This window comes from Burkholderia sp. MSMB1072, from assembly GCF_001524725.1.
Taxonomy (GTDB): Bacteria; Pseudomonadota; Gammaproteobacteria; order Burkholderiales; family Burkholderiaceae; genus Burkholderia.
Genome location: NZ_LOYC01000009.1, coordinates 399,951 through 515,293 on the forward strand (window position 1 = coordinate 399,951; position 115,343 = coordinate 515,293).

Annotated in this window: 93 protein-coding genes and 2 pseudogenes (2 of these 95 cut by a window edge); 52 read left to right on the forward strand and 43 right to left on the reverse strand. The window is 68.4% G+C overall.

Going from position 1 to position 115,343, the window contains the following annotated elements:
- The 4 genes from WS89_RS03860 to WS89_RS03875 form a co-directional block, all read right to left on the reverse strand.
- Positions 1-1,272, reverse strand: partial view of a virulence factor family protein gene (locus WS89_RS03860; protein ID WP_059789549.1) — the 5' portion only. 9 nt of this gene lie to the left of the window's left edge; only the first 1,272 of its 1,281 coding nucleotides appear in the window; its start codon is at positions 1,270-1,272; its stop codon lies beyond the left edge, outside the window.
- A complete protein-coding gene (gene mprF, locus WS89_RS03865; RefSeq protein WP_059789550.1) occupies positions 1,269-3,863 on the reverse strand; it encodes a bifunctional lysylphosphatidylglycerol flippase/synthetase MprF in 2,595 nt (864 codons plus the stop codon). The genes WS89_RS03860 and mprF overlap by 4 nt, the downstream gene beginning before the upstream one ends.
- A gap of 438 nt (positions 3,864-4,301) precedes the next feature.
- The gene (locus WS89_RS03870; protein WP_059789551.1) at positions 4,302-4,736 is read right to left on the reverse strand and encodes a hypothetical protein; all 435 of its coding nucleotides are present in this window, start codon (positions 4,734-4,736) and stop codon (positions 4,302-4,304) included.
- A 79-nt stretch (positions 4,737-4,815) separates the two neighbouring features.
- Positions 4,816-5,730: a LysR family transcriptional regulator gene (locus tag WS89_RS03875; RefSeq protein WP_059505416.1), complete on the reverse strand. Its 915-nt coding sequence runs from the start codon at positions 5,728-5,730 to the stop codon at positions 4,816-4,818.
- A 107-nt stretch (positions 5,731-5,837) separates the two neighbouring features.
- Here WS89_RS03875 and WS89_RS03880 point away from each other — a divergent pair, with 107 nt between their 5' ends.
- Together WS89_RS03880 and WS89_RS03885 are read left to right on the forward strand one after the other, a co-directional pair.
- Positions 5,838-6,278 (forward strand): GlcG/HbpS family heme-binding protein, encoded by a 441-nt coding sequence (locus WS89_RS03880; protein WP_059789552.1) that lies wholly within the window; start codon positions 5,838-5,840, stop codon positions 6,276-6,278.
- A 4-nt stretch (positions 6,279-6,282) separates the two neighbouring features.
- A complete protein-coding gene (locus WS89_RS03885; protein ID WP_059789553.1) occupies positions 6,283-7,059 on the forward strand; it encodes an SDR family oxidoreductase in 777 nt (258 codons plus the stop codon).
- A gap of 167 nt (positions 7,060-7,226) precedes the next feature.
- Here WS89_RS03885 and WS89_RS03890 read toward each other — a convergent pair whose 3' ends face one another.
- From WS89_RS03890 to WS89_RS03905, 4 genes are read right to left on the reverse strand one after another with little or no spacing between them, the layout of a single operon-like run.
- Positions 7,227-11,414 (reverse strand): bifunctional nitrate reductase/sulfite reductase flavoprotein subunit alpha, encoded by a 4,188-nt coding sequence (locus WS89_RS03890; RefSeq protein WP_059789554.1) that lies wholly within the window; start codon positions 11,412-11,414, stop codon positions 7,227-7,229.
- A gap of 16 nt (positions 11,415-11,430) precedes the next feature.
- Complete coding sequence (nirD, locus tag WS89_RS03895) at positions 11,431-11,775, reverse strand: nitrite reductase small subunit NirD (RefSeq protein ID WP_059505423.1); 345 nt, start codon at positions 11,773-11,775, stop codon at positions 11,431-11,433.
- Between the two features lie 38 nt (positions 11,776-11,813).
- Positions 11,814-14,384 carry a nitrite reductase large subunit NirB gene (gene nirB / locus WS89_RS03900; RefSeq protein WP_059789555.1) on the reverse strand — a complete coding sequence of 857 codons (2,571 nt, stop codon included), beginning with the start codon at positions 14,382-14,384 and terminating at the stop codon, positions 11,814-11,816.
- Positions 14,385-14,405: 21 nt separating this feature from the next.
- Positions 14,406-15,731, reverse strand: a complete 1,326-nt coding sequence (locus WS89_RS03905) for an MFS transporter (protein WP_059789556.1) — start codon at positions 15,729-15,731, stop codon at positions 14,406-14,408.
- A 661-nt stretch (positions 15,732-16,392) separates the two neighbouring features.
- Between WS89_RS03905 and cobA the strand changes: the two genes are divergently transcribed.
- The 6 genes from cobA (at position 16,393) to WS89_RS03935 (ending at position 21,489) form a co-directional block, all read left to right on the forward strand.
- Positions 16,393-17,154, forward strand: a complete 762-nt coding sequence (cobA, locus tag WS89_RS03910; protein WP_059789557.1) for a uroporphyrinogen-III C-methyltransferase — start codon at positions 16,393-16,395, stop codon at positions 17,152-17,154.
- Positions 17,155-17,274: 120 nt separating this feature from the next.
- Positions 17,275-17,871: an ANTAR domain-containing response regulator gene (locus WS89_RS03915; protein WP_059789558.1), complete on the forward strand. Its 597-nt coding sequence runs from the start codon at positions 17,275-17,277 to the stop codon at positions 17,869-17,871.
- A 5-nt stretch (positions 17,872-17,876) separates the two neighbouring features.
- Entirely contained in the window at positions 17,877-18,929 is a 1,053-nt protein-coding gene (locus WS89_RS03920) for a CmpA/NrtA family ABC transporter substrate-binding protein (protein ID WP_059789559.1), read from the forward strand.
- A gap of 121 nt (positions 18,930-19,050) precedes the next feature.
- Complete coding sequence (locus WS89_RS03925) at positions 19,051-19,650, forward strand: uracil-DNA glycosylase family protein (RefSeq protein WP_059789560.1); 600 nt, start codon at positions 19,051-19,053, stop codon at positions 19,648-19,650.
- A gap of 80 nt (positions 19,651-19,730) precedes the next feature.
- Positions 19,731-20,672 (forward strand): helix-turn-helix transcriptional regulator, encoded by a 942-nt coding sequence (locus tag WS89_RS03930; protein WP_059789561.1) that lies wholly within the window; start codon positions 19,731-19,733, stop codon positions 20,670-20,672.
- A gap of 118 nt (positions 20,673-20,790) precedes the next feature.
- A complete protein-coding gene (locus WS89_RS03935) occupies positions 20,791-21,489 on the forward strand; it encodes a fumarylacetoacetate hydrolase family protein (RefSeq protein ID WP_034204722.1) in 699 nt (232 codons plus the stop codon).
- A gap of 54 nt (positions 21,490-21,543) precedes the next feature.
- Here WS89_RS03935 and WS89_RS03940 read toward each other — a convergent pair whose 3' ends face one another.
- From WS89_RS03940 to pdxR, 6 genes are all read right to left on the reverse strand, one after another.
- A complete protein-coding gene (locus WS89_RS03940) occupies positions 21,544-22,083 on the reverse strand; it encodes a DUF4303 domain-containing protein (RefSeq protein ID WP_059505523.1) in 540 nt (179 codons plus the stop codon).
- 126 nt (positions 22,084-22,209) lie between these two features.
- A complete protein-coding gene (locus tag WS89_RS03945) occupies positions 22,210-23,421 on the reverse strand; it encodes an MFS transporter (protein ID WP_059789562.1) in 1,212 nt (403 codons plus the stop codon).
- Positions 23,422-23,649: 228 nt separating this feature from the next.
- Positions 23,650-25,236, reverse strand: a complete 1,587-nt coding sequence (locus WS89_RS03950; RefSeq protein WP_179949843.1) for a trypsin-like peptidase domain-containing protein — start codon at positions 25,234-25,236, stop codon at positions 23,650-23,652.
- Between the two features lie 355 nt (positions 25,237-25,591).
- Positions 25,592-26,497, reverse strand: coding sequence for a hypothetical protein (locus WS89_RS03955; RefSeq protein WP_059789564.1), 906 nt, complete (start codon positions 26,495-26,497; stop codon positions 25,592-25,594).
- A 50-nt stretch (positions 26,498-26,547) separates the two neighbouring features.
- Positions 26,548-27,387, reverse strand: coding sequence for a CPBP family intramembrane glutamic endopeptidase (locus WS89_RS03960; protein WP_059789565.1), 840 nt, complete (start codon positions 27,385-27,387; stop codon positions 26,548-26,550).
- Between the two features lie 490 nt (positions 27,388-27,877).
- On the reverse strand, positions 27,878-29,356 hold the full coding sequence (pdxR, locus tag WS89_RS03965) for a MocR-like pyridoxine biosynthesis transcription factor PdxR (RefSeq protein ID WP_059789566.1): 1,479 nt from the start codon (positions 29,354-29,356) through the stop codon (positions 27,878-27,880).
- Between the two features lie 177 nt (positions 29,357-29,533).
- Here pdxR and WS89_RS03970 point away from each other — a divergent pair, with 177 nt between their 5' ends.
- Positions 29,534-30,736 (forward strand): GNAT family N-acetyltransferase, encoded by a 1,203-nt coding sequence (locus tag WS89_RS03970; protein ID WP_059789732.1) that lies wholly within the window; start codon positions 29,534-29,536, stop codon positions 30,734-30,736.
- Positions 30,737-30,757: 21 nt separating this feature from the next.
- On the opposite strand, the gene WS89_RS03975 is transcribed toward WS89_RS03970, so the two are convergent.
- Together WS89_RS03975 and WS89_RS03980 are read right to left on the reverse strand one after the other, a co-directional pair.
- A complete protein-coding gene (locus tag WS89_RS03975) occupies positions 30,758-31,246 on the reverse strand; it encodes a DUF3331 domain-containing protein (protein ID WP_059789567.1) in 489 nt (162 codons plus the stop codon).
- 44 nt (positions 31,247-31,290) lie between these two features.
- On the reverse strand, positions 31,291-32,502 hold the full coding sequence (locus WS89_RS03980) for an MFS transporter (RefSeq protein ID WP_059789733.1): 1,212 nt from the start codon (positions 32,500-32,502) through the stop codon (positions 31,291-31,293).
- 207 nt (positions 32,503-32,709) lie between these two features.
- Between WS89_RS03980 and WS89_RS03985 the strand changes: the two genes are divergently transcribed.
- From WS89_RS03985 to WS89_RS04000, 4 genes are all read left to right on the forward strand, one after another.
- Positions 32,710-33,450, forward strand: a complete 741-nt coding sequence (locus tag WS89_RS03985; protein ID WP_059789568.1) for a GNAT family N-acetyltransferase — start codon at positions 32,710-32,712, stop codon at positions 33,448-33,450.
- A 347-nt stretch (positions 33,451-33,797) separates the two neighbouring features.
- Positions 33,798-34,862 carry a 2,3-butanediol dehydrogenase gene (locus WS89_RS03990; protein ID WP_059789569.1) on the forward strand — a complete coding sequence of 355 codons (1,065 nt, stop codon included), beginning with the start codon at positions 33,798-33,800 and terminating at the stop codon, positions 34,860-34,862.
- Between the two features lie 287 nt (positions 34,863-35,149).
- Positions 35,150-35,806: a VC0807 family protein gene (locus WS89_RS03995; RefSeq protein ID WP_059505526.1), complete on the forward strand. Its 657-nt coding sequence runs from the start codon at positions 35,150-35,152 to the stop codon at positions 35,804-35,806.
- An 85-nt stretch (positions 35,807-35,891) separates the two neighbouring features.
- Positions 35,892-36,758 carry a CPBP family intramembrane glutamic endopeptidase gene (locus tag WS89_RS04000; RefSeq protein ID WP_059789570.1) on the forward strand — a complete coding sequence of 289 codons (867 nt, stop codon included), beginning with the start codon at positions 35,892-35,894 and terminating at the stop codon, positions 36,756-36,758.
- Between the two features lie 21 nt (positions 36,759-36,779).
- Here WS89_RS04000 and WS89_RS04005 read toward each other — a convergent pair whose 3' ends face one another.
- The 5 genes from WS89_RS04005 to WS89_RS04025 form a co-directional block, all read right to left on the reverse strand.
- Positions 36,780-37,760, reverse strand: coding sequence for an aldo/keto reductase (locus tag WS89_RS04005; RefSeq protein WP_059505455.1), 981 nt, complete (start codon positions 37,758-37,760; stop codon positions 36,780-36,782).
- A gap of 147 nt (positions 37,761-37,907) precedes the next feature.
- Entirely contained in the window at positions 37,908-38,579 is a 672-nt protein-coding gene (locus WS89_RS04010) for a MarC family protein (RefSeq protein ID WP_059505457.1), read from the reverse strand.
- Positions 38,580-38,717: 138 nt separating this feature from the next.
- Entirely contained in the window at positions 38,718-39,518 is an 801-nt protein-coding gene (locus WS89_RS04015) for an enoyl-CoA hydratase-related protein (protein ID WP_059505459.1), read from the reverse strand.
- 40 nt (positions 39,519-39,558) lie between these two features.
- Positions 39,559-40,881: a phenylacetate--CoA ligase PaaK gene (gene paaK, locus WS89_RS04020; protein WP_059505461.1), complete on the reverse strand. Its 1,323-nt coding sequence runs from the start codon at positions 40,879-40,881 to the stop codon at positions 39,559-39,561.
- 55 nt (positions 40,882-40,936) lie between these two features.
- Positions 40,937-42,493 (reverse strand): 3-hydroxyacyl-CoA dehydrogenase, encoded by a 1,557-nt coding sequence (locus WS89_RS04025; RefSeq protein WP_059789571.1) that lies wholly within the window; start codon positions 42,491-42,493, stop codon positions 40,937-40,939.
- 542 nt (positions 42,494-43,035) lie between these two features.
- Between WS89_RS04025 and WS89_RS04030 the strand changes: the two genes are divergently transcribed.
- Positions 43,036-44,124, forward strand: a complete 1,089-nt coding sequence (locus tag WS89_RS04030; RefSeq protein WP_034204707.1) for a calcium:proton antiporter — start codon at positions 43,036-43,038, stop codon at positions 44,122-44,124.
- 176 nt (positions 44,125-44,300) lie between these two features.
- On the opposite strand, the gene WS89_RS04035 is transcribed toward WS89_RS04030, so the two are convergent.
- Entirely contained in the window at positions 44,301-45,209 is a 909-nt protein-coding gene (locus tag WS89_RS04035) for a LysR substrate-binding domain-containing protein (RefSeq protein ID WP_059505465.1), read from the reverse strand.
- Between the two features lie 66 nt (positions 45,210-45,275).
- Between WS89_RS04035 and WS89_RS34525 the strand changes: the two are divergent.
- Positions 45,276-45,457: pseudogene (locus tag WS89_RS34525) on the forward strand (MFS transporter); the annotation flags it as partial.
- A 25-nt stretch (positions 45,458-45,482) separates the two neighbouring features.
- Here the strand turns inward: WS89_RS34525 and WS89_RS04040 are convergent.
- Complete coding sequence (locus tag WS89_RS04040; RefSeq protein ID WP_059505467.1) at positions 45,483-46,451, reverse strand: LysR family transcriptional regulator; 969 nt, start codon at positions 46,449-46,451, stop codon at positions 45,483-45,485.
- A gap of 360 nt (positions 46,452-46,811) precedes the next feature.
- On the opposite strand from WS89_RS04040, the gene WS89_RS04045 reads away from it, so the two are divergent.
- The 4 genes from WS89_RS04045 (at position 46,812) to WS89_RS04060 (ending at position 51,142) form a co-directional block, all read left to right on the forward strand.
- Positions 46,812-47,984, forward strand: coding sequence for an HPP family protein (locus WS89_RS04045; protein WP_059789572.1), 1,173 nt, complete (start codon positions 46,812-46,814; stop codon positions 47,982-47,984).
- A gap of 122 nt (positions 47,985-48,106) precedes the next feature.
- Positions 48,107-48,520, forward strand: coding sequence for a MarR family winged helix-turn-helix transcriptional regulator (locus WS89_RS04050; RefSeq protein ID WP_059505471.1), 414 nt, complete (start codon positions 48,107-48,109; stop codon positions 48,518-48,520).
- 20 nt (positions 48,521-48,540) lie between these two features.
- Entirely contained in the window at positions 48,541-50,328 is a 1,788-nt protein-coding gene (locus tag WS89_RS04055; RefSeq protein ID WP_059789573.1) for a chloride channel protein, read from the forward strand.
- A gap of 481 nt (positions 50,329-50,809) precedes the next feature.
- Positions 50,810-51,142 (forward strand): hypothetical protein, encoded by a 333-nt coding sequence (locus WS89_RS04060; protein ID WP_175888591.1) that lies wholly within the window; start codon positions 50,810-50,812, stop codon positions 51,140-51,142.
- Between the two features lie 98 nt (positions 51,143-51,240).
- Here WS89_RS04060 and ppnP read toward each other — a convergent pair whose 3' ends face one another.
- Positions 51,241-51,561: a pyrimidine/purine nucleoside phosphorylase gene (gene ppnP, locus WS89_RS04065; RefSeq protein ID WP_006478890.1), complete on the reverse strand. Its 321-nt coding sequence runs from the start codon at positions 51,559-51,561 to the stop codon at positions 51,241-51,243.
- 173 nt (positions 51,562-51,734) lie between these two features.
- Complete coding sequence (locus WS89_RS04070) at positions 51,735-52,637, reverse strand: LysR substrate-binding domain-containing protein (RefSeq protein ID WP_059505475.1); 903 nt, start codon at positions 52,635-52,637, stop codon at positions 51,735-51,737.
- A 182-nt stretch (positions 52,638-52,819) separates the two neighbouring features.
- On the opposite strand from WS89_RS04070, the gene WS89_RS04075 reads away from it, so the two are divergent.
- From WS89_RS04075 to WS89_RS04085, 3 genes are all read left to right on the forward strand, one after another.
- Positions 52,820-54,004: a M20 aminoacylase family protein gene (locus WS89_RS04075; protein ID WP_059789574.1), complete on the forward strand. Its 1,185-nt coding sequence runs from the start codon at positions 52,820-52,822 to the stop codon at positions 54,002-54,004.
- Positions 54,005-54,047: 43 nt separating this feature from the next.
- Positions 54,048-55,367, forward strand: coding sequence for an MFS transporter (locus WS89_RS04080; RefSeq protein ID WP_059500346.1), 1,320 nt, complete (start codon positions 54,048-54,050; stop codon positions 55,365-55,367).
- 239 nt (positions 55,368-55,606) lie between these two features.
- Positions 55,607-56,149: a cysteine hydrolase family protein gene (locus WS89_RS04085; RefSeq protein ID WP_059789575.1), complete on the forward strand. Its 543-nt coding sequence runs from the start codon at positions 55,607-55,609 to the stop codon at positions 56,147-56,149.
- Between the two features lie 267 nt (positions 56,150-56,416).
- Here WS89_RS04085 and WS89_RS04090 read toward each other — a convergent pair whose 3' ends face one another.
- From WS89_RS04090 to WS89_RS04110, 5 genes are all read right to left on the reverse strand, one after another.
- A complete protein-coding gene (locus WS89_RS04090) occupies positions 56,417-57,523 on the reverse strand; it encodes a porin (protein ID WP_059500344.1) in 1,107 nt (368 codons plus the stop codon).
- A 63-nt stretch (positions 57,524-57,586) separates the two neighbouring features.
- Positions 57,587-58,006: a DoxX family protein gene (locus WS89_RS04095; protein WP_059500375.1), complete on the reverse strand. Its 420-nt coding sequence runs from the start codon at positions 58,004-58,006 to the stop codon at positions 57,587-57,589.
- A 172-nt stretch (positions 58,007-58,178) separates the two neighbouring features.
- Positions 58,179-59,456: a cytochrome c gene (locus WS89_RS04100; protein ID WP_059789576.1), complete on the reverse strand. Its 1,278-nt coding sequence runs from the start codon at positions 59,454-59,456 to the stop codon at positions 58,179-58,181.
- A 2-nt stretch (positions 59,457-59,458) separates the two neighbouring features.
- Entirely contained in the window at positions 59,459-61,078 is a 1,620-nt protein-coding gene (locus WS89_RS04105; protein WP_059500342.1) for a GMC family oxidoreductase, read from the reverse strand.
- Positions 61,078-61,584: a sugar dehydrogenase complex small subunit gene (locus WS89_RS04110; protein ID WP_059789577.1), complete on the reverse strand. Its 507-nt coding sequence runs from the start codon at positions 61,582-61,584 to the stop codon at positions 61,078-61,080. Before WS89_RS04110 ends, WS89_RS04105 begins: the two co-directional genes overlap by 1 nt.
- Before the next feature lie 304 nt (positions 61,585-61,888).
- Here WS89_RS04110 and WS89_RS04115 point away from each other — a divergent pair, with 304 nt between their 5' ends.
- The 3 genes from WS89_RS04115 to WS89_RS04125 all read left to right on the forward strand — a co-directional run bounded on the left by WS89_RS04115 (position 61,889) and on the right by WS89_RS04125 (position 71,013).
- Positions 61,889-67,933, forward strand: coding sequence for an alpha-2-macroglobulin family protein (locus tag WS89_RS04115; protein WP_059789578.1), 6,045 nt, complete (start codon positions 61,889-61,891; stop codon positions 67,931-67,933).
- A 10-nt stretch (positions 67,934-67,943) separates the two neighbouring features.
- A complete protein-coding gene (gene pbpC / locus WS89_RS04120; protein WP_059789579.1) occupies positions 67,944-70,199 on the forward strand; it encodes a penicillin-binding protein 1C in 2,256 nt (751 codons plus the stop codon).
- A gap of 124 nt (positions 70,200-70,323) precedes the next feature.
- A complete protein-coding gene (locus WS89_RS04125) occupies positions 70,324-71,013 on the forward strand; it encodes a hypothetical protein (RefSeq protein WP_059789580.1) in 690 nt (229 codons plus the stop codon).
- A 29-nt stretch (positions 71,014-71,042) separates the two neighbouring features.
- On the opposite strand, the gene WS89_RS04130 is transcribed toward WS89_RS04125, so the two are convergent.
- The gene (locus WS89_RS04130) at positions 71,043-71,564 is read right to left on the reverse strand and encodes a GNAT family N-acetyltransferase (protein WP_059789581.1); all 522 of its coding nucleotides are present in this window, start codon (positions 71,562-71,564) and stop codon (positions 71,043-71,045) included.
- A 21-nt stretch (positions 71,565-71,585) separates the two neighbouring features.
- A complete protein-coding gene (locus WS89_RS04135; protein WP_059789582.1) occupies positions 71,586-72,833 on the reverse strand; it encodes a multidrug effflux MFS transporter in 1,248 nt (415 codons plus the stop codon).
- 295 nt (positions 72,834-73,128) lie between these two features.
- Here WS89_RS04135 and WS89_RS04140 point away from each other — a divergent pair, with 295 nt between their 5' ends.
- Positions 73,129-73,677 (forward strand): hypothetical protein, encoded by a 549-nt coding sequence (locus WS89_RS04140; protein ID WP_059789583.1) that lies wholly within the window; start codon positions 73,129-73,131, stop codon positions 73,675-73,677.
- A gap of 75 nt (positions 73,678-73,752) precedes the next feature.
- On the opposite strand, the gene WS89_RS04145 is transcribed toward WS89_RS04140, so the two are convergent.
- The gene (locus WS89_RS04145) at positions 73,753-74,649 is read right to left on the reverse strand and encodes a glutamate/aspartate ABC transporter substrate-binding protein (protein WP_059500335.1); all 897 of its coding nucleotides are present in this window, start codon (positions 74,647-74,649) and stop codon (positions 73,753-73,755) included.
- A gap of 422 nt (positions 74,650-75,071) precedes the next feature.
- Between WS89_RS04145 and WS89_RS04150 the strand changes: the two genes are divergently transcribed.
- The 3 genes from WS89_RS04150 (at position 75,072) to mgtA (ending at position 80,243) form a co-directional block, all read left to right on the forward strand.
- Positions 75,072-76,730, forward strand: coding sequence for a S8 family peptidase (locus WS89_RS04150; protein WP_059789584.1), 1,659 nt, complete (start codon positions 75,072-75,074; stop codon positions 76,728-76,730).
- Between the two features lie 532 nt (positions 76,731-77,262).
- On the forward strand, positions 77,263-77,430 hold the full coding sequence (locus WS89_RS34165; RefSeq protein ID WP_179949671.1) for a hypothetical protein: 168 nt from the start codon (positions 77,263-77,265) through the stop codon (positions 77,428-77,430).
- 47 nt (positions 77,431-77,477) lie between these two features.
- A complete protein-coding gene (gene mgtA, locus WS89_RS04155; RefSeq protein ID WP_082741778.1) occupies positions 77,478-80,243 on the forward strand; it encodes a magnesium-translocating P-type ATPase in 2,766 nt (921 codons plus the stop codon).
- 109 nt (positions 80,244-80,352) lie between these two features.
- On the opposite strand, the gene WS89_RS04160 is transcribed toward mgtA, so the two are convergent.
- Together WS89_RS04160 and WS89_RS04165 are read right to left on the reverse strand one after the other, a co-directional pair.
- Positions 80,353-80,637, reverse strand: coding sequence for a transcriptional regulator (locus WS89_RS04160; RefSeq protein ID WP_082741794.1), 285 nt, complete (start codon positions 80,635-80,637; stop codon positions 80,353-80,355).
- Between the two features lie 72 nt (positions 80,638-80,709).
- Positions 80,710-81,585 carry a LysR family transcriptional regulator gene (locus WS89_RS04165; RefSeq protein ID WP_059789586.1) on the reverse strand — a complete coding sequence of 292 codons (876 nt, stop codon included), beginning with the start codon at positions 81,583-81,585 and terminating at the stop codon, positions 80,710-80,712.
- A gap of 51 nt (positions 81,586-81,636) precedes the next feature.
- Between WS89_RS04165 and WS89_RS04170 the strand changes: the two genes are divergently transcribed.
- The 6 genes from WS89_RS04170 (at position 81,637) to WS89_RS04195 (ending at position 86,076) form a co-directional block, all read left to right on the forward strand.
- Positions 81,637-81,915 carry a hypothetical protein gene (locus WS89_RS04170; protein ID WP_059789587.1) on the forward strand — a complete coding sequence of 93 codons (279 nt, stop codon included), beginning with the start codon at positions 81,637-81,639 and terminating at the stop codon, positions 81,913-81,915.
- 197 nt (positions 81,916-82,112) lie between these two features.
- A complete protein-coding gene (locus WS89_RS04175; protein WP_059789588.1) occupies positions 82,113-83,186 on the forward strand; it encodes a serine hydrolase in 1,074 nt (357 codons plus the stop codon).
- A gap of 45 nt (positions 83,187-83,231) precedes the next feature.
- Positions 83,232-83,465 carry a DUF7661 family protein gene (locus WS89_RS04180; RefSeq protein WP_059500329.1) on the forward strand — a complete coding sequence of 78 codons (234 nt, stop codon included), beginning with the start codon at positions 83,232-83,234 and terminating at the stop codon, positions 83,463-83,465.
- A 71-nt stretch (positions 83,466-83,536) separates the two neighbouring features.
- Positions 83,537-83,992: a MarR family winged helix-turn-helix transcriptional regulator gene (locus WS89_RS04185; protein WP_059789589.1), complete on the forward strand. Its 456-nt coding sequence runs from the start codon at positions 83,537-83,539 to the stop codon at positions 83,990-83,992.
- A 66-nt stretch (positions 83,993-84,058) separates the two neighbouring features.
- Positions 84,059-84,622 (forward strand): isochorismatase family protein, encoded by a 564-nt coding sequence (locus tag WS89_RS04190; protein ID WP_059500327.1) that lies wholly within the window; start codon positions 84,059-84,061, stop codon positions 84,620-84,622.
- Positions 84,619-86,076 (forward strand): DHA2 family efflux MFS transporter permease subunit, encoded by a 1,458-nt coding sequence (locus WS89_RS04195; protein ID WP_059789590.1) that lies wholly within the window; start codon positions 84,619-84,621, stop codon positions 86,074-86,076. The genes WS89_RS04190 and WS89_RS04195 overlap by 4 nt, the downstream gene beginning before the upstream one ends.
- 31 nt (positions 86,077-86,107) lie before the next feature.
- Here WS89_RS04195 and WS89_RS04200 read toward each other — a convergent pair whose 3' ends face one another.
- Positions 86,108-86,707: a LysE family translocator gene (locus WS89_RS04200; RefSeq protein WP_082741779.1), complete on the reverse strand. Its 600-nt coding sequence runs from the start codon at positions 86,705-86,707 to the stop codon at positions 86,108-86,110.
- A gap of 96 nt (positions 86,708-86,803) precedes the next feature.
- Here WS89_RS04200 and WS89_RS04205 point away from each other — a divergent pair, with 96 nt between their 5' ends.
- Positions 86,804-87,679, forward strand: a complete 876-nt coding sequence (locus WS89_RS04205; RefSeq protein WP_059789591.1) for a LysR substrate-binding domain-containing protein — start codon at positions 86,804-86,806, stop codon at positions 87,677-87,679.
- A 12-nt stretch (positions 87,680-87,691) separates the two neighbouring features.
- On the opposite strand, the pseudogene WS89_RS04210 reads toward WS89_RS04205, so the two are convergent.
- Positions 87,692-88,207 (reverse strand): annotated as a pseudogene (locus tag WS89_RS04210) (STAS domain-containing protein); the annotation flags it as partial.
- Between the two features lie 114 nt (positions 88,208-88,321).
- Here WS89_RS04210 and WS89_RS04215 point away from each other — a divergent pair.
- Positions 88,322-89,563 carry a mechanosensitive ion channel family protein gene (locus WS89_RS04215; protein ID WP_059789593.1) on the forward strand — a complete coding sequence of 414 codons (1,242 nt, stop codon included), beginning with the start codon at positions 88,322-88,324 and terminating at the stop codon, positions 89,561-89,563.
- A 58-nt stretch (positions 89,564-89,621) separates the two neighbouring features.
- Here WS89_RS04215 and WS89_RS04220 read toward each other — a convergent pair whose 3' ends face one another.
- Entirely contained in the window at positions 89,622-91,043 is a 1,422-nt protein-coding gene (locus WS89_RS04220) for an aminotransferase-like domain-containing protein (RefSeq protein ID WP_059789594.1), read from the reverse strand.
- Between the two features lie 151 nt (positions 91,044-91,194).
- On the opposite strand from WS89_RS04220, the gene WS89_RS04225 reads away from it, so the two are divergent.
- A complete protein-coding gene (locus tag WS89_RS04225) occupies positions 91,195-93,519 on the forward strand; it encodes an FdhF/YdeP family oxidoreductase (protein ID WP_059789595.1) in 2,325 nt (774 codons plus the stop codon).
- A 12-nt stretch (positions 93,520-93,531) separates the two neighbouring features.
- Positions 93,532-94,452, forward strand: a complete 921-nt coding sequence (locus WS89_RS04230; RefSeq protein WP_059789596.1) for a bestrophin family protein — start codon at positions 93,532-93,534, stop codon at positions 94,450-94,452.
- Here the strand turns inward: WS89_RS04230 and WS89_RS04235 are convergent.
- Positions 94,445-96,496: an FUSC family protein gene (locus WS89_RS04235; protein WP_059789736.1), complete on the reverse strand. Its 2,052-nt coding sequence runs from the start codon at positions 96,494-96,496 to the stop codon at positions 94,445-94,447. The genes WS89_RS04230 and WS89_RS04235 overlap by 8 nt on opposite strands.
- A gap of 146 nt (positions 96,497-96,642) precedes the next feature.
- On the opposite strand from WS89_RS04235, the gene WS89_RS04240 reads away from it, so the two are divergent.
- The 5 genes from WS89_RS04240 (at position 96,643) to WS89_RS04260 (ending at position 103,211) form a co-directional block, all read left to right on the forward strand.
- A complete protein-coding gene (locus WS89_RS04240) occupies positions 96,643-97,545 on the forward strand; it encodes a LysR family transcriptional regulator (protein WP_059500319.1) in 903 nt (300 codons plus the stop codon).
- Between the two features lie 379 nt (positions 97,546-97,924).
- Positions 97,925-99,484: a DHA2 family efflux MFS transporter permease subunit gene (locus tag WS89_RS04245; protein ID WP_059789597.1), complete on the forward strand. Its 1,560-nt coding sequence runs from the start codon at positions 97,925-97,927 to the stop codon at positions 99,482-99,484.
- Between the two features lie 281 nt (positions 99,485-99,765).
- Positions 99,766-100,098: a hypothetical protein gene (locus tag WS89_RS04250; RefSeq protein WP_059789598.1), complete on the forward strand. Its 333-nt coding sequence runs from the start codon at positions 99,766-99,768 to the stop codon at positions 100,096-100,098.
- A 123-nt stretch (positions 100,099-100,221) separates the two neighbouring features.
- The gene (locus WS89_RS04255; protein WP_059500316.1) at positions 100,222-101,811 is read left to right on the forward strand and encodes an ABC transporter substrate-binding protein; all 1,590 of its coding nucleotides are present in this window, start codon (positions 100,222-100,224) and stop codon (positions 101,809-101,811) included.
- 146 nt (positions 101,812-101,957) lie between these two features.
- Positions 101,958-103,211, forward strand: coding sequence for a hypothetical protein (locus tag WS89_RS04260; RefSeq protein ID WP_059789599.1), 1,254 nt, complete (start codon positions 101,958-101,960; stop codon positions 103,209-103,211).
- An 18-nt stretch (positions 103,212-103,229) separates the two neighbouring features.
- Here WS89_RS04260 and WS89_RS04265 read toward each other — a convergent pair whose 3' ends face one another.
- From WS89_RS04265 to WS89_RS04280, 4 genes are all read right to left on the reverse strand, one after another.
- A complete protein-coding gene (locus tag WS89_RS04265; protein WP_059789600.1) occupies positions 103,230-104,537 on the reverse strand; it encodes an Nramp family divalent metal transporter in 1,308 nt (435 codons plus the stop codon).
- A 78-nt stretch (positions 104,538-104,615) separates the two neighbouring features.
- Positions 104,616-105,872, reverse strand: a complete 1,257-nt coding sequence (locus tag WS89_RS04270) for an oxalate decarboxylase family bicupin (protein WP_059789601.1) — start codon at positions 105,870-105,872, stop codon at positions 104,616-104,618.
- 415 nt (positions 105,873-106,287) lie between these two features.
- Positions 106,288-107,622: a type II toxin-antitoxin system HipA family toxin gene (locus WS89_RS04275; RefSeq protein WP_059789602.1), complete on the reverse strand. Its 1,335-nt coding sequence runs from the start codon at positions 107,620-107,622 to the stop codon at positions 106,288-106,290.
- Between the two features lie 3 nt (positions 107,623-107,625).
- On the reverse strand, positions 107,626-107,874 hold the full coding sequence (locus WS89_RS04280; protein ID WP_059500312.1) for a helix-turn-helix domain-containing protein: 249 nt from the start codon (positions 107,872-107,874) through the stop codon (positions 107,626-107,628).
- Positions 107,875-108,123: 249 nt separating this feature from the next.
- Between WS89_RS04280 and sapR the strand changes: the two genes are divergently transcribed.
- The 8 genes from sapR to WS89_RS04320 all read left to right on the forward strand — a co-directional run.
- Positions 108,124-109,008: a sap1 transcriptional regulator SapR gene (gene sapR / locus WS89_RS04285; RefSeq protein ID WP_059500311.1), complete on the forward strand. Its 885-nt coding sequence runs from the start codon at positions 108,124-108,126 to the stop codon at positions 109,006-109,008.
- 17 nt (positions 109,009-109,025) lie between these two features.
- Positions 109,026-109,589: a D-alanyl-D-alanine dipeptidase gene (gene ddpX, locus WS89_RS04290; protein WP_059500371.1), complete on the forward strand. Its 564-nt coding sequence runs from the start codon at positions 109,026-109,028 to the stop codon at positions 109,587-109,589.
- Between the two features lie 62 nt (positions 109,590-109,651).
- The gene (locus WS89_RS04295) at positions 109,652-111,253 is read left to right on the forward strand and encodes an ABC transporter substrate-binding protein (protein ID WP_059789603.1); all 1,602 of its coding nucleotides are present in this window, start codon (positions 109,652-109,654) and stop codon (positions 111,251-111,253) included.
- A 10-nt stretch (positions 111,254-111,263) separates the two neighbouring features.
- Positions 111,264-112,334 carry an ABC transporter permease gene (locus tag WS89_RS04300; RefSeq protein ID WP_034204661.1) on the forward strand — a complete coding sequence of 357 codons (1,071 nt, stop codon included), beginning with the start codon at positions 111,264-111,266 and terminating at the stop codon, positions 112,332-112,334.
- Positions 112,335-112,400: 66 nt separating this feature from the next.
- Positions 112,401-113,315, forward strand: coding sequence for a nickel transporter permease (gene nikC, locus WS89_RS04305; protein WP_059789604.1), 915 nt, complete (start codon positions 112,401-112,403; stop codon positions 113,313-113,315).
- A 1-nt stretch (position 113,316) separates the two neighbouring features.
- Positions 113,317-114,231: an ABC transporter ATP-binding protein gene (locus WS89_RS04310; protein ID WP_059789605.1), complete on the forward strand. Its 915-nt coding sequence runs from the start codon at positions 113,317-113,319 to the stop codon at positions 114,229-114,231.
- On the forward strand, positions 114,228-115,004 hold the full coding sequence (locus WS89_RS04315; RefSeq protein WP_059789606.1) for an ABC transporter ATP-binding protein: 777 nt from the start codon (positions 114,228-114,230) through the stop codon (positions 115,002-115,004). Before WS89_RS04310 ends, WS89_RS04315 begins: the two co-directional genes overlap by 4 nt.
- A 129-nt stretch (positions 115,005-115,133) precedes the next feature.
- On the forward strand, positions 115,134-115,343 hold the 5' portion of the coding sequence (locus WS89_RS04320) for a GlsB/YeaQ/YmgE family stress response membrane protein (RefSeq protein WP_059789607.1). 45 nt of this gene lie beyond the right edge of the window; the window shows 210 of its 255 coding nt (coding positions 1-210); its start codon is at positions 115,134-115,136; its stop codon lies beyond the right edge, outside the window.

Sequence of the window (115,343 nt, forward strand, 5' to 3'; positions counted from 1 at the left end):
CGCTGCCGGCTTGCCGAACGCGCCGAGGATCTTCTTCTCGAGCGCAATGTAATCGCGGCCGAAGTGGTGATCGCCCTGCGTCTTGATCACGTCGGCGCCCGTGTTCGCGAGCGCCGGACACATCGTATCCGTCTCTTCCGCGCCATAGAAGCACTGCACGAGTTGCGGCGGCACCTTCGCGATTTCCGGCGCGACCTTCAGCGCCTTGTCGCTCGCGGGCATGCCGAGCCAGCCCGTCACGCGGATCTGGAAATCGGCCGACGGCGCGAAGCCGAGCAGCGACATCACCGCGACCTTGTCGCGCAGGTCCGCCGGCAGCCGGTTGTACACGAACGGCATCACGTCGGCGCCGAACGAGTAGCCGACCAGCGCCACGCGGCTCGCATGCCAGCGCGCCATGTAGGTGCGCATCACGCGGGCAAGATCGCGACTCACCTGTGCAGGCGGCTTCTCGCTCCAGAAATAACGCAGGCTGTCGATGCCGACCACCGACACGCCGTCGCGCTGCAGCGCCTCGGCGATCGTCTTGTCGAGATCGCGCCAGCCGCCGTCGCCCGAGATCACGATCGCGAGCCGGTCGCTGCCGCCCTTGGCCGGCAGTTCGACGAGCGGCAGATCCGACACGTCGAGCTCGTCGCTGCTGCTGGTGTCGCGCAAGTGCGACGTGACGAGCGACACGAGCTTGGCCGAGTCCCCCGCGGTAGCCGTTTCGACGAAACCCGGCATCGCGCGGCGTACGATCGTCGGATCGGGCGGACACGGCTTGAAGCGCGGATCGAGCTTCGCGGCCGGCCCGACCGCGACGACGCCGGCGATCGTATTCTCCGGCGCCATCGACAGAATCTGCTTGGCGATCGCGCCGCCCTGGCCCACGCCCGCGACGATCGGCGTGAAATAGCGCGACGATTGCGCGAGACGTTCGAGCTGATGGCTGACCGCCTCGGCGTCGCCGTCGAGGTGATGGCAGGCCTCCTGCTTCGCGGCGAGATTCGCCGCGTAACGCCCCGAATCGACGCCGACCGTCATCGCACCGGCTTGCGCGAGCGCGTCGGCCGCCTGCTGATCGGCGGCCTGCCAGCCTGCCCCACGCGAGAACAGCACGACGAAGCCGCGCAGCGGCCCGCTCGGCCTGGTCACGGTCACGGGCCCGTAGCGGCCGCCGGACACGGTCTCGGCTTTCGCGGCGGCCGGCTGCGCGGCGCACGCGGCGCCGGCCAGCATCATTCCCGCGCAGGCGGCTGCCGCCCGCGCGATTACCTTCTTCAACATCATGAACGCCGACCTCCAGCCAGCAATGACAGATCCGCAAGCGTGACGAACACGCCGACCGAGCCCGAGGCCGCGAGATAACGCGGCTCCCAGTGCGGTTCGAACTTGCTCTTGAAAGCGCGCAAGCCGCGGAAGTTGTAGAAGCGGCCGCCGAAGCGCCAGACCATCAGGCCGAGCCGGTGGAACGGCGACGGCATCTTCGCCGCCCCCATCCCCGAGAACGGCGCGATGCCCAGGCTCAGCTTGCGGAACCCCGCTTCCTTCAGATGCAGCGCGAGCTGCGTAAACAGATACTCCATCGCGTACGGCGACGCGTCCGGCAGATGGCGCATCACGCCGACCGTCGCCTCGGTGTGGAGATCGGTCGTCATGAACGTGACGAACGCGATCGGCTTGTCGGCCTGCCGCACCAGCATCACCGACTGCGTCGCGAGATAGCCGTCGTGGAACGCCGCCACCGAGAAACTCTTCTCGCGCGCATCGCGACTGTCGAGCCAGCCGTCGGAGATATCGCGCAACGCCGGCAGCGCGGCCGGCACGTCGCCCGGCGCGATCACCTCGACCGTCAGCGCATCCTTGTCGCCACGGCGCAGCGCGTAGCGCAGGTGCGATCGGTTCGATCCTTTCAGATCGAACCGATCGAGCGCGATGTGCGCTTCCTCGCCCAGCTTCATCAGCGTGAGCCCCGCGTCGAGATACAGCGGCAACGCGTTGGCGCGCACCTGGTAGAACGCCGCGCGGCCGCTGTGCGCGTGCGCGAGCGCGATGAACTTGCTGATCAGCGCCGGCCATTCTTCACGCGGCCCGACCGGGTCGTGCAGCGCGGCCCACGTGCGGCCGTTCTTCGCGTACATCAGGAACGCGCGGCGCGACTCGGAGAACAGGAACGACTTGTCGCCCATCAGCGCGAGGCCCGCATCGCTGCACTCCTGCGCGCGGATGATCTGCTCCGCGTCGACCAGGTCCTGCTCCGCGGGCTTCACGAAACGTCCGGGCGCCGGGCGCAGCAATTGCCACAGCGCGAACAGCGCGACGAACACGCCGGATGCGAGCGTCGCGCGCAGCGCCCGCGGCGCGCGCGCATCGAACGAGAAATGCGACCACAACTCGCGCGTGTAAGGCACGTCGCGGAACGCGAAGAACAGCACCCACACGGCCAGCATCAGCACCATCGCCACCGACACGAACCAGCTGACGGTGAAACGCTCGGCGAGCAGCGAAGAATGACGGTTGAACCGGCGACGGCTGACGAGCAGCAGCACGAGCAGCGTGCCGAGCACGCCGGCCTCGACGAACGCGAGGCCCTTGGCCAGCGACAGCGCGAGGCTCGCGAGCGTCAATGCGAAGGTCATCCACCAGGCGCCGTCGAGCCGGCGCAGCAGCCCGCGCGCGACGAACAGCAGCGCGACGCCGAGCACGCTGCAGATTACCTGCGAGCCTTCGAGCACCCACAGCGGCACGATGTGGCGCAGGATCGCGATCCGATGCCAGAACGCGGGCGTCGCGCTCGAGATCACCAGCATTCCGCCGACCGCGAACGTCACGAGGCTCAGGAACACCGGCGCCAGTTGCGACACGCGCACGGCCTGCCGCGTCACGAGCCGGCGCCGCAGCGCGCGGCCCTCGAAACCGGCGAGCAGGCCGGCCGACAGCACGAGCGGCACGCCGAAATAGATCGCGCGATACGCGATCAGCGCGGCGACCATCGCGTGCGCGGGCACTTCGCGACCGAGCGTGAAGACCATCGCCGCTTCGAACACGCCGATCCCGCCCGGCGTATGGCCGATCATCCCGAGCAGCAACGCGGCCGCGTAAACGGTGATGAAGGTCGGGAAGCCGACTGGTGCAGCCGGCAGCAACACCCACAGCGTCAGGCCCGCGGCAACGACGTCGAGCACCGCATAGACGACCTGCGCGACGAGATCGCGTCGCGCCGGCACGTCGAACGACAGCCATTTGAAGCGCGTGACGACCGGGCGCGCGGTGTTGCCGCACAGCACGACCAGCGCGGCGAGCACGACGAGCAGTGCAACACCCGTCCACGTGAGCACGCCGGGCGCGACGTGCAGCATCGCGGCGAGCGCCTCCGGCGCGCAGACCATGCCGACCGCCGTCATCAGCACCATCGCGAGCGCCAGCGTGCCGCTCGTGAATACCGTCATCCGGCCGATCTGGGCAGGCGTGACGCCCGACACGCCGTACACGCGCGCGCGCACCGCGCCGCCCGTCAGCGCACCGAAGCCGGTCGCGTTGCCGAGCGCGGAACCGGCAATCGCGCCGATCCACAGCGCGACGCGCGGCACCCTGGCCGCGACATAGCGCAAGCCGACCGCATCGCGGGCGACGAGCGCGAGATAGCTGAGGGCCGTCGCGGCCAGCGACGCGCCCCACTCGCGGACGGACATGTGACGCAACTGGCGGATCACCGACCGGTAGTCGACGGATTCCGACAGATGCTGGAAAACCACGATCAGCAGCAGGCCGATGCCGAGCGCGAGCAGCGGCGACAGCACGCGCTCGTTGCGGATCAGCGCCCGGGCACGGGCGATCACCGCCGCGGCGCGACCGGGCGAACCAGAGTGGCGGGAAGACATAACGTGTTCAGTGGTGGTGCATAGCGTGTCGCGGCGCGGGTTGGCCGGGCGGCGACGTATCTGTTGTTCTGCGTGGGCGGCCGGCCGAATACGGCCTCGTGGCGCCTGGATCAGAACTTACGAGTATACGGAATTAATATTACAGAATCTTTCACGTCGACTTTGTGCGGATTTGTGGTTTCTCGCACATCGTTTCTCGCACATCGAGACGCACCGGGAAACAGGGCGTCCTGCGAACGCAAGGTGCGCATCATACCGGGAACCGGGGCGATTTTTTCATCGGATGAATGACTTGCGATGCATTTGGGAGGAATCTGCCGCGCCGAGCCCGGCGGATGAGGATGAAAACGCGACGGCACGGCGCGTTTCGGGATGGGAACGGGTGGATTCGGTGCGCCCATCCGGCGCACCCCCGGCGCGGAAACATGCCGCCGCGCGTCATTTCGCCCGCTCATGCTCCCCGAGCCCGATCGCCTTGTAGTCGTACGTCGGGTAGAACTCCGTGCGGTACGCGCCCCAGGCCGTATCCTCGAGTACACGATTGACCTCGCGCAGCCGCGACGCCGGCAGCCGCAGCACGACGATCTGCCCGATCCCCATCGTCACCGTCCAGCTCACCACCTCGACGCCCGGCGGCGGAAACGCCTTGTAGAACCCCTGCTTCGCGAGTTGCGCATTCAGTTCGGCGAGCGGGCGCGACTGGTCGTGCTTCAGGAACACGGTCAGCAGCACCGCGTTGTCGGGTGTCGCGGCGGCCGAACCTGCCGGCACCGTCGACGTCTGGCCGATGGCCGGTGCGCTGGAAACCGCGGCGGCCGCCAACGCGGCGGCAATCACGAACGTTCGAATCGGAAAATACGGGAAGACGGTCATCACGCGACTCCATGGCTTCGTGGGAGGAGCCGCCATCATGCGCCGCCGGATCCATTGCTGCAGCGAGCGGCCGAGGCGATTACGCCGCGCCCGCCCCTTCGCGCTCGCGGAGCACGTCGATGAACGCGCGCAGCTTGGCCGGCACGTGCTTGCGATTCACGTAATACAGCCACATCGGCGGCAGCGTGCGGCACGCGCCCGGCAGCACCTCGACGAGCGACCCGTCGCGCAGGTCCTGTTCGATCCGCTCGCGCACGAACGCGAACGCAATGCCGACACCGGCGCGCGCCGCGTCGATCACCGCATCGTCGTCGTTCGTCACGAACACGCCGTCCGGATCGAGATCGACGTCGCGTTGCCCGTCGCGCAGCAGCCATTTATGCAAACGGCCGCTTTCCGAGAAACGGAAACGAACGCACGCATGACGCTCGAGCTGCGCAATCGATGCAGGCGCACCGTACCGCGCCAGATAAGCGGGCGACGCGACCAGCGCACACGTCAACGCAGGCGCAATCCGCACGCCGATCATGCCCGGCTGCAGCCGGTCGGCAAGGCGAATCCCCGCATCGAAGCCGTCCTTTGCGATGTCGACGAGCTCGTTCTCGTAGCGAATTTCGAGCCGGACTTTCGGGTAGCGCTCGCGGAACGTGGCGAGCACAGGCGCGATCACGAGCAAGCGCGCGAGCGGCAGCGCGGTCACGCGCAACAGCCCGTTCGGCTCGCTGCGCGCATCCTTCAGTTCGTCGCGTGCCTGCACGACCTGACGGTACGCAGGCTCGGTCTGCCGCAGATAGCGCTGGCCGGCTTCGGTGAGGCTGACGCCGCGCGTGCTGCGGTTGAACAGCTTCACGTTCAGCTCGCCCTCGAGCTGCCCGATCGCGAGGCTGACGGCAGCCGGCGTCAGGCCCAGCGCGGCGGCGGCGCGCGTGAAGTTGCCGGCCGTCGCGACGGTCATGAACACGTGCAGCCCGGCCATTGGATCGCGTCGGCTCATCGTCTGTCCATCATTAGAAAAACTTGAAACTACTTCGAGCGGAATACGAATTCTCCCATATACCGTCGCTGCCTACACTGGCGCTGTCGTCCCCATCGGAGCCGCGCATGAACCCGCTCACCGCCGCACTGCCCCTCGCCGCCGCCCGCCGCACGATCGACGCGGCGCTTGCCCATGCCGCGTCGCTGCAGGTGGCCGGCGTCGCGATCGCCGTCGTCGACGCCGGCGCCAACCTGCTCGCATTCGCGCGCACCGACGACTGCTTTCTCGGCGCGATCGACCTCGCGCAGCGCAAGGCGCTCACGGCGATCCGTTTTCGCGCGTCGACCGCGTCGCTCGGCGCGCTGTCCGGCGCGGACGGGCCGTTGCGCGGCATCGAGCACAGTCACGGCGGGCTCGTCACGTTCGGCGGCGGCGAGCCGCTCATCGACGGCGACTGGCACTGCGTCGGCGCAGTCGGCGTGTCGGGCGGCAGCGTGGAACAAGACGAAGCGATCGCGCGAGCCTGCAGCGATCATTTCCTGGCAACACTCAACCGCAAGGAGTAAGCACATGGCACGGAAACGCATCCTCATCACCGGCGCGGGGTCGGGCTTCGGCCTCGAAGTCGCGCTACGGCTCGCCGAGCGCGGCCACGACATGACGGCCGGCGTCCGCGCCGCCGCCGAGATCGACGTCGTGACGAGCGCCGCAGCGCGCCGCGGCGCCGCGCTGCGTGTCGTCAAGCTCGACGTCACGTCCGCATACGACCGCGCCCGCGCGGCCGATCTCGACGTCGACGTGCTCGTCAACAACGCGGGCGTCGGCGAAGCCGGCGCGCTCGTCGATCTGCCGATCGAGATCGTGCGCGAACTGTTCGACGTGAACGTGTTCGGGCCGCTCGAACTCACGCAACAGATCGCGCGCGGGATGCTCGCGCGCCGGCACGGCAAGATCGTGTTCGTGTCGTCGATTGCCGGGTTGATCACCGGGCCGTTCACGGGTGCGTACTGTGCGTCGAAACATGCGGTCGAATCGATCGCCGAGGCGATGCATGCCGAACTGGCGCCGCACGGCATCCGCGTCGCGGTCGTGAACCCGGGCCCGTACCGCACGGGTTTCAACGACCGGATGATGGAAACGACGCGGCGCTGGCACGATCCGGCCGTGCATACCGTGACGCCGGAAAAGCTGACCTTCCCGCTCGAACAGCACGACCCGGAGGAAATGATCGCGAAGATGGTCGACGTGATCGATAGCGACGGCGGCGCGTTCCGCAACCTGCTGCCGCGGTCGGCGGAGGAATTCGTCCGCACCGAGCAAGCGCATGCGTGGAATCGCCAGCAGTAATGCAAACCGGCGGCGGCAGGCGGTTCACGCAGAGGCGCCACGCCAGCCACGCCACGCGCAGCGTTCGCCATCGACGGCCGTCTCGGCGGTCCGGACGCCGGCGACCGGCCAGTCGCCGCGCGGAGCCCGCGTGCAGGCGCGGCGGCATCAAGTCGCCGCGCCTTCGTTCAATACACGTCCCGCATATAGCGCCGCGCCTTCGAAAGCCGCGCGACGTAGTCGTTCGCGGCTTCGTCGGACATGCCGCCGTGCTCGGCGACGACCGCCTTGAGCGCCGTATCGACGTCCTTGGCCATCCGCGCGGCGTCGCCGCACACGTAGAAGTGCGCGCCTTCCTCCAGCCAGGCGAACAGCTCGGCGCCGTGCTCGCGCATCCGGTCCTGCACGTAGATCTTGTCGGCCTGGTCGCGCGAGAACGCGAGATCGAGCCGCGTGAGGAATCCGCTGTCGTGCATCGCGCCCAGCTCGTCGCCGTAGTAGAAGTCGGTCTGCGCGTGCTGCTCGCCGAAGAACAGCCAGTTGCGCCCGCGCGCGCCGCGCGCCCGCCGCTCGTGCAGGAAGCCGCGGAACGGCGCGACGCCGGTGCCCGGGCCGACCATCACGATCGGCACGTCGCCGTTCACCGGCGGCCGGAAATGCGCGGACTTCTGCACGAACACGGGCACGCGGCCGTCGTCCGCGCGATCGGCGAGGAACGTCGACGCGACGCCTTTGCGCGCGCGCCGGCCGTTGTGATAGCGCACGGCCGACACGGTCAGGTGAATCTCGCCCTCGTGCGCGCTCGGGCTCGACGCGATCGAATAGAGGCGCGGCTGCATGCGCTTGAGCATGCCGACCAGCTCCGCAGCCGACAGTTCGACCGGAAACTCGTGCAGTACGTCCGCAAGCTGTTGCCCCCACAACCACTGCTTGAGGTCGGCCTTGCGGTCTTCGCCGAGCAGCGACTTCAGCGCGCCGTTCGCGCTGCGCGACGCGATGAAGGCCAGCGTGTCCGGATGCGGGCGCGTGATGTCGAAGTGGCGCGCGAGCGCATCGCCGAGCCGGATATCGCCGATGCCCGCCACCGACACGGGCGCATCGGCCTTCAGCGCGGTGACGGACAGCAATTCGTCGACCAGTTCCGGACAGTTGGTGGGCCATACGCCCAGCGCGTCGCCGGTTTCGTATTCGAGGTTCGCGCCCTGGGTCGACAGCGACACGTAGCGCGTGTCTTTCGCGGCGCCCGGCCGGTTCAGCCGCAGGTTCGCGACGAGCTTCGACGGCGCCGGATGCGCCTTCGTCGGCAGCAGCCCCGACGGGCTCATCGCGCCGGACGGCACCGCGTGCAACGCGGCATCGGCCTCCTTGATCCGCGCGACGACGCGCTCGAGCCACCGGTCGGCATCGTGCTGGAATTCGACGTCGCAATCGACGCGCGCGCACAGGCGCACCGCGCCGAGCTCCGCGAGCCGCGCGTCGAGCCGGCGGCCGTGGCCGCAGAACTGGTCGTAGTTGCGGTCGCCGAACGCGAGCACCGCGAAATGCACGCCGTCGAGGCGCGCGGCGCTGCCGGCCTGCAGCGCGTCCCAGAACTCGCTGCCGTTGTCGGGCGCATCGCCGTCGCCGAACGTGCTGGTCATCAGCAGCACGTATTGCGCACCGGCCAGCGACGTGACCGGATAGTCGGACATGCACGCGGTGCGGATCTCGAAGCCCGCGTTCATCAGCTTCGTCGCGTAATCCTCGGTCAACGATTCGATGTTGCCGGTCTGCGATGCCCACAGCAGCACGACCTTCGGGCGCGGGCGCACGATGCGCACGCCGCCGGACGCGGCGGCGTCGGGCGGCAGCGCGGGCGCCGCGGCGCTCTGCGCGCCGGCAGGCAGCGAGCGGCTGAACAGGCCCGCTAGCATGCCGTCGAGCCAGAACCGCACGGGCGCCGTCAACGGCGCGCCGGCCGGCAGCACCGGCACGCCGCCTTCGCGACGGCCGGCACTCGCCTTCAGCCCGCTGACGAGGCCTGCCACGTACAGGCGCTCCGTATCGGTCAGCGGCGGCGGCGCGAGATCGGCGACGCCGAGCGCGGCCGCGAAAGTGTCGATGTCTGCCATGTCGGATTCCTGTGAGGCTGCGGCCTGCGCGATTGCCGGCGCGGGCCGCGCGTCGTCGGCGCATGTATCGGGTTGCGCGGTGTCGTCGGCGGCGGACGCGCACGCGTCGGCCTCGACGCGCCGCAGCGCGACCGCGCAGTATTTCAGTTCGGGTTGCTGCGATTCCGGGTCGATCGCGTCGTTCGTCACCGCGTTGATGCACAGGTCGTCGCCGTATACGTCGTTCCAGTGCATCGGCGCGAAGCAGTTGCCGCGCCGCACGCGCTCGGTCACGACGGCCGGCAGCACCGCGCGGCCGCGCGCCGAACGGATCTCGACGCTGTCCTTCGCGGCGATGCCGAGCGCGCCGGCATCGTCCGGGTGCAGTTCGACGAACGGGCGCGGGTTGAGCTTGTTCAGCATCGCGACCTTGCCCGTCTTCGTCATCGTGTGCCACTGATGCTGCAGCCGCCCGGTGTTCAGCACGATCGGGAACGTGTCGTCGGGCAGTTCGGCCGGATCGACGTGCGGCCGCGCGAAAAAGCGCGCCTTGCCCGACGGCGTCGGGAACGCGATGCGCGGGGCGTCGCTGCCGTCGGCCGCCGTGCGCAGCGGCTGGCTCACGCCGTCGTTCAGGTAGCGGATCGGATGCCGCTCGCGTGCGGCGCCCGGTGCGACGGGCCACTGCACGGGCCCCTCGCGCAGCGCCGCATGGCTCGCGCCGCGCAGGTCGTAGCCGGTCGCCGGATTCGAGAAACGGACGATCTCGTCGAACACGTCGGCCGCCGACGCATAGTCGAACGCGTCGCCGAAGCCCATCGCGCGTGCGACTTCCGCGACGATGCGCCAGTCGGGCAGCGCGTCGCCGGGCGGCGCGACCGCCGCGCGCATCAGCGTCATGTTGCGCTCGGAGTTGATCATCACGCCATCGCCTTCGGCCCACAGCGCGCCGGGCAGCAGGATGTCCGCGTAGCGGTTGGTCTCGGTGTCGAGGAACGCGTCCTGCGCGATCACGAGCTCCGCCGCCTGCAGCCCGGCAATCACGTTGCGCCGGTTCGGCACGGTCGCGACCGGGTTCGTGCAGACGATCCAGCATGCCTTGATGTCGCCGGCCGCCATGCGCGCGAACAGGTCGACCGTGCCCTTGCCCGTATCCTTGCGCAGCGTGCCGGCCGGCACGCGCCACAGGTTCTCGACGAAGCGGCGATCGTCGTCGGATGCCACCGAGCGCTGGCCGGGCAATCCCGGCCCCATGTAGCCCATCTCGCGCCCGCCCATCGCGTTCGGCTGGCCGGTCAGCGAGAACGGCCCGCTGCCCGGGCGGCAGATCTTGCCGGTCGCGAGATGCAGGTTGCAGATCGCGTTGGTGTTCCATACGCCGTGCGTGCTCTGGTTGAGCCCCATCGTCCAGCAGCTCGTCCATTCCTGCGCGTCGCCGATCCATTGCGCGGCCGTGCGAATGTCCGCTTCGGCCAGCCCCGTGATCTCGGCAACGCGCTCGGGCGTGTAGTCGGCAAGGAACGCGGGCATCGCGTCCCAGCCCTCGGTGTATGCAGCGATGAACGCGGCGTCGGTGCGGCCGTTCGCATGCAGCAGATGCAGGAGCCCGTTGGTGAGCGCGAGATCGGTGCCCGGCCGGATCTGCAGGAACAGGTCGGCCTTGTCGGCGGTCGCTGTGCGGCGCGGATCGACCACGATCAGCTTCGCGCCGGCCTTCACGCGATCCATCATCCGCAGGAACAGGATCGGGTGACAGTCGGCCATGTTCGCGCCGATCACGAAGAACAGGTTCGCGCGGTCGAAATCCTGGTACGACCCGGGCGGGCCGTCCGCGCCGAGCGACTGCTTGTAGCCGGTGCTCGCGCTCGCCATGCACAGGCGCGAGTTCGACTCGATGTTGTTGGTGCCGACGAAGCCCTTCGCGAGCTTGTTCACGAGGTATTGCGCCTCGATCGACATCTGCCCCGACACGTAGAACGACAGCGCGTCGGGCCCGTGCGTATCGAGCACCGCGCGCAGCCGCCGTGCAGTCTCGGCGAGCGCGTCGCGCACCGGCAGCGGCACGAGATCGTCCTCCCGCGCGCGCCGCACGAACGCGCGGTCGAGCCGCCCCGAGCGACGCAGCGCGACGTGCGCCGACGAACCCTTCGTGCACAGCCGCCCGAAGTTGGTGGGATGGTCGGCGTCGCCGGACACCTTGACGACTTCGCCCTCCTCGACGTGCAGCACCATCCCGCAGCCGACGCCGCAGTACGGGCACACGCTCTTGACGGGGGTGGCGGTCATGCGTGCTCCCGGGCGCTCAGGCCGCGATCCACACGAAGCCGTCCTCGACCCGCGACGGATACGCGTTCACCGACTGCTCGGGCGCTTCCAGGCATTCGCCGGTACGCAGGTCGAAGTGCTGCTTGTACAGCGGCGATGCGACCACGATGCGCTCGCCGAGGCTGCCGATCAGCCCGCGCGACATCACGGCGGCCTGCGACACCGGGTCGACGTTGTCGATCGCGAACACGCCGCCGTCGGGATGGGCGACGTGAAACACCGCGACCTGCTCGCCGTTGACGAGCGCGCACACGCCGGTGTTCGGCACGATGTCGTCGAGCGGGCACACGCGGGTCCAGGACAGCGGAAGACGATCGTTCATGATGGGCTCCTTGAAAATGACGCTGGTGTCGGCGAGGGTCAAACGGTTGCGGGTTCGGCGACGACGGGAATCGACACGGGCTTGCCGCCCGCGCGTTCGCCGGGCGTCGCGGGCCGGATCTGGCCGCGCGTCTCGACGAATTCGATGGTCGTGTCCGGCGCGTCGCTGTTCACGAAGTGGCGGAAGCGCTTGCGTGTTTCCGGATCGGTGACGGCTCTCTTCCACTCGCACTCGTAGGTGTCGATCACGTGCTGCATGTCGGCTTCGAGTTCGGCCGCGATCGCGAGCGTGTCGTTCACGACGACGTCGATCAGGTAGTCGAGGCCGCCTTCGAGGTTGTCGCGCCACACGCTGGTGCGTTGCAGGCGGTCGGCCGTGCGCACGTAGAACATCAGGAAGCGGTCGATGTAGCGGATCAGCGTGTCACGATCGAGATCGGACGCGAGCAGTTCCGCGTGGCGCGGCTTCATCCCGCCGTTGCCGCACACGTACAGGTTCCAGCCCTTCTCGGTCGCGATGACGCCGACGTCCTTGCCCTGCGCTTCCGCGCACTCGCGCGTGCAGCCGGACACGCCGAACTTGATCTTGTGCGGCGCGCGCAGCCCCTTGTAGCGATTCTCCAGATCGATCGCGAGGCCGACCGAATCGTCGACGCCGTAGCGGCACCACGTCGACCCGACGCACGATTTCACGGTGCGCAGCGCCTTGCCGTACGCGTGCCCCGACTCGAAGCCGGCCGCGATCAGCTCCTCCCAGATCGACGGCAACTGCTCGACGCGCGCGCCGAACAGGTCGACGCGCTGGCCGCCCGTGATCTTCGTGTACAGGCCGTATTTTTTCGCGACCTGGCCGACCGCGATCAGCCCTTCCGGCGTGACTTCGCCGCCCGGCATGCGCGGCACCACCGAATACGTGCCGTCGCGCTGGATGTTCGCGAGGTAGTAGTCGTTCGAATCCTGCAGCCCCGCGTGCTCCTTCTTCAGCACGAACTCGTTGAAACACGACGCGAGGATGCCTGCGACGGCCGGCTTGCAGACGTCGCAGCCGAGCCCGCGGCCGTGCTTGCGCAGCAGTTCGTCGAACGTCGTGATGCGCTCGACGCGGATCAGGTGGAACAGCTCCTGGCGCGAATGCGCGAAGTGCTCGCACAGATGATTGTTGACCGCGAGGCCCTGCTTCTTCATCTCGGCCTTCATGATCTGCGTGACGAGCGGCACGCAGCCGCCGCACGACGTGCCGGCGCCGGTGCACGTCTTCAGCGCGCCGAGGCTCGTCGCGCCGTCGGCCACGGCCGCGCAGATCTGCGACTTCGACACGTTGTTGCACGAGCAGATCTGCGCGGCCGCGGGCAGCGCGTCGACGCCGATCGCCGGCTTCGCCGCGCCGTCCGACGACGGCAGGATCAGGAATTCCGGCGACTCGGGCAGCTCGATGCGGTTCAGCATCATCTGCAGCAGCGTGCCGTACTCGGCTGCATCGCCAACCATCACCGCGCCGTGCAGGAACTTGCCGCAGTCGGACACCACGAGCTTCTTGTAGACCTGGCGGCGCTCGTCCGCATACTGGTAGGTGCGGCTGCCGGCCGTCGTGCCGTGCGCGTCGCCGATGCTCGCGACGTCGACGCCCATCAGTTTCAGCTTCGTGCTCATGTCGGCGCCTGCGAACGCAGCGGCGGCGGCGTCGGCCGCGCCGCCGAGCTGTTTCGCCACCACGCGAGCCATGTCGTAGCCGGGCGCGACGAGGCCGTACACCGTCCCGTTCCAGGCCGCGCATTCGCCGATCGCGTAGATATCGGCGTCGCTCGTGCGGCATGAGTCGTCGATCGCGACGCCGCCGCGCGGGCCGATCTCGAGCCCGCACGCGCGGGCCAGTTCGTCGCGCGCGCGGATACCGGCCGAGAACACGATCATGTCGGTGTCGAGATGCGTGCCGTCGGCGAACGCCATCCGGTGCGCGCCTTCGTCGCCGTCGACGATTTCGAGCGTGTTCTTGCCGGTATGCACGGTCACGCCGAGCGCCTCGATCTTCGCACGCAGCATCCGGCCGCCGCCGTCGTCGACCTGCACGGCCATCAGGCGCGGCGCGAATTCGACCACGTGCGTGTCGAGCCCCATGTCGCGCAGCGCCTTCGCGCATTCGAGGCCGAGCAGCCCGCCGCCGATCACGACGCCGCGCTTCGCGTGCGCGCCGCACGCCTGCATCGCTTCGAGATCCTCGATCGTCCGGTACACGAAGCAGCCCGCGCGATCGCGGCCCGGCACCGGCGGCACGAACGGACGCGAGCCCGTGGCGAGCACCAGCTTGTCGTACGCGAGCGTTTCGCCCGACACGAGCGTGACCGTATGCGCGGCGCGGTCGATCGACGCGACTTGCGCGTTCACGCGCAGGTCGAACTGCGGATGGCGCTCGAAGAAGCCGGGCTCGACGAGCGACAGGTCGTCCGCCGACTTGCCCGCGAAGAATTCCGACAGGTGCACGCGATCGTAGGCCGGGCGCGGTTCCTCGCCGAGCACGGTGACCTGCAGCGCGCCGGCCGTGCCGGCTTCCGCCGCGATGCATTCGAGGAGCTTGTGGCCGACCATGCCGTGGCCGATGACGATGAGTTTCATGATGACGGTTCCTTCGGTCGATCAGTTCGCGGCGCTCGCGGCGGCCAGCGCGCGATCGCGCAGCTCGGCTTCGCGCGCCTTGTGTTCTTCGCTGAAGCGCACGGCCATCGCGCACAATGCGGTCGCGGTGACCGCGAGGCCAAGCAGGCTCAGCGTGTGCTGCACGTCGCCGACGCCCTTCAGCAGGAAGGCCGCGGCGACCGCGCCGACGTTGCCGCCCGCGCCGACGATCCCCGCGACGCCGCCGAGCGCCTTGCGGTCGATGAACGGCACGAGCGCGTAGGTCGCACCGCACGCCATGTGCGTGAAGAGGCCGAAGGTCAGCATCGCGACGAGAGCGATGCCGATGCCTTGCGCATGCGAGAACCAGATCAGCCCGAGCCCTTCGCCGACGATCAACGCGCACAGCAGCATCGCGCGCACGTCGAGGCTGCGGCGGGCGGCGATCTTGTCGGACAGCCAGCCGCCGAGCGCGCGGGCGAACAGTGCGAGCAGGCCGAACAGGCCGACCGCGAAGCCGGCGTCCTTCAGCGACAGCTTGAAGTGATCGACGTAGTACAGCGCGGCGATGTTGTGGATGAACACCTCGACGCCGAAGCAGGCGCCATACGTGACGAACAGCATCCACACGCGGTAGTTGCCGCAGGCGGCGAAGAAGCTCGCCCAGCCGCCCTTCTTGCCGCTGTCGACCGTCACGCCCTGCTTGCGCAGCGCGACGAAATCGCCTTGCGGGCAGTCCTGCGTGAAGCGCCAGTACGCCCACGCCATCGCGAGCATCGCCACGCCCGGCACGATCAGCGCGATGCGCCACGACGAACCCTCGCCGAAGCCGAGCATCAGGCCGGCGGCGACGAGCAGCGGCATCAGCGCCTGCGTCGCGCCCGCGCCGGCATTGCCCCAGCCGGCCGTCGTCGCGTTCGCGGTGCCGACCACGTTCGGCGCGAACATCACCGACGTGTGGTACTGCGTGATCACGAAGCCCGCGCCGATCGCGCCGATGCCGAGCCGGCAGATCAGGAACCACAGGTAATCGTGCGTGAACGACACGGCGAACACGGGGATCGCGCCGAGCAGCAGGAGCCCGGCATACACGCGGCGCGGGCCGAAGCGATCGCACATCGGGCCGACCAGCAGCCGCACCGCGATCGTCGCGGCCACCGCGGCGATGTTGATGTTCGCGACTTGCGCCGCCGTGAGATGGAATTCGCGCGCGATCAGCGGCATCAGCGGCGCGCACGCGAACCACGCGAAGAAGCATACGAAGAACGCCATCCACGTCAGATGGAACGCGCGCATCGGCGCGGTGCGGAAGCTGAAGAGATCGATACGGGTAGCTTTGTCGGTCATGTCATCCGCCAAACGAAAAACGGCGTCCTGCGCACCCGGTCTCGTCGAGAGACCCGATGCGTAGGACGCCGTTGCCCATGAAGCCCGTTGCCGGGCGCTTCTGTTGATCGGTACTGCAGGCGAATCGCCGTTGATCCGCTCGCACCAGCTTATGCAAACGCCATGCCATATCGGCCCGAATCGCGCCGGCAGCCCCGCCGCGCAAGGCTCGCCGGCCAACATGCGCCGCGCTCCGGCACGCGGCGCGCGATGCGTCGCGATGCAGCGAGGCACAGATGTGGTGCGCTGCAGCACTGTCACCGTGCGACATTGCGGTGCGCGCCGACGGGGCGCGATGCACGCCGATGCGGCATCGCGACGGCCGGCGCGCGGCAAGGGCATGCATGCGCGCGGCCATCGCGCGGTGCGTCGCGGCACGCGATGCCCACGCATGGGGCCGGTTGGCCCGGATATTGCTGAACCCCGTGCATCACACCGGCAACGGCGCCGGTGGGCAGTCCCCGCAAAACCCTGCTCGTGCTTCACGCGAGCCTCCAGGACAACGGCGTCCCTCCGCGCTCGGCCACGGCCGGATGCCGGTGCGTTTCGACCGCCCGCCGCCGCCGCGCAACAACGCGTTATCAGACCGCCGCAGGGATGCGATGCGGCACAGGAACACGACATGACGACAGGCAAAGTCACGCTGCTGGGCGCCGGCCCCGGCGATCCCGATCTCCTCACGCTGAAGGCGGTGAAGGCGCTGGCCGCTGCCGACGTGCTGCTGCTCGACGATCTCGTCGCGCCCGGCATCGTCGAACTCGCGCCGCAGGCGCGCGTGATCCGCGTCGGCAAGCGCGGCGGCTGCCGCTCCACGCCGCAGGCGTTCATCGAGAAGCTGATGCGCCGCCACGCGTTGCGCGGCGCGCACGTGGTGCGCGTGAAAGGCGGCGACGCGCTGCTGTTCGGGCGCGCCGGCGAAGAACTCGCGACGCTGCGTGCGGCCGCGATTCCCGTGGAGATCGTCAACGGCATCTCGTCGGGATTCGCCGCCGCCGCGAGCCTCGGCATCTCGCTCACGCACCGCGAGCACTGCCAGGGCGTCACGTTCGTCACCGCGCACCGCCAGGACCACGGCGAACCCGACTGGGCACGGCTCGCGGCGACCGGCACCACGCTCGCGATCTACATGGGGATGAGTCGCGTCGACCGCATCGCGGCGGGCCTGCTCGCCGCGCTGCCGGCGTCGACGCCGGCGGCGGCGGTGCAATGGGCCGGCACGCCCGACGAGCGCCGCTGGACCGGCACGCTCGGCACGCTCGCGGGCGGCATCGAAGCCGCGCGGCTCGGCAGCCCGGCCGTGATCCTCGTCGGCGGCGCGATCGGCGTAGCGGCCGCCCAGAGCGCGGACGCGGCAACCGGCGCGGCGCTTGCGCGGGCCGCCTGACGTGCGCGGCATCGCGCGGCTTCGGCCGCTCCCCGTTTCCTTCGCCGCCGGCCGCGCGTGCGGCCCGACTACATCGTTCGCCCCTTGCACCGACGCGTCACTGCCCCTGTTGCCCGCCACATGAGTTCGCCTGCCCTGCCCGCCCGCCTGCGCGTGCTGCTCGTCACCGATACCGACAAGCCGATCGGCGAACTCGGCGACGCGCTTTCGCGCCTCGGCTACGAGATGCTGAACGACGTCGCGACGCCCGCGCGCCTGCCGGTGGCCGTCGAGGAGCAACGCCCCGACGTCGTGATCATCGATACCGATTCGCCGTCGCGCGACACGCTCGAGCAACTCGCGGTCATGCATGCGACCGCGCCGCGCCCCGTGCTGATGTTCAGTCACGACGCCGACCAGGAACTGATCCGCGCGGCGGTCGGCGCGGGCGTCAGTGCGTATCTCGTCGAAGGGTTGTCGGCCGAGCGCCTCGCGCCGATTCTCGAAGTCGCGCTCGCACGGTTCTCGCACGACGACGCGCTGCGCCGCCGGCTGGCCGACGTCGAGCGCGAACTCGCGGAGCGCAAGCTGATCGATCGCGCGAAACGCGTGCTGATGGACCAGCGCAAGCTGTCCGAACACGACGCGTATGCGGCGCTGCGCAAGCGCGCGATGGATCAGGGCCTGCGCATCGTCGACGTCGCGCGACAACTGCTCGACGCGTCACCCCAGTCATGAGTGCAATGAAGACATCTCCTCCCGCCGCGCCGGAACGCGCACATCTTCGCCTCGGGTTCGTCGCACTCAGCGATGCGGCCCCGCTGATCGTCGCGCAGCGCCTGAACCTCGGCGCGCGCCACGGCCTCACGCTCGAACCGAGCCGCCAGCCGTCGTGGGCGGCCGTGCGCGACAAGCTGCTCAGCGGCGAGCTCGACGCCGCACATGCGCTGTACGGGCTCGTCTGCGGGCTGCAGCTCGGCATCGGCGGCCCGCAGGCCGACATGGCCGCGCTGATGGTGCTGAACCGCAACGGCCAGGCGATCACGTTGTCGCGCGGCCTCGCCGACGTGTACCGCCAAACCGCGAGCGTGCGCACCGCCTTCGCGACGCTCGGCCGCAAGCCGCTGCTCGCGCAGACCTTCCCGACCGGCACGCACGCGATGTGGCTAAACGCGTGGCTCGCGTCGCACGACGTCGATCCGCTGCGCGACGTGCGCAGCGTCGTGATTCCGCCGCCCGAGATGGTCGCCGCGCTCGCGGGCGGCGAGCTCGACGGCTTCTGCGCAGGCGAACCGTGGCATGCGGTCGCCGAAGCATGCGGCGCGGGCCGGACCGTTGCCGTCACGAGCGAGATCTGGCCCGATCATCCGGAGAAGGTGCTGGCGACCCGGCGCGACTTCGTCGCGCTGTATCCGGCCACCGCACGCGCGCTGATCCGCACGCTCGTCGATGCATGCGCGTGGCTCGACAGCGCCGCGCACCGCCGCGAGGCGGCCGACTGGCTTGCGTCGCCCGACGCGCTCGGCGTGCCGGCCCGGCTGATCGCGCCGCGCCTGCTCGGCGACTACGGCGCGGGGCCGTTCGCCACGCCGCCGCTGCCGATCCGCTTCCACGACGGCGGCGCGGTGAACCGGCCCGATCCGCGCGAGGGCCAGTGGTTCCTGTCGCAATACCGGCGCTGGGGCATGCTCGACGGCGCGCACGACGACGCAGGCATCGCCGCGGCGATCGCGCAGACCGCGTTGTATGATGCTGCGGTCGCCGAAGGCGGCGCAGCGGGCCCTTCGCGGGCGTGACGCGCGCCGCGCGGTGCAGCCGACGTGTGCTGCCGGGCCGGGGTGCCCGGCCGGTGCCCGCTCGTGCCGCTCGTGCCGGTCGCGCGACACCGCCTCGCCACTCCGTCCCCGCTCCGAATCGATGCCGAAACGAACGCGCGCGCCGCTCGACGTGCTGCTCACCGAAATCCGCGCGTGCCGTGCGTGCGAAAACGACCTGCCGCTCGGCCCGCGCCCGGTCGTGCGCGCGCATCGCGACGCGCGCATCCTGATCGTCGGCCAGGCGCCGGGCGCACGCGTCCATGCGAGCGGCATCCCGTGGGACGACGCGAGCGGCAAGCGGCTGCGCGACTGGCTCGGCGTCGAGCCCGACACCTTCTACGACGAGACGCGCTTCGCGATCGTGCCGATGGGCTTCTGCTACCCGGGCCGCGGCGCGAGCGGCGACAACCCGCCGCGCCCCGAATGCGCGCAACTGTGGATCGACCGGCTGGTGGCCGAACTGCCGTCGATCCGGCTCACGCTGCTGATCGGCCAGTACGCGCAGCGGCATTTCCTGCACGGCACGCGCAAGGCGACGCTGACCGACACCGTCCACGCGTGGCGCGACTACGGGCCCGCGATCCTGCCGCTGCCGCATCCGTCGCCGCGCAACCAGGCATGGTTCAAGCACCATCCGTGGTTCGACGCCGAGGTCGTGCCCGAGCTGCGGCGCCGGGTCGCGCCGCTCGTGGCGGGCTGACCGCGCAAGCGCCCGTCCCCGTTGCGCCCGGTTCGCTGTACCATCGCGGCTCAACCGCGTCACGAACAGCAGAATCCTTCATGCCCTCCACCGCCCCGCCGCGCCTGTACGGGATGCCCGAACGCAGCGACCGGCTCGATTTCTACATCCGCGACCAGGCGTCGCGCCAGGCGATCACCGAGCCGCACCGGCACGCGTATTTCCAGATCCAGTTCAACCTCGGCGGCGACACCGAGCAGCGCATCGGCGGCGTCACGCGGCCGTTTCCGCGCGGCGCGCTCGCGTTCGTGCTGCCGCACCGCGAGCACCTGATACCGCATCCGGAAGGCGCGCACTTCATCGTGATCAACTTCAGCCAGGCGTTCCTGCGCGCCGATCTCGACGTCGATCCGCTCGATCTCGAGGACGTGCCTGCGCACCGCTTCCCCGAACTGACGCCGTTCCGCTTCCAGGAGCACCTCGATTTCATCCTGACCGGCGACACGTACGACGAAGCGCGCCGCCTCGCGCTGTGCATGCTCGACGCCGACCGCGTGCGCACCTTCGGCTCGACCACGTTGCTGCGCGGCTACCTGCTGCAACTGATCGGGCTCGTCTGCACGCAGTACGCGGGCGCGCTCGACAAGCTCGCGCAGCGCGGCGCCCAGCGCGCCGGCCGGCGCGACGCGCTGGCCCGCGTGCTGCGCCACGTGCGTGCGAACCTGACCCGCGAGGACCTGACGCTCGCCGCGACCGCCGAAGCCGCGTTCCTCTCCCCGAACTACCTCGCGCACCTGGTCCGCAAGGAAACCGGCAGCACCTTCACCGATCTCGTGACCGAGCGCCGGATCGCGCTGGCGCAGTCGCTGCTGGCCCATACCAGCCGGCGCATCGCGGACATCGCACGCTCGGTCGGATTCCGCGACGAAGGGTATTTCGCGCGGCGCTTCCGCGCGCGGGTCGGCGTATCGCCGAAGGCCTATCGCGACGCGAACGCCGCGTTGCCCGACGGCGACGATGCGCCGGGCGCCGCCGACGCGTAGTTTTGTCCCGGTAAAACGTAGTTGCGTCGCATCCGGGCGCACGCGCGTCGGGTATCGTTGCACGCATGCCGGCGCGGTGCGCCGGCCATCCGTCTTCCTGCCGAACGAGGGCCATCCGATGTCCGCCTATGTCATCGACGCCGCCGAGCGTCCTTCCGTCGAAGTCGACCAGTCGTCCGCGCGCTTTCCGGTGCGCCGCGTATTCTGCGTCGGCCGCAACTACGCCGATCACGCCCGCGAAATGGGCGCCGACCCCGACCGCGAGCCGCCGTTCTTCTTCACGAAACCGGCCGACGCGATCGTCCCGGCCAGCGGCACGGTCGCCTATCCGCCGCTGACGAACGATCTCCATCACGAAATCGAGCTGGTCGTCGCGATCGGCAAGGACGGCCGCTCGATCGATCCGGCCGACGCGCTGTCGCACGTGTGGGGCTACGGCGTCGGCGTCGATCTCACGCGCCGCGACCTGCAGGCCGAAGCGAAGAAACTGAGCCGCCCGTGGGACTGGGCGAAGGGTTTCGACGCATCGGGCCCCGTGACCGCGCTGCGCGCGGCGACGGCCACCGGCCATCCGGCCGCCGGCCGCATCTGGCTTGCGGTCAACGGCGACACGCGCCAGCAAGGCGACCTCGCCGACATGATCTGGGCCGTGCCCGACGTCATCGCGTACGTGTCGCGCTCGGTCGAACTGAAGGCCGGCGACCTGATCTTCACCGGCACGCCGGCAGGCGTGGGCGCGCTGCAGCCGGGCGACCGCGTGACGGGCGGCGTCGACGGCATCGCGACGTTCGAATTCGTGGTCGGCGCGAAGCCGTAACGGCGCTTGCGGGGCGGCCGCCTGCCCGGGCCGCCCACGATACCCCGATGCCGGTCAAGCGTACCGGCGCAGGAAGGCGTCGGCGACGGCCGGCGGATTCAGCGCTTTCGCCGATGCGTTTTCCAGCGCCTCGGCTGCGTCGTCGTCGCCGATCGACACGAACAGCGTGATGGCCGCCCGGTCGTCGCCCGTGCCGAATACGCCGTCGCGATCGAGCAGGCGCAATGCCTCGATCATGTCGGCGTGCAGTTGCCGCGAAAATTCGGCGAATCGCGACCGGACGAACTGCGGGCTCAGCACTTCGTCGGCCAGCCTGCCGCAGATCGCGTTGAACGGCGACGCCTCGGCCGCCGCGTACGCCCATTCGGAAACACCCCACACGAACCGCGGATCGTCGTCCGCCACCGCCTGCTGCGCACAGATCCGGCGCAGCCCTTCGACCGAATTGGCTGCCGGCGCCACCGTCATCGCGCCGCTGTCGGTGTACAACGCAAACGCGTAGAAATGCTCGTCCGGGTGCAACGCCCGCAGCGCCCTGAAGGTCGCCCTCGCGGCATCGGCAATGTCCCGCTGGAAATCAGAAAAGTCGCTCATCGCATCCTCGCCCAGTCGCCCTTCGTGCTCGTCGGGACACGCGGCGCGCGGATCGTGCATCGTCTCCCGGCATGCGGCGGATTGTCCGTCATTCGGCCGCCCGCCGGTACCAGGGCGCACCCGCGCTCACCGCCCGGCGTCCTGCGCGTCGAACGCCCGCACGCACACGGCGGCCGCCAGCGCGAGCGCCGCCGACAGCAGCATCGTCGCGAGCGGCAGGTAGCCCGCGTTGGCGGAGGTCAGCAGCGCGCCCGTCAGCGACGACAGCGCGGCGCCGCCGCCGATCGTCATCGCGCCGGCCAGCCCCGACGCGCTGCCCGCCAGTTCCGGCCGCACCGACACCGCGCCCGCATGGGCGCCGGGATTGCTCAGTCCATTGCCGATGCCGACCAGCACGCACGGCCCGAACCACGCGAGCGCGTGCGTCGCGCCGCCGAACACGAGCACGAGGCCGATCAGCGGGCCCGCACACGCCACGACCCGCCCGCACAGGATCGTCGTGGCCGGCGCAAGGCGGTGCGCGACCCGCGCGGCCACGAAGCTTCCGCACACGAACCCGGCCGTGATCGTCCCCATGTAGAAGCCGATCTCCGCCGGCGCGATGCCGAACAGCGTTTTCGCGGCGAGCGGCGCGCCGGCCAGAAACGCATGGAACGCACCCGTCGAAAACGCCATGCACAGCGCATAGGCCCAGAAACGGCGCGCACGCAGCAGCGCCGGATACGCGCGAAACTGCTGCCCGAAGCTCGACGGCCGGAGCGTATGGGTTTCGACGAGATCGAGCGCACACCAGGCGAACAGCGCGATGCCGACTGCGGCCAGCAGCCAGAAGCTCGCGCGCCAGCCGGCCGTCTGGTCGAGCGCGCCGCCGAGCGTCGGGCCGAGCATCGGCGCGAACGCGGCGGCCATCGCCGCATAGCCGATCCGGCTCGCCGCGCGCGCGCCGCCGCCGGCGTCGCGGATCGCCGCCATCGACACCGGATAAACCGACGTGATCGCCGCCTGCATCAGCCGGCAACCGAGAAACACGCGGATATCGGTCGCCATCGCGCAACCGAGCGAACCGAGCGCGAATATCGCGACGCTCGTCAGCACGACCGGGCGCCGCCCGAACCGGTCGGACAGCGGCCCCGTCACGCATTCGAGCGACGCGGCCACCGCCGCATACCCGCCGAGCGACAGCGCGACGAGCGCATAGTCGGTGTGCAGGTCGCGCACGATCGCCGGCAGCGACGGCAGGAACAGGCTCAGCGGCAGCACTGACAACGCGCACAGCAGGATCAACGTCGCATGCCGCGGCGACGCCGGGTCGGAAGCGGTCGACAGGTTCGATGCCAAGCGGATGCCCTCCCGCGCACGGGCCGCATGGCCGCGCGCAACACAAAAAAAAGCCCCCGAACGAGTCGGGGGCGCATGGGTGCCGGCGCGGTGCCGCTACCGGACCCTGCGCCTGTGGACTACTACGATGAAGCAAGCCGTTTTCATGCCGAATGGCTCCTGAATGCGTGGCGGACCGCCAGCGATACCGGACGATGTTAGGTGGACGAGCGCCCCCGCGTCAACGCCCTAACGCGTGCGCACCGAGACGAACTTCCGCGCGTTGTTGCGCTGGATCAGCACGGCGATCACGCTGCCGCCGTTCGCTTCGAGCGTCTGCACGTCGTCCGGCGTCTCGAGCAGCGTGTCGTTGAGCTCGAGCACGACGTCACCCGGCTGGATGCCTGCGCGCGCGGCCGGGCCGTGCGCCGCGTCCACCATCATCCCGACCGCGAGCCCCGTCGAACGACGCTCGTCGTCGCTCAACGCGTGCATCGTCAGTCCGAGACGGTCGCCGTGGTCGCCGCTGTCGCCTGCGCCGCCGGTACCCGGCTGCGGCCGCGCGGCGGCCTTCGGTGCGACCATGCCGATCGTCGCCACCGCGGTCCCGCCCGCCTCGTCGGCGCCTGTGATCGTCAGCGTCATCGGCGCACGGTTGCGAATCACGCGCAGCGGCGCCTTCCCGCCGGGCGGCAGCGCGGCGGCCAGGTCGTTCAGTTCGGCCGAGCGACCGATGGCCGTGTCGCCGATCTTCACGATCACGTCGCCGGGCTTCAGGCCGGCCGCGGCGCCCGGCGAGCCGGGCTCGACGCCGTTGACGAGCGCGCCTGCCGGGCGCGGCAGCCCGAACGCCGCGGCCAGACCGACGCCGACGTCCTGCACGTCGACGCCGAACGCATTGGCGGACGGCGCGCCCGGCGCGGGCGCCTGAGGCTGCTGCGCCTGCATCTGCGCCTGTTGTTGCGCGCGCAACTGGGCACGCGCCTTTGCCGCGAAAGCGATCGGGATGGCGAAGGTCGTGCTCGCGTAGCGGTCGGCGCCGGTATAGACCTGCACCGCGATGCCGATCACGTCGCCCGCGCGATTGAACACGGGGCCGCCCGAGTTGTCCGGGTTCGGTGCGATGTCGGTCTCGAAGAACGGGAATGCGCTGCCGTCCGGCAGCCGGCGCGACGTCGCGCTGACGATGCCGGCCGTGACCGTATTGCCCGACCCGTCCGGCGCGCCGATCGTCATCACCGGTTCGCCCGCGCGAACTTTCGACGAATCGCCGATGTGCACGAACGGCAGCTTCGTCGCGTCGACGCGCAGCACGGCCACATCGCTTTGCGGATCGACGGCGAGCACCGTCGCCTTGAATTCGCGGCGGTCGACGAGCCGCACCGTCACGTCGGTCGCCTCGTCGACCACATGGGCGGACGTGAGGATCAGTCCATCGGTGCTCACGATGAAGCCCGAGCCGCTGCCGGACACCGCGCGCGGCGCGGTATCGGGTGCCGGCGCCTGCGGCCCCTGTGCGGGCGGCGGTGCGCCATGGCGGAAGAACGCGGCGAGCGGATCGTCGGGATCGAGGATGGCAAAGGCCGGCCCGCCGGTTTGCGGATCGGGTGTGGCGGCCAGGATGGTCACGACCGCCGGGCCGTAGCGCTCGACGATCGCCGGGAAATCGACCGGCATCGCGTAAGGCGCGGCGGGTGGCCGCGCCTTCGTCGCCGGCGGTGCGGCGTGCGGTGCGAGGGTGCCGGCAACGGCGGCGGGCGGCGGCAAACATCCGGCAAACACGCCCCCGATCAACGCGGTGCGAAGCACGGCGCGAGCAAGCGTCTGGCAAACCACGGTGCACCTCCCCCGGGCAGTCGCGACGCCACCGTGCGCGAGACGCGCAGGCGCCCGACAAGCACCGGTACACCCAACCATTTATAGCCTACGCGCCGGGTGGAACATACGAATCGAAACCCGTATGCCGGGAGGTGCCGTGGCGGCGGAACCGCGACGGCGTTCGTTTCGAACAAAGCGCGCGGTTCGTCAATCCGAACATCCACCACGCATCGGTGCGGACGTCAGTGCCAGTGCCATCGTCGCAGTCTGCGGCCGGACATGCCACCCGCCGCGCATCGCAGACAGGTGGCCCGCACGCCGCAAACGGTCCGTCATCGGCCCCCGTCCATCGACGAGCCGGCACCGGCTCCGGTCAGTGGCACGACAACACCGCCACCCCGCCGACGCCTTGCGTGTTCGGCAACGCCGCCGTATAACCGACGGCCACCAGCGGCTGAGCCGCGTCATGTCCGACGACGATCGATTGAATCGTCGCAGGCCCGGTGGTCTTCAGCACGCCGTTCAACGGCACCTGCGTGTACGTCAGCCCGTATTGCGCGCCGTCCAGCTCGATCGACAGGTTCAGCGTGGTGAGCATGCGCGTGACCGGATCCAGCGTGGCCGAACTCGACACGAGCGCACCGCTCGTGTTGCCGTTGTTGCTCGCCACCGTATCGGCCATCACCTGGGTACACGAAAGCGGGCCGCCCGTGGCGGGCAACGACAGCGGCGTGCCGACCGCGTAGTGCACGCCCTGCGTATCGGTATACGTATTGCCGTCGGTGTCCATCGCGCGATTCCACCGGCCGATCGCCACATCGGTGCCGACGCCCTGGATGTCGGTCACGGCCCCATGGTCGAGCCCGAGGCAGTCGGTTGCCGCCGCCGACGACGCAAGCGTCGTAAACGCACCGCTTCCCTGCTGAACCAGGCTCGTCGCCGGCACATTGGCCGCCGTCATGTTGCGGTTCTTCGCGTAATCGCTCGGCAAATTCGGCACCACGAGCACCGCCAGTTGGCCGTTGCTCGTCGCGACCGGCGACGCAGCACCCGAATAGCTGAAGTTGCCGTTCGGTCGGCAAGCCGTCTGGACGGCAGGCTGGGGCGACGCGCCCGGCGCCGGCGCGGCGGGCGACGTGGCCGTCGGCGTTCCCGTCGTACCGTCGTTCGACGCGCTGCTTCCGGTATTGGCGGCGCCGCCGTCATCGCCGCCGCCACATGCCGTCAACATCAGTACCGTACTCGCCAGACCCACCAGACAGATTTGCTTGCCCCGCATGCTTCACCTCGTTTTCTCGTTGTAGAAACCCATCACCGTGTGCGCTCGTTTCACACGTTGTCGTTTGCCGGACGCGCCGGCACCATTCGCTGCGCATCCACCGCCTTGACCAGCCACCATGCGCCGACGCCGCCCGCCACGAGCGCGCCGAACCACCAGGAAGTCGGCCAGATCTCGAGCAGGCTCTCGCGGGTGAGGACGAACGGCGATTTCAGCGCGACGAGCACCACGGCCGTGTTGTAGCAGGCATGAATCAACATCCCCGGCAGCAGCGATCGGGTGACCGCATACAGCTTTCCGATCAGCAAACCGAGTCCGAATGCGAGCGCGAACTGATACACGTTCAAATGTGCAAGACCGAATACCGCTGCCGAATGGGCGATGGCCGTTCCCTCCGGATACTGTCGCAAGAAGCTGCGCAGCATCACGCCGCGAAACAGCATCTCCTCGAGTAGCGGCGCAATCGCGCAGGTCAATACGATCAGGCCGAGCCCGCCATTCACATAAACCTCGCGGGCTTCGTCCCGGGTTCCGGTCCACGGGAAAAATTGCCCGACGCCGACTTCGAGCACGCTCATCGCCACGAGCAATGCCGGTGTAATCAGCACGATGGGCGTGAAAAATCGCCCGATCGTCGTTCGCCAGGAATCGACGCTGTCGTGCAGCAAGCTGCGGTAGGTCAATTTGCCGTGATGGAGCAGCACCGTAAATACGAGACCATTCGCGAGCACTCGCCCGATGCTGGCGATTGCCATCGTCTGCAGCCCGGCGCTGCGGCCGGCCGACCAGATGATCGAGTTCATCAAATACTCGACCATGTTCAGCACGACGACGATAAAAAACGCTTCGAGCAGATTCGGGAAGCAATAAGAGCTTGAATCGGATTTCATCTGGATTTATACGATTTAGCAGGCGGCATACGCGGTAATCGCGCCCGGATGCCTGCAGCCGATCTCGTCCGATCGGCATTGTTATTTATCGGAGCACACGACGAACGTGACTCATTGCGGCCTGCCCGGCCTTTGCCCTCCCCCATCCAGCCATCGCGGGAAAGTAACCGTTTGTTACGGAGAGGGATCGTCGCTCATGGCACGAATCGTGGCAAGCGCCATTGACCATTCTTTACGATCGAAAAGACAAAACGCGCGAATCGGACTGCGCAATCAGCCGTCGTCAATATCGAGATATCGGCCGATCTTTTAAAATATTTAGCGATTTTCGGCCTGCCCGGCGTTTCAATATTTTTAAAGCACCGATTACCTGACGCACTGCTAACGCGCGACGAATTCCTTGTCGATTGTCACGGAGACCATCCCGTAAGCGCCGCGCGGCGGTAATCACGATCGAGTGGCGGGAAGTCGGAATCGCGCAACCATACCGTCACGCGCCACCCGCGGCCACCTGCTCCGCGATCGTCGACACCATCCGTAACATCGGCTCGAACGCATCGGCCGGCGTATTGCCGAAACCGAGCACGAGCCCGTTGCGGACCCGCTCCGCATCGATCGCGAAACCCGACAGCGGAAACGGGCCGATGCCATGCGCGCGCGCCGCTTCGACGATCGCGCGATCGCGATAACGCGCCGGCAGCCGCAACGCGAGATGCAGCCCGCACGGGCCGCCCTCGACCTGGTGCGGCACGCTCAGGCTGCTGTCGAGCGCGGCGAGCAGCAAACGCCGCCGGTCGCGATACAGCCTGCGCATCCGCCCGAGATGCCGGCCGTACTCGCCCGTCTCGATGAAATCGGCCAGCGCGAGCTGCACATGGCGCGTCCCGCCGCGCAGCATCTCCGGCAACGCCGGCCGCACGGCGGCCAGCAACGCGTCGGGCAGCACGAGAAAGCCGATCCGCAGCGCCGGAAACATCGTCTTGCTGAAAGAGCCGAGATAGACGACCGGCGAATCGGCCGCGAGCCCATGCATCGCGCCGATCGGCTCGCCGGTGTGACGGAATTCGCTGTCGTAGTCGTCCTCGATGATCCACGCGCGATGGCGGCGCGCCGCATCGATCAGCGCGAGCCGGCGCGAGATCGACAGCACGGCGCCGGTCGGGAACTGGTTCGACGGCGTCGTGTAGACGAGGCGCGGCGGTCGCTCGCGCCAGTCGTCCGGTTCCGCGCGCAGCCCTTCCGCGTCGACCGGCATCGGCACGACGTCGAGGTCGGCCGCCTGCATCGCGGTGCGCGCGCCACGATAGCCGGGCTCCTCGACCCACACCGTATCGCCCGGATTCGTCAGCAACTGCGCGCACAGCGCGATCGCCCCCTGCGCGCCCTCCGTGATCACGATCTGCTCGGGATCGCAGCGTACGCCGCGCGTGACGGCCAGGTGGCGCGCGATCGATTCGCGCAACGCGGGCTCGCCGAGCGGATCGCCGTACGCCAGCAGGTCGCGGCCGGCGCGGCGCAACGCGCGGTCGATCGCGTGCCGCCACGCGTCCACCGGGAAATGCGACAGCGCCGGCACGCCCGGCCGGAAGCCCTCCGATTCGCCGGCGCCGACGAGGCTCGCGCGAATCCGGCCGAGCCGCTGCGCGACGGTCGGCGGCGCGGCACGCCGGCGCGGCGGCGCCGGCCGCGACAGCCCGACGACCCGCGTGCCGCGACGGTCCGACTGCAGGAAGCCTTCGGCGACGAGCTGCTCGTACACGGCGGCCGTCGTATTGCGCGACACGCCGAGCGTTTCGGCCAGCGCGCGCGTGCCGGGCAGCCGCGTGCCGGCCGGCATCGCGCCGCCGAGAATCGCGTCACGCACGCGGCGCAGCAACTGGCGCTGCAGCGAAGGTGCGCCGGGCGTGCGCGCCAGCGGCGCATCGAGCGGCAGCAACGGCGCGCCTCCGGAAGGAAAGGCAGTCGTCATCGGGACATCGCAGCGTGAAAAGGTCGAACGTACGGTGAGCCGCGCACGGCTGACATGCCACCGATCGTGGCACCATAAATTTGCCGTTCGCTGGCGCTTCTCATGGTACCTCGCCAGGACTACGATCGTCTGCACGCCGGCATGTCGCCGGCCGCCAACCGAAAAGCGAGATCGACCTTGCCCACGCTCACCAACGCTTTCCAGCAGCCCATCGGCCACCCCGTTCCCGACTGGTCCGCGCGTCCGCGCCCCGAGCGCATCGCGCTCGAAGGCCGCTACTGCCGGCTCGAACCGCTCGACGCCGAGCGCCACGCGGCCGACCTGTACGCCGCCTACGCCCAGGCGCCCGACGGCAGCGACTGGACCTATCTGGCGCACGGCCCGTACGCCGACGAGTCCAGCTACCGCGATTACGCGCGCGGCGCGCAGGCGAGCACCGATCCGCTGCACTACACGGTGATCGACCGCGCCACGGGCCGCGCGGTCGGCACGCTCGCGCTGATGCGCATCGATCCGGCCAACGGTGTGATCGAGGTCGGTTCCGTCACGTTCTCGCCGCTGCTCAAGCGCACGCCGGTGTCGACCGAAGCGCAGTTCCTGCTGATGAAGTATGCGTTCGACACGCTCGGCTACCGTCGCTACGAATGGAAGTGCGACGACCTGAACGCGCCGTCGCGCAAGGCGGCCGCCCGGCTCGGGTTCCGCTACGAAGGCACGTTCCGGCAGGCGATCGTCTACCGCGGCCGCAATCGCGACACCGCGTGGTTCTCGATCATCGACGGCGAATGGCCGGATGTCCGCGCCGCATTCGACGCATGGCTCGCACCGGAGAACTTCGACGCGCAAGGCGAACAGCGACAGTCGCTCGCCGCGATCCGCCACGCGCAGGCCAGCGCGCGCGACGCCGCCGGCCGCGCGAACGACGCAACGCGCGTCACGGTGCGCCCGCTCGTCGCCGCCGACGAAGCCGCGTGGCGTCCACTGTGGCAGGGTTACCAGAAGTTCTACGACACCGCGCTGAGCGACGCCGTGTTCGCGACGACGTGGGCGCGCCTGATGGATCCGGCCGAGCCGATGTTCGTGCTCGGTGCGTTCGACGCGTCGGGTGCGCTGGTCGGGATCGTGCACGCGATCTACCACCGCTCGTGCTGGACCGAAGGGCCGTACTGCTACCTGCAGGATCTGTACACGGCGCCCGACGCGCGCGGGCAAGGCGCAGGCGGCGCACTGATCGAAGCCGTGTACGAACGGGCCCGCGAAGCCGGCGCGAGCCGCGTGTACTGGCTCACGCACGAGACCAACACGACCGCACGCGCGCTGTACGACAAGCTCGCGAACAACGCCGGTTTCATCCAGTACCGGCACGATCTGAAGAAGTAACGTGGTCCGGGCGGCCGACGTTCAGCCATGAACATCGGCCGGATGGCGGGCGCCGCCGTCCTCCGGCACGTCGTCGCGCGTCTCATCGGCCATGCCGGGCACCGCTGCCGGGCGGATCATCTCGTCGCCATTGGCCGGCACGGGCCGCCGTACCGGCCGGAACACCGGTTCGCCGGGCTCGATCGGCTGCCCCGAGAGCGCGCAGCGACCGGGCTGCAACGCGACGCGCAAGCGCCAGCGTTGTTCGCCGTAATGACACCGGCCGCTCTCGACCCATCGCACCAGCAGTCCGTCGTGCCCCGCCTCCAGCACCGTGACGAACAGTTGCGGGCGCAACGGCGACGCCGCGGCCGTCGCATGCTCCGGAATCGGCGCACGCCCGATCGTCACGAGCGAATGCGCGACCACGCCGCCGCGCGACGGCATCGGATCGTCTTCGCCGAGCGCGGACGCGGGCACGTCGCACGACAGGTCTTCCTCGCAGATCGGGCTTTCCATGATGTTGAGCATGCTTGACGGATTTCCGTGCAGGTTGAAAGACGCCGGCGCCGCACTCAGCGCCGGCCTATCGGTTCGCGCAGCAGGCACAGGCCGATCGCCGCGCCGGCGACGGCGGCCGCGAGCATCAGCCCGACACCGCCCGACCAGCCGAATGCCCCGACGATCGCGCCGATCGTCAGCGGCCCGATCACCTGGCCGAGATAGTTTCCCTGCACGACCCAGCCGATGCTGAGCGGCGCCAGCGACGGCGACGGTGCGGAACCCGGCGCGCACGCGAGAATCGTCGCGGGCAGCATCCCGGCCATGGCCGAGAACGCGAACCCGAGCGCGACCGCGAGCGGTGCGGGCGTCGCCGCGCTGAAGAGGCCCGCCCCCGCCGCGCCGATCGCGACCGACGTCGCGGCCATCACGAGCCCCGGGCGCGCCCCGCGCGACAGCAACCAGCCGGCCGTCAGGTTGCCGATCACGCATGCAGCGACGATCGCCGCACTGATCAGCCCGGCCGCGCCGACGGCAACGCCGAGACGCTGCATCAGGAACACCGGCAGGAACGTCATCACCGCGAAGAACTGCACGTTGTAGGTCGCGAAACCGAGTGCGAGGAGCGTGGTCGAGCGCGCCGCGAGCACGGTGCGCAGCGCGGGCCCGACGGGTGCCGCCGCGGCCTGCCGCGACGGTGCGTCGGCCGACGTCGTGACCGGCACCGCGGCCGCGGCGACGAGCGTCAGCGCCGCAGCCGCGAGCCAGCCGTTGCGCCAGCCGCCGAGCAGCGGCCCGACCAGCATCGACAGCGCCATGCCGGCCGGCATGAAAGTGCTCCACAGGCCGAACGCGAGATTGCGCCGATCGGGCGGCGTCACGCGGTTCAGCACGGCGGGCGCGGCAACCACCACGATCACGAACCCGAGCCCTTCCGCGAAGCGCGTGGCCAGCAGCAGCGCGAAGCTGCCCGCGCATGCGCCGACGATGCTCGACAGGCCGAGGATGAAGAGGCCCGTCACCAGCAGTCGCCGGTCGCCCCAGCGCCGCACCAGCAGCCCGGCGGCGATCCCGCCGAACACGCCGACGAACGGAAACACCGACATGATCCCGCTCAGCGACGCGAGCGAGCCGCCGAACTCGTGCTGCAGCGACGGCAACGCGATCGTCGCCTTGCCGACGTGCAGCGCCGACACGATGCTCGCCAGCACGACGTTCGCGATGGCGGCCCGGTAGCTGCGCGACGGCAGCGTGGCGGCCTCGGCCGCGACAGGCGATTCGGTCATCGTCACCTCCGTTGAGGCGGCCGCGTGCAACGGGATGTCTCGCGCGGCCGCAATCGGACCGGCGCCCATGATACAAATTGAAGTTAACTTCAAGTAAAGGGGTAACGCGTGCAACGATTCGTTTCGGTGATGGTGACAATGGCTGGCACGGCAAGCGACGGCATCCTCGGCTAAGCTGTCGGCTTCGCTCCGACAATGCCCGCCCGAATGCCGACCGCCTCCCCTGCACCGGCCACGCTGTTCCCGCTCGACGAAGCCTGGTCCGCCTTCCCCCGCCGCAAGGTTGCCGTGCGCACGTTCATCGCCGGGTACTGCGCTGCGCGCGACCGGCGCGATGCGCCGCTGCACGACAGCCCGGACGGCCATGTCGTGCAGTTCGACGACGCGATGGGCCGGCCTTTCGAGCATTTCATGATCGAGGGGGCGCCCGGGTCCGGCGCCGGCCCGTTTGTCGTCGGTGCGTGGATCACGCGCTATGGCGCAGTGCCGCTGCCGTCCGCGCTGCACGGCAGGACGCGCCGGCTGACCGACGAGCACTTCATGGCCGCCGATATCGACCGTCTGCCGGGCGACGACGCGCTCGCGCAAGCGCTCGCCTGCGACACGCCGGACGCGATCGACGCGTTCAACGCCAGCGGCGCCTTCCCGCCGTTCCACCCGAATCCGGCCGCGTTCCTGTTCGCGCATCGGCTCGACGGGCAGATCGCGGCCACCGCGCGCTACGGCTTCGCGTCGCCGCACGATATCGTCGTCGATCGCGTCGCGACGGCGGACACATACCGCCGCCGCGGCCTCGCGACGCAACTGCTCGCCGCGATCGTCGCCCACGCACGGCACCGGGGAGCGCACCGCGTGTGGCTCATATCGACCGAAGCCGGCCAGCCGCTGTACCGCGCCGCCGGATTCACGCCGCTCGCGACCGTCGCCGTGGACGAAGTCGTCGCCTGACCGCGAATCGAACCGCATCGTCCGTCACCGTTCGTCTCGCGCTTCGTCTCATCGCGCTGAGACGAACGTCCCGGCGTCTCAGCGGATCCGATGTTGCGCTATCGCAGCAAATCCGACGCACCATTCCTTCCGAATCCCGGCCGGTCGGCATAGAGCGACATGGTGCAACGCATCCAGCGCCGCCTTTCGACCGCCCCGTACCGCCCCGATTCACGCTGGCCCCGTTCCTGCATACCGGTCGATCGCGCAATCGCGCGACGGGCACACCGGCAGCGTTGCCGCGCGCCCGACGACAACCCGACGGAGACAGCAACGTGAGTACACCCGCACCGATCACGTCCCCCAGCATGAAGGCCGCCGTCTGGCATGGCCGCCACGACATCCGCGTCGAAGCGGTTCCCGTTCCGGAGCGCCCGCCCGCGGGCTGGGTTACGATCCGCGTGCACTGGTGCGGCATCTGCGGCTCCGACCTGCACGAATACGTCGCCGGGCCGGTGTTCATCCCGGTCGACGCGCCGCATCCGCTGACCGGCCTGAAGGGCCAATGCATCCTCGGTCACGAGTTCAGCGGCGAGATCGCCGAACTCGGCGCGGGCGTGTCGGGCTTCGCGGTCGGCGACCGCGTGACGGCCGACGCGTGCCAGCATTGCGGCACCTGCTGGTATTGCCGGCACGGGATGTACAACATCTGCGAGAACCTCGCGTTCACCGGGCTGATGAACAACGGCGCGTTCGCCGAATACGTGAACGTGCCGGCCGAACTGCTGTACAAGCTGCCCGACGATTTCCCGACCGAGGCCGGCGCGCTGATCGAACCGCTCGCGGTCGGGCTGCATGCGGTGAAGAAGGCCGGCAACATCGTCGGACAGACCGTCGTCGTGGTCGGCGCGGGCACGATCGGCCTGTGCACGATCATGTGTGCGAAGGCCGCGGGCGCCGGGCGCGTGATCGCGCTGGAAATGTCGGCCGCGCGCAAGCGGAAGGCGCTGGAGGTCGGCGCGAGCGTCGTCGTCGATCCGAAGACGTCCGATGCGATCGCCGAAGTCAGGGCGCTGACGGGCGGCTACGGCGCCGACGTGTCGTTCGAATGCATCGGGCACACGGCCACCGCGAAGCTCGCGATCGACGTGATCCGCAAGGCCGGCAAGTCGGTGATGGTCGGCATCTTCGAGGAACCGGCGCCGTTCAACTTCTTCGACATCGTGTCGACCGAGAAGGAAGTGATCGGCTCGCTCGCGTACAACGGCGAATTCGCGGACGTGATCCGCTTCATCGCGGACGGCCGCATCGACGTGCAGCCGCTCATCACCGGGCGCATCGCGCTCGGCGACATCGTCGCGCACGGCTTCGAGGAACTGGTCAACCACAAGGACCGCAACGTGAAGATCATCGTCCGGCCGGCCGTCTCCTGATCGCACGCGCGGCCGCGGCATCGATGGAGGCCGCGCAGGCTGCCTGCCCGCCCCGCCGCCGAGCGTCGCACGTGCGGGACGGCGCGCCTGCGCGGCGCCGCCCTTCCCGCTATCGCCTCGTCCGAAGCGGCCGCCATGTCGAGCTCCATCCGGATGCGGCATGCAGCAACATTCGCAATCGCTAACTCGGCGCGATTCTTCGATATACTGGACCGAACCCTTTTCGGGCAACCGGGGGCAACCACGCGTTTCGCGCGTTCGCCCCGACCTGCGTGGAATGGCGCACCGTGAAACCGCGAGCCGGCCTGATTCTCGAACTCTTCGTCAACCTCGTGCTGCCTTGGGTGGCCTACCGGGTCGCGCATCCGTATTTCGGCGAAACCGGCGCGCTGTACGCATCGGCGGTTCCGCCGATCGTCTGGTCGATCGTCGAATTCATCCGCTCCCGCCGCGTCGACGCGGTGGCGGCCATCGTGCTGCTCGGCATCACGCTGTCGATCGTCGGGATGGCGTTCGGCGGCAGTCCGCGCACGCTGCTGATGCGCGAATCGATCGGTTCGGGCACGATCGGCGTCGTGTTCCTGCTGTCGCTGTTCCGCGAACGCCCGCTGATCTTCTATCTGGCCCGCGCGACCGTGGCCCGCGAGATGGACGGCGGCGCCGCCCACTTCGAAGCCGTCTGGGACGCGCAGCCGGGCCTGCGCCAGATGCTGCGGCTGATGACGTTCGTGTGGGGCGCCATCATGACGCTCGAGATGCTGCTGCGCTGGTGGATGGTCGTCAGCTGGCCGGTCGAGCGCGTGCTGGTCGTGTCGCCGGTCATGGGCTACACGGTGTTCGGCTGCCTGCTGCTGTGGACGTTCTGGTACCGGCGGCGCATGCGCGTGCGCAACAGCGTCGACATCCCGGGCGCCGGCGGCGTCACCGAAACCGCCGGCCGCTGACACGCGGCTGCCCGGCCGTGCGGCGGCGTGTCACCGCACCTGCTGTATGATGCGCGGCGTCTCGTCCGCCCATCCGTTTCCCGTCATGTCCCTTTCGCTCCTTCCGTGTGCCACGATCTGGCTCGCCCTGTTCGCGGCCGCCGCATTCGCGTGGCATCGCCCGCTGCACGGCCTGAGCATCGGCCTCGCCGTGCTGGGCTATGCGGGCGCCCTGGCGTTCGGCCAACTCGCGCCGATCACGCTGGCGCCGTTCGCGCTGCTGATCGCGGCCGGCTGGGGCGTGTTGCCCGAGCGCCCGCTCGCGGTGCGCATCGCCGCGCACCTCGTCTTTGCCGCGCTCGCGATCGCGCTGAGCCTGCACCTGCTTCCCGGCTTCCACAATCCGCGCGTGATCGGCCCGACCCGCTTCACGCCGGACGCCGCGCCGTTCACGATGTACCTGAATTTCGACAAGCCGCTAGTCGGCTTGTGGCTGGTGTGGGCGCTGCCGTGGGTGGCTCCCGACGTCGCGCCGTTGCGCGCGCTGCGCACCGGTGCGGTGGCGGCCGTCGCCACGGCCGCCGCGTGCCTGGCCGGCGCACTCGCGTTCGGGATGGTCGGCTGGGCGCCCAAGTGGCCGCCGTCCGGCTGGCTGTGGCTCGTGAACAACCTGTTGCTGGTGACACTCGCCGAGGAAGCGCTGTTCCGCGGCTACGTGCAAGGCGGCCTGACCCGCGTGTTCCGCGCCTGCTCGTGGGGCCCGTGGGTCGCGCTCGCGGCCGGCGCGGTGCTGTTCGGCGCCGCGCACGCGGCCGGCGGCTGGCAGTGGATCGTCCTCGGCACGGTGGCCGGCGTCGGCTACGGGCTCGCGTGGCGGCGCGGCGGCCTGCTCGCCGCCGCGCTCGCGCATGCGGGGCTGAACGTCGTCCACTTCGGCCTGTTCACCTACCCGATGCTCGCCGCCGCGCGCTGATCGCGGCGCCCGCGCGGCCGCTCAGTTGAACCCGGCCACCGCGTGCGGCACGTACGGGCGTTCGAGCGCGGCGATCTCGTCCGCGGTCAGCTTCAGCGCGAGCGCGCCGAGCGCATCGTCCAGTTGCTGCGGCTTCGAGATACCGACGATCGGCGCGGTCACGCCGCGCTTGTGCGCCACCCACGCCAGCGCGACCTGCGCCCGCGGCACGTTGCGCGCGGCGGCGATCGCGGCGACGGCCTCGACGACCGCCTTGTCGGCGTCGACCGTCGCGTCGTACAGCCGCTGGCCGACATCGTCCTTCTGCTGCCGTTCCGACGTTTCGTCCCAGTTGCGCGTCAGGCGCCCGCGTGCGAGCGGGCTCCACGGAATCACCGCGATGCCTTCGTCCTCGCACAGCGGCAGCATTTCGCGCTCCTCTTCCCGATACAGCAGGTTCAGGTGGTTCTGCATGCTGACGAAGCGGGTCCAGCCGTTCTGCTTCGACGTATGCAGCGCCTTCGCGAACTGCCACGCGAACATCGACGACGCGCCGATATAGCGCGCCTTGCCGGCCTTCACGACGTCGTGCAGCGCCTCGAGCGTCTCCTCGATCGGCGTGCCGTAGTCCCAGCGGTGAATCTGGTAGAGATCGACGTAGTCGGTGCCGAGCCGCTTCAGGCTCTGGTCGATGTCGGTCATGATCGCCTTGCGCGACAGGCCGGCGCCGTTCGGCCCCGGCCGCATCCGGTAGAACACCTTCGTCGCGATCACGACCTCGTCGCGCTTCGTGAAATCGCGCAGCGCGCGGCCGACGATCTCCTCGGACGTCCCGTCCGAATACATGTTCGCGGTGTCGAAGAAGTTGATGCCGGCCTCGACCGCCCGCTGGATGATCGGGCGGCTTTCCGCTTCGGGCAGCGTCCACGGGTGCGTGCCGCGCGACGGCTCGCCGAACGTCATGCAGCCCAGCACCAGCTTCGACACGTCCAGCCCGGTCGATCCGAATTTCACGTATTCCATTGCACGCCTCTCCATTCGAGTCGGGTTTGCGGCCGGATGCGCGCCGCGCATCCGCCAGACGTCGCATGGTATCCCGCATGCCGCGAACGCGTACGACCGCGCGCCGCATGCAGGCTGCGTGAAAGGAAGACGAACCGGAAGGCCCGGTTACTTGACCTGGTCGGCGAGCGGCTGCAGGAACGCGGAGAAGCCGGTCAGCATGATCTGCACGCCGATGCACAGCAGCAGGAACGCCGACACGCGCTTCGCGACCTTGGTCCCTTCGCTGCCGAGGTAGCGCGCGAGCAGCGCGGAGCGGCTGTAGACCTGCCAGATCACGAGCGCGACGAGCACGGACACAGCGATCGACACGATGCTCGACAACATGAATTCCGACAGCTTGTGCGTGCGGTTCGCGTTCAGCGCGATCGCGGTCGCGATCGAGCCGGGGCCAACCGTCAGCGGCACCGTCAACGGGAAGAACGCGCGCGTCATGATCGCGTTCGCGTCGATCGGCTTGACCGGCGTGTCGCCGCCGCCCGGCCCGTCCGGTTCGTTCAGCATCTGCCAGCCGGCGACGGCAACCGCGAAGCCGCCGCCGATCCGCAGCGCTTCCATCGAGATTCCGAAGAAATGCAGCACCGGCGTGCCGGCGAAGAACGCGACCATCAGCACGACGAATGCGTTGAACGCGACCTTCCTCGCAAGCAGATCCCGTTCGTGCGCGGTGAGCGCCTCGGTCCGTTCGAGAAACAGGAACGCGATACCGATCGGATTGATGATGCCGATCAGGCCGGTAAAGCCGAACAGGATCTCGGAGACGAGGCGATTGACGATCATCGTGCGAAGCAGCGGTCGGGACGGGGGCCGGCAGCGCGCCGGGGGTCACGCATTGTAGTGCAAGCGCCCGCGCCCGAGCCGCAAAATGCGGCCGGCCCGGTTGCGCCGTCGATCGTCGTGAACGTGCGGCGCGCAGCCTTATTCGGCGCCCGCCTCCCAGGCCGGCGGCCGCTTCGCGAAGAAGGCCGCGAAGCCTTCCTTCGCTTCCGGCGTCGCCCGCACGCGGGAGATCGTCTGCGCGGTGAACGCCGCGCGTTCGTCCGACGGCGGGTACTCGCCGATCGCATCGAAAAAGCGCTTGATCTCCGTCAGCGCGTGCGGGCCGTTGCGGCCGAGTTCCGCGAGCGTCCGCTCGAGCGTGTCGTCGAGCGCATCGAGCGGCACGGCCTGATGAATCAGGCCGATCGCGACGGCTTCGGCAGCCGCGAGCTGCGTCGCGGTCAGCGCGAGACGGCGCGCCTGGCGCTGGCCAACCGCCTCGACCAGATACGGGCCGATCACGGCCGGCAGGATCCCGAAGCGCGCCTCGCTGACCGAGAACCGCGCGTGATCGCTCGCAATCACGATGTCGCAGGCGGCGCACAGGCCCACGCCGCCGCCGAACGCGTGCCCCTGCACGCGGGCGACCGTCGGTTTCGGGCACTGCCGGATCGCGTGCATCATCGCGGCGAACCGCTCGGCGTCGCGCAGGTTCGCGGCCGCATCGTTCGCGCTCGCGCGCTGCATCCACTGCAGGTCGGCGCCCGCGCAAAATGCGCGACCGTCCGAACGCAGCACGATCGCGCGCACGTCGTCGCGCCGGCCGAGCGTCGTGAACGCGTCGGTGAGCTCCGCGATCATCGTCTCGTCGAACGCGTTCAGCACGTCGCCGCGCCGCAGCGCAACGGTCGCGATGCCGCGCGCATCGACCGCGACGGCCAGGGTCTTCAATTCATCCATCGAACAGGTTTCCTCGGGTAGAACGATGCACACATCGAAATCAGGCGGCCTGGCGGCGATCGATCACGCGGCGCGCCTTGCCGGTCGCGGTCGCGGGGATGCCGCCGGCCGCCAGCACCGTCACGCCGGACGACACGCCTACCATCGTCTTGATCCGGTGCTGCAGTTCGCGCGCGAGCGCCGCGCGCTCGCCGTCGGTGACGGACGCCGCCGCTTCGGAGCGCAACTCGACCGCGAGGTCGAGCCGGTCCATGTGACCGTCGCGCGACAGCGTGATCTGGAACTGGCCCGACAACTGCGGCAGCGCGACGACGATCTCCTCGATCTGGCTCGGGAACACGTTCACGCCGCGCACGATCAGCATGTCGTCGGAGCGGCCCGTGATCTTCGCGAGCCGGCGCATCGCGCGCGCGGTCGGCGGCAGCAGCGCGGTGAGGTCGCGCGTGCGGTAGCGAATCACCGGCATCGCCTCCTTCGTCAGCGACGTGAACACGAGCTCGCCCTGGCTGCCGTCGGGCAGCACTTCGCCGGTGACGGGATCGATGATCTCCGGGTAGAAATGATCTTCCCAGATCACCGGGCCGTCCTTCGTCTCGACGCATTCGCACGCGACACCCGGACCCATCACTTCCGACAGCCCGTAGATGTCGAGCGCGTCGATGCCCACGCGCGCCTCCACTTCGTCGCGCAGCGCCTGCGTCCACGGCTCGGCGCCGAAGATGCCGATCTTCAGCGACGATTCGGCCGGGTCCATCCCCTGCCGCACCATCTCGTCGATCAGGTTCAGCATGTACGACGGTGTGACGAGGATGATCTTCGGCTCGAAATCGCGAATCAATTGCACCTGCTTCTCGGTCTGCCCGCCGGACATCGGCACGACCATGCAGCCGAGCCGCTCCGCGCCGTAGTGAATCCCGAGACCGCCCGTGAACAGGCCATAGCCGAACGCGTTGTGCAGCGTATCGCCCGGGCGGCCGCCGGCCGCGCGGATCGAGCGCGCGGTCACGTTCGCCCACGTGTCGATGTCGCGCGCCGTGTAGCCGACCACCGTCGGCTTGCCGGTCGTGCCGCTCGACGCATGCACGCGCACGACCTGCTCGCGCGGCACCGCGAAGAGGCCGAACGGATAGTTGTCGCGCAGGTCGCTCTTGGTCGAGAACGGAAATTTCGCGAGATCGGCGAGCGACTTCAGGTCGTCCGGATGCACGCCCGCCGCATCGAACGTGCGCCGATAGTGCGGGACGTTGTCGTACGCGTGGCGCAGCGACCATTTGAGGCGTTCGAGCTGCAGCGCCTGCAGTTCGTCGCGGCTGGCGGTCTCGATCGGATCGAGGGCGGCGGCGGGATGCGTCGGGTGAGTCATCGGGGTGCTCCTCCAATGGAGTGATGTCGTTGTCGTGTTCGAGGTGACGGGGCGGTCACGACCGGAACGTGCGGCCGGCCGCGTGCAGCGCGGCGAGGCGCGGCGACACGCGATAGCGGTCCTCGCCGTAGCTCGCCGCCAGATTCGACAGCACGCGATGCACGCGGCCGATGCCGATCGCATCGGCCCACGCGAGCGGGCCGCACGGGTAGTTCACGCCCTTCTCCATCGCAAGATCGAGATCGGCCGGCGAGCACACGCCCTGGTTGACCGTGTCGGCCGCTTCGTTCGCGAGCATCGCGACGGTGCGCATCGCGACCATCCCCGGCACGTCCGCGACGCCGACGACGCGAAAACCCGCCTGCTGGAACAGGCCGACCGCGTCCGCATACGCCGCGTCGCTGCACTGGAGCGCGCGCGTCAGCGCGACGAGGCCGGCCTGCGCGTAATCGCGCGCGAGATCGACGAGCACGAGATCCGCCACGCCGGTTTGCGCGGCGCGTGCGGTGGCCGTCCGGCCGTCGGTCAGCGCGATCGACGCGCGGCCGGCCACGGCGAGCAGATCGTCGGCATGCGCGTCGTTGCGCCGCGCGTGCGCGATACGGTCGACGAAGCGCGCATGCAACGCGGCGGCCGGGCCGTCCTGTGCAAACAGCGCGACCTCGGCCGGCGCGGTGCGCGAAGGTTCGAGATCGGGAGCGAGCGGCGTCGCGCCGTCCGCATACGAGTAGAACCCGCGCCCGGACTTGCGCCCGAGGAAGCCCGCATTCACGAGTTCCTGCTGGATCAGCGACGGCGTGTAGCGCGGGTCGTTGAAGTACGCGCGGAACACCGACTCGGTCACCGCGAAATTCACGTCGTGGCCGATCAGGTCCATCAGCTCGAACGGCCCCATCCGGAAGCCGCCGGCTTCGCGCATCACCGCGTCGATCGAAGCCGGCGCGCCGCCCTGCTCGTTCAGCACGCGCAGCGCCTCCGCGTAATACGGTCGGGCGACGCGGTTCACGATGAAGCCCGGCGTCGATTTCGCCATCACCGGTTGCTTGCCCCACGCGGCGGCGGTCGCATGAAGCATCCGGGCGACCTCGGGCGCGGTCGCGAGCCCGCTGACCACCTCGACGAGCGCCATCAGCGGCGCCGGATTGAAGAAATGCAGGCCGGCGACGCGCTGCGGCACGCGCAGCCCGGCCGCGATCGACGTGATCGAGATCGACGACGTGTTGGTCGCCAGCACGCATGCGTCGTCGACATGGCGTTCGAGGGTCGCGAAGATCTCGCGCTTCACGTCGAGCCGTTCGGCCGCCGCCTCGACGATCAGCGCGGCGCCCGCGAAATCGGCCAGCGCGCGCACCGCGCGGATCCGGTTGCCGGCCGCCTCGGCCCGCGCCGGTTCGAGCCGGCCCTTCTCCGCCAACCGCGCGAACTGCGCGCGGATGCCGGCCAGCGCCTTGTCGCAGGCCGCCTCGCTCAGGTCGTACAGCAGCACCGCATGGCCGGCCGCCGCCGCGACCTGCGCAATGCCCGCGCCCATCGCGCCGGCACCAATCACGCCGACGACGGCCGACGGCGCGAGCGCGCCCGAGTTCACCGAATATGCAGAGGAAACAGCCATCGCTTGCGATCCGTCATGAAGTGGAAGTGCGAGCGATTATAAACCGACCGGTCGGTAGATTTATGTCAGGGCGAGCCCGAATGTGTTGGGCAAGTGACCGTTACGAAACCTTCAACGACAAAAAATCGAAAGATCGGGGCAACTTTTTGTAAACCGAAAGGTCAACGTAAGGGATCGAATATGAGATAGTACCCCCCGAACGCCTGATAAAATTCGACAAATTGCCGGATTTCAGGGGGAATACGTGTCGCGCCGTCATCGCCGTCCATCACCCCTTTCCGGGGTCGAATCGAGCTTCCGGACCGCGCGCCCCCACGTATGCTCGTCTCGCTGTCCGCGGACAACCGCTTCGAACCGTTTCATCCCGCGACGGGCTTCGGCCCGCCCGCGCCCCTCGCCGCCTCGCGGCAGCGAACCCAGGGCAGCGCCGTTGCGTGCCGCCCCTCTTCGGTTTCATCGTCTTCGTTCGGCGGATTGTACGGCCGGGCTTCGTCAACCCGTGACGGCGCGTCGCGCGCCGCCACTCGCATAAGGAAACCCTCATGCCGCTCTCGTCCAACCAGCTCCCGCGCTGGACCCTCTGGGCCCCGCTTGCCGCCTGGCTGGTACTCGCGCTGTCGCGCGTCGTGCCGGTCGAAGGTCTCGTCATCGCGGTGTTCGCCGCCGCGCTCGCCGGCGCCGTGTTCGCCGCCGTCCACCATGCGGAAGTCGTCGCGCACCGCGTCGGCGAACCGTTCGGCACGCTCGTGCTCGCGGTCGCCGTGACCGTCATCGAAGTCGCGCTGATCGTGTCGGTGATGCTCGGCGCGGGCCCCGAGAAATCGGGCCTCGCCCGCGACACCGTGTTCGCCGCCGTGATGATCATCTGTAACGGCATCGTCGGCATCTGCCTGCTGGTCGGCGCATGGAAGCACGGCGAACAGGACTTCCAGGGGCGCGGCGCGAGCAAGGCGCTCGCGGTGCTCGCGTCGCTGTCGGTGCTGTCGCTCGTGATGCCGAACTACCTGAACGCCGCGCCCGGCCCGTTCTTCTCGAAATCGCAGCTCGCGTTCGCCGGCGTCGCGTCGCTGGTGCTGTATGGCGCATTCGTGTTCGTGCAGACCGTGCGCCACCGCGACTACTTCCTCGCCGCGCACGACAGCGCGGACGAAGCGGTACACGCGGCGGCGCCGAGCAACCGCACCGCGATCATCAGCATGGTGCTGCTGTTCGCGAGCCTCGTCGCGGTCGTGCTGCTCGCGAAGCTGCTGTCGCCGGCCGTCGAGCATGCGGTGCTGAAGCTCGGTGCGCCCGAAGCCGCGGTCGGTATCGTGATCGCCGCGCTCGTGCTGCTGCCGGAAGGGCTCGCGGCCGTCACCGCCGCGCGGGCGAACCGCCTGCAGACCAGCATGAACCTCGCGCTCGGTTCGGCGCTCGCGAGCATCGGGCTCACGATCCCGACCGTCGCGGCCGTGTTCATCTGGGTCGGCCAGCCGCTCACGCTCGGGATCGGCGCGATGGAAACGGTCCTGCTGGCGCTCACGCTGCTGGTCAGCACGCTCACGCTGAGCCAGGGGCGCACGACGGTGCTGCACGGCGTCGTGCACGTCGCGCTGTTCGCCGCGTATCTGTTCCTGTCGATCACCCACTGACGTCCCGATGCGCGCGGGCCGGCGGATTCTCGCCGCACGGCCGCGCGCACGTCTTCCAGTCCCTTTCCCCTCCGCTCCACGCCGCCGTTGCCGGCTGCAGCCGCACGATGCTTCCGGATCGACGGCGCGTCACCCGGCACCTGGCTGCGGGCACCCGCTCGCGCGAGCAAGCGCAGCTAGACGCCCGTGTCGTCCGTGTTCTGGGTCAGAAACCGCTCGACCATCGCGTTGAACACCGGCAGCGCCGGATTGTCGTTGTCCGCGCGCCATGCGAGATACAACTCGGCCGCCACGTTGACGCCCGCCAGCGGCCGGAACACCACGCCGTCCACATGGAGCTCGCGTGCCGACGCGGGCACGAGCGCCGCGCCGAGCCCCGCGCGCACGAGGCCGAGGATCGTATGCGTCTGCCCGACGTAATGCAGGTAGTTCGGCAGCCGCCCGGCACCCGCGAACATGCCCGAAATCATGTCGTGGAAATACTTGCCCTCGTTCGGCGAATACGCGATGAACGGCTGCCGGTCGAGCTCGTCGGGGCCGATCTGCTCGTAGGCCGCGAGCGGCGCGCCTTCCGCGACCGCGACGAGCATCGGTTCGCGCTGCACGAGCCGGTATTCGAGCGGCTGGCGCGCGGCGCGCTGGCGCACGAAGCCCGCGTCGAGCATCCGCGACGCGAGCGCGTCGATCTGCACGGTCGACACCATCTCGCGCAGTTCGACGTCGACGTCCGGCAACGCATGCGCCGCGTGCGCGAGCAGCACCGGGATCATCCGGTACGCGCTGACGGCCGTGAACCCGAGCGTGATGCGCCCGGCCCCGCCATGCGCGACGCGCTGCGCGGCCTGCTCGGCCCGTGCGGAAAATTCGAGGATGTGCCGCGCGTCGCGCAGGAAGCGTTCGCCGGCCGCGGTCAGGCTGACCTGCCGGCTGCTGCGCTCGAGCAGCGCGATGCCGAGCGCGTGCTCGAGCAACTGGATTTGCCGGCTGAGCGGCGGCTGGGTCATGAAGAGCCGCCGGGCCGCACGGCCGAAATGCAACTCTTCGGCCACTGCGACGAAACAGCGAAGCTGATGGAGCTCAATCATTCAAATTTTGAATCAATCGATAGTCTTTCGATGTTAGACCGATATCGATGCGATTTCTATACTCGGTTCCACCTGATCGGTAACTTCGCCGGGATCGTCACGCCGCTGCGATCGGCTACTTCGTCGCCAGCACGGGTTCGTTCGCCGGCGCGTTATGGTTCGTCGCCGCGCATGGGCTGATCGGCATTGCGGCGTATGCCTGGCTCGCGGGCCGCTTCGAGCGGATCCGCATCGCGCCGGCCGCATGAGCGGCGCGGCGGCACACAGGCGCCGTCACGCAGACTGGCGGCCGCCCGGCATGTGCTCCGTCGTGAGTCGGTCGAGCTCGCGCAGATCGTTCTCCAGCGCAGGCGTGAGCGTCGTGCGCAAGTGATCGAGGAAGGTGCGGATCTTCGCATCGAGATAGCGGCGCGTCGCGTAGACGGCATAGACGCTGACCGTCTGCAACCGGTACTCGGGCAGCACGCGAATCAGGCGCCCTTCGCGGATATCGTCGAGCACGGTATACAGCGCCACGCACGCGATCCCGCGCCCGGCGCGCACCGCGACGCACAGCGCGTCCGGTACGTTGACCTGGAACGGCGCCGGCTGCAGCGCGTAGACGGTTTCCTCGCCGTCGCTGCGCTCGAGCCGCCATTCGCCGGCCGGCGACGCGGGCGTGTCGAGACGCAGGCACACGTGGTTCGGCAGATCGTCGGGCGTGTGCGGCGTGCCGTGCCGCGCCAGATATTCGCGCGATGCGACGAGCACGCTGCAGCTCGTGCCGCAGGTCTGCGCGACATAGCCCGAATCGGGCAACTGCGACGCCGTCACGATCGACACGTCGTAGCCCTCTTCGACCAGATTCGGCATCCGCTGCGCCAGCGTCAGCTCGACCGACACGTCGGGATTGTCCGCCTGGTAGCGCACGATCGACGACACGACATGACTCTGCCCGAGCCCCGTCATCGCATGAATGCGCATCTTGCCGCTCGGCCGCAGCAGCGCGTTGCGCGCCTCCGCGTTCGCGTAGTCGAGTTCCGCGAGGATCGATTTCGCGCGCTCGAAATAGCGCTCGCCGCTTTCGGTCAGGCCGAGGTGGCGGGTCGTGCGATGCAGCAGGCGCGTCTGCACGTGGGCTTCGAGGTTCGAGACGGCGCGCGACACCTGCGCGGTGGTCGCGTCGATTTCCTTCGCGACCGCGGTAAAGCTGCCGGCTTCGACAACGCGCACGAACAGGCGCATGTTTTCGAGCATGTCCATTGAATTGGCTTGGGGAAAGTCAGTGGGGAAGCGTCGGCGGCGCTGGCGTCAGAGAGGTAACGGAACGCGGCCGCGAACCACGCCGAATCGATCGCCGTGCCGGGGAAAAGGCGGGAGAGCGGGCATCGCGGACGGGGTTCTGGCATGACGGGGGGAATTGACTGCGCCGAATTGTACGCCGCTGCAGACAAATTTGCGCGATGACGCGCGCGGAAGCTCTCATTCGATGAAAGATTTTTGCAAGACTTGCGCATCACGCGGGTGAAATGGCTTGATGCAGCGCGACAACATGTATCACAACGCGATATAATTCCGCGCTTGTCGCCCGCCCCGCGCCGTCATTTCTACCGCTTACCATCCATGTCGTCAGGTTCCTCCCCGTCGCGCCGCACGTTGCGGCAATGGCTGCACAGCTTCATTCCCCATCCGATGACACTCGGCTGGCGCGAGCGCCTGCGCTCGTGCACCGGCGCGCTCGTGGGCATTGCGACGGTCGGCGTCACGATGCGGCTGCTGCCCGGCGTGCCGGGCCTCGTGCCGCTACTCGTCGCGCCGATGGGGGCATCGGCCGTGCTGCTGTTCGCGGTGCCGGCGAGCCCGCTCGCGCAGCCCTGGTCGATCATCGGCGGCAACCTCGTCGCGGCGACGGTCGGCGTCGCGTGCGCGCAATGGATCGCCGATCCGATCACGGCCGCCGCGGTCGCGATCGCTTGCGCGATCGGCGGCATGTTCGCGCTGCGCTGCGTGCATCCGCCGTCGGGCGCCGTCGCGCTCACGGCCGTGGTCGGCGGCCCCGCGATCCATTCGCTCGGCTTCGGCTTCGTCCTGCAGCCGATCGCGCTGCAATCGGCGATCCTGCTCTCGGCCGCGCTCGTCTATCACGCGCTGACCGGGCACCGCTATCCGCACGGCGGCGTACGCCCCGAAGCGAAACAGCAGGCCGGCGCCGCACCGGCGCGCGGCGGCTTCACGCGCGGCGACCTCGACGCGGTGCTGAAGCGCCGCAGCGAATGGCTCGACGTCGATCCGGACGATCTCGAAGCGCTGCTGCGCGAAACCGAAATGCAGGCCTATACGCGCACGTTCGGCCAGTTGAAGTGCGCGGACCTGATGACGAAGAATGCGATCGAGGTCGCGCCGTCGACGTCGATCGCGGCCGCACTGACGCTGCTCGACCGTCACCGCGTGAAGGCGCTGCCCGTGGTCGACGGCGAAGGCCGGCTGACCGGCATCGTCACGCGCGCCGACCTCACGCGCCAGTTGCGCCGTCCGACCCCGCTGTGGCAGCGCCTGTCCGCACGGCTGCCGCAATCGTTCGGCGGCCGGCCCGCGAGCGTCGCGTCCGTGATGACGCGCGACGTCGCGTCGGTGCCGGAAACGATGCCGATCACGGCGCTCGTGCCGCTGTTCACGCATTCGGGCCACCACCATATTCCGGTCGTCGATGCGTCGCGCCGGCTCGTCGGCATCATCACGCAGACCGATCTCGTCACGGGCCTTTATCGGCAGACCCGGATGCTCGAGGCCGCGTAGCACGCATCCCGCGCCGTCACCGCCTGCGAAATGCGGAATGCAGCATTCCACTGCATTTCGGCCATTTATATCATGTTGTGATATATTTACCGCCACCGTAACCGACTGCCCGCCCGACCTCGATGAACGATACCCGACGCGCGCTCGCGAAAAGCGATTTCCAGCAACTGTCCGAGTTCCGCTATCAGATGCGCCGCTTCGAGCGCTTCTCCGAACGCGCCGCGCAAAGCGAAGGCGTGACGCCGCTGCAATACCTGCTGCTGCTGCACATCAAGGGCTATCCGCATCGCGAATGGGCGACCATCGGCGAGCTCGCGGAACGCCTGCAGGCGCAGCACCACGGCGTCGTGGCGCTGGTGACGCGCTGCGAAGCGCTCGGGCTCGTGAAGCGCAAGCCGAGCGAGGCAGACCGTCGCCAGGTTGAAGTCCACCTCGAACAGGCCGGCGAAACGCTGCTCGCCCGTCTCGCGGCCATGCACCGCGCCGAACTGAAGTCGCTCAAGGGCGCGTTCCAGGTTCCCCAGATCGATTACTGACCCTTGCCCTCGCCACGCCGATGAACGCACCACACAAACGCGATTTCTCGATCAACGAACGCCTGCCCAGGATCGCGTTGCTTGCCGCCGGGATCGGCCTGCTCAGCACGCTTGCCGCGTTCGTGCTGTTGAGCCTGATCCACCTGTTCACGAACCTGTTCTTCTTCCAGCAGTTCTCGTTCGCCGACCATTCGCCCGCGAACAACACGCTCGGCGCATGGGTGATCGCCGTGCCGGTGATCGGCGGGCTGATCGTCGGCCTGATGGCGCGTTTCGGTTCGGAAAAGATCCGCGGCCACGGCATTCCAGAAGCGATCGAGGCGATCCTGTTCGGCAAGAGCCGCATGTCGCCGAAGGTCGCGATCCTCAAGCCGCTGTCGTCCGGCGTCGTGATCGGCAGCGGCGGCCCGTTCGGCGCCGAAGGCCCGATCATCATGACGGGCGGCGCGCTCGGCTCGCTGATCGCGCAATGCGTGCACGTGACCGCCGCCGAGCGCAAGACGCTGCTCGTCGCCGGCGCGGCCGCCGGCATGACGGCCGTGTTCGGCACGCCGGTGGCCGCCGTGCTGCTCGCGGTCGAACTGCTGCTGTTCGAATGGCGTCCGCGCAGTTTCCTGCCGGTCGCACTCGCGTGCGCGGTGGCAGGCTTCGCACGCGCGGTGTTCTTCGGCGTCGATCCGCTGTTTCCGGTGACGACCGCCGCGCCGACGCCCGTCGCGCTGCTGTCGTGCATCGTCGCGGGCCTGCTGTCGGGCATGCTCGCGTGCGGGCTGTCAGCTGCGCTCTACCGCGTCGAGGACGCCTTCGCGAAGCTGCCCATGCACTGGATGTGGTGGCCCGCGCTCGGCGCGATCGTGATCGGCATCGGCGGCTGGCTCGAGCCGCGCGCGCTCGGCGTCGGCTACGACGTGATCGGCGACCTGCTGCACCAGCACATCGCGCTGAAGGTCGCGCTCGCGCTACTGATCGTGAAAGCCGTGATGTGGGTGATCGCGCTCGGCTCGGGCACCTCGGGCGGTGTGCTCGCCCCGCTGCTGATGCTCGGCGCCGGCCTCGGCACCGTGCTGTCGCCGGTGCTGCCGGGCGGCGATCCGGTGCTGTGGCCGCTCGTGTGCATGGCCGCGACGCTCGGCGCGACGCTCGGTGCCCCGCTCACCGCGATCGTGTTCGCCTTCGGCCTCACGCACGACGCCAACGCGCTGCTGCCGCTGCTCGCCGCGACGCTCGTCGCGCACGGCTTCGCGACCATCGTGATGAAGCGCTCGATCATGACGGAAAAGATCGCACGCCGCGGCTACCACATCTATCGCGAATACGGCGTCGATCCGCTCGAGCGGCACGATGTCGGCGAAGTGATGACGTCGGCCGATCGGCTCGTCGCGATCGACGGTTCGGCGACGCTCGATATCGTCGAGACGCAATACTTCGGCGCGAAGCAGGCGCACCGCGCGTATCCGGTCGTACAGAACGGCCGCCTGCTCGGCCTCGTCGATCGCGCGACGCTCGACGCCCAGCGAGCACAGGCGAGCGCCGATACGCCGATCTCGGCCGCATTCGCCGATCGCGCACCGGCCGTCGCGCTGGCTCACGAAACGTGCCGCGTCGTCGCTTCGCGTCTCGCGATGCTCGGCCTCGAGCGCCTGCCGGTGGTCGCCGACGAGCAATCGCTGCGCATCACGGGCATCGTGTCGCGCAGCGACCTGATCAAGCCGGCACTCCAGCACTTCGACGACGAACACAAACGCGAGCGCTTCCGTCCGATCGTCCCGGCCAACCTGCGCGAGGTCGGCTCGCGCAAGATCGGCTGACACAACCCGCGTGCGCGGCGCCCTGCCGCGCACCGCTTCCCCGCCTCACGTCGCTGCACGATGCCGCGCGCCCGTCGCGCGCCGCGTCGCATCGCGGCCACCTTATCCGTTTAAAGTTGGTTAACAATTCGGCGGACGAAAGTTTGTCATCATGGTGTTCATGCGACGGGGCCATCCATCAGCCATTCCACTTCGTCATCAGATAAAGAGTCGCGGCGCGGCATGCAGCACATGCCGCCCGCCGCGGCCGTCACCTCACCACACCACGACCGGGCAGCGCACCGACCGCCACGCATGACGTCGAGCCATACGCGACGCATGCGGCGCCGCAGCAACATGCGCAGCATCCGAGCCGCCGTTTGGCAAGCGCGTTAACAACTTGTTTCGGAATGACCGGAACCGAGCCTGCCAGATGCGATCTCACTTGAACGCAGCACTGCTGCGCATCCCACTCAATCAATCACGACTCGAGGGAGATAACGTGAACGTGAAATACTTACCGCTCATCGCATTGACCGTGGCAATTTCTGCTCATGCCGCCGAACCTGCCGTGCAGAACGTGGGACAAAGCCAGAAAGCGGCTCCCGACGTCTCGGCGTGCATCGCCAAGACCTGGGCCGACAAGTCGCAACAACAGGTGATCTCGCAGAACGTGCTGGCCAACGGCCTGGCGACCGACGTGTACGCACCGGGCCAGCAGCCGCCGAACGGCGCCGCCGCGATGGTTCGTCCGTCGTGGAAGCCGGGTGCGAAGACGTGGGTCGGCGTGCGCGGCGACGCAGCGTCCGCCGGCGACATCAACGCCTGCCTGTGACGACGTAACGAGAACAGGCGCTCCGGATGGCCTTGCGCCATCCGTTTGCGACGAGCCCCGCTTCGGCGGGGCTTTTTCTTTGCTGCGCGGAAAGCGTCTTACAGGTAGCTGCAGACGTAATCGAGCGTCTCGAGCACTTCGATGTCGAAGCGGCTCTTGCCCGGCACGGAGAACGATTCGCCGGCGCCGTAGGTCTGCCATTCGCTGCTGCCGTCGAGCTTCACGCGGCACTTGCCGGCCTGCACTTCCATCAATTCGGGCGCATCCGTGCCGAAGTTGAGCGCGCACGGCAGGATCACGCCGAGCGTCTTGCGCGTGCCGTCCGGGAAGAGCACGGTATGCGACACGCACTTGCCGTCGAAATAGACGTTCGCGCGCTTGACGACCGATACGTTGTCGAATTGGGTTGCACTGGTCATGTGATGCCTCTGATTGCTGGATGCCGGATGGCGATGGAGTGGGAGGCCGGCCGTAGCGGCGGGCCGGCCGCTATGATACCGGCTCGCGCAACGTGCGTCGGAATCGCATGCGGCCCGCGCATGCCTGGCACACGATCGTCAGGATAACTACGTGATCTGCACGGGGTGACGGCTCACCGCAATCCCTTGCGCCGCGCGGAATCGCGCAGGCAATCGAGCAGCATCGCCGCGGCCGGCGTCAGCGGGCTGTCGCGGCGCGTGACGACCTGCACCGATACGGCCGGCAAGCGCTCGCGGATCGGCAGTACCGCGAGCTGATCACGCGCCCATTCGCCTTGCAACAATTGCTCGGGCATCGATGCGATCAGGTCGCAACCGGTCATCAGGCTGTGCGCGAGACCGAAGCTCGGGCATTCGACGACGCGTGCCGGCACCGGCAACCCGTACGCGACGAACGAGTTGAACAGCACCTGTGTCGAGCTTTCCGGCGACGGATTCATCAGCCAGTCGGCTTCGACGAGATCGGCGAGCGACGTGGCCGACGCGAGCGGATGCCCTTTGCGCGCGACGATCAGCGAACGGCTCGCATAGAGTTCCGCGTGATCGAACTCGGCCGCCAGCAACTCGGGGACGACGACGGCCACCGCGAAATCGAGCGAACCATCGTGCAGGCGCGGCAGCGCGACGCCAGGAAATCCTTCGATCAGATTGACGCGCGCCACCGGAAAGCGGCGCCGGAACGCACGAAACGCGTCGGGCAGGATCGTCACCGCCGCCGCCGGCGTGATCGCCGCCGCGACGGAACCCGTCATCGCGCCCTGTGCCTGCTCGATGTCGTCGCGGGCGCGCTGCATTTCGGCGACGATCAGCCGCGCGCGCACCTGCAGTTGCTGGCCGAACGCGGTCAGCTGCACGCCGCGTGCGGTGCGCACGACGAGCGATACGCCGAGCGCGATCTCCAGTTCCTTGACCGCCTTCGTGAGCGCAGCCGGCGACACGTTCAGGCGCCGCGCGGCCGCGCGAATGCTCCCTTCTTCCGCGGCGGTGACGAACGCTTTCAGCTGGTGGTATTTCATGGCGGCAATGCGTGATCCGTGGAAACCCTGTGCGGCCGGCCGCGCAATGGCTCAGGGTATTCCCGAGCGGCAACCGACGGTGTGCACCAAAGCAATTTAGCAGCTTCTGGTACGCAAAAGAAATTTATATGCTTGGTCGTCACATGCGCGTCAAACGCCCCACCGGCCCCACAGGAGACACCATGCTGCAAGCCGTGAACCCCGTCATCCCGGCCATCGCCGCCATCGCCCCCGAGCTCGTCGAAGTGCGCCGCCGCATTCACGCCCACCCCGAACTCGCATTCGAAGAGACGCTCACGAGCGACCTCGTCGCCGAGTTGCTCACCGGCTGGGGCTACGAAGTGCATCGCGGTATCGGCAAGACGGGCGTGGTCGGCGTGCTACGCGAAGGGCAAGGCACACGCACGGTCGGGCTGCGCGCCGACATGGACGCGCTGCCGCTCTCGGAAGCCACGGGGCTGCCCTACGCAAGCCGTCACGCGAACAAGATGCATGCATGCGGCCACGACGGTCACACCGCGATGCTGCTGTGCGCGGCGCGCCACCTCGCGGCAACGCGCCGGTTCTCCGGCACGCTGAACCTGATCTTCCAGCCCGCCGAGGAAAACTTCGGCGGCGCGAAGGCGATGATGGACGACGGCCTGTTCGACCGTTTCCCGTGCGACGCGATCTTCGCGATCCACAACATGCCGGGCCGCGCGGCCGGCAACATGGCGTTCCGCACCGGCGCCGCGATGGCGTCGGCCGACCGCGTGACGATCACGCTGCGCGGCGTCGGCGGCCACGGCGCGATGCCGCATTTCGCGCGCGATCCGATGTCGGCCGCGGGCAGCATCATGGTCGCGCTGCAGACGATCGTCGCACGCGAGGTCGACGCGCAGCATGCGGCCGTGATCACCGTCGGCAGCGTGCAGGCCGGCGAAACGTTCAACATCATTCCCGAAACCGTCGTGATGAAATTGTCGGTGCGCGCGCTGAACGCCGACGTGCGCGCCCTGCTCGCGCGCCGCATCGAGGCGCTCGTGAAGGGCCAGGCGGAAAGCTTCGGCGTCACCGCGGAGGTCGACTACGACTATGGCTACCCGGTGCTCGTCAATCACGCGGAACCGACCGCGTTCGCGGCCGACATCGCATGCCAGATGCTCGGCGCGGAACGCGTCGAAACCGACACCGCGCCGCTGATGGGCAGCGAGGATTTCGCGTTCATGCTCGAAGCGCGCCCCGGCTGCTACGCGTTCATCGGCAACGGAATCGGCAGCAAGGGCGGCTGCATGGTGCACAACCCCGGCTACGACTTCAACGACGACATCCTCGCGATCGGCGCGAGCTACTGGGTTCGCGTCGCCGAAGCCTGGCTCGCGGCCTGACAGCCTTTCAACACGCAGTTCCGCGCTCAAAGCAAGGGAACCCATGGAAACGTCCGCCATTTCATTCGCCGGCACACCGGTCGATGCCCGCGCCGCCGCGAAGAAGCGCCGGCTGATCGCGGCCGCCGCCGTCGGCAACGCGCTCGAGTTCTACGACTTCACGGTCTACAGCTTCTTCGCGATCCTGATCGGCAAGCTGTTCTTTCCCGTGCATTCGTCGTTCGGACAACTGATGCTCGCGGTCGCGAGCTTCGGCGTCGGCTTCGTCACGCGTCCGCTCGGCGGCCTCGTGATCGGCATGTATGCGGACCGCGCCGGCCGCAAGAAGGCGATGATCCTCACGCTGCTGCTGATGGCGCTCGGTACCGCGACGATCGCGGTCGCGCCGACCTTCGCGCAGATCGGCATCGCCGCGCCGCTGCTGCTCGTGCTCGCTCGGCTGCTGCAGGGGTTCGCGTCGGGCGGCGAAGTCGGCGCATCGACGACGCTGCTGCTCGAACAGGCACCGCAGCATCGTCGCGGTTTCTATGCGTCGTTCCAGTTCTCGAGCCAGGGGCTCGCCGCGCTCGCGGGCGCACTCACCGGCGTCGCGCTGACGTCGACGCTGAGCGCCGCGCAACTCGAAAGCTGGGGCTGGCGCGTGCCGTTCATCATCGGCACGCTGTTCGTGCCGCTCGGCTACTGGTTGCGCCGCACCGTCGAGGAAGTGCCTGCTGCCGCCCCGGCCGCCGCACACGACGAGCCGGTCGCATCGCTGCCGCTCGCCGACGTGCTGCGCCATCACGCCAAGGCCGTATTCGCGGGCCTCGGCGTGACGATCGGCGGCACGTCGATCCACTACATCATCGTGTTCTACATGGCGATCTATGGCGTGCAGGTGCTGCACTTGCCGACCTGGCTGTCGATGACGGCCGGCTGCGTCGCCGGTGCGATCCTGATGCTCGTGACGCCGATCGGCGGCCTTCTGTCGGACGTGTACGGGCGCAACCGGATCGTCTGGTGGACACGCATCGTGCTGATGGCCGCGATCTACCCGGCGTTCATTGCCCTGAACCGCTGGCCTGGCGCCGTTTCGCTGCTGTCGATCATCGCCGCGCTGTCGATCGTGCATGCGATCAACATCGGTGCGACGGGGGCAATGCTCGGCGAGTTGTTTCCGCGGGCAGTGCGTGCGACGGGCGGTGCGCTGGTGTATAGCGTCGGCGTCGCGATCTTCGGCGGCTTCGCGCAGTTCTTCGTCACGTGGCTGATCGCGGCGACCGGAGATCCGAATGCGCCGGCGTGGTATGCGATCGGCTGCGGCGCGATGACGTTGCTTGCGATTCGTTTCATGGACGAGAAGGCCGGGAAGGCGCTGGATTGACCGGCGGACGGTGCGCGGCACGTGAACAGTAATTGACGTCACGCGCGCGCATCGGGCATCATCGAGCCATGCACGACGCTCCGATCACCCTTTCGACGACCACGCGCACGACCGCCTTTGGCGGGCCCGTGCGGCGAGTGCGCGCAAGATCGTAGCGTCACCGATTCCCACAGGCCCCGCCGGTTCCGGACGGGGTCTCGTCGTTTCTCCGTCTGCATCGGCCACTCAGGAGAAACGCGATGTCCGAAGCCCCTTCCCCGAAACGCGCGCTGCTCGTGATCGATATGCAGGTCGGGTTGTTTCATGGCCCCGATCGCCCGCATGACGGCGAACGCGTGCTAACCAATATCAACCGGCTGATTCGCCGCGCACATGACAGCGGTGCCCCCGTGTTCGCCGTGCGTCACGTCGGCCCGGCCGGCTCGCCGATCGCATCCGACGCGCCGCTGGCCGCACTGCTGCCGGAGCTTGCGATCGATACCGCACGCGACATCGTGTTCGACAAGACGAGGCCGAGCTGCTTCGCGGGCACGCGGCTCGCCGAGTGGTTGCATGCGGCTGGTATCGGCGAGATCGTGATCGCGGGGATGAAAACGCAGTACTGCGTCGATACGACGTGCCGTGCGGCCGCCGATCTCGGCTTTCGCCCGGTACTCGTTGCCGATGCGCACACCTGTATGGATACACCAGCGCTGCCGGCCGAGCGGATCGTCGCGCATCATAATGCGACGCTTGCGGGCCCGTTTGCGACGCTAACGACGACCGAGGCATGCGTGTTCTGAAGCACGGCGCCGATCGGACGGCGATGCGCGAGCGTGCGCATTGCAATCGCGTCGGCATGAACCGTCAATTTACCGAGCTCGCCCTGTCGATCGCTCGACGCGTCATACCGACTTTCGAGAACAGGACTGGCCTCGAAGCAGGTGAGTGCTTGTCGAGACCATATCGCGTCACGTCCCGGACAGCAACGATACGGCAGCCGGCGTAAACGCAAAAAGGCACGGACCTTCACCGCCCGTGCCTTCTTCACCTACCCAAACCGCCCGTGCTCAGAACGTATGCATCATCCCCACATACGCGCCCGTCTGCGACTCGCCCGTCATCGGGCTCGTCCCCGACGTCGCGTCACGCGGCGTCGCGAGCAGCGAGAAATTCGAATTCCCGCCGTTGCGCACATACGCAACCGTGCCGTACAGGAACGTGCGTTTCGACAGGTTGTACGTGGTGCCGAGCACGTACATCATCGCGTGCCCTGACGGGTCATGCGACGCGTCGCCGCCGCCGTCGCCCACCTTCACGTAATACCCGCCGCCCGTCACGGCCCACTGCGGCGTCGCCGAATAGGTCGCGCCGAGCCAGTAATGATCGGCACGGTCGGCAACACCGGCCGGGCTGTCCGGCGCCTGGTAGTGCGTATACGCCCCCTGGATCTTGAACTTCGACACCTTCACGTTCGCGCCGACGAAGTACTCGCGCGACGCGGTGAAGATATTGCTGAACTTGCCGTTGTTGTCGCGCAGCTCGTCGTAGATACCGCGCACGTCGAGCACCGGCGAATGGTACGAGATCATGATCCCGTCCGAGCGGCCGAAATCGTCGGCCGCGCCGTAGTTGAAGCCGCGCGACTGATTGCCGAACGCGTATTGCGCCTGCACGTCGAAGCCGCCGATCACAGGGCTGTGATATTCGATGTTGTTGCTGGTCTGCTGCCAGTTGCGGCCACGCACGAGCGACGCCGACGAAAATGCCTGCTGGACGAACGGATCGAATTCCCACACGCCGTCGCTGTCGATGAACAGGTTGCGGCCGGCCTGCAACTGGCCCCACGTGTTGCTCTTCAACCCGACGTATGCGCGCCGCGACCACATGCGTCCGCCACCCGTCTGGCCGTTCATCACCTGGAACGCGGTTTCCAGGTTGAACACCGTCGACAGCCCGCCGCCGAGATCCTCGACGCCCTTCAACCCGAACATGCTGGTGCCCCAGTCGCCGCTTTCCGCGCTCCAGCGCGTCCCGCTGCCGCCGTTCGGCTTCGCGATGTGGTTCAGGTATTCGATGCCGCCGTCGATCCGGCCATACAGCGTGACGCTCGTCTGTGCAAACGCAGCCGCTGGCGTGGCGGCCGCAATCAGCCATGCAAAGTATTTGAGTCGCAAAATGATGCCCCCTCGAAGTCTCGACCGTCCGACGCGCGCCCCATGCACGCGCCTCGGGTCTGCTTATCCGCGATCGAGCGAAAAACGTCCGGGGCCGGCCGCGCAGAGCGCGAGCAAGCCGCCCGAGATCGCGATGTTCTTGTAGAAATGAATCATGTTGTTGATCTGCTCGCCGCCCGTCATCGTCCAGTAATGGTGACCGATAACGGCGGTGCCGATCGTATACAGCGCAAGCAACAGCGCGAGCGGCCGCGTCTGGAAGCCGATCAGGATCGCAATCCCGACGAACAGCTCCATCACGACGGAGATCGCCGCCGAGATGATCGGCGCCGGCGCGCCCTCGCTACCCATGAACGCGATCGTACCGGAGAAGTCGATAATCTTCTTCCAGCCGAACATCACGAACAGGATCACGATCAGGATTCGGGCAAGCAGCAGCAGCACATCGCGCTGGGACGCGAGAAACGGTTGATTCGGTGTCATGGTGTGATCAACGAAAACGATGCGCGCAATCGCACGCACCGGATTGCCTGTGAACCGGGGCGGACGGCCATCCGCGCCGCCGCCCCGCTCTGCAACAACCGGCATCGGGGCCTGCCCGATGTGCTGTGCTCCTCCTCTTTTACGTTGTCGCCCTGCTTCGTCGCGTGTCGCGTCAGCGCAGCTTCGCGACGTCCTGCTCGGTCACCTTCGCAGCCGGATTGCCGAACTGCCCGGTCAGGTAGTTCGTCAGCGCGGCGATCTGCGCATCCGACAACTCGTGGCGGAACGCCGGCATCCCGACGTCCTCGCTACCGGCCTTGCGCTGCACGCCGTTCAGGATCACCTGCACGAGGTTGGTCGGATTCGACGCACCGACCGTCGAGTTATGGAACAGCGGCGGGTAGTAACCGTCCGGCGTGCCCTTCCCCTGCATCTGGTGACAGGTCGCGCAGTTGCCGAGATACAGCCGGGCCGGATCGATGCCCGACGACGCGAGCGCCGCGCCGCGCAGCTTCAGGCCGTCCTCGGCCGGCTTGCCCCACGACGAGCGCGACTGCTTCGCGTCGCCGCTGGCCACGGCCGGCACCGTGCGGATGTACGTCGAGATCGCGCCGATGTCGGCTTCGGTCATCTTCGAGAAGCTGTGCTCGATCGCCTCGGCCATCGGGCCGGCCGCCTGCGCAAGGCCCGGCACGCTGCCGGTGCGCAGATACTGGACGAGCTGCTGCTGCGTCCAGCGGCCGATCCCCGCGTTCGGGTCGGACGTGATGTTGTAGCCGTCCCAACCCGCGAGCACCGAGCCCGACAGGAAGCTGCCGCCCGTTTCGTCGAGCGACTTCTCCTGCATCGCGATGCCGCGCGGCGTATGGCACGTGCTGCAGTGCGCAAGGCCCTGCACGAGATACGCGCCGCGGTTCCACTCGGCGCTCTGCGCCGGCTTCGGCTGGTAGACGCCGTCCTTCAGGAACAGCCAGTTCCAGATCTTCAGCGGCCAGCGCATGCTCAGCAGCGCGGGGATCTCGTTCTTCGGCGGCGCCTGCTTGACCGGTTCGACGCCGTGCATGAAGTACGCGTACAGCGCCTGCACGTCGTCGTCGTTGATCTTCGCATACGACACGTACGGCATCGCCGGGTACAGGTTGTCGCCGTTCTTCGACACGCCATGACGCACCGCACGCTCGAAGTCGTCGAACGTCCAGGTGCCGATGCCCGTATCGGGGTCGGGCGTGATGTTGCTCGTATAGATCTTGCCGAGCATCGGCACCGGCATGCCGAGGCCGCCCGCGAACGGCTTGCCGCCCTTCGCGGTGTGGCAGGCCATGCAGTCGCCCGCGACCGCGAGGTATTCGCCGCGCTTGACCTGCGCCGGATCGGCCGAGTCGGCCGCGCGCGCGAGGCCGGGCAGCGCGAGGCAGCCGGCGAGGAGGAAGGTGAGAGTAGATTTCCGCACGGTCAGACTTCCTTCTTCAGCGTGTCCGACATCCGCAGCGCGAGCGCCGCGATCGTCAGCGTCACGTTCACCGTACCGACGGTCGGCATCGTCGAGCTGCTCGAGATGAACAGGTTCGGATGGTCGAACGTGCGGCAGTCCTTGTCGACGACCGAGTCGCGTGCATCCGCGCCCATGATCGTCGCGCCGGTGATGTGGTTGTTCGGCGCGAACTCGTCGTTGAACACGACGTCGGTGCCGCCGAGCACCTTCGCGGCCGTCGCGTAAACCTCGCGCGTGTGCACGGCGCCGCGCTTCACGTAATCGTCGATCGCATACGTGATCTCGGGGCGCGGGATGCCGATCGCGTCGGTGGCCGTCTTGCTCGGCACGATGCGGTTCTCGGGTTGCGGCAGGATTTCGTGGAAGCAGTCGAACTGCACGTAGCGTGCGGAACGATCGCGGATCTGCGCGTCGAGCTCCTCGTGCTTCATCAGCTTGCCGGCCTTGAAGATCTTCTGCGTCTCCTGGTTGATGCGCGACATGTTCGACAGGTGGATCTTCTTCGCGGCTTCGGTCGCGCGGAACGGGCCGTCGCGGAAACCGATCAGCGACGTCATCTCCTGCGGGCCGCGGCCCGGCCACAGCTTCTCGCTCGCGTAGAACGACACGCCGGTGCCCGGGTGGTCCATCAGGTTGCGCCCGACCATGTCCGAGCTGTTCGCGACGCCGTTCGGGAAATCGCGGTTCGCGGACATCAGCAGGATCTTCGGCGTCTCGATGCCGTTCGCGGCGAGCACGAAGTACTTGCCCTCGACGCGATGGTCGGCGCCCGTCTTGTCCTTGTAGATCGCGGCGACGATGCGCTTGTCCGGCCCCGTCTCGAGCTTGTAGACGACCGCGCTGTCGATCAGCTTCGCGCCGGCCTGCTCGGCCTTCTCGACGTGGACGATGCCGTTGTACATCGCACCGATCGGACAGATCGGCATGCAATTGTTGTTTCCGCAACAGGTCGGCCGGCCGTCGTACGGGCGGCTGTTGCGCGCGACGGGCTCGGTCACCACGTGGAACTTCGGGTCATGGCCGTTGAGCGCGCTCTTGATGGTCTGCTCGTTGAACGACAGCGGCAGCGGCGGCATCGGATACGCCTGCTTGCGCGGCGAGTACAGATCTTCCTCGGGGCCCGGGCCCCACACGCCGAGCTCTTCCTCGGCACGCTGGTAGTAATGCTCGAGGTCGTCGTACTGGATCGGCCAGTCGCGGCCGACGCCGTACACGGTCTTCATCTTGAAGTCGTTCGGAATGAAGCGCCACGCCGACGCGGCCCAGTGCCACGTCGTGCCGCCCACCGCGCGGATGTACTGCGAGTTGAACTTGTGCTCGCCCTTCAGGATCAGGTAGTCGTTCGGCGGGCCGTATTCCGGATGTGGGGCCCACGGGCTCGACGGGTACGGCGCCATGAAGTCGGTCTTGTCGGGCTGGTTGCGAAAGCGCTCGACGATTTCCCAGCGCGGCATGCGCGGGCCGGCTTCCAGCAGGATCACGGACTTGCCCGCCATCGCGAGCTGGTGTGCAACGATCGCGCCGGCGACACCCGATCCGACGACGACGACGTCGGCTTTTTGCGTATCGGTATCGGCCATCAGGCTTGCCTCTCGATCGGTTTTTCGGCCCAGAAGCCGGGTTTGTTGGGGCAATACGAAGGGATCACGAGCGTATCGGACACCACGCTGAACATTAATGCTTCTTCGTAGGTAATCACGACGTTGTCGACGATGCCGAGATACCACGCGCCGAGAATCGTCAGTGCGAGCGATTCCTGGTCGGGATTCAGCGAGCCGGATGCGAGCGCGCCGGCGAGCTGCGGCAGGCTGTCGGCCGTCTTGAACGAGCCCTTCTGCAAGGCCTGCAGATAGCGCTGGCCGGTGACGCGGCTCAGCCCTTTCTTGCCGGTCAATGCTTCGGAAAGCGTCATGAACGTATCGAGCGGCGCGGTGCCGGGATCGTCGGCCAGGGCCCGCAACGCCAGCGAGCCCGTGAGGCCCACCGCCGTCAGCGCCAGTGCGCCCTGCAGCCATTGACGCCGCGTGATGCCGGTTGCGGCTGCGTCGTTGTCACGACGCGATTGGGGGGTGTTGTCGTTGTGCATGTTTCCTTCTCTCGAACACCGGATTCGGGAAAACCACGCTTGATATTTCTCAAACATTGGCGCGGACCTGCAATGTACGCGCACACGCCGGATCAAACAATCTTTTTATAGTCCATTTAATGTTCCGCAATCCGTGACAATCGACATTTCGCTGCATTTTTGTGTCGTCGACGCGACAAATCTGCGGCACGCCCCCCCGTGTCGCGCGCCGGCGACACATTGCATGCCATGCTGCGCGCGCATGACGGTCGGTTAGAATCCCGTGCAATCAAACAGAAAGCTTCCCTCCGAGGGCAATCGAGCGATGAAGCAGCGCGACAAGCACAACAAAGAAACGCATCGAACCAACCACACGATCCGGCTGCTCTGGCGCATCGGCGCCGTGGCGGCGCTCGGCGGCGCCGCGGCCCTGTCGCTGCATGCGGGCGCGGCGCGCACGGTGAGCGTGTCGCCGCAAGGCACCGTCACCGAAGTCCGGCAGAGCGTCGTCAAGTTCGACGAACCGATGGTCGCCTTCGGCTCGGCCTCCGCGCCGAATCCGGCGCGCGTGAGCTGCAACGATTCGGCGGCCGCACGCGGCCAGGGCCACTGGCTCGACGACAAGACCTGGGTTTACGATTTCGAAAGCGACCTGCCGCCCGGCGTACGTTGCTCGGTCGCGCTCAACGACACGCTGCGTTCGGTCGCGGGCAATGCGGTCAGCGGCCCGCGTCGCTTCACGTTCCAGACGGGCGGCCCGTTTCCGGTGTCGGTGCGCCCCGGCTCACGCGAGATCGAGGAGCGGCAGGTCTTCGTGATGAAGCTGAACGGCCCGGCCGAGCCGCGCTCGGCGCTCGCGAACATCTGGTGCGAAGCGGCCGGCATCGGCAACCGCATTCCCGTCGCGGCGGCCGACGACGATACGCGCAACGCCCTGCTCGATCATTTCGGGTTGAAGAAAGAGGCGGCGCGCGTGCTGACGCTGTCGTGCTCGCAGGCGCTGCCGGCGAGCGCGAAGGTGCAGCTGGTGTACGGCAAGGGCGTCGCGAGCCCGAGCGGCATCGCGAACGAAACCGAACGGCGCTTCGATTTCACCGTGCGCGCACCGTTCGCCGCGAGCTTCTCGTGCGAACGCGAGAACGCGAAGGCGCCCTGCACGCCGCTGCGCCCGCTCACGCTGTCGTTCAACGCGCCGATCTCGCGCAAGCAGGCCGACGCGATCAAGCTGCGCGGCCCCGACGGTTCGCTGTCACCGACCTTCGCGGCCGACGACCACAGCGAGGAAGTGACGACCGTCACGTTCAACCCGCCGCTGCCCGCTCAGGCTGCGCTGACCGTCGAGCTGCCGTCGGGCCTGCGCGACGTGACCGACCGGCCGCTGTCCAACGCCGACCTGTTCCCGCTCGCGACGCGCACCGCGCCGATGCCGCCGCTCGCGAAATTCTCGTCGGGCACCTTCGGGATCGTCGAGCGCTTCGCCGAACCCGGTACGCCCGCGCTGGTGCCCGTCACGCTGCGCAACGTCGAGGCCGACCTGCATATCGCCGGCCTCAATGCGGGCGGCGCGCAATTCGCGAACCTGAAGGTCGAGAACGACACCGCGATCCGCCAATGGATGCGCACCGTCGATCGTTTCGACAACTGGTCGATGACGGCCGGCTCGATCGACGACCAGATACCCGGCCTGCTGGAACGCAAGGGCCAACACCCCGTCTACGTGCCGCTCGCGGCCGGCGAGAAGCAGCCCGCGCCGCAAAACCGCCGCATCGACGTGCGCTCGCTGTCGCTGCTGACGGGCGAGCCCGGCGCGCAGGTGCTGACGCTGCCGAAGGCCGACCCGAAGACGCTGCGCCCGTTCGAAGTGGTCGGCGTGCCGATCGACAAGCCCGGCTTCTACGTGCTCGAACTCGCGTCGCCCGCGCTCGGCCGCTCGCTGCTCGCGAAGCCGTCGAGCATGTACGTGCGCACCACCGTGCTCGTCACGAACCTCGGCGTGCACCTGAAACAGGGGCGCGAGAACAACCTCGTATGGGTCACGACGCTTGACAAGGGCAAGCCGGTGCCGAACGCGCAGATCCGCGTGTCGGACTGCAACGGCGACGAAATCGCGGCCGGCAAGACCGACGCGCAGGGCCTGCTGAAGATCGACGGGCCGTTCGAGCCGAAGCGCGCGTGCGGCGCGTCGGAACAGCGCTACGACGACTACTTCGTGTCGGCGCGCGTCGACGATCCGAAGACGGGCCCCGACATGGCGTTCGTCAGCTCGGGCTGGAACCGCGGGATCGAATCGTGGCGCTTCAACGTGCCGACCGACACCGACAGCGCGCCGACCGTGCGCGCGCATACCGTGTTCGACCGCACGCTGCTGCGCGCCGGCGAAACCGTGTCGATGAAGCATTTCATCCGCACCGAGACGCTGCAGAGCCTCGCGTTCCCGTCGCAATACCCGACGCGCCTGACGATCCGCCATCTCGGCACGGGCCAGACGTACAAGCTGCCGCTCACGTGGGCGGCCGACCACAGCGCGGACTCGCAGTTCACGCTGCCGGCCGCCGCGAAGCTCGGCGAGTACAGCGTCGAACTCGAAGGCGGCCCGGAAGACGCGCCAACCGCCACCTATTACAGCGGCAGTTTCCGCGTCGAGGCATTCCGCCTGCCGGTGCTGAAAGGCTCGATCGGCGCGCGCGACGCGCAGAAGAGCCCGCTCGTCGCCGTGAAGGAAGCGCCGCTCGCGGTGCAGATCGACTATGTGTCGGGCGGCGGCGCATCGAACCTGCCCGTCCAGGTGTCGGCGCTGATGAAATGGGCGTCGCCGCCGTTCGCGGATCGTTTCGAGGATTTCAGCTTCACGCCATATCGTCCCGACACGAGCGACGGCAACGCCGACGACGATTCGCAGGACGGCGACAACGCGTCGTCGTCGAACAACGATCCCGACGCGACGAAGCTGATCGCCGACAAGCTGCCGCTGACGCTCGATCGCAACGGCGCGGGTTCGGTCACGCTCAAGGGCCTGCCCGACGTCGACGCGCCGAAGCGCATCGCGCTGGAGGCGACGTTCGCGGATCCGAACGGCGAAGTGCAGACGATCCGCGGCGACACGATCCTGTGGCCGGCCGCGGTGGTGGCCGGCATCAAGGCAGGCCGCTGGGTGTCGGTCGGCCAGCGCGTGCCGGTGCAGGCACTGGCGGTCGACCTGCAGGGCAAGCCGCGCGCGTCGGTGCCGATCGAGATCAAGGGCGTCGCGCGCATCACGACGTCGTCGCGCAAGCGGATGGTCGGCGGCTTCTATGCATACGACAACAAGAGCGACACGCGCGACCTCGGCGTGCTGTGCTCGGGCAAGACCGACGACAAGGGCCGCATGGCCTGCGACGCGACGCTCGAGCAGGCCGGCAACGTGCAGTTGATCGCGGTCGCGAAGGACGGCGACGGCCGCACGTCGAATGCATCGACGTCGGTATGGGTCACGCGCGAGGACGAACTCTGGTTCGGCGGCGACAACACCGACCGGATCGACGTGATCCCCGAGAAAACCTCGTACGAGCCGGGCGAAACGGCCCGCTTCCAGGTGCGCATGCCGTTCCGCTACGCGACCGCGCTCGTCGCGGTCGAGCGCGGCGGCGTGATGGAAACGCACATCGTCGAGCTGAACGGCAAGAACCCGACCGTCGACCTGAAGGTCGGCGAATCGTGGGGGCCGAACGTCTACGTGTCGGTGCTCGCGCTGCGCGGCCGGATTCGCGAGGTGCCGTGGTACTCGTTCTTCACGTGGGGCTGGAAGGCGCCGGTCGAATGGGCGCGCGCGTTCTGGCGCGAAGGCCGCCACTACGAGGCGCCGACCGCGTTCGTCGACCTGTCGAAGCCCGCGTTCCGCTACGGCCTCGGCGAAATCAAGGTCGGCACTGGCGTTCACCGCCTCGGCGTGACCGTGACGACCGACGCGACGCGCTACACGGTCCGCAGCAAGGCGCAGGCGCACGTGAAGGTCACGCTGCCGAACGGCCAGCCGGCACCGGCCGGCACGCAGATTGCGCTCGCGGCTGTCGACGAAGCGCTGCTCGAACTGATGCCGAACGACAGCTGGAACCTGCTCGACGCGATGCTGCGCCGGCGTGCGTACGGCGTCGAGACGGCCACCGCGCAGATGGAAATCGTCGGCCGCCGCCACTTCGGCCGCAAGGCCGTGCCGGCCGGCGGCGGCGGCGGCAGCGCGCCGACCCGCGAGCTGTTCGATACCCTGCTGCTGTGGAACCCGCGCGTGACGCTCGACGCGAACGGCAGCGCAACCGTCGAGGTGCCGCTGAACGATGCGCTCACGCGCTTCCGGATCGTCGCGATCGCGGCGGTCGGCCCCGACCGTTTCGGCACGGGCAGCACGTCGATCCGCAGCACGCAGGATCTGCAATTGATCTCCGGCCTGCCGCCGCTCGTGCGCGAAGGCGACGCGTTCCGCGCGCAGGTCACGCTGCGCAACACGACCGACCGCGCGATGCAGGTCGTCGTGACGCCGCGCGTGACGGGCCTCGACGTCGCCCCGCAAACCGTATCGCTGGCGGCGAATGCCGCGACCGAAGTCGCGTGGACGATCACCGTGCCCGAGCAGGCGCTCGATGCGGCCGGTGCGCTGAACTGGCGCATCGAGGCGGCCGAGCAAGGCGGCAAGCGCGCGTCCGACGCGCTGGCCGTCGCGCAGAAGGTCGTGCCCGCGCTGCCGGTAACCGTCCAGCAGGCGACGCTCGCGCAGGTCGACGGCACGCTGACGGTGCCCGTGGCGGCTCCGGCCGGCGCGGTGAGCAACGCCCAGGGCGCACCGCGCGGCGGCATCGCCGTGTCGCTGCAGTCGAAGCTCGCCGATGGCCTGCCCGGCGTGCGGCGCTGGTTCGAACGCTATCCGTACCGCTGCCTCGAACAGCAGACGTCGCGTGCGATCGGGCTGCGCGACCCTGCGCAATGGCAGGCGCTGATCGCCCGCATGCCCGTCTACCTCGACAGCGACGGCCTGGCAAGCTACTTCCCGCCGTCGTCGGACGATTCGCATCACGGCAGCCCGACGCTGTCGTCGTACCTGCTCGTGGTGTCCGACGAAGCCAGCCGTCTCGATCCGCGCTTCGCGCTGCCGGAAGACCTGCGCACGCAGCTCGAAGCCGGGCTCGCGCGCTTCGTCGACGGCCGCCTCGATCGCAACGCGTGGGCGCCGCGCCAGGATCGCGACCTGCGCAAGCTCGCCGCGATCGAGGCGCTGTCGCGCTACGGCGCCGCGCAGGGCCGCATGCTCGGCTCGATCGAAATCGCGCCGAACCAGTGGCCGACGTCGGCCGTGATCGACTATCACGCGATCCTGACGCGCGTGAAGGACATCCCGCAACGCGACGAGAAACGCGCGCAGGTCGAGCAGATCCTGCGGGCGCGCCTCACGTATCAAGGCACGCAGCTCGTGTTCTCGACCGCGCGCGACGACGACCTGTGGTGGCTGATGACCAGCAACGAGACCAACGCCGCGCGTCTCGCGCTGGAATTCGCCGGCGACCCGGCGTGGAAGGACGAAATGCCGCGCGTGACGGCCGGCCTGCTCGCGCTGCAACGCCAGGGCGCATGGCAGACGACGACGTCCAACGCGCTCGGCCTGCTCGCGGTCGAGCGCTTCTCGCGAACCTACGAGAGCACGCCGGTCGCCGGCGCGACGAAGGTTGCGCTCGGCGGCGACGCGCGCTCGATCTCGTGGTCGCAGGCGGCATCGGCCGCGCCCGCCGATACGCCCGCATCGGCCACACCCGCGACCCGCGCGGCCGCCGCGCGCAGCGTGCTGCTGCCGTGGCCGCGTGCGTCGCAGGGGCCGGCCACGCTATCGGTCACGCAGGACGGCACCGGCCGCCCGTGGGCGACCGTCGAAAGTCTCGCGGCCGTGCCGCTGCGCTCGCCGTTCGCGGCCGGCTACCGGATCACCAAGACCGTCACGCCCGTGTCGCCCGCCGTCAAGGGCGTGCTGACGCGCGGCGACGTCGTGCGCGTGCATCTCGACATCGATGCGCAGAGCGACATGACGTGGGTCGCCATCAACGATCCGATCCCGGCCGGTGCGACGATCCTCGGGTCGGGCCTCGGTCGCGATTCCGAAGCCGCGACGCAGGACGAGAAAACGCCGGACGGCGCGTGGCCGACGTTCGTCGAGCGCGACTTCGACGGCTACCGCGCGTACTACGACTATTTGCCGAAGGGCAAATTCTCGGTCGAGTACACGGTGCGGCTGAACAACGTCGGCACGTTCGGACTGCCGCCGACGCGCGTCGAGGCACTGTATGCACCGTCCGTGTACGGCCTGTGGCCGAACCCGCCGATGACCGTGAAGCCGGCCGACGCGGGCAAGTGACGAGACCGCGATGATGGATCCTGCTTTGCCGCGGCCGGCGCGTTTCGCCGGCCGCGTATTCGTCGCCGTCGTGCTGGCCGCGCCGCTCGTCGCGCATGCGCTGCCCGGCTACGACGACGTGCGCCGCAACTGGCGCAGTTCCGACTGGGTGCTGCTCGCCCGCGACGGCACGCCGCTGCAGCGCACGCGCGTCGACCTCGCCGAACGGCGCGGCGAATGGGTGTCGCTCGCCGACGTGTCGCCCGCGTTCCGCGAGGCGATCGTCGTGTCCGAGGACAAGCGCTTCTACGAACACAGCGGCGTCGACTGGCGCGGCATTGCCGGGGCCGCGTGGGGCAACCTGTGGAACGAGCGCACGCGCGGCGCGTCGACCGTCACGATGCAGCTCGCGGGCTTGCTCGGCGATTCGCCGCGCCGCTCGGGCCAGCGCTCGCTGCCGCAGAAAGCCACGCAGGCCGTGAACGCGCTGTGGCTCGAACGCAGCTGGCGCAAGGACCAGATCCTCGAGGCCTACCTGAACCTCGTGCCGTTCCGCGGCGAGACGATCGGGCTCGGCGCGCTGTCGCAGGTGCTGTTCGGCAAGGCACCATCGGGCCTCGACGCGCGCGAGGCCGCGATCGCGGCCGCACTCGTGCGTGCGCCCAACGCGGCGCCCGCGAAGATCGCCGAGCGCGCGTGCCGGATCCTGCGCGACATGCATGCCGGGCAGGCGTGCGCATCGCTCGACGGTTACGTGCAGCTCGTCACGGCGCGCCCGGCCAACGCCGTGCGTAACGACATCGCGGCGGACGGCACCGCGCTCGCCCCGCACTTCGCGCGGCGCATCGCGGCCGAAGTCAAGCCGGCGGCCGGCGCGCAGGTCCGCACGACGCTCGACGCGCCGCTGCAGCGCTTCGCGCGCGACACGCTGATGCGCGCGCTGACCGAACTCAATGCGCCCGCGCACCGGCGCAACGTGCAGGACGGCGCGGTGGTCGTGATCGACAACGCGACCGGCGAGATCCGCGCGTGGGTCGGCTCGTCGGGGGCGCTGTCGAGCGCGCGCGACGTCGACGCCGTGCTCGCGCCGCGCCAGGCCGGCTCGACGCTCAAGCCGTTCCTCTATGCTCAGGCGCTCGACGAAAAACGGCTGACAGCCGCGTCGCTGCTCGACGATGCGCCGATCAACCTCGCCGCCGGCGGCGGCCTGTACATTCCGCAGAACTACGACAAGGATTTCAAGGGCTGGGTAAGCGTGCGCAGCGCACTCGGCGGCTCGTTGAACGTACCCGCCGTGCGCACGCTGGTGCTCGTCACGCCGCATCGCTTTGCGCGCACGCTGACCGCGCTCGGCCTGCCGCTCGCGCAGGAAGGCGATTACTACGGCTTCAGCCTCGCGCTCGGCAGCGCGGACGTCACGCTGCTGTCGCTGACCAATGCCTACCGCGCGCTCGCGAACGGCGGCGTCGCGCGCAAGGTCGTCGACCTGCCGGCCACGGCGCCGACGTCGGCCTCCGGTGCATCGGCGCCCGCGCGGACGGACGCCGGCACGCGCGTGTTCAGCGAAGCCGCCAGCTTCGTCGTCACCGACATCCTGTCCGACAACAACGCACGCGTGCGCACCTTCGGCTTCGACAACCCGCTCGCGACGCGCTTCTTCTCGGCGGTCAAGACCGGCACGAGCAAGGACATGCGCGACAACTGGACCGTCGGTTTCACGTCGCGCTATACGGTCGGCGTGTGGGTCGGCAATGCGGACGGCTCGCCGATGTGGGACGTGTCGGGCGTCACGGGCGCGGCGCCCGTGTGGTCGGCCGTGGTCGGCTATCTGCACCGCGACCTGCCGAGCCGTGCGCCGCGCGCGCCGGCCGGTGTCGAGACGCGCCGTATCGCGTTCGAGCGCGACATCGAGCCGGCTCGCAACGAGTGGTTCGTCGCGGGCACGGCGGTCGACACGATCCGGCTCGCGGCGCCCGTCGCGCCCGGCAAGGACGGCGCGCGTGCGCCGCTGACGATCGGCGCGCCGACCGACGGCACGATCTTCGCGATCGACCCGGACATTCCGCCGAAGAACCAGCGGATCTGGTTCGAACGCTCGGCCGGGCGCGCGACGAAATTCGCGTGGCGGCTCGACGACAAGGTGATCGGCCATGCCGACCGCGTCGCGTGGCTACCGTGGCCGGGCCGGCACCGGCTGGAACTCGTCGACGCGCGCGGAAACGTCGCGGATGCGATCGGCTTCGAGGTGCGCGGCGCGTTCGCGAAGCCGGCCGCGCGCAAGCCCTGAGCCGGCGCGCCGGCGTGACCGGCCGGCCGTGTTCGCTTTCGCCCCGGTTCAGGACATAGAATGGCAACAGCGCCGCATTCCCCACGCGCACCGGTTGCCTCATTCTCTCGGATTGCCCGCGACCATGAACATTCGCCTTATGCGCTTCACTCGCCCCGCGCTGGGCGCATTGTGCGTTGCAACGCTCGCCGCGCTCCAGGCGTGCAACGGCGATGCCTGCTTCGGCGTCGATGCGTGCTTCAACGACAACACGCAAACCGTCTCGTTGTCGGGCACGGCCGCGACGGGCGACCCGCTCGCGAGCGCGCAAGTAACGGTCAATTGCGCGGCGGGCTCGGCCACGACGCTGACGGACGGCGGCGGCAACTACCGTGTGACGCTCAACGCGGCACTGCCATGCGTCATCACCGTGGCGTCGGGCGGCGCGAGCCTGCATTCGCTCGCCTACGCGGGCGGCACCTTCAATACGACGCCCGAGACCGAGCTGATGCTCGTTTATCTCGCGGCGCAACTCGGGACGAACACGGCCGGGCTGATCGGCAACTTCCAGGGCACCCTGCGCTACCAGCGCGCGATGAACAGCCCGGACATCGTGCAGGCCGCGCAATCGGCCGTGGTGACGAACCTGCAGCAGCGCTATGCGGTTACGCTCGCCGCGCCGGCGTTCCTGACCACTTCGTTCGTGGTCGGGCAACCGGGCGTCGACAGCGATCTCGTCGCGCTGGCCAAGGCTGGGGCAATCGATCCGAACGGACTGCCGGATCCGGTGGCCGTGTCGCTGTTGCAGCAGGCCGGGGCCGCGCATCCGCTGTAAGCGGCGCGCGACGGGACGGAAATCGATCGTCAGGCGCCGCCTTCGCGCGCGTCGTCCGCCAGTAGCGCCCAGCGCTCGTGGTCGCGCCATTCGCCGCCGATGCGCAGATAGCGCGGCGAAAACCCCTCTTGCCTGAACCCGAGCCGTCGAACCAGCGCGATCGATGCATGGTTGCCGGGCTGGATGTTCGCTTCGAGACGGTGCAGCCCGAGTTCGCCGAACGCGACGCCGATCGCCGCGCGCAACGCTTCCGTCATCAGCCCCTTGCGGCTGACCTCCGCCATGCCGTAGTACGCAAGATAAGCGCTCTGAAACACGCCGCCGACGATCTCGTTGAGGCACACCACGCCGACCACCGCGCCTGACGCCCGCTCGCGCGCGACGAATCCGACGTTCGGCCCCGTCAGGCAGCGGGCGAACCATTGATCGAACCCGGCCTGGTCGACGAACGAATCGACCCACGGCAGATGATGACTCCGGCTCGCGCGGTTGGCGGCGATCAGATCGGCGGCGTCGGATCGGGCGACGCGATTCAGCAGGATCCGGTTCATGAGTCGATCACCAGCCGGCGCTTACGCCGCCTCCCCACTCCCGCACACCACCGGCGCCGCCTGCTGCTGCGACAGATACCGCAGCAGCTTCGTCACCATCCACACCACGACGAACGACAGCGCGACGAAGAACACGGCCAGCGGCGTCAGCACGTGAATCGACACGAAACCGGCCAGGCCCATCATCGCGGACGACACGAGCAGCAGCGCACAGCCGAGAATCGCGCTCGTCAGACCGGCGATATGCGGGAACAACGAATTGCCCTTGGCCATCAGCGTCGGATACATCGCGCCCGCGCAGAAGCCCATCACGAGCACCGGCGTCGCGAGCGTCCACACGCGCAGGCCGACGGTCAGCGCCAGCACGAGCATCACGACCGACGCACCCGCCATCACGCGCGCACCGATACGCAGCCGTTGCTCGGCGCTCGGCAGCCCGCGCCCGTGAATCCGGTTCGACAGGCCGCCAAGGAAATACATGAGGCCGATGCCGAGCGCGAGATAACCGAAGAAGGTCGGTGGCTTGTGCAGCGTGGTCTGCACCATGAACGGCCCGACGATGTTGAACACCAGCAGGATGCTGTAGCACAGCCCCTGTGCGAGGAAACAGCTCTGGAACACCGGGCTCGCCAGCACCTTGCCCGTGTTCGCCATCAACGTGCGCGGCTCGAGATGCACCGGCTTCGGCAAGGTTTCGCGGTAGCGCCACAGCAGCGCCCACATCGCCAGCGAGTAGACCAGCAGAAACACGAGGCACGCGCGCCAGCCGAACCATTCCTGCAGGTGCGCGCCGATCACCGGCGCGACGATCGGCGCGAGCCCCCACGCGATCGACATGTACGTGAACGCGTGCATCAACGCCTGGCCGGAGAACGAATCGGTGATGATCGCCTTCGCCAGCAGGTTGGTGGTCGCGATCCCGAAGCCCTGCAGGCAGCGCGCCAGCACGAACGTCTCGAGGTTCGGCGCGCCGAGCGACAGCAGGCAGCCGATCGTGTAGATCACGAGCCCGAACGCGAGCACGCGCTTGCGGCCGTAGGCGTCGGCGATCGGCCCGAAGATCAGCTGCCCGAGCGCGTAGGCCGCCATGTAGCCGGACACGCTGGACTGGATCGCCTGCGGCGTGGTCGCGAACGAACGGGCCATGTCGGGCAACGCGGGCACGTAGATGTCGATCGCGAGTTGGCCGGCGGACGCGAACAGGCAGATCAGGAACAGCAGGAAGCGCGGCGAATTCGACTCGCGCGCGGGAGTGAGCGTGGCGTTCATGACGACTGGGAAGGAGGACAGGCAGCCGTGGCGCATCGCCATGTTCGATTGGCGAACATGCGTGCGGTCGCGGCGAATTCCGTATTGTGCCCGTTGTTGCACCGCACGACAGGATGCCCCTGGCGCGGGCGCGGTTGAATACCGATCGCGGCACGTCCCGAAATGCGCCGATCGGCCCGGCCGGCCGCGATTTTAATGTTGATTTAAGCCGCCTGTCGCATTGTCTCGGATGGCTCACTCCGTGAGCCGCACGTCATTGTTGATTCGATCAGTCTCGTTTGATGGAGATACGAAGATGCGATTCCGTTCGTATATGGCGGCGGGCGCGCTGGCGCTTGCGCCCGTGTTCGCGCTGGCCGGGCAGACCAGCGCGGCGGCGGCCGCCCAACCGATGTTCGTCAATGTCGACGGGCAGGCCGTGCCCGTGAAAGCCGAAACGCGCGTCGTCCAGACGGCCGTCGGCCCGATGAAGGTCAGCACGTGGAGCTGGCACAGCCCGCAAGGCGGCGCGAGCTTCGAGATGCAGACGTCGTCGTCGGGCGGCATGCCGCCGGCAGCCGCGCTGCGGCAGATGCAGGCCGCGCAGTACCGGATGCAGGCGGCCCAGGCGCAGATGGTCGCGATGCAGCAGCAGATGATGGCGCTCCAGCACATCGCGCTCGCCAACGCGTTCGCGATGCCGATGCCGATGCCGCAAACGGTCGGCTTCGCGATGCCGCTCTGGGCGATGCCGGAACCGGTCGTCGTCCTCGTGCCGGCACAGCCGCCGGCGCGTTCGGCGGCCCCGGCAACGCCGGCCGCACCTGTCGCACCCGCCGCACGCGGCCCGGAAATCAAGGCCTGACACGCTTCGCGCCACCCGGCGCGGCACGCTCGAACCGCCGGCATACGCCGGCGGTTTTTCATTGCGCCGGCCGAATCAGTACTGCGCCTGGTCCGTCGGATTCCTGAACAGCTGCTTCATCTCCGCCGACAGCGGATAGTTGAGGCTCACGCCCTTCGGCGGAATCGGTTGCATGAACCACTGGTCGTACAGCTTCTCGGCCGCGCCCGAGGTCTGCATCTTCGCGATCACGCCGTCGACGACGCGCTTGAACGCCGGATCGTCCCTGCGCATCATGCACGCGTAGTTTTCGTGAACGAGCGGCGTACCGGTGACCGTGTACGCACCCGGGTTGCGGTCCTTCGCGATCTCGCCGTACAGCAGCGGCTCGTCCATCACGAACGCGACCGCGCGCCCGGTCGTGACGTTCATGAACGCTTCGGCGTGATCCTTCGCGCTGATGATCGTCATGTTCATCGCCTTCTCTTCGTTGAGCTTGCGCAACAGGCGCTCGTCCGACGTGCCGGCCGTCGTCGCGACCGTCTTGCCGGCCAGGTCCGCAAAATCCTTCACGCCCGAATCCTTGCGCGTGCTGAAACGGATGCCGTACAAAAAGATGCTGTTCGAGAACGCGGCCTGCTTTTGGCGTTCGAGCGTGTTCGTCGTCGAGCCGCATTCGAAGTCGATCGTCCCGTTCTGCAGCAGCGGAATCCGGTTTTGCGACGTGATCGGGATTTCCTTCACCGCGAGGTTCGGCAGGTTCAGGTCCGTCTTCAACTGATCGATGATGCGCGACGCGATGTCGCGCGAGTAGCCGATGTTCTTCTGCTGGTTGTCCGAATACGAAAACGGCACCGACGATTCGCGAATGCCCAGCGACACGACACCCGTGTCCTTGATTTTCTTCAGCGTACCGGTAAGGGCCTGCGCGTGCGCGGTGCCGGCCAGCGCACAGGCCAGCGCGACGGCGAGCCAACGGAAACGGCGATCCATGCGTGTCTCCTGACGAAACGTTGATCGAATCGCGATCCTACGCCCGACAATATTCGCGTCACATCAGGGGAAGCGTAAACAACCTTCCGCCGCGACCCGATCCTGAACGATGTTTTCCGTGCCGCGCAAACCGCCCCGCGCCGCTCGTCTCGCCCGATCGACCCGCGCGCGGGCTTGGCCGCGCCGTCCGTGCCGGCCGTTCCAAACGCGCGTTCGTGCTGCGACGCAACAACGTAATCGTTTGCGGCACCCGGCGTTTTTCTCGCGAAACGCACTCAAGAAGCCGCCGCGCACGCCGTTACCCAGTGCATGGCGCGTCGCAGCAACCCGCTGCAACCGTCAGACAAAAACGACAAGGTCCGGCTCGCCCGGACCGGCGCCACCGCCGGCACGACGGTTATCTAAGAGGATCGAGTTTCAACATGAGAGCCAAACGTTTCCATTTCGCGCTGGCGCGCCCCGCACATGCGCGCATGCTCGCCGGCATGCTGTCCGCCGCCGCCCTGCTGCCCCTCGCCGGCTGCGGCGGTGGCGGCGGCGACGGCAGCAATCCGTCTTCGTCCAACGCGGCGCCCGCACCGGCCCCCGCACCGACGCCCGCTCCCGCGCCCGCCCCGGCCACCCCGCCCGCGTCGTCCGGCAGCAATGCGTGCACGTCGCAGCAGGCCGCCGTGCAGATGGCCGCACAGGCCGCACCGGTCGAGCCGCCGGTCGATCACCTGATCGTCAAGCTGAAAACGCTGACGGCCACGCGTGCGATGGCGGCCGTCGACAACGGCTCGCGACTCGACGCGGTGATCCAGCGCGCGATGACGCGCTGGACGGCACCGGTGACCGGCAGCGCACGCGCGTACGCGAGCACGGTCCCGCAAACGCCGGTGAACGTGCAGGTCGAGCGAACGATCTCGAACGGCGCGGCCGTGCTGTCGCTCGGCCAGCGCATGGCCGCCGCCGATGCCGCCGCGCTCGCACAGGCGTTCGCGGCCGACAGCGATGTCGACTACGCGGAACCGGATCACCCGATGCAGATTCGCGACACGCCGAGCGATCCGCTCTACAACCAGCAGTGGTACCTGTCCGACCCGACCGCCGGCGTCGACCTGCCGCCCGCATGGAACGTGACCAAGGGTTCGCCGACCGTCGTCACGGCCGTGCTCGACACCGGCTACCGGCCGCACGGCGACCTCGTCGGCAACCTGATACAGCAAGGCTACAGCTTCATCAGCAACGTCAACACCAGCAACAACGGCTTGACGCGCGGCCCGGACGCAACCGATCCGGGCGACTGGGTCACGCAGCAGGAACTGGACGACGCCAACGGCCCTTACTATCACTGCGCGAGCCAGCCGAGCAACAGCAGTTGGCACGGCACGCGCGTGATGGGCGTGATCGGTGCGACGGCCAACAACGGCACCGGTATCGCCGGCGTATCGTGGCTCAGCCGAATCCTACCGGTGCGCGTGCTCGGCAAGTGCGGCGGCGTGACGAGCGACATCGCCGACGGCATGCGCTGGGCAGCCGGCATTCCCGTCAACGGCGTGCCGAACAATCCGAATCCCGCGAAGATCATCAACCTGAGCCTCGGCGGGGTCGGCGCATGCAGCACGACGTTCCAGCAGGCGATCGACGACGTGACCGCGAAGGGCGTGACCGTGGTTGTCGCGGCCGGCAACGACGGCCTGTCGAACGGGCTCGATCAGCCCGCGAACTGCCGCGGCGTGATCACCGTCGGCGCGACCGACGCGACGGGCCGCCGCGCATCGTTCAGCAACTTCGGCGCCGATGTCGCGCTGAGCGCACCGGGCGTCAACATCCTGTCGACGTCGAACACCGGCACGACGACGCCGGGCACCGACACCTATGGCCTCGCGAACGGCACCAGCCTCGCGACACCGCAGGTGACGGGGGTCGCCGCGCTGATGCTGTCGGTGAACGGCAATCTCACGCCCGCGCAGATCCTGCAGAAGCTGCAAGGCGGCACGCGCGCGGCGAAGCTGGCGGCCGGTACGTCGTGCACGGCAATGCCGGCAGGCTCCGGCATCCTCGATGCAGGGACCGCGGTCGCGGCCGCGAACCGGTAACCCGCACCCCGTTCGACGCGGCCGCGCGCATGCCGACATGGCACGCGCGCGGCTGTTTCGTGACAGGCTGTCGCGCGTGCCCGCGAACGTGCATCGGCACGATCGAGTATCCCGAAAAAACGCCTGAAAAAAGGGCCGACAAAAGGCCGACAAAAGGGTTGACGCTTCGCACAGCGAGCCATTACCATCGCTCCCGTCTAATTACATGGAGTGTTCTGTGAACACCGATGCGAGTTGTAGTTGGTGTCCGACCAACTTGACTGCTGCCTGAGGAAAACGCGCAGAGCCTCGTCTTCTGCCGCATCCCGGGAAGCAGGATGCGGCGCCCTTCCGGCCTGATTACCGGCCAGATCCCCCGCCGAATTTTCGATGTTGTCGAATGCACGCGACGCGCCGTCGCGCGCGTGCGTTCGTGTTGCGCGCGGCACCGGCCGCGTGCGCTCTCCGTTCGCGTGCCGTCCGGCCGCGTGCCTCGTTGCGCGCGCCGCTGCCGATCGCCCGTGCCGACTATCCGCAACCGACAGGAGTGCAGATGAACTCAGACGACAGTAGTCGATTACCGCTCGCCGGTGCGACGCTGCGCATCGACACGCCGTCCGCATCACGCGCGCCGGCGAGCGTTCCCGCTTTTACCGATCTTACCGATCCACAGCCGATCGCGCCTGACGCGACGCGGCGGGGAGCGCTCGTGCGTCGATAACGTCACGGTCGCTCCCCGCCCGCCGCCTCGTGCGCAAGGAGCGATTCATGACGACACGATACGACACCTCGCACAAGAAACAGCGCGGCTTCATCAAGGCCGGCGCCGGCCAGCAGCACGACCCGCGCATCATGCGCGCCGCGCAGGAAGCGGCCCGCCCGCTCGAAGCCACGCTGAAGTCGCTGCGCACCAGCACGCGCGGCCTCACCTACGACCAGGCCGCCGACCGCCTGCAGCATGACGGCCCGAACGAAATCGCGCACGACAAGCCGCCGCACTGGACCCGCCAGTTGCTGCTTTCGTTCCACAACCCGTTCGTCTACGTGCTGCTGGTGCTGGCCGCCATCAGCTTCTGCACCGACGTCTACTTCGCGGCACCCGACGATCGCGATTACGTCGGCATGACGATCCTGCTGACGATGGTCACGATCAGCGCGCTGCTGCGCTTCGTGCAGGAGTTCCGCTCGCTGCGCGCGGCCGAGAAGCTCAAGGCGATGGTCCGCACGACGGCGACCGTGCAGCGCGCGGTGACCGACACGTCGGAGCCGGCGCGCCGCGAGGTGCCGATGCGCGAGGTCGTCGTCGGCGACATCGTGCATCTTTCGGCCGGCGACATGATCCCCGCCGACGTGCGCCTGCTCGCGTCGCGCGACCTGTTCATCAGCCAGGCCGTGCTGACCGGCGAGGCGCTGCCCGTCGAGAAGTACGACACGCTCGGCGCGGTGGCCGGCAAATCCGCGAGCACGCATGCGGCCGCCGCGGCCGACGACGCACCGGCGTCGCTGCTCGACATCGAGAACGTCTGCTTCATGGGCACCAACGTCGTCAGCGGCACGGCGACGGCCGTCGTCGTCGCGACCGGCGAAGACACGTACTTCGGCTCGCTCGCGCGCAACGTCGTGAGCCACAAGCGCGTCGAGACGAGCTTCGACCGCGGCGTCGCGAGCGTCAGCTGGCTGCTGATCAAGTTCATGTTCGTGATGGTGCCGATCGTGTTCATGATCAACGGCCTGACCAAGGGCGACTGGCTGAGCGCACTCACGTTCGCCCTCGCGGTGGCCGTCGGCCTGACGCCCGAGATGCTGCCGATGATCGTCAGCGCGAACCTCGCGCGCGGCGCGGTCGCGATGGCGCGCCGCAAGGTCGTCGTCAAGCGGCTGAACTCGGTGCAGAACTTCGGCGCGATGGACGTGCTGTGCACCGACAAGACCGGCACGCTCACGCAGGACAAGATCATCCTCGAACATCACCTCGATCTGTCCGGCCACAAGAACGAGGACATCCTGCGGCTCGGCTGGCTGAACAGCTTCCACCAGAGCGGCCAGAAGAATCTGATCGACATCGCGGTCGTCGCGCGCGCCGACGAAATCGGCGAACGCGTGAAGCCGCAGGGCTACAAGAAGATCGACGAACTGCCGTTCGACTTCGTGCGGCGCCGCCTGTCGGTCGTCGTCGAGGACACGCACGGCGCGCATCTGCTGATCTGCAAGGGTGCGGTCGAGGAAATGCTGGCGGTTTCCACGCACGTGCAGGATGAAGACGGCGTGCGCCCGCTCGACTTCGTGGCCCGCAAGCGGCTGCTCGAACAGGCCACCGCGTACAACGAGGACGGTTTCCGCGTGCTCGTGCTCGCCACGCGCACGATCCCGCGCGGCGACGAACGCGCGCAATACCGCACCGCCGACGAACGCGATCTCGTCGTGCGCGGCTTCCTGACCTTCCTCGATCCGCCGAAGGAATCGGCCGCGCCGGCGCTCGCCGCGCTGCGCGAGAACGGCGTCGCGGTGAAGGTGCTGACGGGCGACAACCCGACCGTCACGATGAAGGTGTGCCGCCAGGTCGGCCTCGACCCCGGCAAGCCGATGCTCGGCACGGAGATCGAAGCGCTCGACGATGCCACGCTCGCGCAGGTCGTCGAACGCACCACCGTGTTCGCGAAGCTCACGCCGCTGCAGAAGGCGCGCATCGTCAAGGCGCTGCAGGCGAACGGCCACACGGTCGGCTTCCTCGGCGACGGCATCAACGACGCGCCCGCGCTGCGCGACGCCGACGTCGGCATCTCGGTGGACAGCGGCGCCGACATCGCGAAGGAAACCGCCGACATCATCCTGCTCGAAAAGAGCCTGATGGTGCTCGAGGAAGGCGTGATCAAGGGTCGCGAGACGTTCGGCAATATCCTGAAGTACCTGAACATGACCGCCAGCTCGAACTTCGGCAACGTGTTTTCGGTGCTCGTCGCCAGCGCGTTTCTGCCGTGGGAGCCGATGCTCGCGACGCAGCTGCTCGTGCTGAACCTGATCTACGACACGTCGCAAATGCTGCTGCCGTGGGACAAGATGGACCCCGAGTTCCTGAAGAAGCCGCGCAAGTGGGAAGCCGGCAACATCGGCCGCTTCATGCTGTGGGTCGGGCCTACGTCGTCGGTATTCGACATCACGACATACATCCTGATGTGGACCGTGTTCGGTGCGGGCGCGCTGTATCACCTGAACGGCGGCGCAAGCGGTCAGATCGTGATGAATTCGGGCTGGTTCATCGAGAGCCTCGTGTCGCAGACGCTCGTCGTGCACCTGCTGCGCACGCAGAAGATTCCGTTCCTGCAGAGCACGGCGTCGCTGCCGGTGCTGCTGTCGACCTTCACCGCGATCGCGATCGGCTGCTGGCTGCCGTTCTCGCCGTTCGCGCAAGCGCTCGGCTTCATGCACCTGCCGGGCACCTACTGGCTGTGGCTCGGCGCGACGATGGTCGGCTACATCGTGCTCGCGCAGATCGTCAAGACGATCTACGTGCGCCGCTACAAGCAATGGTTCTGACGTCCCGCGGATGTCGACGTGCCGGCCCGTGCGCCACCCGCGCGGGCCGAACGCCCCGACCCGCCGTCGTTCGGTGACGAACGGGCCGCATCCGCGGCCCGTTTTTCGTTCATCCGGCGTCGTTCGCGCCGAACAGCTGCGCGCACACCGCGCGCCCTTCGTCGGTCAGTGCGGCGCTGCCGGTACCGTCCTCGTTCAGCGTCGTCGCGCTCAGGCCTGCGGCGTCGAGCTGCGTGAGCACGCGGCGCAGCGTGCTCATCGGCAGTTGCGTACGCTTCGCGATCTTCGGCAGCGACCACGCCTTGCCGGCCGGATCGCTCGCGGCTTCGTGCAGCGTCGCGAGCGTGGCAACGAGTGCGGGATCGAGCGGGGATGCGTCGGTTTCTGAAGTCATCGGTTCGGGTTCGTCGGCCGGCGTCGGCACCGGCATGCATTGAGAAAACGATCGCGGACACTATACGCCGCGTCACGCCCCCTTGAGCGCCGCGCGCATGAACGACACGAAACGCGCGGTGACGGGGTCGTCGCGATCGGACCGCCACGCGAGCCCCACGCGCCACTTCGCGTCCCGGCCGTCGAGCGGCAGCACCGTCGCGTCGCGCAGCAGGTACCGCGCGCTCGACGGGATGAACGCGACGCCGACGCCGGCCGCGACCGACGTCAGCACCGACTGCACGTCTTCCGCCTGCTGCATCACGTGCGGCACGAAGCGGCGCTCGACGCACCACCGGTCGATCTGTGCGGCCAGCCCCGGCCCGCGCGCACGCTGCAGCGCGATGAAGCCGATCTCGTTGAGCACGTCGAGGTTGGCCGGCACGCGCTTGAAGCCGAGATGCGGCGGCGCCGCGAGCGCGAGCGCTTCGTCGGTCACCTTGAACGACGACAGGCCTTCGTCGGCAGGCACACGCAGGAAGCCCGCGTCGAGCTTGCCGGCGCGCAGCCGGCGCGTCTGTTCGGACGACGACAGATCGCTCAGCGTCACCGCGATACTCGGATTGCAACGGCGGAATTCGGCGATCAGCTTCGGCACGAGCGTGAGCACGGACAAGCAGATGCCGAGTCGCAAGTGCCCGCGCTGCCCGCTCGTTGCTTCCCGCGCACGCGCCAGGATTTCGTCGGCATCGCGCACGAGCGCCTGCGCGTCGGGCAGGAAGCGTTCGCCGAACGGCGTCAGTTCCGCGCCATGCCGGCCGCGCTCGAACAGCTTGCCGCCGAGGCTCGCCTCGAGCGCGCCGATCTGCTTGCTGAGCGCAGGCTGGCTCATATGCAACGCATCGGCCGCACGGCTGAAATGGCACAGCTCGGTGACCGTCAGGAACGTGCGCAACAGTCTAAGTTCCATTCTTCAACGGAATCGTAATGATCGAAATATTCATTTTACCGATCGAATGCAATGGCGTTCAATACGGACATGCCCTTCCCGGAATTCACCGTCATGTCTCTCGATCCAGCGGCCGACTGCGTGGCCGAGCCATCATCCGATGTCGCGGATACAACCGCATGCCCCGTCGTCGCCGATGCGCGCGCACCGAAGCGTCGCGCCAAATGCACGAACGGGCGCAGCCGCCGCTTCCGCTTCGGCGACGCGCTGGAAGACGCGCCGCCACGCGCGGTGACGGGTTCGATCGCGATCAGTTTTGCGGTCGTGTCGCGGCGGAACTGGCCGCGCTGAACCGCACACCCGCCCGCTTTTCATCCCACGCGCACCGCTGTCCGGCAGCGCGAAAACGACGGAAATCCTCCCGTATCACGCGTCATTGCACGTCATCCGATCGTCATCGCGCGGCGATCGACCGTATAATTTCCCGCACCCGCTGACCGCCCACACGTTCCGCGCAGCCGCATCGCGCGTGAAAAGGAGACTTTCGCTTGACCGGCCTCATCGCGCGCCTGCCTCGCGCCCGGACCACCCTGATCCTCGCCCTTTCGTTCCTGGTGCTCGCATTCGCCACGAACGCGTCCGCGCAAAGCGTGCAGCCGCATCGCACCCAGCCGCATGCGCACACGAAGGCCGTCAAGAAGAAGCCCCATCGCAAGAAAAAGGCCGTCAAGCATCGCCGCCCGCGCGTGACGCATCAAGCGGTCAAACGCCACGCGGCACCCGCACCGCAGCAGCGGCGCGCGAAACGCACGACGGCCGTGCGGCCGCGCCCGCCCGCCAAACCGAAGCTGCTCGCCAGTTGCGGCTACACGCCGCGCGCGGTCCGGTCGCTGCATTCGCGCGCGGCCTACGTGCTCGACGTCGATTCCGGCACCCCGCTGCTGGCCCGCAATGCGCGCGCCGTACGGCCGATCGCATCGATCTCGAAACTGATGACGGCCGTCGTCGCGCGCGACGCCGATCGTCCGCTGAACGGCGTGCTGCGCGTGACCGCGCGCGATCGCGACACGATCAAGTTCACCGGTTCGCGCCTGCAGGTCGGCTCGGAACTGTCGCGCCGCGAGATGTTCCATATCGCGCTGATGTCGTCGGAGAACCGCGCGGCCGCCGCGCTGAGCCGTGACTATCCGGGCGGGCGCACCGCGTTCGTCAAGGCGATGAACCGCGAAGCGCGCCGGCTCGGCATGCGGCATACGCACTTCCGCGAGCCGACCGGCCTGTCGCCGCACAACGTGTCGACGGCGGAAGATCTCGCGCGGCTCGTCGGCGCGGCCGCGCAGGATCCGCTGATCCGCTATTTCTCCACCGATCTATCGACCACCGTGCGCCCCGGCAACGGCGAACTCGTATACGTCAACTCCGACCCGCTCGTGCGCTACCGCCGCCTGCCGATCCGGCTGCAGAAAACCGGCTTCATCAACGAATCGGGGCACGGCGTCGTGATGCGCATGCGCGTGAAAGGCCGCCGCGAAACGGTCGTGCTGCTCGGCGCACCGACGCGTGCCGGCGTATCGAGCGACGCAATCCGGATCCATCGCTGGCTGTCCTGCTCGATCCGGTAACCGCGCCCGGGCAGCCGGCGCGTTCACGCCTACGGGAGCGACGTCATGCAGCACGAATACCGCTTCAACGCGTTCGGCCGGCTGCTCGCCGTCGTGCGCACGAACGGCCGCTGGGCCGTGTTCGATCTCGGCGCCGATGGCAAGCGGCGCCCGGCCAATCTGCAGATCCCGTCGACGCTCGCCGCCGACGAACTTGGCCAGTACCTCGGCGATCTGCTGCACGAAAACGCGACCCCGCGATACAGCGAAGTCGTACCGATCGCGAATCGACGCGCGTAATCGCGCCTGGCAGCGCCGCCAGCCGGCGACCAATTCGACAGTTAAACTTGCAAGTTTAACTGTCGTGTTCTATGCTTCGCCGCATGAACCCGCCACGCAAACCCGGCGTTTCCGCCGAAACCGTCGCCGCCGACCTGACCCTCGCGGTCGGCCAGCTCATCCGCCGGCTGCGCTCCGAGATCGATTCCGAAGGGCTCGGCATGTCCCAGACGAGCGCGCTCGCACGGCTCGAACGCCACGGGCCGATGACGACCGCCGATCTCGCGCGCGCCGAGGCGATGAAGCCGCAGTCGATGAAGGCGATCCTCGCAAGCCTCGAGGAAGACGCGCTCGTCGAGCGCGAACCGCATCCGACCGACGGCCGCCAGATCCTGTTCAAACTCACCGCCGCCGGCGTCGACGCGCGACGCAAGCGCCACGCCGCGAAACACCGATGGCTCGGCGCCGCGATCGAGAAGCTCGACCCGCAAGACATCGACACGCTTGCCGCGGCCATCCCGCTGATCCGCCGCATCGGCGAGCAATGAACCGGCCCGTGCGCCACGCGGCATACGCGCGCACGGCTTTCCTCGTCCCTTCCCCGGAGTCCCATCATGAGCGCAACCCGTCTCGACACGAACACGGCGCTGGTCGTCATCGACCTGCAGAAAGGCATCGTCGCCCTCCCCACCGCGCACCCGGTCGCACCGGTGATCGCCCGCACCCGCGAACTGCTCGACGCATTCCGCAGCCGCGGCCTGCCGGTCGTGCTGGTCAACGTCGCGGGCGGCGCACCGGGCCGCACCGAGCAACCGCCGCGCACGGCGCAGCTCCCCGCCGACTGGACCGAACTCGTGCCCGAACTGAACCGCCAGCCGACCGACCACGTCGTGACGAAGCGGACCTGGGGCGCCTTCACCGGCACCGGTCTCGACGCGCATCTGAAGGCAGCCGGCGTCACGCAGATCGTGCTGACCGGCGTCGCGACGAGCATCGGCGTCGAATCGACCGCGCGGCAGGCGCACGAACTCGGCTACAACGTGACGCTCGCCGTCGACGCGATGACCGACCTCAACGCGGACGCGCACGTCAACAGCGTCGAGCGGCTGTTCCCGCGCCTCGGCGAAACGGGCACGACGCAGGACATCGTCGCGCTGCTCGACCGGCGCGGCGCGTGAGCGACGAGCGCATCCGGCCGGCGCCGGGCCACGCGGCCGGCCGGCTCGATCCGTCGATCTGGAAAGTCAGCGCGGTTGCGACGCTCGGCTCGCTGCTGTCGCAGCTCGATGCGACGATCGTCAACGTGTCGCTGTCGAGTCTCGCGACCGACCTGCATGCCAGCCTGTCGACGATCCAGTGGGTGACGAGCGGCTACCTGCTCGCGCTGACGCTGGTGCTGCCGCTGAACGGCTGGCTCGTCGACCGCATCGGTGCGAAGGCGCTCTACCTGTGGTGCTTCTCGGCGTTCACGCTTACGTCGGCGCTGTGCGGGCTCGCGTGGTCCGCGCCGTCGCTGATCGCGTTCCGCGTGTTGCAAGGCGTCAGCGGCGGCTTGCTCGCGCCGATGGCGCAGATGATGATCGCGCGCGTCGCCGGCCAGCAGATGGCGCGCGTGATCGGCTACGCGGCGGTGCCGGTGCTGCTCGCGCCGATCCTCGGCCCGGTCGTGGCCGGCGCGATCCTGCAGCACATGTCGTGGCGCTGGCTGTTTCTGGTGAATCTGCCCGTCGGCGCGCTCGCGCTCGCACTGGCCGCGCGGTTCCTGCCCGGCGACCGGGACGATGCGCCGCGGCGCGCACTCGACTGGATCGGCCTCGCGTTGCTGTCGCCGGGCCTCGTGCTGTTCCTGTACGGCGTCGAGCGGATCGGCTCGGCGCCCGGCATCGCGGCGGTCGCAAGCTCGGCGCTGCTGCTCGTCGCGTTCCTGCGCTTCGAGCGCCGCCAGGGCGAGCATGCGCTGATCGATCTCGCACTGTTTCGCTCGCGCGTGTTCGGCGCGGCAGCCAGCACGCAATTCCTGTCGAACGGTGCGCTGTATGCAGGCCAGATGCTGATTCCCGTGTTCCTGATCCAGGCATGCGGGCGTACCCCGGGCGAAATGGGCTGGCTGCTCGCGCCGCTCGGGCTCGGCATGCTCGTCACCTATCCGTCGATGGGCGCGCTGACGAGCCGGTTTGGCGTACGCCGGCTGGCCGCGGCCGGCGCCCTGCTCGCACTCCTCGCCACGCTGCCGTTCGTGTTCCTCTCGCTGACCGGCTACGATCCACTCGTGCTCGTGCCGGCGCTGTTTCTGCGCGGCATGGGCCAGAGCGCGATCGGCGCGCCGTCGATCACCGCCGCGTATGCGTCGGTCGAGCGCCGTAACCTGCCGATGGCGACCACGTCGCTCAACATCGTGCAACGGCTCGGCGGCCCGACGTTCACGACGTTATGCACGCTGTTTCTCGCGTGGCGGCTGCAGGCCGAGTCGACGTCGGCGGGCGGCACGCAGGCCGTCGCGTATGCATGGGCGTTCGGGCTGCTGTGTGCGCTGCATGCGGCGAGCTTCGCGACGACGCTGCGGCTGCCGTTGCGCTCGGCTGGCGCAGGCGGCGACGGACGAGCCCGCAACACACCGGCCGGTTCGCGCTGAAGACGGGCCGCGCCGCGTGCGCGGCCTCCCGCTAAGGCAACCACATCGGCACGATCGACGCCACGAGCAACAAGCCGAGCCCCGCATTCAGGCAGCGCCACTGCCGCTCCGTACGCAACACGCGTGCGAACAGCAGCCCGGCGAGGCACCACAGCGACAACGACGCCATCGCAGCCACGCCGAATGCGAAGCCGAGCAGCACGCCGAGCCGTGCCGGCCCCGACGCCAGCGCCGCGAACGATGCGGCCGCGCCGAGCGTCATCGCCCAGCCTTTCGGGTTGTGCCACAGCATCCACACGCCGCTCACGAACCCTTGCGGCCGATGCACGTCGACATCGAGCCGCGGCTTGCCGCCACGGCCGATGCGCACGGCCAGCCACATCAGGTATGCCGAGCCGACCGCTTTCATCGCGAGCTGCAACGCAGGCAGCGCGAGCAGCACACTGCCGAGGCCGGCGGCAGCCGCCGCCGCCATCGACGCGAGGCCAGCCGCGATGCCCGCCATCAACGGCAACGAACGCCGATAGCCGAAATGGGCGCCCGACGCGGTCGCGAGCGTCGTCGCGCCGCCCGGCGTCACGGTGGACACGATCACGAACAGCATCAGCGGGAAATAGTCATGAAGCGGCACGAGGGCTCCCGGTCGTCGTCACGGAAACCCTGTTTTTACCTGCGATTTCGTCATTACGACAGCGAAAGCTTTTTATGCTACCCATTAGCATTCATAATGCGACGCATGGCACGCAATCTCGACCTCGCGCTGCTGCGCGCATTCGTCTCGGTCGCCGATCATCGCAGCATGACGGCAGCCGGCCATGCGCTGCATCTGACGCAAGGCGCGATCAGCCAGCAGATCGCGAGGCTCGAAACGCTGTCCGGGCCGCTGTTCGTTCGCGAGCATCGCAACCTGCTGCTGACGGCGGCCGGCGAGCGGCTGCTCGAACAGGCGCGCCGGCTGCTCGCCGCTCACGATGCGCTGCTCGCCGACCTGAGCGCCGGCGCGGTGGAAGGCGCGGTGCGTCTCGGTGCGCCGCAGGATCTGGTCGGCACCTGTCTCGCACCGATCCTGAAAAGCTATGCGCATGCGCATCCGCAGGTCGCGCTCACGCTCGTGTGCGCGGCGTCGCCGGAGTTGCGGCGCGGACTCAAGCACGGCGAGCTCGACGTCGCGCTGATCGAGGCGCCGGTCGGGTCGTCGCGCGGCGAGTGCATCGCCGTCGACCGGCTGGTGTGGGTCGGCGCGAAAGGCGGCATCGCGCATCGGCACTCGCCGCTGCCGGTATCGATGGTCGCGCAGACCTGCGCATTCCGCCCGACGGTGCTCGACGCACTACGCAGCTGCGATCGCCCGTGGCGCACCGTGTTCGAGAACGGCAGCCTCGATGCAACGGCCGCGACCGTGCGCGCCGATCTTGCCGTGACCGTCTGGCTCGCGTCCACCGTGCCGCCCGATCTCGACATCCTGTCGGCCGGCAGCGGCCTGCCCGCCCTGCCGAATTTCTCGATCGACCTGCACGTGCCGCGCGGCCAGCACACGCCCGCCGCGACGGAGCTGGCCCGCTACCTGCGCAACGGCTTCGCGCGGCTGCGCGCGGTCGCGTAGCGGCGCTGCCCGCTACACCGTGCCCGGCTCCTGCGGCGCGGGCATCGTGCCCGCCGCCTCGAGCGCCTGATGCAGCGTGGCGAAGATGCACGACGCACCGACCACGTCGGTGATCCCATGACGATCCATGTCCGCGCGCAGATAGCGGTTTACGCGCCCGAACAGCACGCCGATCCCGCGCGCATGCAGCGTCCTGACGAGATCGGCCAGGGTCCGCGCGGCCGAATAGTCGACATCGGTGATCGCCCCCGCATCGACGACGAACCAGCGCGGCGGCACCGGCACCGCATCGACGAGCGCGGTCACTTCGGCAGCGAACAGATGATCGTTCGCGAAGAACAGGTCGGCACCGAACCGGTAGACGATCAACCCGGGCGCCGTCATCGCGCCGCGCCGGGCGGGCACTGGCTGCCACCGGCCGTTGCCGGCGACGGGTTCGAGCACCATCGTGTGCGGCTGGTAGCTGTGGCGCACGTGCCGCATCAGCGACAACGCAACGGCCAGCAGGATGCCCTGTTCGACGCCGACGGCACGCATCCGGAACCCGATGGCACAATCACGGTCCCTTTCATGCGCCCTTCACCGGGCGCGCGCCGCATCGCGGCGCCGATTCAACGCACAAGAAGGCCCCAGTCCACCCCTATGACCCTGAATGAATCCTCGTTGACGCCGCTCGTCGGCATCGTCGTCCTGCTCGCCGCCGCCGGCGCGGTCACCGCCGTCGTCCACTTCCTGCTGTTTCGCGTGGTCGCGCGTCTCGCGCGGCTGTCCGCCACGCGTGTCGACGACGCGCTGTTCGAATTCGGCGCGTTCAAATGGCTGAACCGCATCGTCCCGTTCGTCGTGATCAAGCTCGGGCTCGGCGCGGTGCCCGGCATGCCGGGCCTGGTCGCGCAGGTCGCCGACAAGGTGCTGTTCGCGCTGATCGTGTTCCTCGTGACGATGACCATCAGCGCGACGCTGTCCGCGCTCGAGCATACGCACCGCACGTCGCAGCGCGACCAGCCGCGCCTGTCGCTGAAAGGCGCGATGCAGCTCGTCAAGCTGGTGATGTTCATCACGGCCGCGCTCGTCGTGATCGGCGACGCGACCGGCAAGCAGATCGGCCTGCTGCTGTCCGGCATCGGCGCGATGTCCGCGGTGCTGATGCTGATCTTCAAGGACACGCTGCTCGGCCTCGTCGCCGGCGTGCAGCTGTCGTCGAACGACATGCTGCGGATCGGCGACTGGATCACGATGCCGTCGGCCGGGGCGGACGGCACGGTCATCGACATCACGCTGAACACCGTCAAGGTCGCGAACTTCGATCACACGATCATCACGGTGCCGACGTGGAAGCTGATCACCGAGAGCTACCAGAACTGGCGCGGGATGACCGAAGCGGGCGGCCGCCGCATCAAGCGCGCGCTGTTCGTCGATGCGACGAGCGTGCGCTTTCTCACGAACGACGAGATCGAACGGCTCGAACGCCTGACGCTGCTGAAGGACTATCTCGAGGACAAGGTCGACGCGATCGAGCAATGGAACGGCACGCTCGGCGCGGCCGGCGACTGCCCGGCGAACCGCCGCCAGTTGACGAATCTCGGCACGTTCCGCGCGTACGTCGCGAACTACCTGAAGGGCCATCCGCGCATTCGCCGCGACATGACGAACATGGCGCGACAACTGCCGCTCACGGCCGAGGGCATTCCGCTCGAACTGTACTGCTTCACCGATACGACGACGTGGGTCGACTACGAAACCATCCAGGCCGACCTGTTCGACCATCTGATCGCGGTGCTGCCTGAATTCGGGCTGCGCGTGTACCAGCATCCGTCGGGCTTCGACATGCGGCAGATGGCCGACGCCGCGCAAGCCGGGCTGCACGCGCCGCGCGCGGCTTGATAGCGGCCACGACGGCCGGCCGCCAGCGGCCGTCTGCCCCGCCGTCGGGCAGCGGCGCTCACCGCGCCGCGCACTCCGACGCGAGCCGCCCCAGCACCTTCAGCGCGTCCTCGATCTGCCGCGACCACGGGTAGCTGTAGTTGAGCCGGATGAAATGACGGTAATCGGTGCCGGCCGAGAACATGTGCCCGGGCCCGACCGTGATCCGCTGCGCGAGCGCCAGCGTATACAGCTTCATCGCGTCGACCTGCGGCGGCAGTTCGACCCACAGCACATAGCCGCCCTGCGGCTGCGACAGCCGCGTGCCTTCCGGGAAGAAACGCCGCACCATCGCACTCATCAGGCTCGCCTGCTGCGCATACTGCTTGCGCATGCGCCGCAGGTGAAAATCGTAGCCGTCGTATTTCAGGTATTCGGCGATCGCGAGTTGCTCGATCGCGGGCGTCGCGAGCGTGTTCAGGAATTTCAGCTTCTCGACCTGGTCGCGATAACGGCCCGGCATCGCCCAGCCGATCCGGTAGCGCGGCGACAGGCTCTTCGTGAACGACGCGCAATGCAGCACCAGTCCGTCGCGATCGAACGACTTCAGTGCGCTCGGCGCCGTGTCGCCGAAGTGCAGCTCGTGATAGACGTCGCTCTCGATCGCCGGCACGCCGTGCTTCGCGAGCAGTTCGACCAGCGCGCGCTTGCGCGCATCGGGCATCTGGAAGCCGAGCGGATTCTGGAAATTCGGCATCACCATGCATGCGGCGACGGGCTCGCGCGCGAGGACCCGCTCGAGCGCGTCGAGATCGATGCCGTCGCCCGGGTGCGTCGCGATCTCCAGCGCGCGCATGCCCATCCGCTCGATCGCGTGCAGCATCGCGTAGAACGTCGGCGACTCCACCGCGATCGTGTCGCCCGGCTTCGCCACCGCCTGCAGGCACAGGTTGATCGCCTCGGTCGCGCCGATCGTCATCACGATCTCGCCCGGCTCGACCGCGACGCCGCGCTCCGCATAGCGCCGCGCGATCTGGCGGATCAACTCCTGATTGCCGGGCGGCAGGTCGTCGATCACGCCCCAGCGCGTGCGTCGCCGCCCGATCGTCTGCGCATAGCGCGCGAGGCGCTGCACCGGAAACTGGGACGCGTCGGGATACGGCGAGCCGAGCGGCACCGCGTCGTCGCGCGCGATCGAGCGCAGCGTCGACAGCACGAGCCGGCTCACGTCCACGGCCGACGGCTCGGCGGCGGGTGCGGAGACATGCAGCTCGGCCTCGGCCGGCGCCGCCGCGCGCGCCCGCACGAAGTAGCCCGACTGCGGCCGGCTTTCGATCAGGCCGCGGCTTTCCAGCACGAGGTACGCGCGCAGCACGGTCGTGACGCTGAGCTGCTGCTGCCGGCTCGCCTGCCGCACCGACGGAATCCGTTCGCCGGGCCGGTACACGCCTCGCTCGATCTGCGCCTGGAGATCGTCGGCCAGTTGTTCGTAACGCTTCACGTGCCTCCTTTCAGCTTCCCTTCAGCAACACAGTTGCGATCCGCATGGTATGAATGGCCGAAACTGTACTCTTTTTTGAAGTGAACAGGTGTACACACAGCGGTACGGGCGCCGCGCGTACTCTGCACGCATCGACCCCGACACCCGCATCATGAAAAAGAAATCCGCCACCGCGCGCATCGAACCGTATACCCATCCGGCCGCCGGCTGGGGCGCGCTGAAAGCCGTCACGATCAACCTGATCAAGGAAAAGGTCGCCGGCGGCAACTACCGCACGCTGCTGCGCCAGAACCAGCCGGACGGCTTCGACTGCCCGGGCTGTGCATGGCCCGACCGCCAGCACGCATCGACGTTCGAATTCTGCGAGAACGGCGTGAAGGCCGTGGCCGCGGAAGCGACGAGCAAGCGCGTGACGCCCGACTTCTTTGCCGCGCACACGGTGACCGAACTGCTCGAACAGTCGGATTTCGAACTCGAACAGCACGGGCGGCTCACCGACCCGATGGTGTACGACGCGCAGACCGACCGCTACGTGCCGATCGCGTGGGACGACGCGTTCGAGCTGATCGCGCGCCACCTGCGCGCGCTGCCGGACCCGAACCAGGCCGCGTTCTACACGTCCGGCCGCGCCAGCAACGAGGCCGCGTTCCTGTACCAGCTGTTCGTGCGGCGATACGGCACGAACAACTTCCCCGACTGCTCGAACATGTGCCACGAGGCGACGAGCCGCGGGCTGCCGGCGTCGGTCGGCGTCGGCAAGGGCACCGTCACGCTCGACGATTTCGAGCATGCCGACACGCTGCTGATCTTCGGCCAGAACCCCGCGACCAACCATCCGCGGATGATGGGCGAGCTGCGCGAGTGCGCGAAGCGCGGCGCGACGATCGTGTCGATCAACCCGCTGAAGGAGCGCGGCCTCGAACGCTTCGCCGATCCGCAAAGCCCGCTCGAGATGCTGACGATGTCGGGCACGAAGATCGCATCGACGTTCATCCAGCCGACGATCGGCGGCGATTTCGCGCTGATCAAGGGGATGGCCAAGCGCGTGCTCGAACTCGACGACGCCGCGCGCGCCGCCGGTGCGCCGCGCGTGCTCGACACCGCGTTCATCGGCGCGCACACGGCCGGCTTCGACGTGTTCGCCGATGATCTGCGCAACGAAAGCTGGTCCGCGCTGACGGCCGAAAGCGGCGTGCCGTACGAGCAGATCGACGCGCTCGCGCAGCTCTATGCACGCAGCGAACGCGTGATCGCGACGTGGGGCATGGGCATCACGCAGCACAAGCATTCGGTCGCGACGGTGCAGATGCTGACGAACCTGATGCTGATGCGCGGCAACATCGGCCGCCCCGGCGCCGGCCTGTGCCCGGTGCGCGGCCACTCGAACGTGCAGGGCAACCGCACGGTCGGCATCGAGGAAAAGCCGTCGCAGGCGTTCCTCGACCGGCTCGGCCACGTGTTCGATTTCGAACCGCCGCGCCATCACGGCTACGACGTCGTCGAGACGATCGAAGGGATGCTCGACGGCCGTGTGAAGGTGCTGATCGGTCTGGGCGGCAATTTCGCGATGGCGACGCCCGACACGCCGCGCACGTGGGAAGGCATGCGGCGCTGCGCACTGTCCGTGCACATCACGACGAAGCTGAACCGCAGCCACCTGATCCACGGCCGCGACGCGCTGATCCTGCCGACGCTCGGCCGCACCGAGATCGACCTGCAGGACGGCGTCGCGCAAGGCGTGACGGTCGAGGATTCGATGAGCATGGTCCACGTGTCGTACGGGATGAACAAGCCGGCCTCGCCGAACCTGATGTCGGAGCCCGCGATCGTCGCGCACATGGGCCACGCGCTGTTCGGCAGCGGCACGATCGACTGGCTCGCATACAAGGACGATTACGCGAAGATCCGCGACGCGATCGAGGCGACCGTCGACGGCTTCCACGACTACAACGCACGCATCGCGCGGCCCGGCGGCTTCCACCTGCGCGTCGCGTCGCGCGAGCGCGAATGGCTGACGCCGACGGCCAAGGCGAACTTCATCGCGCACGCGCTGCCGACCGACACGCCGATCCAGCGCGCCCGCGCGCTGCACGGCGACCGGCTGATGACGCTGATGACGACGCGCTCGCACGACCAGTACAACACGACCGTCTACGGGCTCGACGACCGCTATCGCGGCGTGTTCGGCCAGCGCCGCGTGGTGTTCGTCAACCGCGACGATCTCGCGATGCTCGGCCTGAAGGCCGGCGAATGGGTCGACATGGAAACCGTGTGGCACGACGGCATCGAGCGGCGCGCGGACGGCTTCCTGCTCGTCGAGTACGACATTCCGCGCGGCTGCATCGGCGCGTACTACCCGGAAACCAACCCGCTCGTGCCGCTCGACAGCGTCGGCGACGTGTGCAACACGCCGACGTCGAAATCGGTGCCCGTGCTGCTGCATCGCGCGGCGGCGCCCGCCTCGATCGCCGCCTGACGGAGCACGACGATGATCGTTCGTCCTCGCGAGCACTGGCTGCGGATGCTGCTCGTCTGGAACGGCTCGGTGCTGCCGACCATCCTGCCGCAGCTCGTGCTGACGCTCGCGATCAGCCTCGTCGCGGTCTGGGGCGGCGGCCGCGTGCTCGGCGAGAAGGTGCCGCTGAACCCGACGCCGTTCACGCTGATCGGCCTGACGCTCGCGATCTTCGCCGGGTTTCGCAACAACGCCAGCTACGAACGCTATCGCGAAGGCCGGCAGCTGTGGGGCGGCGTGCTGACCGCCACGCGCACGCTGGTATCGCAGGCGCTCTGCTACGGCGCGCTCGACCGTGACGACGCCTCGCGCCGCGCATTCGTGCGCATGGTCGTCGCGTTCGTCTACGCGCTCAAGCACCAGTTGCGCGGCACCGATCCGGCCGCGGACCTGCGCGCGCTGCTCGACGGCGCCACCTACGCGCGCGTCGCCGCTTCCCGGTTTCGCCCGATCGTCATCGTGCACGCGCTGCGCGAAGCGTTCGCCGCGCGCGCCGATGCGGGCCATCTCGCCGACACGCGCCTGTGGATGCTCGATGCGCGCCTCGACGATCTCGTCGCGATGGTGAGCGGCTGCGAGCGTATCGCGTCGACGCCGATTCCGTTTTCATACGACGTGCTGCTGCACCGGACCATCTACGCGTATTGCGTGTTGTTGCCGTTCGGCCTCGTCGACTCGATCGGCGCGGCGACACCTTTTGTAACAGTTTTCGTCGCCTATACGCTGATCGCGCTCGACGCAATCGCGCATGCGATCGCCGAGCCGTTCGGCGACGGCCCGAACCATCTCGCGCTCGATGCGATGACGCGGCAGATCGAGCGCACGCTGCTCGAACTGAACCGCGAGCCGCTGCCGGCCGAGGTGACGCCCGGCCCGTCCTACCGCCTCACCTGAGCGGCCATCCTGCCCGATCGCGGCGGCCGCGCAGGAAGTCGCCATGCGCGGCCGCCGCATCCGCGATCCGCCGCAGCAGGACCACGCCGTGCAGCAACGCATGGGCGGCGTCGCCGTCGCGCGCGGCCACGCGCCGTCGCAACAGGCCGGCCGCGGCGTCGCAAGTTCGCTCGAGCCGCGCGAAATCCGCCCGTGCGACGCGCCCACGCACCGCCGCCGCCGCACGGCGTGCGGCCGGTTCGCGCGTGGCCAGCTCGGCGAGCGACAGCAGGCTGTCGCCGATTCCCCAGATCGCGAGCAGATCGCGCATATCGTGCTCGATCAGCGTCTGCGGCACGCTACCCGCGAACCCGAGCTCGCGTGCGAGACGGTCGGCCGTGCGGCTCAGCCACACGCTCGCCGACCACGCCCGCGGATCGCGCGCGATCCGCGCCAGGTCGCGGCGCACCGCGCGATGCAGGCGTCGCCGGCTCGTACCCGGATCGCCGGGAAACACCAGCGCGAATACCAACGCGCCGAACGCGATGCCGAGCAGCGTCGCGAGCGCGCTGTTCAGAAACGCGGCATCGCCGATCCGCGTCGTGTTGTTCGGCGACGTGAAATTCCAGAAAAAGATCGAGAACGCGCTGCCCATCGCGGCCGTGCGCGGATGGCGTATCGCAAGGCCGGTGCCGATCAGGAACACGCCGAGGATGTAGGCCAGCATCTCGAAGCCCGACACCGCAGGCAACAGCGCGAAGTTGCAGACGACGCCCGCGACCGCCGCGCATGCCGTGCCTTTCAGGAAACCGAAGATCGCCCGCACCGAATTGGGACGTGTCGAGAACAGCGCGCTCACCACGGCCGTGATCGCGACGAACCCGCCGCCCGCCGGCCACGCGGTGAAGATCCAGATCGCCGACGCGGCCAGCACCGCGATGAACGCGCGGACGCCGTTGTTACACGCGAGCACCGGATCGCGGTGGAACGCGTAGCGCACGCGTGCAGGCGGCGGCGCCGGCCGGTCGAGCAATGCCTGGCTCGCGAATGCACGGTCGAAGCCGCCGAGCAGCGCCGACAGCCGATCGAGCGTGAGCAGGCGCGACGTGTCCGGGCCGGCCGGCGCGGCCGCTTCGGCACGCAGTGCGTCGTCCACGCATGCGCGCAGCGCGGCCATCTCGTGCCCGGCGTCGCCCGATACGGCGACCCGGTCGAGCACGCGTGCCGCCTCGTCGACGAGCGGTTCCGGCGCATCGCCGCCGCGCGCCGCATGCTCGCGGATCGCCTGCCCCGCGGCTTGCGCGGCGAGCACGCCGAGCGCCGCCGCGCGCAGATGGCCGATCATATTGCGCACCGGCGGCGCGCCGGCCGCCGCATATTCGGCCGCCGTATCGAGTTCGAGCGCGTCCGCGAACAACCGGTGCACGGCCGCGTCGTTCGGCTCGCGGCGCAGCGCGTCCGCGCCGACCGTCACCGCGCGGTCGAGATAGCGCGCGAGTCGCGTGCGGACATCCTTCAGCGGCGCGCCGGGTGCGAAGACCGTTTCGAACAGCGCACCGCACAGGATGCCGACCACCACGTACAGAAACCGCGCGACGGCGATGTCGAACGCATGCAGCGGCGCGGATACCGCGTCCATCGCGACGATCGCGGCCGTATAGCCCGCGAGCACCGCCGCATATGCACGAAAATTCCGCTGGAACGTCGCGATGGCCGCGCACAGGCCGATCCACGCGGCGAGCGCGGGCAGGAACAATTGGGGCGTCTGCGCGAATGCGCTGGTCAGCGCGAGCGCCACGACCGCACCGATCGCGGTGCCGAGAATCCGGTACTGGCTCTTCGACAGCCCCATTCCGCGGCTGCCCTGCGCGACGATCCACACGGTCGAGGCGGCCCATATCGGATCGTCGAGATTCATCCGGAACGCGATATAGAGCGCGGTCAACGACGCGGCGGTATTGCGGAGTGCGAATGCAAGCGCGCCGGGCGGCAGCGTCGGACGCGCGTCGCGCAGCGCGGCCCGGACGGCCGCGAGCGGCGGCATGCTGGGGAAAGCGAATTTCATCCGGCGAGCATACGGTCGCGCGGCGGCCGCCACTACGGGGCGCGGGCAGGATGCGTTATTGCGCCGGGCGGGATAATCGGCTCGATCCGCAGCGTTCCGGCCCGCGACGGTAAGATGCGCGCAGGCCAACCACCGAAACGAATCGCATGGACCTCGAGAGCATCCGGATATTCTTGCGCGTGGTGGAACGCGGCAGCTTCACCGCCGCGGCCACGCAGATCGACATGCCGCTCAGTCGCGTGAGCCGCAAGATCAGGCAGCTCGAGGACGACCTCGGCGTCCAGTTGCTGTACCGCACGACGCGCCGCGTGTCCGTCACCGAAGCCGGCCGCGACTATTACGAACGCTGCCTGCGCGCCGAGGAGATCCTGCTCGACGCGGATCGTCAGGTGCGCGCACTGCGCACGGAACCCGAAGGCACGCTGCGCGTGCTGGTGCCTTACGCGATCGGCCTGTTCGAACTGGAACCGGCGCTCGCCGAGTTTCGCCGGCGCTACCCGCTGGTCCAGCTCGTGCTGATCTACGACAACAGCGCGCTCGACCTCGTCGAACACGGCTTCGACGTCGCGCTGCGCACCGGCGTGCTGACCGATTCCGGCTATGTCGCGCGCGCGCTCGGCTGGTCGCACGCGAAACTCGCGGCCAGCCCGCGCTATCTCGACCGCGCCGGCCGGCCGCGCACGCCGCAGGATCTCGTCGATCACGACATCCTGTTCGTCGGCCGCGACACGCCCGGTCTGACGCTGCGCCTCACCAACGCGGCCGGCGACGTCGCCGACGTGCCGGTGCGGCCCGTGCTGATCTCGAACGAATCGGTCACGGTGCTGCGCCAGGCCGCGAGCGGCGGCGGCATCGCGCTGATTTCGACCCACTTCACCACACGGCGGATCGAGAGCAACGAACTCGAAATCGTGCTGCCCGACTGGCATCGCACCGACGACGTCGAGCTGCACGCGCTCTACCCGAAACGCGCGACGCTAGACAGCAAGGTGCGCGCATTCGTCGAGTTCCTGACCGAAGTCTTCACTGCGTGGCGGACCGTGCCGTAGGGCCTGCGATCGATGCACGGCGTCCACATTATTGCGGCCCACGAAAGGAATTAATGAGTGCGCAAGCGTTGATCGTCGTTCGCCGCATCGTTAGCCTGTGACGATGAAAAACGACCACACCCGCTACGGCAGCCACGTGCCCGCTGCCCGCCGACGCGTCACGCGCGTCGCGCCCTCCTGACCGGCACCCTCCCGCTCCGCGAAGCCGGCCCCGGCTTCGCCATTCCGATTCACCGTTCGAACCGACCACCGCACGCGACGGCACCGCTCGTCGGGCCGCCGTGCGGCGCGCGCGCGTCCGTCCGTTTCGCGCTTCGCCGCGCGCCGCACGCCACGTGCGGGCGCGGCGTACGGCCTTCGTCCATCACGCAGGAACGCCATGTCCTCTCCCTCGTCTTCAGGCCCGCTGTCGGGCGGCCGGCTCGTCATCGGCACGATCGCGGTATCGCTGGCGATGTTCATGAACGTGCTCGACTCGTCGATTGCGAACGTCGCGATCCCGACGATCTCGGGCGAGCTCGGCGTGTCGGTCGACGAAGGCACGTGGGTGATCACGATCTTCGCGGCGGCCAACGCGGTGTCGATTCCACTGACCGGCTGGCTCACTCAGCGCTTCGGTCAGGTACGCCTGTTCGTCACGTCGATCCTGCTGTTCGTGCTCGCGTCGTGGCTGTGCGGAATCGCACCGAACCTGCCGACGCTGCTCGCCGCGCGGATCCTGCAGGGTGCGGTCGCGGGGCCGCTCGCGCCGCTGTCGCAGGCGCTGCTGCTCGGCGCATGGCCGCGGCAGAAGTCGTCGACCGCGCTCGCGCTGTGGTCGATGACGGCGCTCGTCGGCCCGATCGCGGGGCCGTCGCTCGGCGGTTGGATCACGTACGACTACAACTGGTCGTGGATCTTCTACATCAACATTCCGGTCGGCTTCTTCGCGGCCGCCGTCACGTGGTTCGTGTTCCGCGATCGCGAATCGGCCACGCGCCGCATGCCGATCGACACGGTCGGCCTGCTCCTGCTCGTGCTGTGGGTCGCGTCGTTGCAGATCATGCTCGACAAGGGCAAGGATCTCGACTGGTTCAACTCGCCGGTGGTCGTCGCGCTGGGCATCGTCGCGCTGATCGGCTTCGCGTTCTTCCTCGTGTGGGAACTGCACGAAGCCAACCCGATCGTCGACCTGCGACTCTTCACGCAGCGCAATTTCGCGGGCGGCACGATCGCGATTTCCGTCGCGTACGGGATGTTCTTCGGCACGCTCGTGCTGCTGCCGCAATGGATGCAGGGCTATCTCGGCTACCGCGCGGTCGATTCGGGGCTGGCCACCGCGCCGCTCGGATTCTTCGCGATCCTGCTCACGCCGGTCATGGGGCGTCTGCTGCCGCGCACCGATCCGCGCTATATCGCGACGCTCGCGTTCGTCGGCTTCGCGGTTGTCTTCATGATGCGCACGACGTTCTATACCGACGTGTCGCGCCGGGATCTGGTGCTGCCGACGCTGTTGCAGGGCATTCCGATGGCGATGTTCTTCGTGCCGCTGACGTCGATCATCCTGTCCGGGCTGCCGCCGGAAAAGATTCCGGCCGCGGCCGGCCTGTCGAATTTCGGCCGCACGTTCTGCGGAGCGATGGGGACGTCGCTGATCGGCAATGCGTGGAACGACCGCACGATCCTGCATCACGTGCGGCTCACCGAACAGGCGAGCGCCACCAATCCGGTCTTCATGCAACAGCTCGACACGAGCCGTTCGCTGCTGCACCTGGGCCCCGATTCGGCACTCGCGTTCTTCAATGCATCGGTCGATTCGCAGGCGGCCGTGATGGGCCTGAACGACATCTTCTACGTGTCGGCGATCATCTTCATCGCGATCATCCCGCTCATCTGGATCACGAAACCGTCGCGCTCGGGCGGCGGCGATGCCGATGCGGCGGCGGCCGGCGCGCATTGATCCGCATGCGCGGCGCCGGACTGCGCGCCGGCATCGCGACGACCGCGCGATGCGCCGATAACGGCGACGACCGACGCAAGCGCCCGGCCGGCAGCGGGCGCTTTGTATCGAATCGTTTCAACGCGCCGACGGCGTCAAATGCTGCGGGTATACTCCGTCGTCAGCCGCCCGTTGCATCGTCGTCCGTCAAAAGCGGCCCGATTCCGGGCGGTTTCGTCGCGAAGCTTCGCGTTTCGCCACCCCGCGCTCCAGCCTCGATACGAGACACCCGACGACCGACCATGAAACGATTCCTGCTGCTCCTCCCCGCTGCCCTGCTCGCCGCCTGCGGTTCCGCTCCGTCGTCCGACTCGGCCGGCTCGGGGGCTGCACCGATGATCTACGTGTCATCGCAACGCCCGGCCTACGCGATCGCAAACTGCCTCGACAGCCGCCTGTCGGGCACCGAACGATCGCAGCACAACGGCGTGACCGACATCGCGGTCGGCTCGAATTCGTACTTCGTCACGCTGACGCCGTCGGGCAACGGCTCGGTGATCAAGGTCGTGCGCGGCTCCGGCAGCGAGCCGGCCGAGGAAGCGATGCGCTTCGCGGTCGCGCGCTGCGCGATCTGACGCCCGCCGGCGCGAGCCGCCCGGTCCGTCGCGACGCGCCAACCGGCGCACCTGCCGAATATTTTCATCCGGGCGCCCGTCGATGAGAGAATCGCACCACGATTCCTTTTCAACGGAGCCCGCATGAAGCACCTGCTGTCCCGGCTGTTCGTCAGCGCCGCGCTCGTCGCGCTTGTTCCGGCGCTGCCGGCGCAGGCTGCCACGCCGCCCGGCATCTTCGTCGTCGCCACGCAACTGGGCGAATTCACGACCCTCGATCCGAGCGGTATCTACGAGCTGGTGCCGTCCGAATACGTCGCGAACACCTACGAACGGCTGGTGCGCGTCGACCTGAAGGACCCGACGCGCTTCGACGGACAGATCGCGCAATCGTGGACGGTCGGCGCCGACGGCCTGACCTACACGTTCAAGCTGCGCCCGGGCCTCACGTTCCATTCCGGCAACCCCGTCACCGCCGACGACGTCGCATGGTCGCTGCAGCGCACCATCCTGCTCGACAAGGGGCCGGCCGGCGTGCTCGCCGATCTCGGCCTCACGAAGGCGAACGTGATGCAGAAGGTGCGCGCGATCGATCCGCAAACCGTCGTGCTCGAAACCGACCGCAAGTACGCGCCGAGCTTCGTGCTCAACGTGCTGAGCGCGTGCCCGGCATCGGTGTTCGACAAGAAGCTGCTGCTGTCGCACCAGCAAGGCAACGATTTCGGCAGCGGCTGGCTGCGCACCAACGACGCGGGCTCGGGCCCGTACCAGCTCGTCAAGTGGACGCCGAACGAATCCATCGTGCTGCAGCGCTTCGACAAATACCGCACGCCGTACCCGATGAAGCGCGTCGTGCTGCGTCACGTGCCCGAAGCGTCCGCGCAACGGCTGCTGCTGGAGAACGGGGACGCCGACGCCGCGCGCAACCTGAGCCCCGACAGCCTTGCCGCGCTGTCGAAGGCCGGCAAGATCAAGGTCGCGTCGTGGCCGGTGTCGGCCCTGCTGTACCTGAGCCTGAACACGAAGAACCCGAACCTCGCGAAGCCCGAGGTGCAGCAGGCGATGAAGTGGCTCGTCGATTACGACGGCATCCAGCGCAACATCGTCAGCACGACCTACAAGGTGCATCAGACCTTCCTGCCCGAGGGCTTCCTCGGCACGCTGAACGCGCGGCCGTACAAGCAGGACGTCGCGAAGGCGAAGGCGCTGCTCGCGAAGGCCGGCCTGCCGAACGGTTTCGACGTGACGATGGACATGCCGAACGACTATCCGTACCTCGAGATCGCGCAGGCGCTGCAGGCGAACTTCGCGCAGGGCGGCATCCGCGTGAAGTTGATCCCCGGCGACGCGAAGCAGGCGATCGGCAAGTATCGCGCGCGCCAGCACGACATCTTCGTCGGCGAATGGTCGCCCGACTACATGGACCCGAACAGCAACGCGCGCGGTTTCGCGTGGAATCCGGACAACTCGGACCAGTCGCCGACCAAGATGCTCGCGTGGCGCAACAGCTGGGACATTCCGCAACTGACGAAGGACACCGAGGCCGCGCTCGTCGAGCCGTCGCCCGCGAAGCGCGCGCAGCGTTACGAAGCGCTGCAGAAGGCCGTGCTCGCGAACTCGCCGTTCATCATCATGTTCGAGAAGGTCGTGCAGGTCGCCACGCGCCCCGGCGCGACCGGACCGGAAATCGGGCCGATCAACGACCTCGTGTCATACCGCACGCTCGCGAAATAATCGCGGCTACCCGCACGCGCGGCCACACCGCCGTGCAGGTAATCGCCGCGGGCCGCCGGGCCGGCGACGGCCCGTGCGGCGGCGGCGATCTACAATGACCTGCATCGCGCGGATACCGCGCCGGGCACACGTAACGGGACGAGAGCATGCATTCGAACGAGCACGCAGTGTGCGTGGCGATCAACGACAACAACCGCGCGTGGTACGAAATGCTCGTGCCGTTCCTGCTGTCGCTGCGGCACGCCGGCTACGACGGGCGGATCGCGGTGATCGGCTACGGGCTGTCCGAGCGCAAGCGGCAGATTCTCGCGAACCAGTCGGTCGACGTGATCGACGCGTCGAGCGCCTACGCGCTGCCGGTCGGCCGCTTCATCGAGGCTGCCGAGTACTGCGCACGCCATCCGCAGATCCGCAAGCTCGCGCTGTACGACGCGGACATCTGGTTCTGCGCGCCGCAGTTCGACCTGTTCTCGCGGATCGGCGACGACCGCATCCACGTGTGCTCCGACCCGCTGTTCTGCACGTTCGTCGTCACGCCGCTGATCGGCGAACGGCGCGACCACCACTGGCGCCTCGTCGTCGACGAAGTCAATGCGCGCCACGGCGGTGCGCTGCAGGCCGGGCTCGTCGCCGGAACCGCCGCCGCATGGGCGCGTTATGCCGGCCACCTGCGCGACTGCATCGCCCGCATCGGCACCGATTTCCAGGAATGCTTCGGCATCGATACGACATTCCTGCATCTGTGGAGCGCACAAGGCGAAACGGCGCTGCTCGACCCGGTCCAGAACTTCGTCAGCAAGTACGGCATTCACGAATCGTTCGATGCGGGCAGCGGCAAGACCACGCTCCGGTATCACGGCGAGCCGATCCGTGCGCTGCACATGACCGGCGACATCCGCTTCCTCGACCGGTGGCGCTACTACGCGAACCACACCGACGCCGCGCTGCGCGACGGCAGGCCGTTCGCGCTGTCGGACGGCACGCCGGCCCCGTCCGATGCGCTCGCCGCACGCATCGCGGCGGCGGATTACGTGCAGTCGGCCGGGCTGAGCGTCGCGTCCGCGGCGATCGAGACGAGCGCGGGCGCCTACCTGCAGGCGATCGACGAACCGGGCGGCACGATGCTCGTCGGCAGCGGGAACCACGAAATCGTGTTCGCCGCGACCCGCGACATCGCACGGCTGAACGTCTACGTCACGCACCCGTCCGGCTCGCCGTCGCCGCTGCTGTGCGAAGTGCTGGTCGACGGCCAAGCGCAGCGCAAAGGCACCGAACTGATGGCGCATTTCTGGTACCGGATAGCAGCCGGCGCCGTCGTCACGCTGCGCGCGACGAGCCTCGGCGGCCAGCAGTGCAACGCGATCTGGCGGCTACGGGAAGCGCCGGACATGCAACAGTAAGCGCGCGCCCACACGCGTTCAATTGAACGCCGCCCATACCAGGTAAGCATTCAGCCCGACGATCACGACCGTTGCCGCGCCGGCGACGATCCGCAGCGGCATCCGCATCGCGTAAGCGCCCATCACGTCCTTGCGCGCCGACAGCATCAGCAGCGCGATCATCGGCATCGGCAGCACGAAGCTCAGCACGACCTGGCTCGCCACCATCGCCCGCGTCACGTCGCAGCCGAGCGCGACCACCGCGAACGCGGGCGCGATCGTCACCGCTCGCCGCACCCAGACCGACATGCGGCGGTGGATGAAGCCCTGCATCACGACCTGCCCGGCCATCGTGCCGACCACCGAGCTCGACACGCCCGAGGTCAGCAGCGCGACGAGAAACAGCGCGCCGGCCGCCGGCCCGAGCACCGGGACCAGCGTGTGATAGGCGTCGCCGATGTCGGTCATGCCCGGCGCGGTCACGTGGAACGCCGACGACGCCATCATCACCATCGCGAGATTCACGAATCCGGCGAGCCCGAGCGCGATCACGACCTCGCGGTTCGAGAAACGCACGAGCCGCCGCCGCTGCGCGTCGTCGCGCGGCGCGGTGCGACCCTGCGTGAGGCCCGAATGCAGATACAGCGTGTGCGGCATGATCGTCGCGCCGATGATCCCGACTGCGATCGTCAGTGCCGCATGATCCGGAATCTGCGGGACCGCCAGATGGAACGCGGCCGCACGCCAGTCCTGCGGCGCGATCAGCAACTCGCCGAGATAGCACGCGCCGATCACGCCGACCAGCGCCGCGATCGCCGCTTCGAGCGGCCGGAAGCCGCGCTTTTCGAGCGCGAGGATCGCGCAGGTCGCGAATGCGGTCGCGATCATCCCCGCGAACAGCGACAAATGGCACAACAGCCCGAACGCGAGCGCGCCGCCGAGGAATTCGGCGAGGTCGGTCGCCATCGCGGCGATCTCGGATGCGATCCACATGCCCCACACGACCGGCGCGGGAAACCGGTCGCGGCACAGTTCGGCGAGATTGCGGCCGGTCACGATGCCGAGCTTCGCCGACATCGCCTGGAACAGCATCGCGATCGCGTTCGCGGCCAGCACGACCCACAGCAGCCGGTAGCCATACGCGGCGCCGGCCTGAATGTTGGTCGCGAAGTTGCCGGGGTCCATGTAGCCGATCGATGCGATCACGGCCGGGCCGACGAACGGCAGCAGCGCGGCGACGCCGGTGCGGCGCCCTTCCAGCGCGGCGCGCGCCGCGCCGTCGGGGTGCTCGGTGGTGCGGCCCGGCAGCGCGAAGCCGCCGGCAGGTTTGCTCGGGACGGGAAGCATGGTGGAGTGTCCGTTCGAATGAGAAAGACCGATTCGGGCGCACGTGCCGTGGCCGGCCATGGCAGGACGATGGCGGCGTTACAGCGGCACGACGTCGGGACGATTGCGCGGAAACTGCGCGATCACGTCCGGCGCGACGTTCAGGTGCGCTTCGACGAGCTTCGGCGGCGTATGCGCGAGCCAGTCGGACAACGACACCTCCGCATAGCGGTCGGTCTTGAAGATTTCGAGGAACACGAGGTCGGTCTGGCCGGTGTTCTGCACGTAGTGACCGAGGCTCTTCTTCACATAGCCGACGTCGCCCGCGCGGAAGTCGGCCGTCTGCGCCTTCGGCCCCGTGTCGAACACCGTCATCCGCGCCTCGCCTTGCAGGTAGTACTGCCATTCGTCGGCGTTCGGGTGCCAGTGCAGCTCGCGCATGCCGCCCGGATGCACGGTGACGAGCGCTGCCGCGACGGTCGTCGACACGTTGAAGTTCGTGCTGTCCGCGATCCGCACCTCGCCGCCGCGCGTCTTCCTGACCGGCTTCATGTCGCCGAGCGAAAAGACGAACGGATGCGGCGGCACACCGGCCGATGCGGCCGACGCGCGCTGCGCGTCCGCGAGCGGGCCCGGCTCGTCGCCCTGGAAGATCCACAGGTTGTCGAGCGGCACGTTCCTGAACGCATCGGCCGGCACGCCGAAGTTGAGCGCGAGCACGTCGGGCGGCGTATGCGCGATCCAGTCGGTCAGCAACAGCGTGTTGAATTCCGATGCGCGGCCGTTATCGAATGCGAGCAGGAACTCGGCGCCGTCGCGGCCGACGCCCTGCAGCGAATGCGGCAGGCCGGGCGGGAAATACCAGAGATCGCCGGTTTTGACGTCCTGCACCGACGGCCGGCCGAGTTCGTCGAGCACCGTGATCCGGCAGCGGCCGTCGAGCATGATGGCCCACTCGGCCTGCTGGTGCCAGTGCATCTCGCGAATGCCGCCGCGCGTCAGCCGCATGTTGACGCCGGAAATGGTTTCGGAAATCGCGAAATCGTCCTGCGTCACTTCGCGCGCCCAGCCGCCATTTTGAATGCGTTTATGGGCATTATTGAAAGACGCCCAGAATAACGGCATCCCGTTGATATCGGTGGCCGGCGGATCCTGAAAAGACGGAAATTGATTGGCGATGGCCGGATTTTTAGGCCCCGGGTCGGTCAGGCTCTGGCGATTGCGCGCATTCACCGCGCCTTCCGGCGGACTGTCCGGATTGCCGAACGAGGCGGCCTTGGCCGATACCGCGATGCCCGCGGCGGCAATGGCGCCGGCCGTACCTGCCAGCATCCTGCGTCGAGAAAGATTCGTCATGATTTCCTCTTCATTCTTGCGATTGAGAGAATTCCGGTTACGGAATACTTGCCGTTTTCGGATTATCGAAAATCAAACATCCCGTGACGCAAGTTAAATCCAAATCACAGAAAAACTTAAATGAATTATTAACCTGAATCAATGATTTAATCTGATCGACTTTAATTTTGTAATTATTGCGGTGCGGAGGAACGCCGGGCGGCGACGGTTGTCGGCGAATCGGTCGGGTGCGATGAATGCGGAAATACGACCGCGGCAGGTCGTGACGTCACGCATGGCGACGGGAAGCGATCGAGGCGCCACGTGCGATCGCCGATGCGATGCAGTCGATTCGGAGAACCGATCGTGAAAAACGGGAAACAAGCGAACGCCGGTCCGTCGACCACCGGCTAGCCGGGCCGCGTCGGGCCGCGGTTTACTCCCGCGGCATGTCGGCGAGCCGCTGCGCGGCGAACCGCAATCCGCCCAGAATGCGCTCCGCGACCCTGGCCGGGAAACCGGGAGGCAGTGCGGCACCGACCGACTCGATCACCTGCGGCGTCGCGGCGATGAGCCGTTCGACGATCGGCGTCGCGATGTCGCCGAGCAGGCAATATTCGGCCATCGCGGTAAAGTGCCGTCGCGTGATATCGCGCATCGCATAATGCTTGCGCTTGCCGTGCACGGCCATCGCGAGCTTCGCCTTGTGCCACGACCACTGGTTCGCGCCATCGCCTTCGACCGGCCAGATCGACATCACGTCATAGAGCGGCGTGAGGCGGAAACGGCCGCCCGGCAGCAGGCGCAGGCTGAAGTTCTTCGCATGCCCGTCCGGGGCGGCGAGCATCCAGAACACGATCAGGGCGGCGAACAGTGTGTCGAGATCCTCCCGCGCCGTCTCCGAACGGCGCAGAAGGCCGGCCAGATCGGGCACGCCGGGGCCGCCCTGCGACTCGTACTTCAGGTGAGGCGGCACGCCGAGCGCCTGGCAGAAATCTTCCTGCGGCAAGCGCAACAGCCATCCGCCGTCGCGATGCAACACCCGATCGAACCGTTCGACCGACAGTACCTTGTGCGCGCCGAAACGCACGATTTCCGCACCCGCCGCCGGCAGACCGAATGCTCGCAGGATCGCGAGACACAGCCACTCGTTCTCGACGGAGGCCGTGAGATCGGCGCGCTTGTTGCCGACCAGCCCGAGCGGCAACTTGAGAATATGCGTCGTCGGCGTGGCGCCGTGCGGACGCATCCAGCGCCCGTCGTGAAACAGCAGTGCGGTCTTTTCCTGCGCACCGGCCAGCGACAGCCGGAAATCGTCGTCGTCTTCGGCCCCCGTCGCCACACCGCTCGCCTGATCGAGCACGCGTGCGACGTCCTCGTCCGACAGCGGCGTGCCGTCGATGCGATCCAGGCCAGTCGGCGCATCGTCTTCGCCGAGCAATTGCACCGCCCCGACGCAATCGCGACCGAGCGCGGCAAGCAGATCGAACGGCTCGGTCGTCGCCGTGCCGAACCGGGCGGCCAATCTGCGCCGAATGGCGTCGCTGTCCGGAAGCAGGTTGTCGAAGTAATGATTGACGCGTTCGCCGCGCAACGGGGCATCGCCGACACCGAACGGCAGCGACAACGACAACGGGCGGCCGACAGCCGACTGCTTCCAGCCGGCGTCGTACAGCAGTTCCATGCCGCCGCGCACGGGAATCCGCCATGTGCCGACCCTCTGGCCGTTCGTCCAGATCGACAGCGCGCGAGTATGCGATTTGCGTCCCATCGCTTACCACTCGGCGGCGGCTGCGTCGCGCCCGTCCTTGGTGCGAATGATGAGTTCGAGACCGTACAGCGCGGTCAGCTCGAGCAATTGCCTGAGCGACAGGCTTTCGGTACGCGTGGTTTCGAGCAGCGACAGCCGCGACTGGCCCACGCCGATTCGCACTGCCGCTTCGGCTTGCGTCAGGCCGTTGGCCTGACGCGCGGAAGACAGGATTTCGCCCAGTTGCGCGGGCGTATTGACGATGAGATTCACGGCGCGTATTCCTGTAGGCAATAAGCGCAGTATATTCCCAACAGGCATAAACGCAAATTATTCCTCACACGCATAAATGCAAAATATGCATGACAAACATAAAAAGGACGCCCTTGCATGCTGCCATCCGCTCTTGAGCAGCCCCTATCGCCCATCCTCACACCATAGTTTTTATCCGCTGGCGCGAATGATTTTGGCTTTGTTAGATGGATGACATTCGTTCAACCAACGACAACGATCTAACATCCAATGACTTGCGCGTTCGCCCGTACCGTCGAATCCCGCTATGCCGAGCTGACCCCGACGGCCAAGCGCATCGCGAGCTACATGCTCGCGAACCTCGACCGGCTCGGGCTCGAGACGGCCGACCAGATCGCGCAGCAGGCCGGCACCAGCGGCATCTCGGTCGGGCGCTTCCTGCGCAGCGTCGGCTACCGCAATCTCGACGACCTGAAGCGCGAACTGCGCGGCGGCGGCGATCGTCCGTGGATGATCACCGACCGGCTCGACGAATACCGCCGCATCGCGGGCACGCAACCGGCCGAACGCAACCGCGGCAACGGGAGTGACGGCCCGCTCGCGTCGTCGCTCGAGCGCGAGCTCGACGCGATCCGTCACGTGTACCGCCTGGCCGAAGGCCCGGTGTTCGCGCAGGTCGCCGACCGCATCGCGCAGGCCGACGCCGTGTTCATCCTCGGCATCCAGTCGACGCGCGGCATCAGCAACGCATTCAGCAGCTACCTCGAATACCTGCGCCCGCGCGTGTTCTATTCCGACGGCCAGTCGGGCTCGTACGTCGATTCGCTGAACTCCGAATTCGAGCGGCCGTACTGCGTCGTCACCGATACGCGCGCGTATTCGCGCAGCGCGCGCCGCTATTGTGAGGCGGCCGCCGAGCTCGGCCAGCCGTTCGCGCTGGTCACCGATCTGTCGTGCCCGTGGGCGCGCGAATGGCCGGCCGACCTGCTGCAGGTGAAGACCGACGTCGGCCAGTTCTGGGATTCGCTCGCGCCGCTCACCTGCCTGTTCAACCTGCTGATCACGGCGGTGGTCGATCGCCTCGGCCCCGCGATCGACCGGCGCGTCGCGCGCAACCGCGAACTGCAGCGCACGTTCGATCAATTCGAATCATGAGCGAGCCCATCCTGCCGATGAACGATCACCGCCTCGTCGAAATCACGCCCGCCACGCATCGCGTCGATATCGATCTCGTCTATGCGACCGAGCGCAACCTGACCGGCAAGCCGATCTACCGCAACGCGCACTGTCTGCTGCTCGAGCCGGCCGAAGCCGCATTGCGCCGCGCGGTCGACGTCGCCGCGCAGGCAGGCTTCACGCTGCGCATCTACGACGCCTACCGGCCGCCGCAGGCGCAGCAGGTGCTGTGGGATTTCCTGCCCGATCCGAACTTCGTCGCCGATCTCGGCCGCGGCTCGAATCACAGCCGCGGCACCGCGCTCGACCTGACGCTCGTCGGCGCGAACGGCGCGCCGCTCGACATGGGCACCGGCTTCGACGAGATGGTCGCCGCGTCGGGCCACTTTCACGCGGGGCTGCCCGAGCAAGTGCAACGCAACCGCCTGCTGCTGCTCGGCGTGATGCACGCGGCCGGCTTCGCGCACATCGACAGCGAATGGTGGCACTACGAACTGCCCGGCTCTCGCGCGTTGCCGCAGATCGACAACGCGGCGAGCGGCCCGTGGCGCCTGATGTAACGACGAAGCACGCCCCCCTTTTCCGTTCACGTTCAACGACTTCAACGACCGATGGAGCGCACATGAAATTCCCGACATCCCGGCTCGTCGCGGCGCTGGCCGCCGCGTCCGTATTCGCCGCCGTTCCGCTTTGCGCCGCCCATGCGGAAACGCCGAAGGACTTGTTCGTGATGGCCACGCTGCTCGACGAATTCACGACGCTCGACCCCGGCGAGATCTACGAGCTGGTGCCGGAGGAATACGTCGCGAACACGTACGACCGGCTCGTGCGCGTCGACCTGCGCGATCCGTCGAAATTCAACGGCGACGTCGCGCAGTCGTGGACGGTCAGCCCCGACGGCCTGACCTATACGTTCAAGCTGCGCACCGGCCTCAAGTTCCACTCGGGCAACCCGCTGACGGCCGACGACGTCGCGTGGTCGATCCAGCGCGCGGTGCTGCTCGACAAGGGGCCGGCCGCCGTGCTGACCGGCATCGGCCTCACGAAGGCGAACGTCGCCGCGAACGTGAAGAAGCTCGACGACGCGACGGTGTCGATCACGACCGACCGCAAGTACGCGCCGACCTTCGTGCTGAACGTGCTCGGCTCGTGGCCCGCGTCGGTGCTCGACAAGAAGCTGCTGCTGTCGCATCAGCAGGGCAACGACTTCGGCAACGCGTGGCTGAAGACCAACGAAGCCGGCTCCGGCGCATACAGGCTGGTCAAGTGGACGGCCGGCGACAGCCTCGTGCTGCAACGCTTCGACGGCTACCGGCTGCCGCTCGCGATGAAGCGCATCGTGCTGCGCCACGTGCCCGAAGCCGCAAGCCAGCGCCTGCTGCTGGAAAACGGCGACGTCGACGCGGCGCGCGACCTGAGCCCCGACGATCTCGCGTCGGTGGCGAAGTCCGGCAAGGCGAAGGTGGCGGCATCGCCACAGGCGACGCTGCTGTATCTCGGCCTGAACACGAAGAACCCGACGCTCGCGAAACCCGACGTGCAGGAAGCGCTGAAATGGCTCGTCGACTATGCGGGCATCCAGAGCAACGTCGTGAAGACGACCTACAAGGTGCACCAGACCTTCTTGCCCGAAGGCTTCCTCGGCACGCTGAACACGAACCCGTACAAGCTCGACGTCGCGAAGGCGAAGGCGCTGCTCGCGAAGGCCGGCGTGCCCGGCGGCTTCTCGGTGACGATGGACGTGCGCAACGACTATCCGTACACGGAGATCGCACAGGCCGTGCAGGCTAACTTCGCGCAGGCGGGCATCAAGGTTCAGCTGATCCCCGGCGACAACAAGCAGACGCTCGCGAAATACCGCGCGCGCCAGCACGACATCTACATCGGCGAATGGTCGGCGGACTACATCGACCCGCACAGCAACGCGCAAGGTTTTGCGTGGAATCCGGACAACTCCGACAAGTCGAGCTATAAAATGCTGGCCTGGCGCAACAGCTGGGACATCCCGCAACTGACGAGGGAAACCGACGCCGCGCTCGCCGAGCCGGCCGCCGCGAAACGCGCGCAACGGTATCAGGCGATGCAGAAGGAAGTGCTCGCGCGCTCGCCGTTCGTGATCATGTTCGAGAAAGTCGCGCAGGTCGCGACGCGGCCCGGCGTGAGCGGGCTCGAAGTCGGGCCGATCAACGATCTCGTGTCGTACCGCAACCTGAAGAAGCAATAAGATTCGCCGCATGTCGACTCCCGCCTCCTCCCTCGAAGCCCTGCGCACGCTGCCCGCGCGGCGCCCGGCCGTACGCTGGGCACTGCGCGTGCTGCGCTGGGCGCTCACGCTCGCCGTCACGTTCGCGGGGCTGCTCGCGCTGACGTTCGTGATCGGCCGCAAGGTGCCGATCGATCCCGTGCTCGCGATTCTCGGCGATCGCGCATCGGCCGACGCCTATGCGGCCGAGCGCATCGCGCTCGGGCTCGACAAGCCGCTCGTCACGCAATTCCTGATCTATGCGCGCGACGTGCTGCACGGCAACCTCGGCGTGTCGCTGCTGACCGCGAACCCGGTGCTCGACGACATCCGGCGCGTGTTCCCGGCCACGCTCGAACTGGCGACGATCGCGACGTTGATCGGCATCGCGATCGGCGTGCCGCTCGGCGTCGCGGCCGCCGTGAAGCACAACCGGCCGATCGATCACATCGCGCGCTTCGTCGGGCTGATCGGAAATTCGGTGCCGGTATTCTGGCTCGGGCTGATGGGGCTGCTGCTGTTCTATGCGCGGCTGCACTGGGTCGGCGGCCCCGGCCGGCTCGATCCCGTGTACGACGGGATGGTCGACCCGCGCACCGGCAGCCTGCTGCTCGATGCGGCGCTCGCGGGCGAGTGGGACGTATTGCGCAACGCGGTGTCGCACATCGCGCTGCCGGCCGCGATCCTCGGCTACTACTCGGTCGCGTATCTGAGCCGCATGACGCGCTCGTTCATGCTCGACCAGCTGAGCCAGGAATACATCGTCACCGCGCGCGCGAAGGGCCTGTCCGAGCGGCGCGTGATCTGGCGGCACGCGTTCGGCAACATCGCGGTGCCGCTGCTCACCGTGATCGCGCTCACGTACAGCAACCTGCTCGAAGGCTCGGTGCTGACCGAGATCGTGTTCGCGTGGCCGGGGCTCGGCTCGTACCTGACCGGCGCGCTGCTGAACGCCGACATGAACGCGGTGCTCGGCGCGACGCTCGTGATCGGCGCGATGTTCATCACCGTCAACCTGCTGACCGACGCGCTGTACCGCGTGTTCGATCCACGTGCGCGCTGAGGGCCGCTCCGACATGACCGCTTCCGCCCCGCTTCTTTCCCCGTCCACCCCGAAGGCCGCCCGATCATGAATGCCGAGCGTCTCACGCTGCGCGCGTGGCTTCTTTCCGATGCGCCCGCGTCGCGCTCGCAGGCCGCGTTCGGCCTCGCGTACCGCCGCTGGCGCCGCTTCGCGGTCAATCCGCTCAACCTGTTCGGGCTCGCGATCCTGGTCGCGCTGATCGCGGTCGCGATCGTCGGCCCGCTGATCATGCCGCACGATCCGCTGCGCCAGGTGCTGGCCGACCGGCTGCTGCCGCCCGGCTCGCCGTCGCACTGGTTCGGCACCGACCAGCTCGGCCGCGACATCCTTTCGCGGCTGATCGCGGGGTCGCGCCTGACGCTCGGCATCGCGCTGCTCGTCGTCGTGATCGTCGTGCCGATCGGCCTGCTGATAGGCACGACGGCCGGCTATTGCGGCGGCTTCGTCGACAGCGTGCTGATGCGCATCACCGACATCGCGCTCGCGTTTCCGAAGATCGTGCTCGCGCTCGCATTCGCGGCCGCGCTCGGCCCCGGCGTGATCAACGCGGTCGTCGCGATCTCGATCACCGCATGGCCCGCGTATGCGCGGCTCGCGCGCGCGGAGACGATCCGCATCGCGCAGGCCGACTACATCCACGCGGCGCGGCTGCAAGGTGCGTCGGGACCGCGCATCCTGCTGCGCTACATCATGCCGCTGTGCATGTCGTCGGTGATCGTGCGTGCGACGCTCGACATGGCCGGCATCATCCTGACCGTCGCGGGCCTCGGCTTTCTCGGCCTCGGCGCGCAGCCGCCGAGCCCCGAATGGGGTTTCATGGTCGCGTCGGGCCGCAACGTGCTGCTCGACGCGTGGTGGGTCGCGACGCTGCCCGGCATCGCGATCCTGCTCGTGAGCCTCGCGTTCAACCTGCTCGGCGACGGGCTGCGCGACGTCTTCGATCCCCGCCATGGAGCGTGACATGCCGATGAATTCCACCACCGCGCCGGCGCCGCTCTGCGAGATCGACGGGCTGAAGATCGGTTTCCGCGGGCACGACGGCAGCGTCACCGACGCCGTGCGCGACCTGTCGCTGACGCTCGCGCCGGGCGAACGGCTCGGCATCGTCGGCGAATCGGGCTCGGGCAAGTCGCTGACGGGCCGCGCGCTGCTCGGCCTGCTGCCCGACGCCGCGCGGTGGTCCGCGCACACGATGCGCTTCGCGGGCCACGACCTGCTCGCGATGTCGCCGCGCGAACGCAGGCGGCTGTGCGGCAGCCAGATGGGCATGATCCTGCAGGACCCGAAATATTCGCTGAACCCGGTGATGACCGTCGCGAAGCAGATGGGTGAAGCGTTCCGGCTGCGCGAGCCGGGCTTGCGCGGCCGCGCCCTGCGCGAGCGGATCGTCGACGCGCTCGCGGCCGTGCAGATCCGCGACCCGGCGCGCGTCGCCGATGCGTATCCGCACGAGCTGTCGGGCGGCATGGGCCAGCGCGTGATGATCGCGATGATGGTGTCGACCGGCCCGCGCCTGTTGATCGCCGACGAGCCGACCTCCGCGCTCGACGTCGCGGTGTCGATGCAAGTGCTCGCGGTGCTCGATGCGATGATCGCGCGGCACGGCACGGGCCTGATGTTCATCAGCCACGACCTGCCGCTCGTGATGTCGTTCTGCGACCGCGTCGCGGTGATGTATGCCGGGCGCGTGGTCGAAACCTGCGCCGCGCGCGACCTGCGCGATGCGTCTCATCCCTATACGCGCGGGCTGCTCGCGGCGCATCCGCCGCTCGCGAACCCGCCCGCCGAACTGCCGGTGCTGCGGCGCGACCCGGCATGGCTCGAGCCCGCGCCGCCGGCCGCCGCGCGCGCCGATCGACAGGAGGCCGCACGATGATCGACGTCGATCACGCATCGATCCGTTTCCCGACCCGCACGGGTCACGTCGACGCCGTGCGCGACGCGAGCTTCGCGGTACGCGACGGCGAAGTGTTCGGGCTCGTCGGCGAATCGGGTTCAGGCAAGTCGACGCTGCTGCGCGCGCTGACGGGCCTCGTGCCGCTCGCGTCCGGCAGCCTGTCGATCGACGGCCGCCCGGTGGGCGGCACGCCCGATCGTGCATTCCGCCGCCACGTGCAGATGGTGTTTCAGGATCCGTACGCGTCGCTGCATCCGCGCTTCACCGTCGACCAGACGCTGCGCGAGCCGCTGTCGATCCATGCGATCGGCGACGCCGACGCGCGGATCGCCCGCGCGCTGTCCGAGGTCGGGCTCGGCCCGGCGTTCCGCTTCCGCTACCCGCACCAGTTGTCGGGCGGCCAGCGCCAGCGTGTCGCGATCGCGCGCGCGCTGATCGTCGAGCCGCGCGTGCTGCTGCTCGACGAGCCGACGTCGGCGCTCGACGTGTCGGTGCAGGCCGAGATTCTGAACCTGCTGCGCCGCCTGCACCGCGAGCGCAACCTGACGATGATCCTCGTCAGTCACAATCTCGCGGTGATCGGCTTCCTGTGCCAGCGCGTCGCGGTGATGCAGCACGGCGAGATCGTCGAACAGCTGCGCATCGAGGACGTGCGCGCCGGACAGGTCGCACGCGACTACACGCGCACGCTGCTGCAGGCGACCGAAGGCTACCGCCGCCTCGATCCGGTGGCCGACGCGTCCGCCACGTGACATCCGCCGGACGCGAACGCATGCGATACTGCGCACGCCACGCGCCGGCTTGCCGCCGCGTGGAACCCGTGCGCACCGCAGGGGTCAACTTCCTTTCGTCAACAGCTCAACAGCAATAGGGAGGCGTTCATGCTGCAATTCATCGAAACCCTGGTCGTCGGGCTCATCGTCGGCCTCCTCGCCCGCGCGTTCAAGCCGGGCGACGACAAGATGGGCATCCTGATGACCATCGTGCTCGGCGTCGTCGGCTCGCTGGTCGCCGGCTACGTCGGCCGCGCGGCCGGCTGGTATGCGCCGGGCCAGGGCGCGGGCTGGATCGCGTCGATCATCGGTGCGATC

What these genes read in the sequence shown, in the direction of transcription:
- mprF (WP_059789550.1), bottom strand. Translation starts at nt 3,863, where the DNA reads ATGTCTTCCCGCCACTCTGGTTCGCCCGGTCGCGCCGCGGCGGTGATC.
- WS89_RS03870 (WP_059789551.1), bottom strand. Translation starts at nt 4,736, where the DNA reads ATGACCGTCTTCCCGTATTTTCCGATTCGAACGTTCGTGATTGCCGCC.
- WS89_RS03875 (WP_059505416.1), bottom strand. Translation starts at nt 5,730, where the DNA reads ATGAGCCGACGCGATCCAATGGCCGGGCTGCACGTGTTCATGACCGTC.
- WS89_RS03880 (WP_059789552.1), top strand. Translation starts at nt 5,838, where the DNA reads ATGAACCCGCTCACCGCCGCACTGCCCCTCGCCGCCGCCCGCCGCACG.
- WS89_RS03885 (WP_059789553.1), top strand. Translation starts at nt 6,283, where the DNA reads ATGGCACGGAAACGCATCCTCATCACCGGCGCGGGGTCGGGCTTCGGC.
- WS89_RS03890 (WP_059789554.1), bottom strand. Translation starts at nt 11,414, where the DNA reads ATGACCGCCACCCCCGTCAAGAGCGTGTGCCCGTACTGCGGCGTCGGC.
- nirD (WP_059505423.1), bottom strand. Translation starts at nt 11,775, where the DNA reads ATGAACGATCGTCTTCCGCTGTCCTGGACCCGCGTGTGCCCGCTCGAC.
- nirB (WP_059789555.1), bottom strand. Translation starts at nt 14,384, where the DNA reads ATGAAACTCATCGTCATCGGCCACGGCATGGTCGGCCACAAGCTCCTC.
- WS89_RS03905 (WP_059789556.1), bottom strand. Translation starts at nt 15,731, where the DNA reads ATGACCGACAAAGCTACCCGTATCGATCTCTTCAGCTTCCGCACCGCG.
- cobA (WP_059789557.1), top strand. Translation starts at nt 16,393, where the DNA reads ATGACGACAGGCAAAGTCACGCTGCTGGGCGCCGGCCCCGGCGATCCC.
- WS89_RS03915 (WP_059789558.1), top strand. Translation starts at nt 17,275, where the DNA reads ATGAGTTCGCCTGCCCTGCCCGCCCGCCTGCGCGTGCTGCTCGTCACC.
- WS89_RS03920 (WP_059789559.1), top strand. Translation starts at nt 17,877, where the DNA reads ATGAAGACATCTCCTCCCGCCGCGCCGGAACGCGCACATCTTCGCCTC.
- WS89_RS03925 (WP_059789560.1), top strand. Translation starts at nt 19,051, where the DNA reads ATGCCGAAACGAACGCGCGCGCCGCTCGACGTGCTGCTCACCGAAATC.
- WS89_RS03930 (WP_059789561.1), top strand. Translation starts at nt 19,731, where the DNA reads ATGCCCTCCACCGCCCCGCCGCGCCTGTACGGGATGCCCGAACGCAGC.
- WS89_RS03935 (WP_034204722.1), top strand. Translation starts at nt 20,791, where the DNA reads ATGTCCGCCTATGTCATCGACGCCGCCGAGCGTCCTTCCGTCGAAGTC.
- WS89_RS03940 (WP_059505523.1), bottom strand. Translation starts at nt 22,083, where the DNA reads ATGAGCGACTTTTCTGATTTCCAGCGGGACATTGCCGATGCCGCGAGG.
- WS89_RS03955 (WP_059789564.1), bottom strand. Translation starts at nt 26,497, where the DNA reads ATGCGGGGCAAGCAAATCTGTCTGGTGGGTCTGGCGAGTACGGTACTG.
- WS89_RS03960 (WP_059789565.1), bottom strand. Translation starts at nt 27,387, where the DNA reads ATGAAATCCGATTCAAGCTCTTATTGCTTCCCGAATCTGCTCGAAGCG.
- pdxR (WP_059789566.1), bottom strand. Translation starts at nt 29,356, where the DNA reads ATGACGACTGCCTTTCCTTCCGGAGGCGCGCCGTTGCTGCCGCTCGAT.
- WS89_RS03975 (WP_059789567.1), bottom strand. Translation starts at nt 31,246, where the DNA reads ATGCTCAACATCATGGAAAGCCCGATCTGCGAGGAAGACCTGTCGTGC.
- WS89_RS03980 (WP_059789733.1), bottom strand. Translation starts at nt 32,502, where the DNA reads ATGACCGAATCGCCTGTCGCGGCCGAGGCCGCCACGCTGCCGTCGCGC.
- WS89_RS03985 (WP_059789568.1), top strand. Translation starts at nt 32,710, where the DNA reads ATGCCGACCGCCTCCCCTGCACCGGCCACGCTGTTCCCGCTCGACGAA.
- WS89_RS03990 (WP_059789569.1), top strand. Translation starts at nt 33,798, where the DNA reads ATGAAGGCCGCCGTCTGGCATGGCCGCCACGACATCCGCGTCGAAGCG.
- WS89_RS04000 (WP_059789570.1), top strand. Translation starts at nt 35,892, where the DNA reads ATGTCCCTTTCGCTCCTTCCGTGTGCCACGATCTGGCTCGCCCTGTTC.
- WS89_RS04005 (WP_059505455.1), bottom strand. Translation starts at nt 37,760, where the DNA reads ATGGAATACGTGAAATTCGGATCGACCGGGCTGGACGTGTCGAAGCTG.
- WS89_RS04010 (WP_059505457.1), bottom strand. Translation starts at nt 38,579, where the DNA reads ATGATCGTCAATCGCCTCGTCTCCGAGATCCTGTTCGGCTTTACCGGC.
- WS89_RS04015 (WP_059505459.1), bottom strand. Translation starts at nt 39,518, where the DNA reads ATGGATGAATTGAAGACCCTGGCCGTCGCGGTCGATGCGCGCGGCATC.
- paaK (WP_059505461.1), bottom strand. Translation starts at nt 40,881, where the DNA reads ATGACTCACCCGACGCATCCCGCCGCCGCCCTCGATCCGATCGAGACC.
- WS89_RS04025 (WP_059789571.1), bottom strand. Translation starts at nt 42,493, where the DNA reads ATGGCTGTTTCCTCTGCATATTCGGTGAACTCGGGCGCGCTCGCGCCG.
- WS89_RS04030 (WP_034204707.1), top strand. Translation starts at nt 43,036, where the DNA reads ATGCCGCTCTCGTCCAACCAGCTCCCGCGCTGGACCCTCTGGGCCCCG.
- WS89_RS04035 (WP_059505465.1), bottom strand. Translation starts at nt 45,209, where the DNA reads ATGATTGAGCTCCATCAGCTTCGCTGTTTCGTCGCAGTGGCCGAAGAG.
- WS89_RS04040 (WP_059505467.1), bottom strand. Translation starts at nt 46,451, where the DNA reads ATGGACATGCTCGAAAACATGCGCCTGTTCGTGCGCGTTGTCGAAGCC.
- WS89_RS04045 (WP_059789572.1), top strand. Translation starts at nt 46,812, where the DNA reads ATGTCGTCAGGTTCCTCCCCGTCGCGCCGCACGTTGCGGCAATGGCTG.
- WS89_RS04050 (WP_059505471.1), top strand. Translation starts at nt 48,107, where the DNA reads ATGAACGATACCCGACGCGCGCTCGCGAAAAGCGATTTCCAGCAACTG.
- WS89_RS04055 (WP_059789573.1), top strand. Translation starts at nt 48,541, where the DNA reads ATGAACGCACCACACAAACGCGATTTCTCGATCAACGAACGCCTGCCC.
- ppnP (WP_006478890.1), bottom strand. Translation starts at nt 51,561, where the DNA reads ATGACCAGTGCAACCCAATTCGACAACGTATCGGTCGTCAAGCGCGCG.
- WS89_RS04070 (WP_059505475.1), bottom strand. Translation starts at nt 52,637, where the DNA reads ATGAAATACCACCAGCTGAAAGCGTTCGTCACCGCCGCGGAAGAAGGG.
- WS89_RS04075 (WP_059789574.1), top strand. Translation starts at nt 52,820, where the DNA reads ATGCTGCAAGCCGTGAACCCCGTCATCCCGGCCATCGCCGCCATCGCC.
- WS89_RS04080 (WP_059500346.1), top strand. Translation starts at nt 54,048, where the DNA reads ATGGAAACGTCCGCCATTTCATTCGCCGGCACACCGGTCGATGCCCGC.
- WS89_RS04085 (WP_059789575.1), top strand. Translation starts at nt 55,607, where the DNA reads ATGTCCGAAGCCCCTTCCCCGAAACGCGCGCTGCTCGTGATCGATATG.
- WS89_RS04095 (WP_059500375.1), bottom strand. Translation starts at nt 58,006, where the DNA reads ATGACACCGAATCAACCGTTTCTCGCGTCCCAGCGCGATGTGCTGCTG.
- WS89_RS04105 (WP_059500342.1), bottom strand. Translation starts at nt 61,078, where the DNA reads ATGGCCGATACCGATACGCAAAAAGCCGACGTCGTCGTCGTCGGATCG.
- WS89_RS04110 (WP_059789577.1), bottom strand. Translation starts at nt 61,584, where the DNA reads ATGCACAACGACAACACCCCCCAATCGCGTCGTGACAACGACGCAGCC.
- WS89_RS04115 (WP_059789578.1), top strand. Translation starts at nt 61,889, where the DNA reads ATGAAGCAGCGCGACAAGCACAACAAAGAAACGCATCGAACCAACCAC.
- pbpC (WP_059789579.1), top strand. Translation starts at nt 67,944, where the DNA reads ATGATGGATCCTGCTTTGCCGCGGCCGGCGCGTTTCGCCGGCCGCGTA.
- WS89_RS04125 (WP_059789580.1), top strand. Translation starts at nt 70,324, where the DNA reads ATGAACATTCGCCTTATGCGCTTCACTCGCCCCGCGCTGGGCGCATTG.
- WS89_RS04130 (WP_059789581.1), bottom strand. Translation starts at nt 71,564, where the DNA reads ATGAACCGGATCCTGCTGAATCGCGTCGCCCGATCCGACGCCGCCGAT.
- WS89_RS04135 (WP_059789582.1), bottom strand. Translation starts at nt 72,833, where the DNA reads ATGAACGCCACGCTCACTCCCGCGCGCGAGTCGAATTCGCCGCGCTTC.
- WS89_RS04140 (WP_059789583.1), top strand. Translation starts at nt 73,129, where the DNA reads ATGCGATTCCGTTCGTATATGGCGGCGGGCGCGCTGGCGCTTGCGCCC.
- WS89_RS04145 (WP_059500335.1), bottom strand. Translation starts at nt 74,649, where the DNA reads ATGGATCGCCGTTTCCGTTGGCTCGCCGTCGCGCTGGCCTGTGCGCTG.
- WS89_RS04150 (WP_059789584.1), top strand. Translation starts at nt 75,072, where the DNA reads ATGAGAGCCAAACGTTTCCATTTCGCGCTGGCGCGCCCCGCACATGCG.
- WS89_RS34165 (WP_179949671.1), top strand. Translation starts at nt 77,263, where the DNA reads ATGAACTCAGACGACAGTAGTCGATTACCGCTCGCCGGTGCGACGCTG.
- mgtA (WP_082741778.1), top strand. Translation starts at nt 77,478, where the DNA reads ATGACGACACGATACGACACCTCGCACAAGAAACAGCGCGGCTTCATC.
- WS89_RS04160 (WP_082741794.1), bottom strand. Translation starts at nt 80,637, where the DNA reads ATGACTTCAGAAACCGACGCATCCCCGCTCGATCCCGCACTCGTTGCC.
- WS89_RS04165 (WP_059789586.1), bottom strand. Translation starts at nt 81,585, where the DNA reads ATGGAACTTAGACTGTTGCGCACGTTCCTGACGGTCACCGAGCTGTGC.
- WS89_RS04170 (WP_059789587.1), top strand. Translation starts at nt 81,637, where the DNA reads ATGGCGTTCAATACGGACATGCCCTTCCCGGAATTCACCGTCATGTCT.
- WS89_RS04180 (WP_059500329.1), top strand. Translation starts at nt 83,232, where the DNA reads ATGCAGCACGAATACCGCTTCAACGCGTTCGGCCGGCTGCTCGCCGTC.
- WS89_RS04185 (WP_059789589.1), top strand. Translation starts at nt 83,537, where the DNA reads ATGCTTCGCCGCATGAACCCGCCACGCAAACCCGGCGTTTCCGCCGAA.
- WS89_RS04190 (WP_059500327.1), top strand. Translation starts at nt 84,059, where the DNA reads ATGAGCGCAACCCGTCTCGACACGAACACGGCGCTGGTCGTCATCGAC.
- WS89_RS04205 (WP_059789591.1), top strand. Translation starts at nt 86,804, where the DNA reads ATGCGACGCATGGCACGCAATCTCGACCTCGCGCTGCTGCGCGCATTC.
- WS89_RS04215 (WP_059789593.1), top strand. Translation starts at nt 88,322, where the DNA reads ATGACCCTGAATGAATCCTCGTTGACGCCGCTCGTCGGCATCGTCGTC.
- WS89_RS04225 (WP_059789595.1), top strand. Translation starts at nt 91,195, where the DNA reads ATGAAAAAGAAATCCGCCACCGCGCGCATCGAACCGTATACCCATCCG.
- WS89_RS04230 (WP_059789596.1), top strand. Translation starts at nt 93,532, where the DNA reads ATGATCGTTCGTCCTCGCGAGCACTGGCTGCGGATGCTGCTCGTCTGG.
- WS89_RS04235 (WP_059789736.1), bottom strand. Translation starts at nt 96,496, where the DNA reads ATGAAATTCGCTTTCCCCAGCATGCCGCCGCTCGCGGCCGTCCGGGCC.
- WS89_RS04240 (WP_059500319.1), top strand. Translation starts at nt 96,643, where the DNA reads ATGGACCTCGAGAGCATCCGGATATTCTTGCGCGTGGTGGAACGCGGC.
- WS89_RS04245 (WP_059789597.1), top strand. Translation starts at nt 97,925, where the DNA reads ATGTCCTCTCCCTCGTCTTCAGGCCCGCTGTCGGGCGGCCGGCTCGTC.
- WS89_RS04250 (WP_059789598.1), top strand. Translation starts at nt 99,766, where the DNA reads ATGAAACGATTCCTGCTGCTCCTCCCCGCTGCCCTGCTCGCCGCCTGC.
- WS89_RS04255 (WP_059500316.1), top strand. Translation starts at nt 100,222, where the DNA reads ATGAAGCACCTGCTGTCCCGGCTGTTCGTCAGCGCCGCGCTCGTCGCG.
- WS89_RS04260 (WP_059789599.1), top strand. Translation starts at nt 101,958, where the DNA reads ATGCATTCGAACGAGCACGCAGTGTGCGTGGCGATCAACGACAACAAC.
- WS89_RS04265 (WP_059789600.1), bottom strand. Translation starts at nt 104,537, where the DNA reads ATGCTTCCCGTCCCGAGCAAACCTGCCGGCGGCTTCGCGCTGCCGGGC.
- WS89_RS04270 (WP_059789601.1), bottom strand. Translation starts at nt 105,872, where the DNA reads ATGACGAATCTTTCTCGACGCAGGATGCTGGCAGGTACGGCCGGCGCC.
- WS89_RS04275 (WP_059789602.1), bottom strand. Translation starts at nt 107,622, where the DNA reads ATGGGACGCAAATCGCATACTCGCGCGCTGTCGATCTGGACGAACGGC.
- sapR (WP_059500311.1), top strand. Translation starts at nt 108,124, where the DNA reads ATGACTTGCGCGTTCGCCCGTACCGTCGAATCCCGCTATGCCGAGCTG.
- ddpX (WP_059500371.1), top strand. Translation starts at nt 109,026, where the DNA reads ATGAACGATCACCGCCTCGTCGAAATCACGCCCGCCACGCATCGCGTC.
- WS89_RS04295 (WP_059789603.1), top strand. Translation starts at nt 109,652, where the DNA reads ATGAAATTCCCGACATCCCGGCTCGTCGCGGCGCTGGCCGCCGCGTCC.
- WS89_RS04300 (WP_034204661.1), top strand. Translation starts at nt 111,264, where the DNA reads ATGTCGACTCCCGCCTCCTCCCTCGAAGCCCTGCGCACGCTGCCCGCG.
- nikC (WP_059789604.1), top strand. Translation starts at nt 112,401, where the DNA reads ATGAATGCCGAGCGTCTCACGCTGCGCGCGTGGCTTCTTTCCGATGCG.
- WS89_RS04310 (WP_059789605.1), top strand. Translation starts at nt 113,317, where the DNA reads ATGCCGATGAATTCCACCACCGCGCCGGCGCCGCTCTGCGAGATCGAC.
- WS89_RS04315 (WP_059789606.1), top strand. Translation starts at nt 114,228, where the DNA reads ATGATCGACGTCGATCACGCATCGATCCGTTTCCCGACCCGCACGGGT.